This window comes from Shewanella sp. SP1S2-4 (genome assembly GCF_031932075.1).
Taxonomy (GTDB): Bacteria; Pseudomonadota; Gammaproteobacteria; order Enterobacterales; family Shewanellaceae; genus Shewanella; species Shewanella baltica.
Window position 1 is genome coordinate 57672 of record NZ_JAUOET010000002.1, and the last position, 115343, is coordinate 173014.

Consider the following 115343-nt stretch of genomic DNA (forward strand, 5'->3'; position numbering starts at 1 on the left):
GGCGCAGAAGTGAATGTGGACTTAGTTGTTCAAGGTTTTGTGGACGCGCTGAAAAAACAACAGCAATTAACCGATGAAGAAGTACTGACATACCTCAATCAACGCGCCGAAGAATTAAATCAAGTGAGAAAAGCCAACGCTGAAAAATTAGCTGCTGAAAATATCAAAGCGGGTGAAGCCTTTCTTGCTGAAAACAAAAAGAAGTCTGGCGTCAAAGTGACTGATTCTGGTCTGCAATATGAAGTGCTGGTTACGGGCGAAGGCAAAAAGCCTAATCCAGAAGATGTGGTGACCGTTGAATACGTCGGCAAGCTTATCGATGGTACTGAATTTGAAAACACCGTTGGCCGCAAAGACCCTACGCGTTTTGCCTTAATGACGGTAATCCCTGGTTGGGAAGAAGGCTTAAAACTGATGCCAATGGGCTCTAAATACCGCTTTGTTATCCCAGCAAACTTAGCCTATGGCAATGAATTTGTGGGTGAAATTCCACCGCAATCTACCTTGATCTTTGAAATTGAACTAAAAAATATCGAAAAGCCAAGTGAGAAAAAAGAAGCCCGCATGATGGGCATGATGCCTGCTCACTAAGAGCAAACATCGGGGACTGAGCGTTCGGTTTTGTTCGCTCAGTCATAAGCTTGGAGCGGCAAGCAAAGAGGTTAGGTATGGCAAGTTTAGGGTTCACCATCGCACTCCTATTAAGCGGATTTATTGCTTGGATTTTTTGGCAACACGCACGCTTAAACCAACTGCAAACCGTGGCGATCTTGCCTCTAGCCTCCCATGGGTTGCCAGTGCTGTGCAGTGGTGTATTGCTTGTCATGACGCTAGCCATTTACAGCCAAACGGGGCGTTATCAGGATTGGGATAAGGGCATAGTCAATGAACATATTGACTACTTAGTCGCTGCCGACATCACCAAAGCCCAACGCCTGGTGGATGACCAGCCGCAAAACCCGTTGGCATTACAGGCGCTTGCCCAGGCTTACAGCGCGGGTGGTTTATATAGCGATGCGGTGCAGACCTTAGACAAGTTGCTTGCGCTAGTGGGTGAGGACGCCGAGGTGCTCGGCGCTAAGGCCAATGCCCTGTATTACCGCGATGCGCGCCAAATTACACCACAGACCCAAGCTGTGATAGCTCAAACCTTAGTCATTGCGCCCTTTGAGCCACAGACCCGCATGTTACAGGCCACCGATGCGTATCTGCATGGGCGTTACCAAGAGGCGATAGACCATTGGCAGGCATTACTGTCACAGCCAAGGGCAGAGATTAATCGTGAGGCCATTATAAACGCCATCGGCAAGGCCCAAAGTAAATTGAATGAAAGTGGATATTAATCAAGTCGCTAGCCATTTTCAGGCATGTAGGAACGATAACGATATAAATAAAAACGTCGGTATAAAACCGATAGATGGAGGATGTTGTGAGTGAAAATATAGAGAGACGGAGGTTCCTTAAAAGCGCTGGCATGTGCTCTTTGATGTTAACGCCTTTAGCCGGGTGTTCGGTCAAAGAAGATGCTGACAGCGCCCATAAGCCCCATTACGTCATGGTCTTTGACCAAAATAAATGTGTCGGTTGTGGTGATTGTATAACCGCCTGTAACCAAGCAAACAACTTACCCGCGGGTGTTTCTCGGGTGATCCTTGAGCAGCAAAGTGGTCGTGTTGAAGGTCAAGCCTGCCCTCACTGCGGCAAGATGGTTTGTGACTGTGAACGTAAGTTTGTGCGGGTTTCCTGTCAGCAGTGCAAAAACGCCCCCTGTGTCACAGTTTGTCCAACGGGCGCGGCGCACCGCGACGCGAAAACGGGCATAGTGACTATGGATGCAAGTAAATGCGCGGGCTGCAAATATTGTATCGGCGCATGTCCCTACAATGCGCGTTTGATCAACGACAACACTGATGTGGCTGATAACTGTGACTTCTGCTTGCACAGCAAGCTGTCTAAGGGCGAGCTACCCGCATGCGTACAGAGCTGTAAGTACGACGCGCTGATCTTTGGCGATGCCAATGATCCTCAGTCCTATGTCAGTAAGTTATTGGCGGTAAAAGACTCTGTGCGGATTAAGCCACAGTTTGGTACTGAGCCGAGCTTACGTTACATACCAATCGTCAAACTGGGAGTGTAAATATGGATACCAGTATGGAATTTACCTTAGGACTCTCCCAAGGCGTTGCTTGGCCTTGGCCGATTGCAGTGTATTTGTTTTTCGCGGGGATTTCGGGCGGGGCGTTAACCATTGCGCTGGCGCTGCGTTTTTACCTAGGACAGGTTGAAAATACCGCCTTCTTAAAAGCCGCGACCTTGCTGTCCTTTGTCACCATTAGCTTAGGGATGTTATGTCTGGTACTCGACTTGACTAACCCCTTATTCTTCTGGCGAATTTTGGTGTTTTATAACTTAAATTCTGTGATGTCGATTGGTGTTATTGCGCTGTCGGTGTATATCCCGTTAGTGGCAGTGGTAGCACTTTTAGCCCTCGAAAAAGAGCTGATGGCCATCCCACAATTGAAGTTTTTAGTGCCAATTATTGCCAAGTTAAAAGGCTTTAGACGCCCAATGGAAGCGCTCGCGTTAGTGCTGGCGTTATCTGTATGTGCTTACACGGGCTTCTTGATTTCTGCGCTGATCCGCTTCCCGCTGATCAACACCTCGGTACTCCCAGCACTGTTTATTGCCTCGGGGCTTTCTGCGGGTGGCGCTTCAGCCAAAATGCTGGCGGTGTGGTTATTTAAAGAACCCCTGCACAGCGGCGAAATGAAGATCCTGCACGGCGCCGAATGGCCCATTATGTTCGCCGAAGCCATGTTTATTTTCATGATCGCCACCGCGCTATTAACGGGTAATGCCGGTGGTCAATTTGCTTTTGCCGCTTTCCATGAAGGTGTGTGGGCGAGTGTATTCTGGATTGGTGTTGTGGGTATCGGCTTTGGTGCGCCACTGCTACTGAACTTTGCGACGGGTAAACATTTTAGCCATTCGGCCAAAGCGTTTTATATGTCGGGAATGTCTGCGGTGGTGGGCATGATGTGTCTACGACTCTTCGTCCTGTTAGCGGGTCAAAACTACGCGATTTAACTATGTACTAAGGCCTCGGCCTTTGATGAACCATTTTTTATCAACCCTCGTCGCAAGAGGTCTGTCCCTGCAAGGTGCCTTGGCGAGGCGTTGATATTTTTCAAAGGATTAACAGCATGAAAAAGATCTTTGGGTTGTTACTACTCGCTCCTTTGTTATTAGGCTGCAATAAGAGTGAAGCGACCGATCACCAACATAAAGCCGAGATGATCCACGAGCACGATCGTTGTCATCTGTGCGGTATGGTGATCACTAAATATCCTGGACCAAAGGGGCAAGTACATCTTAAGGCCGAGAAGATGGTACCTAAGTTTTGCTCTAGCCGCGATATGTTTAACTTTGCCTTACAGCCTGAAAATAAAAGACAAATTGCTTACATGATGGTGCATGACGCCGCGATAACCGATTGGGAACAGCCTGATGATGGCGCCTTTATCGATGCCGCCAGCGCATTTTATGTTTACGGCACCAGTAAAAAGGCCGTGATGGGGCCAGCAGTCGCACCTTTTAGCACTAAAGCCGCCGCCGAAGCCTTTGCAAAGGAATACGGTGGACGCGTATTAACCTTTAACGATATCACCCTCGAATTGCTCGCTGGCGATAAGTAGGCGATTGCTCATGCTGCGTTTATTGCTTATCTGTTGGCTCTGCACCTTATCCTTTATCGGGGTAGCGCAGGAGCTAAGGGTTAAAGATACCGTCTCTTTAACCCAAGCATTAGCGCAGGCGCAGGATGGTGACACGCTCGTACTTGATACCGCCGTGTTTGAAGGCAATTTTAATGTTACCCGTTCCATTCATATCAAGGGCGAAGCGGGCGCGGCCCTCGATGCCCTGCGCCAAGGTAGCGCCCTCACCATTACTGCACCCAAGGTGATTGTTGAAGGGCTTAATATCCGCCATTGGGGACGGGATCTTTATTACCATGATGCGGGGATCCTGCTATTACCGGGGGCAGACGAGGTGCTTATCAAGGGGAATCGTCTTGTCGGGGATGGCTTTGGGATTTATGGCGAGCAACTTGCTGCGCCGCGCATCATTGAAAACAATATCAGCGGCAATGGCGCCATTTATGTGTTGGATCGGGGTGACGGTGTCTTTCTCAAGCATGTGAGTGCGCCCCAAGTGCAAGATAACCATTTTATTTTTGTCCGCGATGGCGTGTATCTCGAGTCGGTGACGGACAGCCAAATTCACCATAATCAATTCGCTAAGTTGCAATACGCCATCCATTACATGTACACCCGAGGCGATGAAGCCGCGCACAATCAAGCTATCAACGTCGATGGCGGTTATGCCCTGATGAGCTCAAAGCAAATCTACCTGCACCATAATCACGTTAGCCAAGCGCGGGACTTTGGTATTCTGCTCAATATCACCAACGAGTCCCATATTCAGGCCAATACCGCCACAGACGTTAAGCATCCCCAAGGTTCGGTGGAGCTGGGTAACGAAGGCAAAGGCATTTTTATTTACGCTGCTCAAAATAACCGTATTCAAGATAACGAGTTTAGTCATAGCGATACTGGGATCAGTATGGCCATGGGCGGAGAGGAAAACCGTCTTTGGCATAATCGAATCATTGCGAATCAAAACCAAGTGAAATATGTCGGCGACACACAGTTAGAGTGGAGTTATCAAGGACAAGGCAATTATTGGTCAGAATACCAAGGCTGGGATCTGGATCTAGATGGGATAGGTGATTTGGCCCATAGGCCCAATGACAGCTTAGACAAACTATTTTGGCTTTATCCTGAGGCAAAACTGTTAATGGAAAGTCCAGTTGTTTTACTGCTGCGTTGGGTTGAACGCCAATTTCAGCCCCGAATGACGACGGGAATTAGCGATAGTTTTCCCTTAATGCAATCGGTCTCGCCCGCACTTATTGATGGAGGTACGCAATGAATCAGACTTTCACATTCTCGACGAATAAGCCTGTGGCCAGTGCTGATATTGCCGTTAAAGCGATAAATGTCAGTAAATTTTATAACAACTTTAAGGCATTGGAAGACGTGAATTTTGAGGTTCTAAAGGGCCAAGTTGTTGCTCTCCTTGGTCATAATGGAGCAGGTAAGTCTACGTTACTTAAGCTTATTTTAGGATTGCTAACTCCTACACGTGGCCAGATCCAAGTTCAAGGGCACAATGTGGGATCTATGAATGTCAGGTTGAGTTTATCTTTAGGTTATTTACCTGAAAATGTGAGCTTTTATGACAACATGACCGCTCTCGAATTACTCGGCTATTTCGCTAAACTTAAAGGCGTCGCTCTTGCAAAAGTACATGAATTACTTGCCGAATTTGGTTTAGAAGCCGCTAAAGATAAACGTCTGAGTACATTTTCCAAGGGAATGCGGCAGCGCCTTGGGCTCGCTCAGGCAATATTGGCTGATCCTCAGATATTGTTACTTGATGAGCCGACTGTCGGTCTAGATCCCTTAGCATCGGCTTTTCTGTATCAAAAAATAGCCCAACTTAAGGCGAAAGGCTGCGCAATTATCATCAGTACCCATGAGTTAGGATTAGTTCAAGACCAAATGGATCGGGCTTTGATTTTAGGCAGAGGACGAATGTTAGCTTCGGGAACTTTAACCGCCCTTAGATCAGCAACTCGGTTGCCAAACCAGTTTTTTTTGCATTCCTTGTCTCACACTCAAAGGCTAGAGGTGCTCGCAGATCCTATTTTAGCCAGCTGTGTTGAGATGAGTTCGCCGCAGGGATTAAAACTGACTGTACCGCAGGGGCAAAAGTCAGGCGTTTTACATCATCTATTGCAAAAAGTGCCGGCAGGGGATTTTTCTGTTGAGCCTCCGAGTTTGCAGTCTGTGTTTCATCACTATATGGAAACCGTTTGTCATTCTCTGCCCCAGATTGTATCTGCAGATACCACTCAAGTAACAGATATGGCTCAAGGCGTTAAGTGGGAGGCCGCCGTATGAGTCAATCAGAGGTTTTGCAGTGTGGTCATTTAAGTGCTCTAAATATAGTGAGTACCATAGCTGCCAAGGAGTTTAAGGGCAATTTGCGCAATCGATGGCTATGGATGATGGCGGGTGTATTGTTGCTGCTCTCCCTTAGTGTGAGTTTTATGGGGAGCGTAATATCGGGCAGCTTAGTAGTATTTGAGCCTGCGCAGATCCTTTCTGGGCTTGTGACTTTATCGGTATTTATGCTGCCATTAGGCGCGATTTTGTTGAGCTATGACAGCTTTGTCGGTGAGAAAGAATCTGGCACCTTATTGTTATTACTGACCTATCCATTGGAGCGTTGGCATCTTGTCTGCGGCAAGTTTTTGGGCCATGCGTGCGTAATGACTATCGCCAGTATCTTAGGTTTTGGTGTGACAGGAGTATTACTGCTACTCGTTGGCGATGCTCAGGCTCAACTCGCGATAATTATCGGATTTACCCATTTGATAATAAGCAGTATTTTGTTGTCATTAGTGTTTGTTCTATTGGGCTATTGGGTTAGCCTGTGTGTGCGAGAAAAAGCCAAGGCACTGGGAACGTTACTTATTTTATGGTTTGTGCTTGTGCTGGTTTATGACCTTATTTTGCTCAGTGTTTTGGTTGGAATGAGTGAAATGCTTAATCGCAATCTATTTAATCTACTCATTTTACTGAATCCTACTGACTTGTTCCGTGCCTTAAATTTGCTTGCCGCACCTTCGGATACACTAGCAGCTAAAAGTAGCCTTTCCTTAATCGCGCAAACGGGATTGGGATTACCCATGATGTATGGTTTGTTAGGCGGCTGGATTATTGTTCTATTATTGGGGTGCTCTTGGGTCTTCAAACGTCAAGAAATTTAGTTTAGCAAATCCTGTATTAGCCTAATTTTGTGCTTATTAAACAATAACTAAACTGAGCATGCAGTCACAGTATTTTATGTTGTTAAAAAGTAAAATAAACCATCTTAGATAGGTGGCTGCAAGTCACAGTGCTTTTGGGAAAACATGGTCCCAATCTGCTTGCCCGCCGTTAGCGCAATCATACCTTATCTGCTTTTGCTGAGTTTTCGGGCGTTTAACATGCATAAAATCACTTCATATTTATTTTTAGATGAACAGGCTAAAAAACTAGTTGATCAAGTGCATGGCACATCCATAGACCTGACTTTTTCTGAAGCGGCTATATTGGTACGCTTGTTATCTTCCCCCAACGCCATATTGACGAAAGAAGCCTTGTTGCAGGTGGGTTGGCCAGACCGCGTCGTGGCACCGACTTCACTAACACAGTGCATCAGCACCCTAAGAAAAAAACTCGAGCCTTATACTGAAGTACAGCTCAAAACCGTGGCGCGCCGCGGTTATCAATTGCATATTGCTGAGCAATCCCATGTAAAGATGTTGGCTATAAACGATGCAGATGCAATCCGTGATGCTTTAGTTGGGGTATCGGCTTGGACCAAATTTGCAGGTATTGCTTTCTTGGGCCTGATCTTGGCGATCTTCTGGTATATGAGTGATCACCATGCGGTGGTTAAACAAGTGGCTAAGTGGCATGCAGATAAATACATCAGCCTCAATATCGGTGGGACTCTGGGAACGGCGCAAACTTTCTATATTGGCGATGAGGAGCATTTACATCCGTCTTGGTGGCAAAAACATTTGGCGCCAGAGGGAAATCATATCAGCAGTATTAAGCATTTCAGTGCTTTTGCAGCCACGGATGGTAAAAACTATTCCATGGCAATTTGTCCAGAGCTAGATGCAGAGGCTTGTAATGGTCGCGGTATGATTAATATCACCGCAATAGATGCGAAACCTGCAGGCTTAAATATGACGGAATTTATTCCGCTGAGTCAAAAGATGGAGCAGCGGATTCGTTATAACCGCATTGTTCTCCCTGCGGATGACAAGGGTAAGGGGGAGTTAGTTGAGCATAATTACCATGCGGATATCTATTTTCCTGTCGCGGGTGAACTCTTAGTTCGGAACGATCTCAGCATGTCTCTGGTGTATGAAGGGGAGAATCGGGGAAATTTCTATTCAACCTCTTGTATAACAGATCAAGATTGCTTAACGACACCGATTAAGTACACGATCCGCGGTGAGTTTGAACAGTACCAAACTGAGATTAATGATCTTAAAGTCGATATTTTCTACGTTAAAGTGTTACAAAAAGAGCTGACAAAACCGGATGAAGTGAGCAATTCTGCCATGCAGTTTTATCGTGAAATTCGTAAGCATGATATCCGCGATGAAGAATTATTCTATTATCGTGTTTATCAAAATGAGCATACGGCGGTATGGATTATTCCTCAAATGGGACAAGTGCTTGCATGGACTCAGTACAATCAGCTCAAGTTATAGTAACCTTAAACCACACTTGATTAAGCCGACATAAAGTCGGCTTTTTTGTGTCTGCAATGAGGGAATTTTTGATGGCATTAAGTGATTGGTTGAGACGCTGCGGCTCAAAATGTTTGCATTAACTTTTTATCATAAAAAGTGGCTTTGTTTTACTTCTTCATTCAGTGCCAGTTACACTGCAAAACCTAATCATCACAAGATAAATACAATAATAAAAGAAAGAGGAGCCATTCATGTCGGACCGTCTTATTCCCGTGCTGTTACTGTCAACTTCAGTACTGGCTGGGCTCACTGCTTGCAGTGATAACACCACAGAAAACACCGTAAAAACCAGTGAAAACGCGCCAAAAAGTCAAGACGTTGCGGCTCAAATGCCGATTGGCATTAATGTCGCGGCTATGACGTCAACGGTAAAACCAGGGGATGATTTTTATACCTACGCCAATGGCGAGTGGATGAAAACGACTATGATCCCCGCCGATCGCTCCAGCACTGGCGCTTTCCTCGTTGCCTTTGAAGCAACCGAAAAGCATAAAACCAGTTTGATTGCCGATCTGGTGAAAGCGCAACATGCGGCGGGAAGCGACGAAGCGCGTATCGCCGATTTCTACAAGGCTTACACAGATACCGCCGCTATTGATGCCGCAGGAATGAAGCCTGCCGAGGCGGATATTGCCCGTTATGAGGCCATTGCGAGCAAGCAGGATTTATCTGCGGCATTAGGTGGAAATCTGCGCGCCGATGTCGATCCTCTCAACGCGACTGACTTTTATACCGAAAACCTATTTGGGATCTTCGTAACCCAAGGTTTAGCCACGCCGGGCGAAGTCTTACCTTACTTTTTACAGGGCGGTTTAGGCTTACCTGAGCGCGAATATTACCTGTCTGCCGATCCTAAAATGGTCGACATTCGCACCGCTTACCGCGCTTACATTGAAACCTTGCTTAAAGATGCGGGTGTGAGCGATGCCGCTGTCCGTGCCGATCGTATTTTTGCCCTTGAAAACAAGATTGCCGCGGCCCACGCCAGCCGTGAAGCAAGCGAAGATTTTACTCAGTCTTCGGGGGTATGGAGCCGTACTGACTTTGATGCCAAAGCACCGGGCATCGATTGGACTGCCTTTCTAGCGGCGGCGCAACTGGGCAATCAGCTTAAATTTGCGGCCTACCATGCAACGGCGATTACGGGACTTTCTGCGCTTGTGGCCTCTGAGCCTTTAGAAGCATGGAAAGATTGGCTCGTGTTCCACCATATCAACAGCCATGCTGATGTGTTGCCATCGGCAATCGACAACGCTTCGTTTGCCTTTAATGGCACTAAGCTTTCTGGCACGCCAGAGCAGCGCAGTCGCGATAAACGTGCCTTAGCTGCACTCGATCAATACCTAGGTGATGCCGTAGGCCATGCCTATGCCGAGCAATATTTCCCCGCTTCGGCCAAAGCAGAAGTCAGCGCTATGGTGGATAACATAGTGACCGCTTTCGGTCTGCGAGTGGAAAAACTCGATTGGATGGACCCTTCAACCAAGAAAGAAGCCCTAGCAAAAGTGGCCACTATGGCGGTGGGCGTGGGTTATCCCGATAAATGGCGCAATTACGACAGCTATGCAGTGACTGCGACCAATGCCTACGCCAATGCCATCAATGGCGAAAAAGTGGAGTACAGCCACCAGTTAGCCAAGATTGGCAAACCAATGGATAAAGGCGAGTGGTGGATGACGCCGCAAGTGGTGAATGCGGTGAACTTACCAGTGCAAAATGCGCTTAACTTCCCTGCGGGTATTTTGCAACCGCCATTCTTCGATGCTAAGGCCGATGCCGCTTACAACTATGGCGCGATTGGCGCTGTGATTGGTCATGAAATCAGCCATAGTTTTGATAACAATGGCGCGGCCTTTGACTCGACTGGCGCTATGCGTAACTGGTGGACGCCCGCTGACTTTGCTCAATTTGATAAGCAAGGCGATGCGTTAGCGCAGCAGTTTGATGCTTATGCGCCTTTCCCTGATTTACATGTCAATGGCAAGTTGACCTTAGGTGAAAACATTGCCGACGTAGCAGGTTTAGCCGCCGCTTATGATGCTTATCACGCCTCGCTTAAAGGCAAAGATGCCCCTGTGATTGGAGGCTTTACGGGTGATCAACGCTTCTTTATCGGCTTTGCGCAAACCTGGGCCACTAAGATGCGTGACGAAGCCCTGCGTGCTCGGGTAGCAACCGATGGACATGCCCCAGGCATGTATCGTGCGCTGACCGTGCGTAACTTAGATGCTTGGTATACTGCATTCGATGTTAAGCCTAGCGACAAGCTGTATTTAGCCCCTGAAGATCGCGTTAAGATCTGGTAAGTTTACTGGGTTGATTTGAAAGGAAGGGGAACGCTAGCGTTCCCCTTTTTATTAACGATTTTGCAGTCGGTTGTAATCCAGCCACCCACTTTCTATCGGGTGATTGTCGAAAAAGATCTGATTGAGTTCGTCACTAAAGGCCCAAAACTTCGGATCGGTACGGCGTACACCCACCATATCTAACAGTGCCTCATAGTCTTTTTCAGTTTGCATTTTCTCTACTGTCGCCACGACGTTAGGCAAGTCTTGTTCTTTCACTCGCCAAAATGCCTCAGGATAACTGCCCAATAAGCCATGCACTAAAGTGACGTCATCTTTAGCGGGTTCGCGGTTACTCGCCTCATTAAACAGGCTCGAAATATTCCGATGGGCGCTATTGCGAACTAAGGTAAATATCTCAGCTTTACCCGCTTTTTCAGGTTCCACCATGATCATGGTTAGTTCAGGTAACAGGGTCGCTTGTGTGCCTTTTAATCGATCTAATGTGTGTAAAAGTGCTTTGCTATGTATTTGCAAGTTACTATTTTCTATGTGATATCGATTGGGTTGAACCTTAGCAACCTTCTGCCCGAGTTTTTGATACAGCTCGCCCTTTAGATCGTCACTAAAGTAGAGTACGCCCGTAGGCTGATGAAAGGTGTTGATATCCCCTGCGATAAAGGCCGTGAGTTGAGTTCCAGCCCCTTGATACCAATCACTCAACTGCTTGCGCCTTTCCTCCTGTGGCAACAGGGTCAGGAAATTCGATTCCCCCTCCATACGTAAAAAATCCATGTATAAGCGAGTTAATAGCTGGTGGCCGTAGTTACCATAAACATCGAAACCCGCGACCAATAAATAGTGGATACGCTCCAGCAAGGCATAATCGATAATCCAAGCCGTTTTGGGCGGTTCGCCTACTAAGCCTTTGACCACAGTGGCATTGTCGAAGTGACGAAATACTGTCAGGCTGGCATTATCATTGGTGTCGTCGCCATCCCAGAGTCCGTCTATGGTAAGGTGCTGGCCGTTTTTGAATTTCTCGTTCAAGAACTGGTTACGCGCTCGCATATATTTGCCTTGCTTGGCGGCATATTTCACCCAAGTTACTGCTAATGCAGTGCTTTCTTCCTCTGCAGGCATACGTAGGTTTTCAAGTTGGGAATGGTAAAAGGCGCTAAAGTCAGTGTCGTCCATATAATCTGGAGTCACAAAGTACACCCAGAATCTATCGTTAATGACATTGAGCGCCACCTGACCACGGCACACTGGGCCTTTGATAAAGCCCATAATGGTATCTTGGGCGCGGGTCAGCATAAATCGATAGCGCGCACTGGCAGGAATTTGAATAAAGGCTTCAAAGGGATTGGCCGCAACGCTCGGCTTGTAGCTCGGCAGTTGAGTGACTGAGTAATCCGCATCGATAAACCATTGTTGCCAGTTATCCAGCAAGCCGGTATTCAAAGCGTAGGGGATATGGGTTTTATCGACTATGGTTGCCCGATAAGGCCGAAAGCGGTAATAGACTCGCTCCACCTTAGGATCATCGAAGGGACGACGGGAGGCGATAATATCCAGCGCTTGCCCCGGCGGCGTCCGAGAACGCACTAACTCGAAGAATAAAGGCTGGGTGTTCGGCTGATTCAAAGACTCAAAATATAAATGGAAGGCAAACAAATGCTCGTAGATGTAGCGTGCACTTAATTGGCTTTTTAAACTGTCGCCGTTTAAAAACGTCTCCCAGTGGGTTATTTCTGCAATAAATTCAGGTGTAAGCGCCTGTGCAAACGGCAGTGGCGCACCTTGCTCGAGCCAGTGCATCAACACTTGATGTTCATTAGCATTCAGTGCTGGCAAGCCATAAGGCATACCTGCAAGGGGCTGGCTTTGCTCGTATTTGTCCATTTCCTCTAGGCTGGCGCATTGCTGAACTCTATCTAGGCTGAAATCAAAACGCTTATCTAAAATCTTGTCTTCGGGCAGGGGGGGCATTTGCTTAAGCGTGAGCATTCTGGCTAATACCGAGGCTTGGGTATTGGCTTCTGGGGTTTGATCGCGCTCGTTTAGCATGGGGTAAAACCCGCGTTGACGCCAAGCTTCTGGGGTAAAGGCATCGACAAATAAGCGATTAGGTGTGGCGGCAACTAAGCGTGTGCCTTGGTAAACTTTTTCCTTACTCGCTCCGCGTTCTATACCTTCGCTTGAGGTCATTTTGAGCTGGCAGGGAGCATCGTAGCAGGCATGGCACACCACGCAGCGGCTATTGAGGATCGGTTCAACTTCTTTGTGCACAAATTCGGCCTGTTGAACAAATTGGTCGTTAAGCTGTGCATTCTCTACGCGTTTTTGCGGTGAGCTAGTGCCAAACAGAGCATTGAAATCGATTTGCGCCACACTGGCACAACCCGTCGCCAATAGCACTGTGGCCAATAACAACCTTTTCCATATTCTTTTTATCGCGTCCATTCACGACTCCTTTATTTGCCACCTAGCAGAGTTAGCCATTTAGCCCACTGATCAGCATCACTTTAGCAGAAGAGTGTGTTGGATCTAAAATTTGCAGCCTGATTTTATCCTAGCTCTCGCTTAATTTATGCTGCAGAGTTTTGGCGACGGCCGCGGAACTTAGGTAAGATAGCGACCATAAAAGTGTGCCAGTGATGGCTGTGTTAATCGCTCAAGTCACGGTTGTGGCAATAACAATGTGGCAATAACAAAAGGATCAAGTATGACCGCTGATAACCGCTATTTCTACGAACCGAGCAAAGGCCATGGTCTTGCACACGATCCTTTAAATGCAATTGTGGGTCCTCGACCGATCGGCTGGATTTCATCACGCAATGCCGAGGGGCAACGCAATCTCGCCCCTTACAGCTTTTTCAATTGTTTCAACTACAAACCGCCCATCATCGGCTTTGCCAGCACAGGTTGGAAAGACAGTGTCGCCAATATCGTCGAAACAGGGGAGTTTGTGTGGAACCTCACCACTCGCAGCCTTGCCGAGCAGATGAATCAAACCTCCGCCATGTTGCCACGCGGTCAAGATGAGTTTAGCTTTGCCGGACTCACAGCTAAAGCAGGCACCATTGTTAAGGCCGATTTAGTGGCTGAAAGCCCAGTGAATTTTGAATGTAAGTTGTCCCAATGTATCCAGTTAACCGCCGCCAATGGCGACAAGATTGATACTTGGTTGGTATTAGGTGAAGTGGTGGCCGTGCATATCGCCAAGCATTTACTCAATGCCGAGGGGATTTATCAAACCGCCCTCGCCGAACCCGTATTACGTGCCGGCGGCCCATCGGTCTATTATGGGATCACCGAAGCGTTACGTTTCGATCTACATAGACCACAAGTGTAAGGGGGGGGCTCAGGCGCCGCAGGGCTGGGTGTTTAAACTTCGTTTGAGTTTTGGGCATTATTTTAGCTTTTAACTTTTTAAATCAAAATCTAAATCTAAGTCGTGGGGCTTCACATCTGATTTTTAACAAAGTGTCTTGCATAGGTAAGTTAACATTGTGATTCCGTCTGACGGGTATTAAAGTCAAGCGCACAACGCGTTTATAAAATAGTAGAGCACATTTGAATATTCAACGAGTTAAAGCATTTGTATTGACGACTCAACTAGGCTCTGTCTCAGCCGCCGCTCGCGCACTGGGCAAACGTCAGCCGCAAGTGAGTCAGTGGATTGCCGAGTTAGAAGTCGACATAGGTGTGGATTTATTTGAGCGTAGTGCAAATCAAGTGGCACTCACTGCGGGAGGCGAGCATTTACTACCTAAGGCTATTTTAGCCTTGGCCCAATGGGAACAATTTACTCAATCGGCGACCCATTATGCCGAGCTTGGTAAAGGTCGGTTAGTGTTGGGGGTTGAAAATTACATTCCTTTAGAAGTCTTACGTTCGACAATTCAGCGCTATTTAATGCAGTTTCCAACGCTGGATTTTGTCTTAAAAGTGGATACTTTCGATGCATTACACAGTGCATTTCTATCCGATAATATCGACCTTTTACTGTTACATGAAACGGTTGAATTACATCAATCTCAATCGGGTTACTGCCGCCTTGGCGAATATCAAGAGGTAATGTTGATATCTGGACAGCATACATTAGCTTCACAGCAGGTAATCGACCCCGCACAATTAGCGCCCTATCGTGAATATATTTGGGCAGGAGGGCAGACTGAAAGTGATGATCTCGAAGTCGGCTTTAGTGGCCATTATTGCCAAATCCCCGATCTTGCTTTGTTAAAGTCCTTACTTGCCGAAGGGGATGGATATAGTTTTTTGCCGTTATCTTTAGCGCAGACAGAAATCGACAGTGGAAGATTAAAAGTTGTCCAATTGAGTAGTGAATTTGCGCCTATGAAGCGGCGGCTCGAAATGCGCTGGCATCATGGGTTTGAGGCCAGCACCTTAGGGTCTTCTTTGCTGACGTTAATAAAAGAGCAACTCAGCAAATAATTAGATTGATACGGGATTGCTATTGATCATTGAGATCGAACACTAGCTCCCCCTCTAACCACGTCATTAAAATTTGAGTGTCAGCAATTTGTTTTGCTGTGGCTTGGGTAATGTCTCGCTCTAATACAACAAAATCGGCAGATTTCCCTAGCGCGATAGAACCAGTAATGTCACTTATGCCCAAGGCGTTAGCGGGATTTATTGTATAGGCTGCAATAGCACTGTGAATATCGGTGATGCCTGCATTTTGCAGATAGACTGCGTTAGCAATACCAACGAGTGGATTGATATCATTCACATTCCAGTCACTACTTAAAGTTACATTCGCGCCAGTCTTGAAAATAGGGTTAATAGGTAATAAAGCATGAGCTCGTTGCTTACCGATAAAAGGGATCGCCCACTCATGATCTTGCTCAGCAATGTAATCGCTACCCAATTGGAAATCTGCATCGACTTTTAGTGAGGCAAAGCGTTTGATATCTTGGGGAGATACCATTTCTAAATGCGTCATGGCATAAGGGCGAGTAGCTCCCTGAGATCGTAAAGTTTCAATAGCATCTAAGGTGTTGCGTACCCCTGCATCACCTATGGCATGAATATGTGCCCCGTATCCAATTTTGTTGAGTTCAGTAAGCCACCACGCCATTTTACTGGCAGGAACATACTCGAGTCCCCTAGGAAGTTCGGGGGTGTAGCTCCAATCATAGGGGGCTAATGTACTGGCAGTACCGTTTATGATGATGCCATCACTGTAGATTTTGACCTGATTGATGAGCAGCAGACGTTGTTTATCATCAGAATGAATTTTTTTAAAGAAATCAAGCTGTGCTTGGGGTTCATCGGCAGGATAAATCCAAGGGCGTAGACTGACTCTGGCGGTTAATTCATCATGACTTTCGACGGCTAGCCATGTTTCTAACCAGTCACGTTTCCAATAGAGTCGTCCATCACCGATAGTCGTTATCCCGTGCTCGGCAGCAGCTGCCAGACCATTTAATAAACCTTGATAATTGGCTTGTTGTAGATTGGGTTGTGATTTCCATGCTTGTTCCATCACAAGATCGCCAGCATTATCGAATAAAATACCGAGAAGTTTACCGCTCTCTTCATCTTTGAGGATCTTGCCGCCTTGCGGATCGGCTGTATGAGCGCTTATCTTAGCTTTGGCTAATGCGAGGGAGTTGACCCACATCGAATGGGATGTTTGCTCCATAATAACGACAGGATTATCGGGGAAGATTTTGTCTAATGTTGCCAAAGGAGTGGGGCCATTCTCTTGCATTATGACACTGAGTTGATGGCCATAGCCGAGTAACCACTCTCCCGTTTCCAACTGATTTTTACAGGCGGTTAATGTGCGGATATAGCCTTTGAGATTAGTTTCATCATCCAGTAAACAGTCGCTACCTATTTCACTCGCGGCTTCAAACACATGATTATGGTTATCAATAAAACCAGGTAATAAGTAATGACCTTTTAAATCGATGACTTTGGTTTGATTGCTCACGTGATCCATGGCGTTAACGCTATTCCCAATGTAGACAATTTTGCCATCCTTAATGGCTATACTAGTCGCTTGATCATGGCCATAGACGTGGGTATTGGTGAGTAAAGTATCTGCAAGTTCGTCGTTTGCACAGGCAGATAGGGTGAATAATCCCGTTAAGGCTAAGCATTTAACGAGTTTGTGTGGCGTCTTAGTCTGTTTCATTTGTACTTGAATCCCATGTTGCGTCAGCTATTGACTCATTATGGGATAATTCCACAATAGTGAAAGTTAGTGACTATCAAGAAAATGAGATACCCATGGGAAAAGACTGATAAGCCATATTTTTGTTGGTACATTGTGACTGGTTACTATGGTTTTTTGTGAAAAAGAAAGAGCGGACAGGCATACATTTTATGCTAAAGGTTACGCCAATTTCCCTGCGAAAGTAAAAAGATAGGACAGGAAAAAACTCTTTTGGGATAAACAGTCGACACCGAGATCACAGAAGTTCACCTTCCCCTGCGAAGTTGCTAAAGGGCGTTGAAGAAAATAGCGTGACGCAGACAGGACGTCTGCGTCGCTTTCGGGGGGAAGGGACGCCCCATCGGAAGCGTTAACTATTTTCGAATAAGCACGAAGCCAGTCACTAATGCATGTAACTTCGCTAGGGGCGTCTTGGAGAATCCAAGGAGGATAGGACGAGCAGTCCTCCTTGGTCGGGTGTGGGTTGAAGACCCACGACTTTGATTTAAAATAACAAACGAAGTTTGGATATGTAGATTTTCTTGGCCGTAAGGCCGTATTCAAAGTGAAATACGGCGAAAACTGGGATTTATTATTTGCAGCCCAACTGGAAAACGTTAGCCAGCCAAGCTAACAAATTATCGTGTTATTTGATCAATGCGATCGCATCATTGTAGTGTGCCGTCCATTACACCAATCACTCTCGAGAGATGGTGAAATCATCTCAATCATTATGATTTATTGGTTGCGTGTTTGTTAAGTTATTGACTAATGACATTCTCATTGATAATTTACCCTACTTAAAAAATCATTGGTAATAATAGGTTACCTAAGTAGTACTTTGTGATGAGCTTAACTCACTTAATACAATGTGCGGTATGGATAGACAATAACTTAATGGATTAAACGCAATGAAAAAAATGATCTTATGTACCCTTGTTTTAAGTCTTGCTGCTTGTAAGAGTACAGATGTAAGAAACATCGCCGATTCTGTGTCTGATATCGCAGGCATCGCTAGCACAGGTACTTCAGGCGGCACTTCCGGTAGTAGCTCCATCCCCACTTACGAACATCAGACTCAGCAATACTCGAATAGCTCCGAACCATTTTATATTACTGAGAATACTAAGATGTCTCCGGAACGCGGTGCGATCCGCTCTATTACTCAGGAGAAAAATCCTAAGGGTATGACTATGGTCAGGGTGTTGGCATACCATCAAGACAGTGGCGCGGCGATGGAAAGTACTAATTACCTTTATGCGTTAGACGGTAATGGTTGGTTAAGTGATAAGCCAATGACGATGCACCGCCCAGAAACCATGATTATCAATAGTGGTGTCTATTATCTGAAGGCTCAGAGTGACACTGGAAAATTCTACACCTCAGGCATGATAACCTTGGCTAGAGGCGTCACCAATGTGGTGTCGATTGAGCTTCAATAGGTAATTTTATCCTAAAAGGATAATGATTGACGTCATCACGAAGATGCCGCAAGTGTCATTTTCTTATTGAAAGTAAAAACAAAACCCCAGTAAGCACTGGGGTTTATTATTTGAAGCTAAAGTGGCAAACGTTAGCCAGCCAAGCTAACAAATCCACGCGTTATTTGATAAACGCGAACGCATCTCCGTAGAGATGGGCTTCTTCTACACCAATCTCACGGAAGATTTCCCGTGCTGCACCCACCATGTCGAAACGTCCGGCGATATAGATATCGTAGCCATTTAAGCTGACAAAATCTTGTTTGATTTGCGCTAGCAGATTGGCAGTTTTACCTTGCCAATTGGCTGGGGCTTCTTCGATGACTGGGACGAAGTGTAACCAAGGGTGAGCGTTGTGCCACTCGCGGGCTATGGTTTCAAAATACATGGCATCTTGGGTGCGACAACCCCAATACAGGGTGGTTTTAACCTGTTGGCCGAGGGCGATTTGGTGCTCGACGATACTCTTAGTGTATGAGAAACCTGTGCCGCCGGCGATTAACAGGCGAGGGCGAATGCTTTCGTGACGCAGGTGGGCTTCGCCGCCTGGGGCTTCGATGTCGATAGTGCTGCCATCAAGGGCGCAGGCTTTCAGGCGCTCGACCACTTGCATTGGGTAGCTTTCACTCACAGCGGCGCCAATGTGTAATTCAATCAGCTCGGCGTTTGGCGCTGATGCGATAGAGAAGGGGCGTTTATCTTTTTCACCCATGACAACACATAAGTATTGCCCCGCTTGGAAATCGAAGGCGGTTTCAGGCCTTAACAATACTTGATATACGGCATCGTTAAATGGGTTAACTTTCTCTATCTTACAACGTATGGTTTTCATCAAACTTCCTTTGCACCTTTCTTCAACAGTATGTGTCTAGGTGTCGCTTTAGAGGCCTGTTATTGGCCTATTCTCTTGGCTTAAGCCGATACTTGAGTAATGGCTTAAGCTGAATTATAGGGTTGGGCTGTCGTCTATGCCTAACTCATCCCAGATTGAGTCGATCTTTTGTTTTACTTTTGGATCCATCACGATTGGCGTGCCCCATTCGCGGTTGGTTTCACCTTCCCACTTATTGGTGGCATCGAGTCCCATTTTTGAGCCTAAGCCCGCGACGGGTGAGGCAAAATCGAGGTAGTCGATCGGGGTGTTTTCGATCATCACGGTATCGCGTTTAGGGTCCATACGGGTGGTGATCGCCCAGATCACATCTTGCCAGTCACGGCAGTTCACATCTTCATCGACGATAACAATAAACTTGGTGTACATAAATTGGCGTAGGAAAGACCACGCGCCCATCATCACCCGTTTGGCGTGTCCCGGATATTGTTTGCGAATGGAGATCACTGCCATGCGGTACGAACAACCCTCAGGCGGCAGATAAAAATCAACGATCTCAGGATATTGCTTACGCAAAATCGGCACAAACACTTCGTTTAATGCAACTCCAAGCATGGCGGGCTCATCCGGTGGACGGCCAGTGTAAGTGCTGTGGTAGATGGCATCTTTACGGTGAGTGATGTGGGTAACGGTAAATACTGGAAACTTATCGGTTTCGTTGTAGTAACCCGTGTGATCGCCGTAGGGGCCTTCTTCCGCCAGTTCCTCAGGATCGATATAGCCTTCGAGGATGATTTCACTGGTGGCGGGCACTTCTAAGTCGCAGCTTAATGCCTTGCAGACTTCGGTACGTTCACCGCGCAGTAAACCGGCAAAAGCGTATTCGCTCATGGAATCGGGGACTGGGGTGACGGCACCTAAAATGGTCACAGGATCGGCGCCGAGTGCGACGACAACAGGATAACGCTCACCGGGGAATTGTTGTTTAAAATCAGCAAAGTCTAACGCGCCGCCACGGTGGGATAACCAACGCATGATCAGCTTGTTTTTACCCAGTAATTGTTGGCGATAAATGCCTAAATTCTGACGACTCTTGCGCGGGCCTTTGGTGATGGTTAAGCCCCAGGTCACCAGTGGTGCGACATCGCCCGGCCAGCAATGCTGAATAGGTAATTGGGTCAAATCGACTTCATCGCCAGTTTTGATCACTTGTTGGCAAGGGGGATTGCGCACTGTTTTTGGCGGCATATTCAAGGCTTGCTTGAACATAGGGATCTTAGCGATCGCGTCTTTAAAGCCCCGTGGTGGTTCGGGTTCTTTTAAAAAGGCTAACAGTTCGCCCACTTCGCGCAACGCTAAGGGATCGTCTTTACCGAGCGCCATGGCCACACGTTTTGGCGTACCGAACAGGTTTACCAACACGGGCATGTGATGATCTTTGGGATTTTCAAATAATAGCGCAGGGCCCTTAGCGCGTAATACGCGATCGGCGATCTCTGTCATTTCTAAATGAGGATCAACTGGGTAGCTAATGCGTTTGAGTTCGCCATTGGCTTCCAGATGATCAATAAAGCTGCGTAAATCCTTAAAACTCATGTGGAAATAGCCTCTGCAATGAAAATCCGTGTGGCGCGCACTATAGCATTTTTCTGTTTTAGGGTTAACCAATTCAGTGATCTTCAAGCTTAGGAAGCGTAAAATGGATGCCAGTAAGTCACGATTGATCTCGCTTACGCCCTTTATTTCGAGGTTTATATGAATATCCCAGTAACATTTACTCAAGGAAAGTGTTTTCAAAGTCAATCACATGGCGTGCATAAGCGGCCGCTAAAGTGCTTGGTTTTGTCGCTGGCTGTGGGGATATCGCTCTTGGGCGCGCTCAGTGTGTCGACTGCGGCGGTTGCCGGAAATCGGGACCATTCGGAGCAAGGCGAGCGCCAAGGTCCTCGTGATAGCCACAGTCGTGGAGAAAGTCATTACAACAATCGTCATGACAACCATTACGACAACCGCCATGTACGCAACGATAATCGCCATTATCGTCCCTATTACCGACCTTATTACCCTTGGGGTTTAGGACTGGGTTTAGGGCTTGCAACAGGTTGGGGTTCTGGCTGGAATGTCGGTTATGGTGTGAACAGCCAGTGGAACAATGATTGGGGCTGGAATACTTCGCGTGACGCTTACGCTCGAAATTACTGGAACTCGCCCTATTCGGGCATAGGCCTGTCGATTCCTATGCGCTACGACGATGAACCTGTGGCGATTTCTACGCCTGTACGGGTCACAACCAGTATGCAATATTCTGCGAGTGAAGGCCGTATGGTGTCGAGTATGCCTGTAAATATGGCCGGACAATCGACTGGGCAACTGGTGTCGCAAACTAGTAACGTCACAGGCAAAACAGTTGCGACTCCGCGTCCACGGGCAGCGCACAGTGTGTCTAGCTTGCCGAGTAATGCCAGAATTGTGCAGCAGGATGGCCGTACACTTTACGAGTGGCAAGGCACGCTTTATGCCTTCGACTGGAACAGTCAAACTTATCAAGAACAGTTAGTCAGATAGATTTACATTAGGTAAATGACTGAGAAATTGGAGCCCCTTAGTGGGCTCCAATTTATTTATTAGCTAGTTGTCGTTTTATAGCATAGCGGAGAAAAAGTTTGAAAACCGTTCAACATCAGGTTCAAAATCCATCTGTCCAAAATCAGCATAAGGGCGCCAGTACACTATGGGTGTTACTTGCCTTAGCACTCGGAACATTCGCTTTAGGCACCACAGAATTTGCTTCCATGACCTTAGTGCCTTATATCGCGAGCGATTTAGGCGTAGAGGTTGCCCATGTGAGTTATGCCATTAGTGCCTATGCGTTGGGGGTTGTGGTCGGTTCGCCGATTATCATGGTGCTGGCCGTTAGGGTCAGACGGCGAACACTCTTGATTGCCTTAGCCGGGTTAATGGCGGTGGCCAATGGCTTAAGTGCGTTAGCGCCATCATTGAATTGGTTAATCTTTTTTCGCTTTCTCAGCGGCTTGCCCCACGGAGCTTATTTTGGTGTGGCTATGTTGCTCGCCGCTTCTTTAGTGCCGCCAGAAATGAAAGCCCGCGCCGTATCGCGGGTGATTATTGGCCTTACACTGGCGACGATTATCGGTGTGCCGTTTGCCACTTGGATGGGGCAAACTGTGGGCTGGCGCTCAGGGATTGGCATAGTGGCGATTCTGGCGACCATTACGGCTGTGATGGTGTATTTTTTAGCGCCCAATCAAGCCGTGGCCGCTGATGCGAGCCCCAAAAAAGAGCTACAAACCCTGAAGAATCGTGAAGTCTGGTTGACGCTTGGCATTGCGGCGATTGGCTTTGGCGGTATCTTCTGCGTGTATACCTATCTGGCTGAAACCTTAATCCAAGTGACACAAGTCGAGCCGTTTAAGATCCCGATCATGATGGCGGTGTTTGGTATTGGCGCAACATTGGGGACCTTAGTGTGTGGCTGGGCGGCGGATAAGTCGGCCTTAGCGGCGGCGTTTTGGTCGTTAGTGTTAAGCACTCTGGTATTAGCGATTTATCCGAGTTTGACCGGACATTATTGGGCGCTGATGCCCGTAGTATTCTTTGTCGGTTGTGGATTAGGGCTTGCCACTATTGTGCAAGCCAGATTGATGGATGTGGCACCCAATGGACAGGCCATGACAGGGGCGTTAGTGCAATGCGCCTTTAATCTTGCCAATGCAATTGGCCCTTGGGTGGGCAGTTTAGTGATCCTGTCTGGACAAGGGATTACCGCGACAGGTTATGCGGCGTCTTTGTTGTCTTTAGGAGGACTTGTGATGTGGTGGCTGACCCACAGGGAGAGTCGCCGCGCGGTAAGCTTAAACACAGCCAACTGCGCTGACTAGCAAGCGGAACACTCAGGTTCGAGGTGCTGCTATCCTGCTTCTCGAACCTGTTTTGTGCGTAATCTGCCAACCTCAGTTTCGGCTAGGGCTAGGCTCTTTGTATGGTGATATCGGCGATATAACCATGCTCTGTGGCAACTAAGGCTTGCTTGAGCATGCCAGCCGCTTCATCGGCGGACATAAAACTTGAGGTATCTAATGCTTTACCGCTACTTGGCCAAAAGCCTGTGTCCATGCCGCCGGGATACACGGCAATCAACTTCATTGGGCTTTGTTTAAGCTCTAATCGCACCGACTCGATAAATCCCCGCACCGCCCATTTTGCCGCGCAGTAAGTGGATTCTCCCGCCTTGGCGGCAAGCGCTGCGGTGGACATGACCACAACCACAGTGACCGTTTGATCTTTATAGCGTTTGACTAATTCCCGCACCAACAAAATCGTCGAGGTGACATTGTTATTGAGCAGGCTGTGGATATCGCTCGCCCCTTGGGTTTCAATCGCCCCAAAGTAGCCGCTGCCCGCACAGTGGATCACGGTTTTAGGGGCTTGCGTCAGGCCATAGAACAGGGCTTCGAGACTCGATTCACTGGCGAGATCGGCGGTGATCGCGGCGATAGGCTTGTTGGAGAAGGGCGTTAATGCATTGGCGACGGTTTGTAGACGCTCGGCATTGCGGCCTGTGAGTGTTAGCGGTTCATTTTCTTTGGCGTAGAGCGATGCTAGCGCCGCGCCTAAACCACTGCTGGCGCCGGTAATTAATATCATAGTGACCTCGGTTAATGCTGCCTTTGCTTGAAAACCGCAGCTTAAACTCAAGTGCGCTTCAATTCATGATAAGGCGAGCGGTTAGATTAAGGTAAATAGCGGTTGATCGAATGCCACTTCATCGCCGTCTTTGGCCCAAATAGCGCTGACCACGCCATCGCGCTCGGCTTGGATGGGATTCATCATTCTCATCGCTTCGATAATGCAGACAACTTCACCTTGGCTCACCTTTTGGCCGACTTTAACTAGCGGCACCTCATCGAGTTCTGCCGCCGCGTAAAAAGTGCCGACCATAGGCGAGACTTGCACAAAACCTTCCATACTTGGCGAAACGGCGGTTTGCTTTGCCTGTGTATGTAAAGGTGCCACGCTTGCTGTGGCTGGCGTTTGCGATGACTGCATATTGGCTGGCATAGGGCTGTAGCGGGTGATGCGAATTGATTCTTCACCTTCGGTGATCGCCAGTTCTGCTATGTCAGATTCTTGCACTAACTCAATGAGTTTTTTAATTTTACGAAGATCCATTGCCATTTATCTGCCCTTGCAAAACACGCTATTGAATGGGATTACTGTGGCTGGTTGAGCCGCTTAATGGCCGCTGCCAGTGCAAACTCATAACCCTGAGAACCGAAACCGCAAATCACGCCTATCGCCTTATCGGAAAAATAGGAATGGTGACGGAAGGCTTCACGGGCGTGCACATTGGATAAATGCACTTCAAAGAACGGAATCGCGACGCCAAGCAAGGCATCACGCAGGGCAACGCTAGTATGGGTAAAGGCGGCGGGGTTGATAATGATCATCTGTGCATCGGTCGCATGAATCGCGTTGATCAACTCAAACTCGGCGTTCGACTGAATATGCTCAAGCTCAACTTCCGCCAACTTTGCCTGCTGTTTTAACTCCGCCACTATGTCGGCCAAGGTTTGATGACCATAAACGCTGGGCTCGCGGCGACCTAAGAGGTTGAGATTGGGGCCATTGACGAGCAAAATTTTGTGACTCATTGCGCTTTCCTTTACGACATGCCTTGGAATTAAAGCTGGGAGGCATTTTTAGTTTTGTAGATAGGTCACTAACTTAACCTGTTCAAATTGATTTTGCATTATCCGTTAGTCGATTGTGTGCGAGCTGAACATGTGCGAGCCGACTATTACCATTGAAATCCAGCGCCATTGTCGGCCAGTTTCAACTGCGGCCTAATGCTGATTAACGCTAATAATCAGTCTTTTGCTGACGCATGGCTTTAGTGGCGCCTTTTTGTTTCTTGGACTCTAATCGCCGCGTTTGGCTGCCTTTGGTGGCGCGGGTAGGAATGCGTTTTTTCTGCACTTCACCGACACTGGCGACTAAGGCGATAAATTGCTCCAACGCCGTTTGGCGGTTGGCATCTTGGCTGCGGCTCGCTTGGCATTTAATGATGATTTTGCCGCTTTTAGTGATGCGGTGATCGGCCTTGTTGAGCAAGCGTTCTTGGTAATACTCGGGTAATGATGAGCTTTTAATATCGAAAATTAGCTGCGCAGCGGTGGACACTTTATTTAAGTGCTGACCGCCTGCGCCACTCGAACGGATAAATTGCCACTCGATTTCATTTTCCTGAAGTTCCACACGGTTTGAGATTTTTATCATGGCAAACTTAGGCATTTTTCAGCATGGATTGAGAAGCCATCAATAATCACTTATGGCTTTTCAATAGATTTGTTATCATCGGGCGCATTCTTTGCCACTGCATTGGTCAAGGCCATTGCTTGCAAAAGTGTTCTCGATTCGGAGTGCCTCTATGTTATGCCAAATCCCCGATATTGCTAAGGGTGTTATCAGTCTTTTTGCCAGTGGCCGACTATCCTCCACCGATTATCGGACCCGTTTACAGCCAGCGATTAAGAGTTATCGTAAGGATTGGGGTCAAGTTTGCCTGTATATTGAGGCGGACGTGTTACTCGAAGGCTGGGAATTTGAGTCACTCACCGGCAGTGGTGAAGTCCAATTACCTAATTTTGAAGCCTTAGTTTTTGTGGGCGGCCCTGATTGGGTGGGAAATGCGGTGCGTTTACTCGGGCCTTTTATGCAGGGCGAAGTGGCATGGTTTCCCCTAGAACAGAAAACCAAAGCGATTGCTTGGATCACTAAGCGTTCGAATATCTAATGGTCTTGTGTAGACCGTATTTACAAGGAATGAAGTATGTCTTTATTTAAATCGCGCGCTTTTTCTAAGCAAAATGTTTCAAAAATCAGTGCCATTGCGTTGGTGCTAGCGTTTACCGCTGGATTGAGTGCCTGCTCGCCAGAAGTCGGTAGTGATGCTTGGTGCAAGCAGATGAAAGATAAGCCGTCTGGCGATTGGACTGCTAATGAAGCCGCCGATTACGCTAAGCACTGCGTATTTAAATAAGTGATGCGTGTTTAAATAAGCACTGAGTATTTTAGTCAGCGTTAGCCTTTAGAGATCACAGCTTGAAAGACTTTGCTTGCGAGCTGTGAACTTATGTTTATCATACGGGTCAGATGTTCCGTTATCCGTTATCCGTTATCCGTTATCCGTTATCCGTTATCCGTTATCCGTTATTTGCTATAGGTGATATTTGAATTCTACCGCTAAGCCATTTTTTACTCGAATGGTGACCTTACTGATAGCCATTATCGTGCTGCAATTTGCTGGCGCGAATTTGGGGGCGCATCAGTTACATGCGGGCAATGGCGCGGAAGAAGCCGATAATCATCCCCATCTGCAATTTAGCGCCCAAGTGACCACTTTGGCCCAATGTGTCGATTGCGTTTGTCCAAGCGAGCAAGCCCTAGGTTTTGCTGATATTGATGCCAGTAGTGATGTGTTAAGCAATAACTTGGGCGAAAATCATGCCAGCGAATTGCATTCCCACTTAGTGAAAACCACAGAATTACAGGATTTTGACCTGTGCCTCGATTGCCAATGCCATGGCGGTCATGTGGCGCTGTTATCTCCTGGGCTAAGCCAACCTGTGCAAGCCTTAGAAAGCGTTTTCCTCGCAGCTAATTTAGCCTATTTCCCGCCTGATAATTTACCTAAGTACCGTCCTCCAATCGCTTAATCCCCCACTATCCAGCTTATTCCTCGGTCTAAGGATCTTGATTCATTCTATTGAATCTCAATCTATTTCGCCGCGCGATAAGCCATGTATTTTCATCCCCAAAAATGCGCGTTAACTGATGCTCGGCAGCCTTGGTTGTTGTATCAGCCATTGGCCTTTAGCCATGCGGTGTGTTGGTTATGCATAGCTTAAGTTACGCATAGTTTTAGCTATGCTTACTTGGCGGGATGATTCGAACGGCGCTTATTTGCCATGCCCAAACGATAGGATTGCTTTGCATTGAGCTATTTCACATGAAGCTCGAATCTAGCAGTCACGCTTTGGGCGCAAAGTCAGCCGATCCACATTCGATATTGTTAGGATTTGCGATGAACAAAACGACTCTCGCCCGTACCTTGGCTTGCCTGTTTCGATCGGGCTTGTTGAGCTGCGGATTAGTATTGGCCGCCGGATTGTTAGCCTTTGCCCTCGCGGCAGAAAATGACACTCTTGAAGTCTTTCTTGAAACCAATCCCTTGGAAACCAAAGCCATTGAAACCCAAGCCCCTGAAGCCGAGGTGTTTAAGGCTAAATCACTGGGTTTGCCCGCCAAAGAAACCGACACGCCATATGTCGCTTTAGGCCAATGGTTGCCCGAGTTACTCACACAGTTCAATCAGTTACCTGAAGTTCAGGCTCAGCTTGTAAAGCAGCAACAGGCCAAACTGGCCATTCAGGCGGCAGATCGCGCTGTGTATAACCCAGAACTTGGGCTTAATTATCAAAATGCTGATACAGATGCTTATAGCTTAGGGCTGAGTCAAACCCTCGATTGGGGCGACAAGCGCGGCGTGGCGACACAGCGTGCCGAGCTTGAAGCGCAAATCCTGTTAGCAGACATAGGGTTAGAGCGTAGCCAAATGTTGGCCGAACGCTTACTGGCGTTGGCAGAACAGGCGCAAAGCCGTAAGGCGCTGACCTTTGCCGAGCAGCAATTAAGGTTCACCAAGGCGCAGCTCAATATTGCTGAGCAGCGATTGGCGGCGGGGGATTTATCCAATGTCGAGCTGCAATTGATACAACTCGAAGTCGCCTCTAATACTGCCGACTACGCCTTAGCCGAGCAGGGGGCCTTAGTGGCCGATGGCAAAGTAATTGAATTACTTGGGGATAATAATTTCGCTTTTAGTGAATTTATCAAGGAGATCGGTTTCTTTGTGACTCAGGCTAAGCAAGCACCAGCGGCCGAGTTGGGCACCTCTACATCAGCCTTGCCAGCCCTGGCGAGTGCTTATCAGCAAGTGCTGCTGGCGCGAGTCAATGCCATGCAAGTCAAGGCCGATACGTCAGCAGACCCGACCATTAGTCTAGCCGCCGAAAAGGAAGGTACGGACAATAAACTTGGGGTTGGTGTGTCGATTCCTCTGCAAGTTCGCAATAACTACAGTGAGTTACAAGCCGTAGCCGATAAGGGCATCGCGATCGCGGAGCAAGGCTATCTTGCCCGTGAGCGAGTGCTTACCGCTAAGCAGAAACAATTCCTCTATGCGTTACCGCGTTTACTTGAACGTTACCAAGACTGGCGTGAGTTAGTGCAAGTGTCAGGTGCTAAAGCCGCTAAATCCTTAAGCCAACAATGGCAGGCGGGGGATGTGAGTACTAGCGAGTACTTACAGAGTCGTCGTCAGTTAGCCGCCAGTTATTTGGTGGGCTTAAACCTAGAAACGGCTATCTATCAAAGTTGGTTAACTTGGATGGGCGAAAGCGGCCAGCTTATGCCTTTTTTGGATGGTAGCGCTGAACAGATCAGCCAAGCACCTTCGCACATGCCCAATGCCGCCGCGCGCTCAGTAAACCCATGAGGTCATAATAATGAATTTGAATACTCACTACGAAAATGTTCTTCAACTGGATGCTGTAACAACGCCTGAAAAGCGTCGGTTTAACCTATCAAAAATCGCGCTCGCATTATTCGTGCTGAGCACGTTGGTATTTAGCGCTCAGCCTGTATTGGCTGGCGGTGATCACGCACCCGCGGCTAAGGAAAGCAGTGATTCGGTAACGCAAACGGCGCCGACGGATGAACACGGCGAACAGGCGCTGAAATTGACCGAAACGCAGCAAGACTTGGCAGGGATTAGCTTATTACCTTTGTCGAGCGATAGCTTGAATATCACCAATTTGAATTTGGATATCAGGGCGACGGCGACCTTAGTGGTGGATCGCGATCGCACCGCGACCCTTGCGCCGCAGCTCGATGTGCGAGTGTTGGCGCGCCACGTAGTGCCGGGACAAGAAGTCAAAAAAGGTGAGCCTTTACTGACCTTGGGCGGCGCAGCCGTTGCGCAGGCGCAGGCGGACTACATCAATGCTGCAGCTGAATGGAGCCGAGTTAAACGCATGAGCGAAGGCGCTGTGAGTGTCAGCCGCCGTATGCAGGCGCAGGTGGATGCCGAACTTAAACGGGCAATTTTAGAGGCGATTAAGATGACGCCCGCGCAAATTCGCGCTCTGGAATCGACGCCCGAAGCCATCGGCAGTTATCAACTTTTAGCGCCGATTGACGGACGAGTGCAGCAAGATATCGCCATGTTAGGCCAAGTATTTAGTGCGGGCACGCCGTTAATGCAGCTGACCGACGAGTCCTATCTGTGGGTTGAGGCGCAGTTAACGCCCACCCAAACCGCGCATATCACTGTCGGCAGTGCGGCCTTAGTGCAAGTGGGGGATAAAACGCTGGCGGGCAAGATTATAGGCCGCTCCCATGAACTCGATAGCGTGACGCGCACCGAGCAAGTGCTGGTGAGTATGCCCAATCCTGATCATGTGCTGCATGCGGGGCAATTTGCTGAACTCTACTTTGCTGGCTCTACTACCGATCCAAACGGCAGTGGCATAGTGCTGCCCGATGCGGCGTTGACCCGTGGTGGCGATGGCGATTGGCAGATTTTTATTCAAGATGAGGATGGCTTCGAGTCCATTGAGGTAGAAGTGGTGCAGCGTCAACGTGGTCTGAGTCTAGTGCGTGGACCTGAGCTTGAAAAAGCCCAACAGGCACAGCTCAAGGTTGTGGTGGCTGGCGCGTTCTTCTTGGCATCCGAGCAGGCGAAAGCGGGCTTTGATATTCACGCCCACTAATATGAGCGCCCTCATTTTGGAGATTTTCTATGTTGCAAAAGTTAATCGAAGCCGCGATTAAAAATCGGCTGTTAGTGGTATTGGCTCTGCTCGCCGTGATTGTGGGCTGTGTGGCCATGTTGCCTAAGTTGAATCTCGATGCCTTTCCTGATGTGACGAACGTGCAAGTGACCATCAATACTGCGGCCGAAGGCTTAGCCGCTGAAGAGGTGGAAAAACTTATCAGTTATCCGGTGGAATCGGCCATGTACGCCTTGCCCGCCGTGACTGAGGTGCGCTCGTTATCGCGTACTGGTTTGTCGATTGTGACTGTGGTATTTGCCGAGGGGACGGATATTTACTTCGCTCGTCAGCAAGTGTTTGAACAGTTGCAGGCGGCGCGGGAGATGATCCCAAGCGGTGTCGGAGTGCCGGAAATCGGCCCCAATACCTCGGGATTAGGGCAGATTTATCAGTATATTCTGCGCGCAGAACCTAACTCTGGCATTAATGCCGCCGAGCTGCGTAGCTTAAATGATTATCTGGTGAAGTTGATATTGATGCCAGTGGGCGGCGTGACTGAAGTCTTGTCTTTTGGTGGCGATGTGCGCCAATACCAAGTGCAGGTCGATCCGAATAAATTACGTGCCTATGGCTTGTCGATGGCGCAAGTCACCGAGGCATTAGAGAGCAATAACCGCAACGCTGGCGGTTGGTTTATGGACCAAGGCCAAGAGCAACTTGTGGTACGCGGCTACGGCATGTTGCCCGCAGGAGAACAAGGCTTAGCGGCGATCGCACAGATCCCGCTTACGGAGGATAAAGGCACGCCCGTGCGGGTGGGCGATATCGCTCAGGTGAATTTTGGCAGTGAAATCCGTGTCGGTGCTGTGACTATGACGCGCCGCGATGAAGCTGGCAACGTACAAAATCTCGGCGAAGTGGTGGCGGGGGTCGTGCTTAAACGCATGGGCGCCAACACCAAAGCGACTATCGATGATATTGGCGCGCGGGTGAGTCTTATCGAGCAGGCCTTGCCCGATGGCGTGTCTTTTGAAGTGTTTTACGATCAAGCCGAACTGGTCGATAAGGCCGTGACCACAGTGCGCGATGCGTTGCTAATGGCCTTTGTGTTTATCGTGGTGATCTTGGCGCTGTTCCTCGTCAATATCCGTGCGACCTTGCTGGTGCTCTTGTCTATTCCTGTGTCTATCGGGCTCGCGCTCATGGTGATGTCCTACTATGGATTGTCGGCAAACCTGATGTCGCTGGGTGGTCTAGCCGTGGCGATTGGTATGTTAGTCGATGGCTCCGTGGTGATGGTAGAGAACATTTTCAAACACTTAACTCAGCCGGATCGTCGACATTTGCTGGAGGCGAGAACGCGCGCCGATGGTGAGGCAGACCCATATCATAGCGATGAGGACGGTGGTCAGCAGGCCAATATGGCTGTGCGCATCATGCTCGCGGCTAAAGAGGTGTGTAGTCCAATCTTCTTCGCGACCGCCATTATCATAGTGGTGTTTGCGCCGCTATTTGCGCTGGAAGGGGTTGAGGGCAAGCTGTTCCAGCCGATGGCGGTCAGTATCATTCTGGCAATGATATCAGCGCTGCTGGTGGCCTTGATTGCCGTGCCAGCCCTTGCTGTGTATCTGTTCAAGCGCGGTGTGGTACTCAAACAAAGCGTGGTCTTAGCGCCGCTGGATGCGGCTTATCGCAAGCTACTGACGGCAACGCTTGCTAGGCCAAAGGTAGTGATGCTCAGTGCCTTATTGATGTTTGCTTTGAGCCTCTTATTGCTACCAAGGCTGGGTACCGAATTTGTGCCTGAGCTGGAGGAAGGCACGATTAACCTCAGGGTCACGCTGGCGCCAACCGCGAGTTTAGGCACGTCTTTGGCGGTCGCGCCCAAGCTTGAAGCTATCTTGCTGGAGTTTCCCGAGGTGGAATATGCCCTGAGCCGCATTGGTGCGCCTGAGCTTGGTGGCGATCCTGAGCCTGTGAGTAATATCGAGGTTTATATTGGGCTTAAGCCAATATCTGAATGGCAATCGGCAAGCTCGCGCTTAGAGCTGCAACGCCTGATGGAGGAAAAACTCAGTGTGTTCCCCGGACTCTTGCTGACTTTCTCGCAGCCGATTGCGACTCGGGTGGATGAATTGCTCTCTGGGGTAAAAGCTCAGTTAGCGATCAAAATCTTCGGTCCAGATTTAGCGGTATTGTCGGAGAAAGGCCAAGCGCTCACCGATCTTGTCGCGAAAATCCCCGGTGCCGTGGATGTGTCATTAGAGCAAGTGAGCGGCGAGGCGCAATTGGTTGTGCGGCCAAAACGCGAGTTATTGGCGCGCTACGGCATTAGTGTCGATCAAGTGATGAGCCTTGTCAGCCAAGGCATTGGCGGCGCGAGTGCAGGGCAAGTAATCGATGGCAATGCCAGATACGACATCAATGTGCGCCTCGCGGCCGAGTTTCGCCAAAGCCCTGATGCGATTAAAGACTTATTACTTAGTGGCACAAATGGCGCCACTGTGCGCTTAGGGGAAGTCGCCAGCGTTGAAGTGGAAATGGCGCCGCCGAATATTCGCCGTGACGATGTGCAGCGCCGAGTGGTAGTACAGGCCAACGTGGCGGGGCGCGATATGGGCTCGGTTGTAAAAGACATTTATGCTTTAGTGCCACAGGCCGATTTACCCGCGGGATATACAGTGATCATTGGCGGACAATATGAGAATCAGCAGCGAGCGCAGCAAAAGCTGATGCTAGTGGTGCCGATTTCTATCGCCTTGATTGCCTTGCTGTTGTACTTCTCCTTTGGTTCATTCAAGCAAGTGCTGCTTATCATGGCGAACGTGCCCTTAGCCTTGATTGGCGGCATAGTGGCTCTGTATGTCAGTGGTACTTATTTATCTGTGCCTAGCTCTATTGGCTTTATCACGCTATTTGGGGTGGCGGTGCTCAACGGCGTGGTGCTGGTGGATTCGATTAATCAGCGCAGGCAAAGCGGCGAAGCACTCTATGATTGTGTTTATGAGGGCACGGTTGGGCGTTTACGGCCGGTATTGATGACGGCACTGACCTCGGCCTTAGGCTTGATCCCGATTTTATTATCATCGGGGGTTGGCAGTGAGATCCAAAAGCCGCTGGCAGTGGTGATTATCGGTGGTTTGTTTAGCTCGACGGCGTTGACTTTGCTGGTGTTGCCGACCTTGTATCGCTGGTTATACCGACACGATAAACGTATTGATGAGCTCGGGTAATCACAAGTAAGCCGTCATCGTGGGCAATAACTTGTTATGTTTCGGGTTATTACCCACATTGTCGAAAGAGTTATCACATTGACTAAAAGTCTAAAAATCAGCGAGCTATCGCGCCCTGGTTGGGCTAATCTTAAAGTCGACATTTAAGGACGTTAATTTCTGGAGAGCGTTATGATCGCGGTAATTTTTGAAGTCATTCCAACCAAAGAAGGGAAGGAAGAGTATCTGCATGTGGCGACTGAAATGCGCCAGTATTTAGAAGGGCGTAAGGGATTAATTTCGATCGAACGCTTTCAGAGTTTAACCGACGATGGCAAAGTGCTGAGCCTGTCGTTTTGGGAAGACCAAGCTTCTATCACCCAATGGCGCAATCAGATGGCCCACAGCATTGCTGAGCAAACGGGCATAGTGCCGTGTTTGTTTAACTCTTATCGCATTCGAGTGGCTGAAGTGGTGCAAGATTACAGTGAAACTGTGCACATTGAAGCTGAGTAATCGCTTATCTGGTTGATGTGAAACATCGCCGATATAAAAACAAAACCCATCGAGTTCGATGGGTTTTTTATGATCTGCGCTTTAGATTAGGCTTATTTTTCTTGCTGAGCTTTCAGTAGATCGCGGATCTCAGACAGCAGTTCTTGATCTTTAGTCGGTGCAGCGGGTGCTTTAGGCGCGACTTCTTCTTTGCGCTTTAAGCGATTGATTGCTTTGACGCCCATAAAAATAGCGAAGGCGATAATCGTAAAGTCGATAATGGTTTGAATGAATTTACCATAAGCAATCACCACAGAAGGCGCATCGCCTTGAGCAGCCTGCAGCACTATGCTCAAATCACTAAAATTCACTCCGCCTAAGATGATACCAATCGGTGGCATTATGATATCGGCCACGAAGGACGAGACAATCTTGCCGAATGCGGCACCTATGATGATACCAACGGCCATGTCGATCACATTGCCACGGGACGCAAAAGCCTTGAACTCTTTAATTAAGCTCATTAGGTTTCCTCCAAAATTGAGATTAAATGTTAAATTTTATTATGCAAACTGTATCAGGAAAACCTAAGGTCTTTTGCTGCCTGTTACCTTACCAAGCTTATAGAGGCTTAAGGATTAAGGCAATTATGACATAGCGGATTTATCCTTATGGCAGCGATTTAAGCTTTACAAAGTTATAGTTGTTACTGTTTTGATCGCTTTATTTGTTCGATTTTGTTTATTCGCCCTGATCGGCTTGGCCGATAAAATCGGGCACTTCCAATACTTGCGATCCCCAACGTTTAAATAATGCGGAATAGATGAACTCGATAAAGACGCGATATTTTCGGGGTAAGTAGGCCCGCTGTGGATAACTGAGCACGACCTTAGTTTGGACCATTGGATAGTCATCAAGCAGCGGGATTAAGTAGCCTTTTTCTAATGCTACTTGGGCAATGATGGAGGGCACCGCTGTGATCCCAAGCCCTGCAATGGCGGCCTCGCGGGCTAAAGTGACATTGTTTACTGTCAATTGAGTCATGGGCTCGGCGACAATCCAAGTTTTTCCATCGAATAACTTCCATGCTCCTTCAATATGCGCCGACTGTAAGCGGATCGCTTTATGTTTGGCTAAATCCTGTGGCACTTTTGGGGTGCCGTGCTCGGCCAAATAAGCAGGGCTTGCCATTAACGATTTATGGGCGTTGACTAAGGCATAGCTTTGCAAGCGAGTGTCGCCAGAATCTGCAATTTGAAATAACAGATCGATACCTTCTTCTATGACATCAACCTTACGATTGGTGAGTTCGGCCTCTATGGTGATATCGGGGTAAAGCGTTAAAAACTGCGCGAAAATAGGCCCTAAAAACAACTGGCCTAATTCAATCGGGCAGACAATTTTTAGATTGCCTTTGATCAATTGCTGTTGGGCGCTGAGCTGATTTTCGGCGCTCTGTAGATCGGTGAGGATCTTATTGATCCTGTTGTAATAACTCGATCCCGCTTCGGTGAGTTTTAGGGCTCTGGTGGTGCGAAATAACAGTTGTGTGCCGGTATCGGCTTCGAGTTCGGCTATCTTGCGACTGACGGTTGCCTTAGTGATCCCAAGGGCTTTGGCGGCACCCGTAAAGCTGCCTTGCTCGACCACTTGAGCGAAAATTTGCACGCGATTGAGATCCATCATTGTTACACCTGTGAAACAGTGGGTTGATTTTTTACTGGCTAATAAACTTAGTGAGACAGTAGTACACTAGATATCACTAATCAAGGAGTCATTCATGTCCCAAAGTAAACTCATTATCGCCGTTCCACTGTTACTCGCTGCGGTTGCGGGAGGCGGTTATTACTGGTGGACACAGGTACGTTTTATCGAAACCACTGATAACGCTTATGTTGAGGCCGATATTTCCCATATCAGCGTTAAAGTGCCGGGCTACGTCGTGTTAAGCGATGTGACTGATAACCAGCATGTACAAAAGGGTGAGCTATTAGCTCAGCTGGAAGATAACCAATTTAGCGCCAAAGTGAGTCAAGCCGAAGCCTCACTGGCAAGTTCGAAGGCGGACTTGCAAACTTTAGCCGCTAAGGTGGAGTTGCAACGGGCGTTAATCACCCAAGCCAGTGCCGGTGTGGTGGCGGCGCAGGCCGATAACACTCGTGCGCAGCAACAATTGAGTCGCTCGAAAAAGCTTAAAGTCAGTAATTACAGCTCTCAAGATGATGTCGATCAACTGCAAGCGGGATTCGATTCTGCCGCCGCCCGCCTCGATGAAGCTAAAGCCGTGTTAGTGGCAAAGCAACGCGAGTTAGCGGTTTTTAATGCCCAATTAGATCAGGCGGGTTCTGTGGTAGAACAGGCCGATGCGACCTTAGAATTAGCGAAAATTCAATTAAATGATACCCGTGTGACCGCACCTTTTTCTGGGGTGATAGGTAAACGTGGCGCTATGGTGGGGCAGTACGTGCAGCCCGGCCAAGCACTCTACAGTTTGGTTCCGGATGGGGCTGTGTGGATCACGGCGAACTTTAAAGAGACCCAGATCCAACACATGCAACCAGGACAGTCGGTGCAGGTCAGTCTCGATGCGTTTCCCGACAAAACCTTTATAGGTGTTATCGATAGTCTGTCACCGGCGTCCGGAGCCAAATTCAGTTTACTGCCGGCGGAAAATGCTACAGGTAATTTCACTAAAATCGTCCAACGTATTCCCGTGCGTATTCGCTTAGATTTGTCTGAGGAAGAAGCACACATGCTACCGGGCTTAAGTGCGGTCGTGAAAGTGGATACGGCGTCGGGTACTGCAATATCGGCAATCGCTGCAAATACAGGTCGTTAGTATGAGCGCAACTGGCTCTATCACTGCGTCTGCCGATATGGAGGCGCAGGGCATCAGTGTCCCTAACAAGCCTACTGATTATGAGCGTGGCAGTCGCCGCTCATGGATCGCGGTATTTGGTGGGTTGATCGGCGCCTTTATGGCGATCCTCGATATCCAAATCACCAATGCATCGATGAAGGAGATTCAAGGCAGTCTTGGGGCTACGCTCGAAGAAGGCAGTTGGATTTCAACCGCGTATCTGGTGGCTGAGATGATCGCTATTCCGCTCTCTGGCTGGCTCAGTACGGGATTGTCGGTCAGGCGTTATCTGTTATGGACTACAGCAGCCTTTATCTTTGCTTCTGTGCTTTGCTCAATCGCGTGGAACTTAGAGGCCATGATCGCCTTTCGGGCGCTACAGGGTTTCTTTGGTGGTGCGCTTATTCCGCTGGCCTTTAGGTTGATCCTTGAGTTTTTACCCGATAACAAACGTGCCGTCGGCATGGCATTATTTGGCGTGACGGCGACCTTTGCGCCTTCAATCGGCCCGACCTTAGGCGGTTGGTTGACTGAGCAGTTTAGCTGGCATTATCTGTTTTATATCAATGTGCCACCGGGCTTGTTGGTGATGGCCATGTTGGCCTACGGTTTAGAAAAACAGTCGGTCGTTTGGGATAAGCTGAAGAATGTCGATCTGGCGGGCATAGTCACTATGGCGCTGGGCATGGGTTGCCTTGAAGTGGTGCTTGAAGAAGGTAACCGCAAGGATTGGTTTGGCTCGGAGCTCATTCGTAATCTGGCCATTATTGCCGTAGTCAATCTGGTGTTGTTTGTTTGGATCCAGCTAAGGCGTAAAGAACCGTTAGTGAATTTGCGCCTGCTCGGTAAGCGTGATTTTGTGCTCTCCACCGTGGCGTATTTTTTACTGGGGATGGCACTATTCGGCGCTATCTATTTGATCCCGCTTTATCTATCGCAAGTCCATGATTACACACCGTTAGAGATTGGTGGCGTGATTATGTGGATGGGATTTCCGCAGCTATTGGTATTGCCCTTAGTGCCAAAATTAATGGAGCGCTTCGATAGTCGATATCTCGCCGCCTTTGGCTTTTTAATGTTCGCTATTAGCTATTACATGAATAGCCAGATGACCGCAGATTACGCCGGACCGCAGATGATTGCCTCGCAAGTGGTGCGGGCCTTAGGTCAACCGTTTATTCTGGTGCCTATTGGTATGCTCGCGACTATGCATTTGAAACCCCATGAAAATGCCTCGGCGTCGACGGTATTAAACGTAATGCGTAACTTAGGCGGCGCCTTTGGTATTGCGCTGGTCGCTACCCTATCAGACACGCTGGCGCGCGGGCATTTGGCCCATATTAAGGAATCCTTACCCGCAGTGAGCACGCAAGCGCAGGACTATTTAGCCCAAAGCGCAAGCCTGTTGCAGGCCGGAGGTTCAGATCCCTATACCGCGGCCGCGCAGGCGAAAGCTTTGCTGGGCAAAACCATGAGTCAGCAAGCCTATATTCAGGCCTATAACGATGTGTTTTACATCATGGGCGCTCTGCTACTCATCGCTGTATTTGCCGTGCTGCTGATCCGAAAACCGACTGGGTCTGTGGCCCACGATGCCATGGTTGAGTAATAACGTTTTTCGTTATCCTGTTGTCGCCATAGATTTCCCCAGATCTATTGGTTTGCGCAACAGTTTTGCGCCTTAGTCCTCGCGGATTAAGGCGCTTTTTTATGGTCTTTATGCTGTGGTAGACTCAAAGCTCTTTTTCGATGATTTGCAGAGGGATAATCGTTTGCAGTGGCAAAATCTTACATTTAATCAATTAAATGCCAATACCCTATACGACATATTGAAGTTAAGAGTCGATGTGTTTGTGGTCGAGCAGGCCTGTGCTTATCCTGAGCTTGATGATAAAGATAGGCACCCAGAAACCCAGCATTTAATTGGCTTATCGCCAGATGGGGAACTGCTTGCCTACGCGCGTATTTTGCCGCCGGGCTTAAGTTATCCAGAGGCGAGTATCGGCCGCGTGGTGGTATCGCCTGCGGGACGGGGCAAAGGGCTAGCCATGCCTTTAATGCAGCACGCCATCGAATCGGCACTGACGACTTGGCCCGATGCGGGGATCCAAATTGGCGCCCAAGATTACCTTAAAGCCTTCTATCAAAAGCTCGGCTTTTTCGCCTGCTCTGAGATGTATTTAGAAGATGGTATTCCCCATTTAGATATGCGCTATCAATCAGCATAAGCGGCTATCAATATGAGTTATCTACATCAATTATCAACATAAGCGATCAACAAGAGCTAGGCACATATGCATTCAACATTAAGCCAATAAGGAACCGAGATGTCGACTTCAACGGACTATAAAATCAATCAACAACAAATTGCCTGCGTGGCGAGTTTTCTGGCTAAAGAGGGCAAAACCGAAGCGCTGATCGCGGCGCTCGCGAGCCTTATTCCTGACACGCGCCGCGAAGCGGGTTGTATTCGTTACGAGCTCAATGTGAGCCGTGATGAACCACGCCGTGTGACGTTTGTAGAGAAGTTTGTTGATATTGCCGCCTTCGATGAGCACTGTGCTAAAGACGCCATTCAACATTATTTCCACCAAGTGATGCCCGAATTGGTTGAGTCGTTCCATGTGGAAACCTATCACCAAATCATTGTTTAACCGTGAGACCAATTATTAGGAGCTTGCAGTGTTGATTAACTATATCGAGCCAGTATTTAGACCGCCATCCGAATGGAAGTCATTGATACTGCAAGTGACTAATGGTTGCAGTTGGAACCAGTGCAGCTTTTGCGACATGTATACCCAACCGCAAAAAGCCTTTAGGGCACAAAAGCTCGACAAGGTTGAGCAGGATATTTTGGCCGTTGCTCAGTCTGGCGTCCCCGTTTCTCGGGTATTTTTGGCCGATGGCGATGCCATGAGTTTGCCCTTTGCGCGCCTCGAAGCGATTTGTGAGCTGATCAACCGCCACTTGCCGCAGGTGACTCGCATCAGCAGTTATTGTTTGCCGCGCAATCTGAATAATAAAACCCCAGAGCAACTCGCACGTCTGCGCGAACTCGGGCTGTCTTTACTCTATGTGGGTTGCGAAAGTGGCGATGACGAAGTGCTCGCCAAAATCCAAAAGGGCGAAACCTTCGAATCATCCTTAGCGGCACTGCTTAAAATCCGCGCGGCGGGGATGAAGTCATCTGTGATGATCCTTAATGGTTTAGGCGGTGTCGCGCTATCCCATCAACATGCGGTTAATTCGGCCAAGTTAATGAATGCCGCCCAGCCCGATTATTTATCCACATTGGTAGTCACTTTACCGCTAGGCACGGAGCGAATGGACGCGGTATTTGGCGGGCAATTTCAGTTGCCGGATCAAATGGGCTTGTTCCAAGAAATGCACACCTTATTGGATCATTTGGAATTAGAGCAAACGATATTTAGATCCGATCATGCCTCTAATTACCTTGTGCTCAAGGGTGTATTAGGTAAGGACAAGGCGAAATTGCTGGCACAGGTTGCACTCGCCATCAATGCACCGCGCAGCATTCCCCTGAGACAAGAATGGCAGCGCGGACTGTGAGCATATGATTTTGCAGGGGTTAGCATAGTTGGTAGCCCCTGCTGTGTTAACTGAGTGAACGCCCCCTTGCTTGCAACTGCTGCAGAGTATCGTTTGCATACATCGCATCGATACAATGTCGTGATGTCACATCAAGCTTCAACATCTGTGGGCCGACATCGCTGCCACACAGTCAATCACTCACTCTCAAAGCGAACCAAGCTGATATTGCAAATAGGCAGTGATGCCGCATCGTTCAGGTCGGTATTGAATGCTATAGCACTGTTCTTTCCTTACCTTTCTAAGTTATAGCACAGTGCTGCGCATCTAAATCCGCGAAAAATATCACCTTGGTCGTCTGGTTGATGGCCTAAGTTGTTCGATGCGGCCACTTTGGCCCAAAAGTACTGTTTTTCGTCACAAATCCGCCTATTCGTATCGTTAAGTGCTCTGCATAATGCCCGCATCACTTGGCAATACGGCCCGTGACACAGAATATGCAAGGATATTTACGATGAAAAAAGTAGCAATATGCAGTGCTCTGGCACTTTCGATGGCGAGTGCAACGGCCAGCGCAGAGACAAGCAATAAAGTATCAGCACCGACAATCCGCACCATGACTCAGGCGCAAGCGCCAACGGAACTGAATGCGAACACGACAGCTGTATTGGTGATTGATTTTCAAAACGAATATTTCACTGGCAGCATGCCGATCCCGAACGGCAAGCAAGCGTTGGGCAAAGCCAAGCAAGTGGTTAAATTTGCGCACCAGAATGCGATGCCAGTTTATTTTGTGCGTCATTTAGGATCTGCTGCTGGGCCACTATTTGCGGAAGGCAGCGTTAACGCTGAGTTTCATCAGGATCTACAACCGCTAGAAATTGATTTTGTTATCAATAAGGCGACGCCGAGTTCGTTTGTGGAAACTAATCTTGATCAACAACTGAAAGAGAAGGGCATCAAAACACTGGTGATTACTGGGCTTATGACGCACATGTGCGTGTCGAGCACGGCGCGTGATGCTGTGCCTATGGGTTATGATGTGATCATTGCAGAAGATGCCACCGCCACTCGCGATCTGGCAACTTGGGACGGATCTATCGTAGATCACGCCACGCTGCAAAGTGCTGCAATAGCCGGTGTCGCCGATGTTTTTGCTGAGATTAAAACTACTCAAGCGGTGCTCAACATGCCAGTGGTGCGACTATAACGGCCAACAAGCGCAAGATACCCGTTAATACATAAATGAGTATTAGCTGGTATCTTTGAGTGAGCGACATTAAGGATAGTTTGAGCCGACGATGATAAATACGATGAACCAGAGTGAGATAGAAACAGCTTCAAAAGTGACCATAGCCATAGTGGTCTTTGATGGGATCATTCCATTTCATCTGTCAGTTCCCTATGAAGTCTTTGAAAAAGTGCTCAAGGCCGATGGCACGCCCGCCTGCGAAATCACCATCTGCGCCGCCACACCTGGAATACTCAGAACCAGCGCAGGCTTCTCGATGATAGTTGAAAAGGGGCTGGATGAACTAAGCTCAAAAGACATCATCATAGTGCCGAGTTGGGATGATCCTGCACACGAGCCAGAACCCTGCATTATTAATGCCTTGCAGCAAGCACACGCCAATGGATCGCGCATCATAGGCCTGTGCATGGGCGCTTTTGTTGTTGCTGCCGCTGGGTTACTCGACGGACGTTCCGCCACCACCCATTGGCGCTGGGCACAATGTTTTCGTAATCTGCACACGAATGTGTTTGTCGATGAGAAGGTGCTGTATATCGATAATGGAGATGTGGTGACTTCTGCGGGCACTGCCGCGAGTATTGATTGCTGCCTGTATATCGTTCGGCAAATGTGGGGATCTGAAACGGCTAACGCAGTCGCTCGCCATCTCGTTGTGCCACCGCACCGCCAAGGTGGTCAGGCTCAATACATAGATATTCCCGTTCCAGCCGTTAATCAGCGCGAGCCTTTATCCGCCATCATGGATTGGGCGATAGCAAATATTGGGTCGCCGCTGACGGTTGACACTATGGCTGAGAAAGCCTGCATCAGTCGCCGCCATTTTACTCGGCGTTTTCAACAAGCCACAGGTACCAGTTTTTCACTCTGGTTGGTTAATCAACGGCTTATTATGGTGAAACGATATTTAGAAACGACAGACCACTCCATCGATCGCATCGCCGAACAAGCTGGCTTCGCTTCTACCACCTCACTTCGGCGCCATTTCCGTCAACAGTTTGATATTTCCCCATCGAATTACCGATTTGTATTTAGGGGAAAGAGTAAGGCAAGCGAATGAAAGTTGTTTCATCATTAAAATCAGCACTGACTTTGATGTGATGGCTTATCAAAGTTTAGGTGAGTCACTAACCCTCCGCTGTTTTAACAGACTGAACTTATCTCAGCTTGAGATTTCCTCTAAAACTTAACTGACGCATAGACATGGTCTGTCTGCTTGCTGGGTAAAAAATCAGTTATTAAGGTGATGTGAGATTTGAACGGCTTGGGATATTTCTAAGTTAGCGTTCCATACCTAAAATCTGAACTAAGGAGTTTCTGGTTGGCATAAAGACATGGTTTTTTCTAACCACGTTAAGAACTCTAATTCATTGCTTCCCAGTCTTTCTGTATGACTGAGCAGTACGTACTTATGTCCGGATTGAGTAAATCCAAATGGAGCGACCAGTCTCCCACTTTTCAAGTCATCTACTATAAGAGGATATGATCCAATCGCAGCCCCTAAACCGTCAACTGCTGCCTGTAAGCAGAAATAGAAATGCTCAAAGGATTTGGACTTGTTCGTATAAAAGGTATGTGTTGAGCGTGATGACCAATCTGACCATGCAGAAGGTCTCGTTTCACTATGAAGAAGAACAATATCACCTAAGTTGTTCTGAGATTTTCTCCAATATTCAGGGGAAAAAACAGGACCAACCCACTCATTGACTAAGTTGTGCGCCGTATATTCAGGGCTAATATCGAAGTCATCGCGCCGAATGGCTAAAGATAATCCTGTTTCATTTAAATCTACAGGTCCTCCAGCGGTTGATAGCCGAACATCAATACCCTTAAGCCGAAAAAAACTGGCCAGTCGAGGCATCAGCCAGCGCATCGTTAATGTTGGTTCACAGGAAACTTCGAGATGTTTGTTACTTTCCCTTGTTAACTTCTTAATTCCATTATCTAAAGCATTAAAAGCAATGTCAGTGTACTGCTTGAGCAATTCACCTTCCTGCGTTAGACACATTCCTCTGCCTTGCTTGTAAAACAGCATCTGCGATAGATGACTCTCCAGCAATTTAATTTGCTTACTTACTGCTCCGTGAGTGATATGAAGTTTCTCTGCTGCTTTACTGTAATTCGATGACTCTGCCGTAACATGAAATACATAGAATGCTTTTAAATGTCTCATCTGTGACTTTTTCTCACATTTAGGATGCCTTTTTTTCGATTATAACTCATCAATAAATCTATACAATTATCTCAAACTTATGAAAAGTGAGGAGATAAAATGGAGTTATTAAGTTTTGCAGTGTTTGGGCTTTTAATCGTGGTAAGTCCTGGAGCTGACTTTGTTTTGGTTTTTAAAAATAGTGCAATCTATGGCAGAAAAGCAGGCGTTTTAACGGCTCTTGGGATAGGGATAGGTGTTTGTGTACATATTACCTATTCTGTTATTGGGATCAGTCATTTAGTTTCTCAAAATGCGGTTTTATTTAGCATAGTGAAGTATGTTGGTGCAGCGTATTTAATTTATCTTGGTGTGACAGGATTAGTCAGTTCCAAGTTAGATCTAGACTATGAAAAAACAAACGTTCAACCCACACAAACTAGAAAGTATATATTTCAAGGTTTTTTATGTAATACATTGAATCCTAAGACGATGATTTTCTTTCTTAGCGTCTTCAGCCAACTCATTTCATCTGATAATGAAAGCATGTCTTTCGCCATTACCTATGGTTTTTACATTGCTTTTTTACATGCAGCTTGGTTTTGTATAGTCGCTTACCTAGTGACATCAAAACACGCGAGTAACATGCTTAAAAAGTTTGGTCATAGAATCAATCAGGCGTGCGGTTTTGGTCTCATTGCTTTTGGCGCGATACTGTCAACCAATGCCTAAACAACACCTTTCACACCTTAAGGAAATATGTTGTAAATTCAGTGGAACCTACACTCACTAAATAATGAATTTATCTCACTTTAGGACAATTACTTTTTAGCTAAATGGACTGCTAAAGGATTAGTTAGGATTGGCATTGTTTCACCAGTGACCTTTTAAAACAGGGATGTTTGAACTGAGCCATCATGGATACTTCTTATAAAAGAAACGGATGGCGAGTCACTGGGAAACAATGACAATGAATGTCGCACAACTGACGATAAAATTATCTTGCTAGAGCAATAACTGTTGGCTGAACAAGAAGTAAAAACTGCAACTCCAGCGGATAGCCTTCAACAGTATTTTCGATAATATTTTCATTGAGTTGTATCAATTCTGATTTCTAATAATCAATCCTCCTCGTCAATGCATCTCACATTTCTGTAAAAAATAACTCAACACATACGTTTTTTCATATATATTATTTACCATATATACTCCAATCAACTTTGGGAGCAATCGATGCAACCCGTCACATTTTTTAAGGCACTTGCCGATGAGACTCGGCTTAAATGCCTGCTGCTGATCCAGCGTGAAGGTGAATTATGTGTGTGTGAGCTGATGGCTGCGCTGTCTGAGAGTCAGCCTAAGGTCTCGCGCCATTTGGCTCAGTTGAAAAAGGCTGGGTTGTTGGTTGATAGGCGCCAGGGTCAATGGGTGTTTTATCGGATCAATGCTGAGATCGCGCCTTGGTGCCAGCAGGTACTTGGCCAAACCTGTGATGATAACGACAGCTTTTTGCAGGAGAACGTGCGTAATCTTTGTCAGATGGGCGGTCGACCCGATCGCGTTACGGCCTGTTGCTAAGCGACTGCTGTTAAGCAGTCGTGACAGGGGGCAGTGATAAGCGGTGCTCTGTCATTTCGTGCTGAGTCTAAGTGAGTAGAGTCTTAGTCAATTGTGAGTTTAGGGTCGAGCAGACTCGCGCGATTCTAGCGACATTTAAGCAAGTAAACCGTCAGTGTAGGGATCAATATGTTCCAAATATTTACTGATTTTGCGACTTGGCTAGTGTACGGCGTGTTTGGCCTAGAGGCGGGTTCGGCCTTGGGCGGAGCAGTGCATTTTTTTGTTGAAGATGTCAGTAAAATTTTTGTATTGCTGGTGGTGATGATTTATTTCATCGCGTTACTGCGGGCTTCCTTAGATGTTGAGCGAGTTCGAGATTATTTAGCGGGTAAGAATAAGGGAGTAGGTTACTTGCTGGGGTCGATTTTTGGCGCCATCACGCCTTTTTGTTCTTGCTCGAGTATCCCTGTCTTTTTAGGTTTTACCTCGGCGGGGATCCCCCTTGGGATCACTATGGCCTTTTTGATCACTTCACCTTTGATCAATGAAGTCGCCGTCCTGCTGCTCATGAGTTTACTCGGCTGGAAATTTACCTTGCTATATGTGGCTGTGGGCATGACAGTGGGTATGCTCGGCGGACTATTGTTAGATGCGATTAAGGCCGAGCGTTGGTTACAGTCCTTCGCCGCCGAAGCCCTCGTTTGTGGACGCCAGATGGCGGAATCGAATGAGGTTTCTACCACTGAGCGGGTCTTATCTTTATCTGAACGTCATGAATTTGCTAAAGCTGAGGCGCTTGAGATTTTTGGCCGCGTCTGGAAATGGGTCATTATCGGCGTGGGTCTTGGCGCTGCCTTGCACGGTTTTGTGCCTGAAGGTTGGGTTGAAACCCATTTAGGCCAAGGCCAATGGTGGTCTGTGCCTGCGGCCGTATTAGTCGGCATTCCCCTGTATTCCAATGCGACCGGCATCATTCCTGTGATGGAAAGTTTGCTGGCGAACGGCCTGCCTATTGGCACTACGCTGGCGTTTTGTATGAGCACAGTGGCTGCCAGTTTCCCCGAATTTATTTTACTGAAACAAGTGATGCAGTGGCGCCTTTTGGCGGTGCTGTTGGTTGTGCTATTGACGGCATTTACGTTAGTAGGTTGGATTTTTAATTTTGCAGCACCGTATCTTTAAGGAAATAACATGAAACAAGTCAAAGTATTAGGTAGTGGTTGCGCTAAATGTAGTAAAACCGCCGAGATGATTGCGGACATATCAGAAGAAATGGGCGTGGATGCGATTGTGAAAAAGGACACAGATCCTCAAACCCTGTTGAAATTTAAAGTGATGAAGACGCCTGCGGTAGTGATCGATGGTGAACTCATACACAGCGGCTCAGTACCGACCCGTGACGAAATTGAAGGATGGTTAAGGGACTAAGTTGTAGTCAGCTTTAGTCAGTCAAGGCTGCTCGTTCGCCAAGCATATAAGTTAAGAAACATAAGCTAATAAATACACGCCATTGCCATACTCAGTCTCAGCCTTTGGCAATGGCGGTGTTATCGTTTAAGTAAACCGTTAGTAGCGTTAAGAAAATATAAAAAATTAAAGACATAAAAATTTAAAATCAACATATTGGAATATCATCATGGCAATCAAAATCGGCATTAATGGCTTCGGGCGTATGGGGCGTTTAGCACTGCGCGCGGCATGGGACTGGGATGAGGTGGAGTTTGTGCAGATCAACGATCCCGCAGGTGATGCGCATACATTGGCACATTTACTCGAGTTTGATTCTGTCCATGGTCGCTGGCGTTATCCCGTGACGGCGAATGCCGATGAGATCCAGATCCAAGATAAAATCATTCGCACCACGCGTAATAAAGTCATCGCCGATACCGATTGGTCCGGTTGTGATGTGGTGATTGAAGCCTCCGGCGTAATGAAAACCAAAGCATTACTGCAAGCTTATTTAGATCAAGGTGTTAAGCGGGTGGTTGTCACTGCTCCCGTGAAAGAAGAAGGCGTGCTAAACGTAGTGATCGGGGTTAATCATCAGTTATACGATCCTGCCATTCATCCCATAGTGACCGCCGCATCTTGCACCACTAACTGCCTTGCGCCTGTGGTGAAAGTGATCCACGAGCAGATCGGCATCAAGCACGGATCTATGACTACGATCCACGATATTACTAACACTCAAACTATTCTCGATGCGCCGCATAAGGATTTACGCCGTGCCCGCGCCTGTGGTTTGAGTTTAATCCCAACGACTACGGGCAGCGCGACTGCGATTACCCATATTTTCCCTGAGCTTAAGGGCAAGCTTAATGGTCACGCAGTGCGGGTGCCACTGGCTAATGCTTCGCTGACCGATTGTGTGTTCGAGCTTGAACGCGCCGTTATCGAAGCAGAAGTGAATGCGCTACTTAAAACCGCCGCCGAAGGTGAGCTTAAGGGCATTTTAGGTTATGAAGAGCGGCCGCTGGTGTCGGTGGATTACAAGACAGATCCGCGCTCAAGCATCATAGATGCGCTCTCGACCATGGTGATTAATGGCACTCAACTTAAACTCTATGTGTGGTACGACAATGAATGGGGCTATGCCAATCGCACCGCTGAGCTTGCCCGTTTAGTCGGCCAGCTTGATTTGCCGCGCTAGGAGAGCTCAATTGATTGCCGCCAAGCCATTTGAACAACTGATGCAATTGCCTGCTGCCGTGCGGCAATATTTGTTGATTACCTTCAATTATTGGAGTTTTACCTTAACCGACGGCGCACTACGGATGTTAGTGGTGCTGCATTTTCACGATCTTGGCTACAGTCCGCTGGCGATCGCTATGCTGTTTTTGTTCTACGAGATTTTTGGCGTAGTGACCAATCTGATTGGCGGCTGGCTAGGGGCGCGTTTAGGGTTAAATCGCACCATGAACTTGGGCCTTGGCATGCAAGTGTTTGCCTTAGTCATGTTGTTAGTGCCGGCGGCGAGTTTACCTTTGTGGCTTGCTGGCGTGCCTTGGGTGATGGCGGCGCAAGCTTTATCTGGGATCGCTAAAGATCTCAATAAGATGAGTGCCAAAAGCGCGATAAAACTACTGGTGCCAAAAGGCGAGCAGGGCAAACTTTACCACTGGGTTGCCCTATTAACGGGGTCTAAAAATGCCCTCAAGGGTGCGGGCTTTTTCCTCGGCGGCACCTTGCTTGCCTTGCTCGGGTTTGAGCTGGCGATCGCCGCTATGGCGCTCATGCTTGGACTCGTCTGGTTACTCAGTTTAGTGATGCTGAAAAAGGATTTAGGTAAAGCCAAGAATAAGCCTAAATTTACGGAGATTTTCTCTAAGAGTCGCAGCGTAAACATTCTCTCGGCGGCGCGATTATTCCTGTTTGCTGCCAGAGATGTGTGGTTTGTGGTGGCGCTACCCGTGTATTTGGCCAGCCAATTAGGCTGGGATCATTGGGCTGTGGGCGGCTTTTTAGCTGTGTGGGTTATCGGTTACGGCATAGTGCAAACCCTAGCACCTAAGATCACGGGCAATCGCCAAGCGCAAAGTCAGTTAACTGATACAGCCCCCGATGGCCGCAGCGCGTTAATTTGGGCCTGTATGTTGGCCTTTGTGCCAGCGCTGATTGCCTGCGCGATACAGTTTAGTTTTTATCCCGAGGCCAGTTTGTTGTTGGGTCTCATGTTATTTGGTGCCCTGTTTGCGGTAAACTCGTCGCTGCACAGTTACTTAATTGTGAGTTACGCCAGTGAAGATGCGGTGTCGCTGGATGTGGGTTTCTACTATATGGCCAATGCTATGGGGCGTTTAGTCGGCACTGTGCTGTCTGGCTTAGTGTATCAAGCCTATGGTTTAGCTGCCTGTTTGTGGATTTCGACCGCTTTTATCGGCATCACTGCTATGATTTCGATTAAGTTACCTCGGCAAGCTGTGGAATAAGTGCTAATGCAAACGTGGCTCAAGGCATCAACACATAACTACAAAGGGTTAATATTACCTGCGTGTCGGCGTTTTTGGCGCAGCCTGTGTATGAGTTTAGGCTTGTGCTTAAGTTTGTTAGCCTTACCTCTTTACGCCGCTCAAACGCAGCCCGCGTTAATTCCGACATTAACACCAGCAAGTGATTGGAAAAACTTAACTTACATCACCCAAGCCTTCAGCGAAATTGCCCTTAAAAATGAGTATGACGTGGCGAAACACCGGGTGCGTAAGTGGCGCATTCCGGTACGAGTGTTTGTCGAACATCAAGTGGGCTACAGGGCGCTGCACACTCAATTAGTACGGATGCACTTAGCGCACTTAGCCGAGATTACGGGTCATGATATTCAGCTGGTGGATACGCTCTTGGATGCAAATCTGCACTTAGTGTTTACCCGTCAATCCCAATGGGAGAGCGAGGTTACCCGCTTAATGGGGCCAAGTTCGGCGAAGAATGTCCATGGCTCAGTGTGTATGGCCAAGTTTGCCCTTAATGCTAAGAGTGAAATTGAACGCGCATGGGTGATCATTCCCGTTGATCAGGCGCAAATGCACGGTAAGTTAGTGGCTTGCGTAGTTGAGGAAATTACTCAAGTGCTCGGGCTGCCCAATGATTCTGAAAAAGTATTCCCCTCCATTTTTAACGATAAAACCCCGCAGGATTTACTTACAGGGCTCGATTTCATTCTGCTCAAACTGCTCTATAACCCGAGTATTCGCGCTGGTATGACGGCCGCTGAGGTCAAAGCGCCATTGCAGATATTGCTCGAACAATGGCAGCGTGATGACACCCTAATCAATGCCGATAAAACCGTGCGCCAAGGCCAGTTATACCCTTTATTAGGTTATTGATGCTTGAGTGTTACTGCGAAAGTTGACATTGCTAGCATGCGACCAATTAATCCTTTTTCTTTGAGTAATAAGGGCATAGTCTAGCTTTATACAAGGTAAAAACGTTGGAGGGACACCATGCGAATGACACTGCAGTTTTTAGGGGCGACAGAGGAAGTGACCGGCTCGTGCCATTTACTCTCGGTCGATCATGAACACTTATTACTCGATTGTGGTTTGATCCAAGGTGGTAAAGCGGATGAACTGCGTAATCATGATCCCTTCGCCTTCGACCCTGAGTCTATTTCCGCTGTTGTGCTCAGCCATGCCCATATCGACCATTCAGGGCGTTTACCACTCTTAGTTAAAGCGGGTTTTGATGGGCCAATCTACACCCATAAAGCCACGGCAGAACTGTGCGCCATCATGCTCAAAGATGCGGCCATGCTGCAGACCCGCGACACAGAAAGGGTCAATAAAAAGCGCGCTAAACATGATCTTGAACCCTTAGAACCGCTATTCACCGTCGAAGATGCTGAACAGGCCATCACCCAATTTGTGCCGCTTGAATACGGCCAAGTAACTCGGGTCATTCCCCATGTGGATATTTGTCTCTCAGATGCGGGGCATATTTTAGGTTCTGCTTTGGTTGAATTGTGGTTAGGCGAGGGTAAGTCCCAGAAAAAAGTCGTCTTCAGTGGCGATCTTGGCCGTGCGGGTATGCCGATTTTACGCAATCCGACCTTAGTGGATACGGCGGATTTAGTGTTAATGGAAAGCACCTACGGCAACCGTTTTCACCGCAGTTGGACTGAAACCTTAGCCGAATTGAAAGACATTTTTGCTAAGACAGTCAACGAGAGCCAAGGCAATATCTTGCTGCCAGCTTTCTCGGTTGGACGGGCGCAGGAGTTATTATATCTTTTTCATTTATATGCTAAAGAATGGGATCTCGGCCGCTGGAAAATCTGCCTAGACAGTCCCATGGCGATTGAGGCGACTCGCGTTTACGTTAATAATTATCCGCTGATGGATGAGGATTTTAAACGTTTTACCCGCCAACATCCTGGGCAGCATCCGCTGTTGTCGAATGTCGAATTTATCCAGACGACCGAAGAGTCGATGGCGCTGAATGAAGTGCATAAAGGATTGATCATTATCGCGGGGAGCGGCATGTGTAACGGTGGGCGTATTCGTAGCCACTTAGAGCACAATTTATGGCGTCCTGAATGCGATGTGATTATCTGTGGTTATCAAGCCCTTGGCACACCGGGACGTGCCTTGGTCGACGGTGTTGAGGAGCTGACTATCCACGGAAATAGCATTAAAGTCGCGGCAAAATTACACACAGTGGGCGGGCTTTCTGCCCATGCGGATCAAGCTGAGTTATTACGTTGGTATCGCCACTTTGAAGGTCAACCGCCGCTGATTTTAGTCCACGGAGAACCCGATGCGCAGCATGGATTGGTCGATGTGGTTAACCAAGATCCTAAGACTAAACCTCAAGCCACCGCGATTGCGACCCATGGCGACAGGTTAGATTTAACCGCGCTGCCACAGTTAGTGTGGAAACCAGCTTAAGTTAACCATCCTACTTAGCGGCGTACTGCTCGAGAGGCTCCCTGCATCATCAATGCGGGGAGTTTTTATTTGTGTTGCAAATCAATATCTCACCGCTCGGCAATGATTCTGCTTGCCAATCCGTTTCGGATAAATTCGCACATGATTTAGATTTCCAATTGTTAACTATTCGTTGTAATCTGAGGTGCAACTGTTAGATTGGCTCCTTGATATGTCGTGTTCGTTAGGCCAAGTCCTAATCCGACGGCGTCAGTCAAACTATAACAATAACAAGCAATCACGAGGTTTGAATGGAAGCGATTACGGAGTTTGTTGGCCTGATTAATGGCTTTGTCTGGGGCACACCTATGTTGGTGATGATCTTAGGCGTTGGTTTGTTTCTTTCCCTCGGGCTGAGATTAATGCCCATTCTGAAGTTAGGCACAGGCTTTAAGTTACTCTGGTCTGGCCGTATTCCCGACAAAGATAAAAATGTGAAAGGGGATGTGAGTCCGTTTAATGCGCTGATGACTTCCCTTTCAGCTACTATTGGTACGGGTAATATCGCGGGCGTGGCGACGGCAATTTTTGTCGGTGGCCCAGGCGCGTTGTTCTGGATGTGGTGCACCGCATTAGTGGGCATGGCGACTAAGTATTCTGAGGCCGTGCTGGCGGTTAAATTCCGTGAAGTGGACGATCAGGGAAACCATGTCGGTGGCCCGATGTATTACATTAAAAATGGTCTCGGTAAAAAGTGGGCTTGGTTGGGCACACTGTTTGCGATTTTTGGATCACTTGCTGGCTTTGGTATTGGCAACACAGTACAAGCCAACTCAGTGGCGGCAGCATTAAGCAGTAACTTCGGCGTTCCGGCTTGGGTGTCTGGCGTGGTGATGATGCTGCTGGTCGGCGCGGTATTGATGGGGGGCATTAAGCGTATCGCTGAAGTCGCCGGTAAGTTAGTGCCGTTTATGACGATTTTCTATATCACTGCTGGCCTTGGTGTGTTGGTAGTGCATATTCAAGACGTACCAGCGGCGTTCGCCCTAATTATTCACAGCGCTTTTAATCCAGTGGCAGCCCAAGGCGGTTTTGCGGGGGCAGCTGTGTGGGCGGCGATTCGTTTTGGTGTTGCGCGCGGCGTATTCTCCAACGAAGCGGGTTTAGGTAGCGCGCCGATTGCCCATGCTGCGGCGCAAACTAATAATCCCGTGGCGCAAGGGCTGGTGGCTATGCTCGGCACCTTTATCGATACGATCGTGGTCTGCTCGATTACAGGTTTGGCCATTGTGGTTTCTGGTTCTTGGACCTCAGGTGAGAATGGCGCTGCGCTGACGTCATACGCTTTCTCCCATGCTTTGCCTCTGGGTAATTATATCGTCGCCATCGCCTTGTCTATCTTTGCCTTTACCACCATTATTGGCTGGAGTTTTTACAGCGAAAAATGTGTGCAGTATCTCTTTGGTATTAAAGCGGTAAAACCTTTTAGGTTGCTATGGACCATAGCCGTGCCACTAGGCGCCGTTAGCTCGTTAGATTTTATTTGGTTATTGGCTGATACCTTAAACGCCATGATGGCCATTCCTAACTTAATCGCCTTGGCACTGTTAAGCCCTGTGGTCTTTGGGTTAACACGGGAATACTTCATTAAAAAGCGTGCCGATGAAGCTGCAAAATCAAGCTTGTAGATTATTTTAAAATACTAAGTATCTAATAAAATGGAATTTATAAAATGTTTAATAAAAGTTTGTGTGTCATTGTTTTTTGCTCACTACTGACAGCGTGTAACGGCGTGACATTTCGAACCAATGCTGGTGCTGTCGCTTTAAATAATGCCGTCGCTAGTACTGTTGAAGTGTATTCTCAGGCAGAAATATCTAGGCACAAGTTTATGAGCTTAGGTGAAGTATCCACTACCTTTTGCAGTACTCAAATTTATCCTGCTGAACACGTCAGTTTGGACGATCTTAAAAAAGATTTGAAAGTTCAAGTTCAAAAGTTGGGTGGAAATGCCATTATTTTCTACGCGTGCGGCAAAGCTAGTTATCCTGCCTGTGAGTTGTATTTTGAATGTAATGGTGAAGGGTTCTCTATCGAAGATTAGAGTTTAGTTTTATATAAAAGCTCACATAGTTGTGAGCTTTTATATTTTAAATCAATAACATTTCTGTATTAATCCGAGTTGTTGTCGAACTCAGTATCGTCGAGTAACTCAAAGGTTGGTTCGACGTTTGGTACGTCTTTAAACAGGCGAGTGAAGTGACGTTGTACGCCTTTCAAATCGATTCCTGCTAAGCCTGAGGCGAACCCAAACCAAGCATAAAGACCACTAAAGTTATCGAACATGGGCGGTAAATATTTCGGTGTCGTCAGTATGCCCTCTTGGCAAGCTTGGTATAACACTGGGATATCTTCGATCGCCAATTTACCGAGGAACAACATAGGGATAAGTTCGGGAAGGCCTGAGGTGATAGCGCTGCGGATAAAGTTAATGTTTTCCACATAGCCGCGCACATAGGAAATATCCTTAGTGAAGAAGCTGCCGCCTTCTACCATACCCCCACGGAAAACCCTTTGGGTGACGCGATAACTGTCGGTCGCGCTCAGGTTTAATCCTCTGAAATAATTGAATACTTCAATAAAGTCGGCGCCATTTTCCGCCATGTCGACCGCGGCGACACGGTCGCTGATGCGTCGAGCTCGCCCTGGATTTGAACTTAGGGTCAGCATTTCCAGTAAAACAGCTAAACCCTCTTGAGTCGCGGCTACTCGCGGCGAACCGACACTGAGCCAAGTGGCGTGGGGTTGGGCTCGACCATTGAGCGTTGTGCCGACATGCACCCAACCTTCGTGAACCTCGTATACATTGAGATCTGATTCGCTGAACATGGCTTTGCTATTGAGCTTAACGGTATCGCCACCCACAGCGGCATCGGAGACGATACCGTCACTGAGGCGCACACGCATGTCATCGCTATGGAAATATTTCTCTAAACGTTGACTGAGTACGTGAACCGCTTCGGGTGCGCTAATAATCTTAGGGTGATGTTTATTCATGTGTCTCGCTGCCGGCAGCGAGAAGATATAACTGAGTTTATCGCCTAACTGTCGCAGCGTATGACGATCGCCGTGCAATCTGTGACTCGCGCTGCCGTATAATTCTTGGCTAAGTTTACCAAAGGTCGGCGTGCCTCTGTTTTCGAGCATATCGACCACAAGGCGATATTGATCGACGTTAGCCACCAATATCTTGCCGAGTTTATCCCGTTTACCTAAACGTCTATGGATATCCTGTTTTAGGGAGGCGAGTTCTGCGTGGGTTTTGACGGGGTCAAAAGGTAAGGCAATGTTTTGATAGAACTCTTGCTTGATAGCCGGTAGTACAGTGCCCTTATTTGAGAGAAAACGCTCCTCCATTTCCCGCGGCCATTTGATGGCATCTAAGATTTTTATTGGCGTTTGGATGCGAATTAATTCATCGGAAAAACGGCGTAGATCTTGTTGATATTGGGCTAACGACTCAGACATTCCCGTATATCCTGCAGGTAATTTCAGCGAGAGAGATGTGGCTAATCATAGCCTTAAACCTCATTTATTCATATTGATTCGCAGGCTAGCTGAGGAAATATACCGATTACATAAATTAACTTTTATCGGTTTTGTGAATCATTTTGGTGCACCTGTGACTATTATAGCGCTGTGTGCATTGGATATAAATTAGTAACTATTTGTTTAATATTATTTTATTAATATGGCATTAAAGCTGCTTTGTTTTGGACTTAGCAATCGGTTGATTGGAGTTAAACATGGCAGCGATGAGTTATTTGAGTGTGATCGAGCGGTATCACGAATACGAAGCCACAGTGCATGAACTGATGGAATCGATTTTAACAGGGATTGCCGACGCCGAGTTATTTAAACAACCTAAGGTCGATGTCAAAGCGATGAAAGGAATCGCGAAGAGCTATCCCTTTGTCGAGCTGATGTATTTACTCGATAGCCAAGGCTTGCAGATAAGTCAGAATATCGCCGTGGTAGACCACCAAATTGAGTTAATTCCGTTAGGTGGCAATCGTGATCGAAGCCAACGACCCTATTTCATTAATCGTGATGAGTCCGATGGCGTCAACATTACACGTCCCTATTTATCCAATGCCAGTGGTAATTTATGCCTTTCCGCCTCTTTAGCGATTTATCAACAGGAGCAAAAACTGGGTTATTTAGTGGTGGATGTGGACTTGACCCGTTTGATTGAATTTATGATGGGCGACAGTGCACGGCGGCGCGTAACGCCAGCATTTAAAGCGGTTTATGGCGTGATAGTGGCAGGGTTGTTTGTGCTGGTTACTGTATTACTCTGGACCGCATTGCGGGATATTTACGGACTCTTTACGGTCGAGCGAATTGGCCAAGATCCGCTGCAACCTTTTGGGATCATTATCTTTATGACGTTAGCTTTAGCGATTTTTGATCTCGGGAAAACCATTCTCGAAGAAGAAGTGCTAATGCATAAGGATATCTTTCGCCACAGCTCAACGCGGCGAACCATTACACGGTTTGTGTCTACCATCCTTATTGCCATTTCCATTGAGGCGTTATTGACTATGTTCAAGGCGTCACTCGGTGAGAAACAATATATTGAACCCGCAATTTGGATGATGTTAGCCGTAGTTGGTTTACTCGTAGGATTAGGTGCTTACGTTTATTTAGGCGCTAAGGCCGAATGGTTGCTGATTAAAACTCAAGCCTATAAAAGCGGTAAAAAGTGACTGTGAAACTGCAGCGTTTAATGTGGGCATAAGAGGGTTAAACAAAGTCTCACCCAGCACTGAGGGCTGGGTGAGATATTAGGTCTGAGTGGACACGAACTGTGTGAGTTCTAAATGAACACTCTGCGATTTAACGCAGCATCACCCTAATTTTGCCCACTAGATAGTGAGATCAAATAGGCTAGAAAAAATCGTCATCTCCTAATGCACGCTTTAACTCCGCCCGTTCGAGGTAGTCTTCTAAACGCTTTTTGACTTCACGTCTATGTTGCATTGCCTCGGCAGCTTTGCTGTTTCTCGGTGTGGTCATTGCCTCAAGTTCAGTATCGTTGGGCACGACTTCAGTAATATGAGCCATAACGAATTCCTCTTGTTGTTCCTAACGACTTTCTAACTAAAAAGAGTAGGGTAGAAAAGCAAATAATTTTGTGAGTCAGGGTGAAAAATTCTTCCCGTGTGCCGGATGATTCAGCTTGCCGCTGTTTGGCTTAAGCCTGAGGCTACAATTGGATATTTGATTAATTCAGTTCTTGCTTATTTTGTGATTGAGAGCACAACAGTGTCATCGATATATTCGGGTTAATTCCGAGTTAAATAGTAGGATAAACTTGAATTTAGACATATTTACAACAACACTTGTAACTGTGTTTATTGCTGATAGTTTGCTAGGGAATTGGCTCAAATGGACAAGGATGAGTTTTCTAAACTGCATAGCCCATCAAATAATATCTATTTTAGCGTGCTGAGCTCTAGCTGGCTGATGATTATCGCTGCTTTACTTTTCATGGGCATTTCCTGGTATGTGCTGGAGCAATATCTTAGAGATAGGGGTGAAGAGCGTTTCGAAAACAGTGTGCAAGAGTTAACCGAAGCGGTGAATCGCAGAATGCTTGCCTATGAGCAAGTCTTACGCGGTGGTGTTGGCTTGTTATTATCTTCAAATGATGTGACCCGAAAGGAGTGGCAAACCTATGTTGTCAATGCGCATTTATCTGAGTATTACCCAGGTTTTCAAGGCTTTGGCTATGCTCAGTTACTTAAGCCTGACACATTAGATAACCATGTCCAACACGTTCAGGCCGAAGGCTTTAAAGATTATAAAGTATACCCAGAAGGCGTACGTGATCAGTATTGCGTGATCTTGTATTTAGAGCCTTTTGATTGGCGCAATCAAAGAGCCTTTGGTTATGACATGTGTTCCGAGGCTAATCGGCGTAAAGCCATAGATCACGCCATTAGCACTGGCCAGCCAACTATCTCAGGCAAGGTGGCCTTAGTTCAAGATACGCCCGAAGATGCTCAAGCGGGTTTCTTGATGTATTTACCCATTTATCAAGGAACGGTGGCAACGGAGGTTGAACGGAAACAACAGGCGATTGGACTCGTGTATGCGGCGTTTAGGATGGACGACCTCATGCAAGGGATTATGGGAGATCGATTCTCAGGTTTGAAACTTGCTATTTATGAAAACCCGCAGGCAAATGCAGACAGTTTAATGTTCACTAGCAGTAAAGTACTGCCAAATCAAAAAGATGTGTTTTATCAGTCACAGACCGACTTGATTGGCGGTAGGCAGTGGCGCTTGGACATTTCATCACAATCGCGTTTTATCTCAAGATCGGAAGAGACCCAAGGTATCTGGCTGCAATTTATCGGTTGTGCATTCATTTTGGCATTGTTTTACTCGGTGCTAATCATGGCGCGTAATCGATATAAAGAGTCATTACTTACCTCTGAGCTAATCGCGAATGAAAAACGCTTTAGACTCGTCATTGAAGCCTCTCCAAGCGCACTGTTTATGGTGGATAAGGCTGGAATTATTACATTGGTAAACACCCATGCCGAACGTTTATTTGGTTATGCCAGAGATGAGTTACTCGGCCGCTCTATCAATATGTTATTGCCAGACGCGCTGAGGGATGTGCACCAGCAGCACATGAATAATTACTTAGTGCAGCCGATTGCGAAAAATATGTCGATGCGGGATGACTTATTTGGCTGTTGTAAAGATGGCAGTCGACTCGCGATAGAAGTGGGGCTGACGCCTATTCATTTCAGTAATGGCATTTTCATTCTTGCGACAATTAACAATGTGTCTGAACGTAAGCGCATTGAAGTTCAGCGTGCAGAACACATGCAAGAGCTTGAGCGCATCAATCAAGAACTCGACCGTTTTGCCTATATCGCTTCCCATGATTTGAAATCCCCGCTACGGGGTATCGAGCAGTTAACCTCTTGGCTAACAGAGGATTTATCCGATAACACCAATGAAAATGTGCAGAAATATCTCGGGCTGATCCAAAGCCGTATTCACCGCATGGTGTTATTGCTCGATGGGCTATTGATGTTCTCCCGTATTGGCCGTGTCGATACTGAAACCACTGAGGTCAACAGTCGGCAACTGGTTGAAGATATGTTTGCGCTCGTTGCGCCACCTCAGGGGTTCGAATTAGTCCTCAAAGGGGAGTTTCCGAACTTCCATACCGTTCGCGCCTTGTTGGAATTAGTGATACGAAATTTAATCAGTAATGCCATTAAGCACCATGACTTAGTTACAGGTGTCATTACCGTTTTATGTGAGAGTACAAGTAAACATTATCTATTCAGTGTGATAGACGATGGCCCAGGTATCTCAAGTGCCTATCAGAATAAAGTCTTCGAAATGTTTCAAACACTTAAACCTAGGGATGAAGTAGAGGGCAGTGGTTTAGGGTTATCACTTGTGAAGAAAACAGTTGAAAGTTTAGGTGGGAATATTCAACTCAAATCGCAGGGCAGAGGCTGTTGTTTTTACTTTACTTGGCCTAAGCAAATAGTGAAAAAGGAGCTTCTATGAGAGCAGCAGATCAATATCAACAGGTCACCATTTTATTAGTTGATGACGATGATGTGGATTACATGGCCGTGCAGCGGGCGATGAGACAGCTTAGGTTACTCAATCCCTTAGTACGAGCGCGGGATGGCATTGAGGCACTAGCGATTCTCACCAGCTTAGACACGATTAAAGGCCCGTATCTTATTTTGCTCGACCTTAATATGCCAAGAATGAATGGCTTTGAGTTTCTTGAGCGGATACGTTCAGATCCTTCACTTTCATCATCTGTCGTTTTTATGCTCACGACGTCGAGTACCGATGAAGATAGAATGAAAGCCTATAGCCATCATGTGGCTGGCTACATGGTTAAAACTGACATAAAGGACGGTTTTAACAATATTTTTAATATGCTTGAAGGTTACTGGCGAATAGTCGAGCTCCCATCCGCATAAGGTGAGTATATGGATTTACTACTGATCGATGATGATGAAGTCGATAGAACGGCAATTATCCGAGCACTTAGGCAGTCAAAGTTGACGTTTAATGTGATCGAAGCCAATTGTGCATTTGATGGTTTGAATCTTGCCTTAGAACGTCATTTCGACGGCATTCTATTGGATTATTTATTGCCCGATGCCAATGGGTTAGAAGTGTTAATTAAGCTCAATGCCATGACGCAAGATCAGACTGTGGTCGTGATGCTGAGTCGCTATGAAGATGAGAAACTGGCCCAGCGCTGCATTGAATTAGGTGCGCAGGATTTTCTACTTAAGGATGAGGTTAACTCGCGGATCTTAACCCGTGCGATTCGCTACGCGAAACAAAGATCTTCAATGGCATTGGCGTTACGGAATAGCCATCAAAAACTAAAAGAGCTGGCCGAGCACGACTCGCTCACTAAGCTGGTTAATCGCTATGGTTTTGAACTGTGTCTTAATCGAGCGATCGCAAGGGCGAAACGCTGTCACGATTATTTAGCGGTTATCTTACTGGATCTCGATGATTTCAAAGCGATTAACGACACATTAGGCCACCAAACGGGTGATGTGCTGTTACTCAAAGTGGCGGCTCGATTAAGTGAAGTGCTGCGAGATGGTGACATTATTGCCCGTTTAGGTGGTGACGAATTTGTCGTCCTGGTGACAGATAACGATTATAAATATTTCCCCATGATAGTGGCCAATCGACTGCTCAAAGTATTTGAGGATGAATTTTGCCTCGGTGATAACGATGTGCTTATCGGTGCCAGTATCGGTGTGGCTTTTTATAATGAAGCGGCTTCGAACAGTTCTGAGCTGATGAAATGCGCCGATATCGCCATGTATCGTGCTAAAAAGATGGGCCGAAACCAGATCCAGTTTTATTCCGAAGCCTTAGATAAAGAAGTACGCTACCGCAATCATATCGAATCAAGTTTGCGTATGGCCTTAAAAAGAAATGAATTTAAGGTCCATTATCAAGCACAGGTTAATGCGAAAACCCATCAGCTGGTGGGGATGGAAGCCCTTATCCGATGGCAGCACCCAGTGGATGGTATTATCGCTCCAGATCAATTTTTGCCCATAGCCGAAGAAATTGGATTAATGGATGACATTGATGATTGGGTGCTTGAACAAGCCTGCACCCAGGCACAGGTTTGGTTAACCCAATTACAGCCCCTAGGCCAAGAATTCACTATCGCGGTTAACCTCTCTGCATCTCAAATCGGAAATGAGAACCTGTTTGATAAAATCGTGCATACACTGACGAAGACAGGCCTGCCTGCTGGAGCATTAGAGCTTGAAATTACAGAAAATTGCCTTATTGAAGATCCCCATGAACATGCCAAAGTGCTCGATAGAATCGCCGGATTAGGGGTGCGTTTTGCCCTCGATGACTTCGGGACGGGTTTTTCGTCATTAGAACACATCAAACTGTTTCCGATCAGCGTGCTAAAAATCGATAAAAGCTTTGTCGCTTCCTACGATAAGGATGAAAAAGACACCCGATTGCTCGCTGCTTTACTCAACTTTGCCTATGGGTTTAATGTTATTTCTGTGGCGGAGGGTGTTGAAACGTTTGAGCAAGCAGAGTTTTGTACTGCTCGCCATTGCACTGTTTTACAAGGGTATTTATTCTCGCGCCCCTTAGATGCCGCGGCGTTTGAGGCCAAGTATATTCTGCCACTACTAACCCAAACTCAGCTCCCAGTGTGAGAGGTCTCGAACTATTTCAATAGCATAGTGATTTCGTCTGGTGAGGAATATTTTCTTGCTTTACACTGAGCAATAGACAAATATCAGCCCCTTTTTCTGTCGCTGTGCTTTTAGTGCCGCAGAATGGTTTATTCACTCATGCTTAAGTTGGTCACTCAGCAATGAAAATAGGTATTTTATCCCAATTCCCCCAGTTGTATTCGACACAACGTTTAGTGGAGGCTTGTCAAAGCCGCGGACATGAAGCGGTTGTGATCAATACACTGAACTGCTACATGAATATTAATTCCATTAAGCCTAGCATTCATTACGAAGGCACTGAATTAGTTGGCTTTGATGCCATCATTCCGCGTATTCATGCCAGCGTGACTTTCTATGGTTGTGCCGTTGTACGTCAGTTCGAAATGATGGGCGTGTATGCGGCGAATGATTCAATCTCTATTGCGCGTTCTCGGGACAAATTGCGGGCGCTGCAATTGCTCTCCCGTAAAGGGATTGGCATGCCAGTGACAGGCTTTGCCAATAAGCCGAATGACATCCCCGATCTCATCAATATGGTGGGCGGTGCTCCGTTAGTCATTAAGTTACTCGAAGGTACTCAAGGGATTGGCGTGGTATTAGCCGAGACGAAAACGGCTGCTGAGAGCGTGATAGAAGCATTCTTGGGGCTGAAAGCGAATATCTTAGTGCAGGAATACATTAAAGAATCCAATGGCAGTGATATTCGTTGTTTTGTTGTCGGGGACAAGGTCATCGCCTCTATGAAGCGCCAAGGACCCGAGGGTGATTTTCGCTCCAATCTGCATTTGGGCGGCTGTGGTGAGGTGGTTAAAATCACTGCTGTGGAACGTAAGATGGCGATTGCGGCGGTTAAAGCGATGGGATTGGTGGTCGCTGGGGTGGATATTTTACGCTCTAACCGTGGCCCTTTGATCCTTGAGGTGAATTCGGCGCCAGGCATTGAAGGGATTGAACAAACCACAGGGATTTCAGTGACTGAGCCTATTGTTGAATATATCGAGAAAATGGTCGCTGCCCGTAAAACCAATAGACCTATTATTGCCTAATAGTTGATTACGCTAAAAAAACGCTACCGTTTAAGGTGGCGTTTTTTATGCTTAGAGCTTAGACGTAAGATCCTAAATGTTAGATCTTAGAGATCAAAGCTGTAGGAATAGCCGAGTACCAGTTTGGCATCATCATCGGTGAGATCGGTATCAGAAACCATGAACGACACTGTGCCCATGCTGGTATCTGCACTGAGTGTGACGTTATAGTCGGCATAGTTATCTTCGCCAAACCAAGATTGCACAACATCACCGCTTGAGTAGCCATAGTGCACTGATAAGCTAAGTTTTTCAGTGAGAGGCACAGAGACAGTCGCGGCAAAATAGCTGAGATCTTTATTATCTAACGGATCGGCGGCGACATCGTCACCGGCATTGATGACATGGGAGTAACCCAGTTCAAGCCACTTCCAAGTTACTGCAGCATGGAGTTCACCAAAATCAATGCTGCCAGGAGCGTCTGGGTAGGCGTAGTAGAGGTAGCCAAAGTCGTAACTGATGTCTTCGGTAATATTGCCACCATAACCCGCGTAGAGATCTAGCTCGTAGCTCGTATCATCACCAAAATCCACATTCGATGCCCAAGTGCCGGCATAAAATCCAGAATCATGGCTGTAGTCAATCCCACCTTGGATTGCGACCGCATCTTTAGTTTGGGTCGCACCGCGCCATAGGTAATTAGAGGTACCACCAATGTTGCCTGATACGGCTGCAAAGGCATTGCCTGCCAGTAACATTCCCGTCGATAAGGCCAAAACGCTATACAGTGATTTCTTCATGCTCATCCCCTCGATTGACTTATTTATCGATTCACCATTGGCGCACTTAAGTAAGCAGTGGTCATTAGTGCATCTTGGTTTTTTTCTAAGAAGGGATTTGCTAATCACATGCCACTATTACAATCATATGTAAAACAATACATTAGAATATCAAGTGTTAATGAAATGTTTTTATTTGCCAGCTTATGGGGCAGAGGCGCACTCTTGTTGTGCAAAAAATATTCAGGGTTTCACTGGAAGAAAGCAAAAAAAAACGCCTCACAATGGAGGCGTTGTTTTGAATTTTCTCGCTTAGTTTACGCTGTCGCGTAGGGTTTTACCCGCTTTAAACTTAGGCACAGTCGCTTCAGCGATTTGAATTTCTTTACCCGTTTGTGGGTTACGGCCAGTGCGAGCAGCACGAGTCGCAGTTTCAAACGAACCGAAGCCTACGATGGAGATTTTGTCACCATTTTTCATTGATTCGGTAATGGCTGCTTCAAAAGACTTCAATGCGCGTGCGGCTTCTACTTTCGTTAGATCGGCATTTTCTGCAATTTTGGCGATAAGTTCAGTTTTGTTCATTTTTATTGTCTCTTCTTTCCGTAGATTTATTTGAAATAAGCGTGCCTAACATGCCATAAGGTTCAGCGCTTGGAAAGCCTTTTGCGTCTAAGCTGCCGCAGGATGTTCGGTAAAGCGCAGAATATTTACTCAGTTCGTGACTTAAGTTTTATTCTGGTTTCATTCTTCTAACAGTTGATAGAGTAATTTTTTAACCAATTTGGGTTCAAAGGGCTTGTCGCATAAGGCATTCACCCCCGCTTGGGACACATTGCTGAGGTGGGTATCGTTGGCTTCGGAAGATACCATTAAGATGGGAATGTGCGATTGCTGGCTTTCGCTGCGAATATATTGAGTCAGCGCAAGACCATCTACGCTGGGCATATTGTAGTCAGTGATGACTAAGTCGAACATATTGTTTTTCATCAACGCTATGGCCTGTGCACCATCTTCGGCCTCGGTAATCAGTTTCATCCCTAAGTTACCGATAGTGCGTTTAATGACATTTCTTGCCATACGGCTATCATCGACCACTAATACGCGCACATCTTGCACATCGAAGTTACTGAGGTCGAGTTCATCGTGGCTGAGCAGATCGATAGTGGCATTTAAGGCTGTGGCTAAATGGTCGGCACTGAAGGGCTTAGGCAGGATAGCGACCACACCCGATTGGCGGAATATCTCAAGTTGCTCACGGCGACACTCACTCGAGACCAGCATAAATTGAATATCTTTGCAGTCCGCGTTAGCCCTTAGGTAACCCAAAAGATCAATGGCGGTGCCATCATCAAAATGCATGGCGCTGGCGATAAGATCGGGTTTGTGGCGAGCAATAATATCTTTAGCCGCTTCGATATTTTCTGCGGTTTGAATGCTGAGAATACCTTCTTGTTGCAAGCGCTGAATAATTATTCGACGCTGGATATCTGAAGGTTCTACCAAAAGAATGGATAGTTCACTGGGCGATAAATGGCTCATAGTCTACTTCAAGTTAAGAGTCGCAAGTATTTTATTGGGTCGCTAAGCTACGCTATTAGTAACAGCTTAGCAACAAATGTCCATTACCGTGTTTGACGGGTCAAATAATGACTCGTGACCTTAGAAAATGCGATCCAATATTGCAGGAGTAAAATGACAATAATGCTTATCGTCAGCGGCAACATAGGAATATTGTGACCAGAAACAATCACTTTTACATCTTCAGGGGTTATACGATAGGCAATAATCGCTGTCATGCCTAGGGCGGAAAATCCTAAGGTTTGCATGCCGATATAAATCTTCAATACTAAGCTCGACCACGGTGTGCGCATCATTATGCCAACGAGCACGGGGAGGACGCCTAGGGTGAATACATCAAAGGATTGCGTTGTCACAGCCCGTAAAAGTGCGGCAATGCTGAAGAGGCAATATAAAGAGATCAGTAGCATAAGACGTTTAGGCATAGATGTATGTGTAGACAGGTAGCTAAGAAGATGAGCAAGTGTAGGAAATGCCCTAATCCGAGTCCAGCATAACCTTAATATCGTGTAGAATATGCCTTTTTGCTAAAGGCTCTATTAGGTGAAGTTTATGACAGAAGTTGAGTTTTGGGGTTTAGTCACGCGTACGGAAGCGGCGCAATCACAGGAGTCTTTGGCTCAAGCACTGAAGCAGAAACTCGCCGAACTGAGTAATGAAGAGTTAAAAGCCTTCGATAAAATCTTTGGTCAGCAGATGCGCCGTAGCTATTTGTGGTCGGTTTGGGGCGCTGCTTACATTATTACGGGCTGTGATTCTGAATATGCCTTTGCCGAATTCAGGTGTTTTTTGATTTCACTCGGCAAAGAAATCTACGATGGTGTGGTTAATCAGCCTGACACTTTAGCGCGTTTAGCCGCTTGGCCAGAGCGAGATGCCTATGCTTATCCCTTTGTGGATGAATACGATCTTATTGCAGGGCAATTATACGAAGATAGAACCGGTGAGGAATTGCCCTTTATGCCATCGGGCAAGGCGACGCCCGCGGGGAAAAAATTTAGCACTAAGCCCAAGGATTTAAAGCTGCAATACCCTGAGCTCAGCGCCCGTTTTCCATTTTAATCTTGCAATCGCTTATGAGCGTAAACAGGCATTGGTTGTCACGTCGAATGTCATGCCGTATTTAGGGCAGATATCATTCATAAACTCATGTTCCTGTGCGGTTAATTGCTGAGAAAAATCTTGCTTAAGCTGCTCAGCCATTTGGGTTTCAGCCGCATATTGCGCCTGAGCCAATTTGCTAAAATGAGCGTTAACCGCCTGTTGTTGGCTGATGGTCAATGGCGCCGCATGGCTTGAAAGACTAATGCTAGTTCCGAATGTTAGTAGAGCCAATAAAGCGATTTTATGTGAGTAAGGTTTTGATAAATTAGCTTTTTTTAGGTTCATAGGTAAGCTCCAAATTAAAAATTACGTTTAACACGTCAGTTCTAAATCGTGCATCCTTAGACGGTAAAGAAAACGAGTTGTGCTTTGAGGGGCTTAGCTTATTGTATAAATATTGAACCTATGCTGAACGGTTAGTTAGCGCTCATTTTTAATTTCTTTGCATTGAAACCCTTGCTTGCGAGTATCGAACTGGCACATAGAACCACATTCCCAAGGTACATCGTCGTAGAAGGCTGATTGTTCGCGTGCAAAATCGCGGCAGGTCTCATAGCTGTCAAAGTTATCGGTTTTTTTATACTTCCCCGAGTCATAGCCATGGTTATAGATAAAGGCTGACCAAGTTTTAGGGCCGGTATTTTTATCACTCGGGGAGATAAACCAAATCGCACTAACTACGCAGGTAAACAGGATAAGAATGAACACAGGTACAACGGGGAATTTCATTTTATTAAGTGAGCCATGTAAACAATAGCGGAAGGATAACGTTTTTTTTGTGGTTATGCGCGTAAAATGTTCACAAATTGATAACTATGCACTTACTTAGTGCAGTCTCGATACAAAAAGATACGTGTCAATTGTGGTTGTCCGATAAAATTTACTTATTTATACAAAAGCTTACATAGCATTAGCTGTACTTATATCAGTTTTGCGTTAAGCTCTAGTTCAGGTTAGATTTTGTACTGTGGTTCTCAGAAAGTTATCTAGGCCTTGGAGGCAAACATGAAAATTCAGTCCCTTTTACTCGCAGGTGTATTAAGTTGCAGTGCGGCTTGGGCGGCCGGTGAAGCGCCAGTGAATCCCGTCACCGAAGATGGCGTGGTTAAAATTGTTTGGCAAAGTCCTAAGGATTTTCGCGATATCAAATCATCGGGGGAAATCCAATCCCGCTATGAGAAGCGCTTATTTGAGACCTTAACAGAAAACATCAATAAAGAAGCGGCGAAGATTTTAAAGCCGAATCAAAAGCTTGAAATGACTATCACCGATGTTGATCTGGCGGGGGATATGCGCCCAACCTTTGGTGCGACCGCCAATGATTTACGCATTATTAAAGACATTTATCCACCGCGTATAACTTTTTCCTATCAAGTTTTAGAAAACGATAAAGTGATTATTGCGGGTGATGAAAAACTGACGGATATGGGTTTCATGGGGGGGATACAGTCTCTAAGTGACAAACCTTTTATGTACGAAACCAAAATGTTGACTGATTGGTTAAAGAAGACGATTGCCCCACAACTTTAATCGTCAATCCTTCAATTGTTAAATCGGTCACTTAAGACTCAAGCACTGAGCGCTTGAGTCTCGATAGTAAGGTGATTTTCTAACAGGTAAAATCCGTTATTCGCGGATTTTGCCTGTTTTTTTGCCCGGGCACTTAAGGTCGACAGGCTATGTTCATTGGCGTTAAAGGTCAGTGCTGGTGGCAAGATACCCACGCACAGGCTGATCAATTGATGGTAGCAGGCTTCGCCTTGTCTATCGTCGGCGAGCATCTCTTGAGCTTGCCAATGCTCGGCGCTGTAAAACAAATGCTTATGGGTTTCAAAGTCCGCTAGAATTCGTTGGCAACGGCTGATCATATGTTCACAGGTGCTGATAATCACAAAGTCATCGCCGCCGACATGGCCGACAAAGCAATTGTCACTTTTATATTTCAGTAACAGATTAGTCACTTCACAAATCACTTCATCGCCGCGACAAAAGCCATAAATATCGTTATAGGGCTTAAAGTTACACAAATCAAAATAGGCCAGGTAAAAGTGTTTCTTTTGGATTTTAAGGCGTTTTAATTCCTCCTGAATGGGCACATTGCCCGGCAAGTCTGTCAGAGGATTTGCATGGCGGGCCATCTTAATTCTGTGCTCTGTGATCCTTTGCAGTAAATCTTTAGTGTGGCCTATGCCGAGCAGTTTGCCTCGGCGAAGTATGATGAACTGCTGAGCAACTGTATTGGCTGTCTCTGAGGTCAGCAATTGGCTCACAGTAGATAAGGGTTCGTTGGCCTCAATTTGGATGACCTGCGGGTCCATCACTTCACTTACGGCATGATTCTCATGCAAGGCACGACCATAGGGCGTACTGAAAAGTTCGAGTAAGGTCGCGCGGCTGATAATCCCCAGCGGCAACTGATTATCGACTACCACAACCGCCTGCAGTGCGGGTTGCGAGCTAAAGGTGTCACTTAAAAATTTGAGTTTGAGTGCGGGCACCACTGTGATGGCATTCGTGCACAGGCTTTCGGCCGATTCGCTGTATCTAGGTTGAATCTGAGTATTGTTTGGCACTAAGGTCGCTTTCATCGCGCGGCAGGGGAGCACTTCTGGACGACCTAGCAAATAGCCTTGGCAATAGACGATACCCAGTTGTTTGAGTACGGCTAATTCCTCTTGCGTTTCAATCCCTTCTGCTATCACTTTGCAGGTTAAGCTTTGGCATAACTCCACAATTGAGCGGACAAACTCTTGTTTGACGGGGGTCGAATCAATTTCATGGATAAAGTGGCGGTCGATTTTGACATAGTCGGGCGACAATTCTGACCAGAGTCTTAGGCCTGAATAACCCGCACCTAAGTCATCGATGGCCGTTAAAAAACCTTGGCTACGATAATGATTCAAGCAAGATTTGAGTAAGTCGATATCATCGGCGGGATATTGCTCTGACAGCTCAATCACCACCTGCGATGGCGCTATGCCGAGTTGTTGCAACAGCTGTAAGGTCATGCCCTTGGGGTGCGCGGGATCTAATAATGCCTTGGGTGAAATATTGATAAACAGCTTGCCTTGAAACTGACGCAGCTTAAATTGCTCGAGTGAAATGCGCCGACAAAGGGTTTCTAACTCGCTTAACTTGCCTTCATGCTCTGCGGTCTGAAATAGCGGCACTGGGGAGTATAACGGGCTGTGTTCAGGGCCGCGGCTCAAGGCTTCAAAACCGTGGATTTTATGTTCTAATATATTGAAAATTGGCTGAAATAAGGGATTAATTGCCGATTTAGAAATTATCTTATCGAGCTCTTTAGCCAGATCTAAACTTGTCATTACGTCAGCCCTTTCGTCTATGTGAGCGGAGTCTATGACTTAGAAATGACAAAATGATGACAATTTTGAGGGAGCTTAGCGCTAGCTATGCGGGGGTTTTGAGTGGATAGCAGATGAAAAGAGCTGAAGGCTACTGGCGAGTTTCAGCTCTTCATCTAGGTTAGCTTTGCGTCTTAAAGGCCTGCAGCGTTTGCAGTAAAGCGCCAAGCTGGCGTACATAGGTTTCGAGTTCTTTAGGATCGAGCGCTTCATATTCTTCCATACGAGTTAAGTCATCGACCAACTCTTGTACATAGGGCAGAAAACGATTACTCGAAGCGATAAAACCTTGTTCTGCCGTGAATATGCTGGTGAAGTTTCCATGGCCAGCTTTCTTTAGCTCATCTAACTTAGCGTCGGCGTCTATGGCTTGGCGATAGGCGATTTGAAGATTCTCTTTCAGTTGCTCTATAACCTTGGTATGTGGCATAACAGCGTCTCATTGCAAAATTTGCAGGAATTATAAGGGGCAAAGGATATGGCAACAAGCCAATGGCGATTAATTGCATCAATCTGTTTTCTGGCGTTGACGGGTTGGAGCACCAAAGCTGTGAGTGCCGAAACCGATAAGCCGCCATTTTATCAAGTGCAATGGCAAGGAAAGAGCGCGTATCTACTGGGTTCGATTCATATTGGACGTGCCGATTTTTATCCTTTACCCACCCAAATTGAAACCGCGCTGGGCAAAGCGAAGGGCTTAGTCGTGGAAGTCGATATGAATAAAGCCGATAGCAATGCCTTGCTGCGCCAATACGGCCGCGCCGATAAAACCAAAGGTTTAGATTGGCAGAGCCGAGATAAACAAACGGTTGAGAGCATGACGCCCTACTGCGCTGCCACGGCGAATGTTTGTCAGTCGATTCAATCCTTTGCGCCTTGGCTGCAAGCCACGCAAGTTAACTTAATACGTTATAACAACTTAGGTTACAGCACGGATTATGGCGTTGATATGCAGTTGATGGCCCGCCATGCGGCTTTACCTGTGTATCAGTTAGAAACCGCCGAGTCGCAATTTCAGTTATTAGCGTCCTTTGATAGCCAAGCGCAGTGGTCTATGGTGCGTGAGGCGATTAGTACGTCGGATGCAGATCTTTTATCGTTAATTGCGGCTTGGCGTTCGGGTAATGAAGCTGAGCTTGATAGCATAATGCAGGAGCAAATGGGCGGCGAGGGCGACACTGAGATGTTAGAGAAAATCCTCTGGCGGCGAAACCATGTGATGGCTGACGGCATTATAAAATTAATGGGCTCGACTGCAGTGAACTCACCATTATTTGTAGTGGTTGGCGCGGGTCATGTTGTGGGTGATAAAAGTGTGGTGCAATTGCTAGAACAAGCAGGCGCCAAAGTGAGCGCCTGCTGGAAACAGACTTGCGAGTAATCGTTTAGAACACAGGGTTTATAACGACGCGCATTTAAACTGCGGGGCTTTGCCCTAAAAAGTGCACATATCGGCCGAGGGAAATGTAGGGCTCGCGTTGTGAATACTCGAGCTCCATTTGCAGCAGTTTTTGATAATCGAAATCCACTGGCTGACTCTTTTTCAAATAGTCGTGGATCACCCGCACGCCGGACTGGCTGATGAGTGACATTTGCCAGTCGCTAAACCACTCTTTAACCTCTTGAATATAAAGTGGGTGCGTGGGTGTTAGCCGCACTTTCTTTTTCACTTTTAAATCTGCGGCGACGTAATCGAAATTACCCGACACTAAGGCATGAAAACGCATGGCCTCTTTGTTGTAAAACATCAAAGAGAATATTCCCGCAGGTTTAAGCATAGTGAGTAGGCCCGCTACAGTGGGCTTAGCATCCGTTAACCATTCGACGACCGCATGGCACAATATGATATCGAAATAGCCATGGTGCTCAACTGACAGAGCTTGAATAGGCGCATGGATAAGCTGGATAGCTAATGGTTCAGGCGATGCATCTATCTGCTCTTGCGCTTGCGCCAACATCTCCGCTGAGATATCGCACAGCACCACTTCGTGGCCGAGGCGGGCCAATTTTTGGCTAAAGTAACCAAAACCACCGCCTGCATCTAATACCCTGAGTTTTCTATTCTCCAGTTTTGCTAGCGCAGGTGCGAGGTCGCGCCACAGTACCGCGGCACGAATGTCGCCTTTAGGCGTACCATAAATATTTTTCGCAAATTTTTGCGCGAGCTTGTCAAAATTCTTATCTTGCACGTGATAACTAGGTTAAAGAGAGTGGAAAGATAGTGTGGCACAGACGTAAATTTTTCGCACTCAGGAGATGTTATTGCCGAATCGAGATGGACAGATTTACATCGTGATATTTTAATCTATTGATTTTATTGGTAGTAATTATTCCTACTAAACTTAGGGATACACAGAACTCTGTCCTCTGGGTTATAATCACGCCGTTTTCGACAAACCTGACTCTATAGCTATCCATTCGGTGAGTCAGCATCAGCCCTTATTAAGACGCAGCGCGGCCTGTTTTACACTCGTTATCAACTTGATTGAGCAGACGTTACTCGTCTGTGCGGGGTAATTTATGGCAATGCATTTATGTGCCAAGGGATAGTTAATTAAAAGGTACTCAGACTTGAATAATGCATATTGTGTTGAATTGAACGCGATGCCGTCGCTGTTTTCTCTTTATCGCAAGATCTTCTTTGGCCGTAAGCCGGGTTGGGATCAGCAACCGCTGCCCCATATTAAGGTGACCGCGCCACATGTGACTGTGTCTGAAACTAAAGTAAGCCAATACGCGCAGGTGTGTGGTTTTCAATTTGACGGTAAAGTGCTGCCGCCAACCTATCTCTATGTGATGGCATTTCGCCTGCATGCGGTGATTTTTACCCACGATGGCATCACTTTCCCGCTGCTTGGGATGATCCACCTTAAGAACCGCATTCAAGTGTATCGCCCAGTGACGGTTGACGAGACTTTCTCCCTCGAGTGCGCCTTGACCACAAGCCGTGAGACTGATTCCGGCTTAGAGTTTGAATTTGTGTCTAAGGCGTTTGTGGGTGAAGAACTCGTTTGGGAATCGCTATCCACCTATTTATATCGTATCGATGTTGCTGGACGCCGGGTTCGTCCACCTAAAGCCATTGATATGGCGTGGGAAACGCCGCAAAGCTGGCGCTTGAGTGAAGATTTAGGCCGTCGTTATGCTAAGGCGTCTGGTGACTATAACCTGATCCATTTGCATCCTGTGCTCTCAAAACGTTTTGGTTTTGATCGCGTGCTCGCCCATGGTATGTGGTCTAAGGCCCGTTGTTTGGCTGAGTTGATGCCAAGCATTGGCGATCGTCCATTTACTGTGGATGTGACCTTTAAACTGCCACTGTTGATGCCTGCTGATGTCGGGTTTGGCTATGAGCAGAACACCGATAATATGGTATTTGAATTACGTGACAGCAAAGGCCGCCGCCCGCATTTAAGTGGCGATGTGCAGTTTTAAGTCGCACTCAATAATGCATACAACAACGGCGCCTTCTGGCGCCGTTGTTGTTTATGGTTGTTGCGTTTGAGAAGTAAAAATTAAGGTACGCTGTGACCCATAGATGCTTGCCAAATACTGAACCATTGCTGGCGATCGAGCTGGATCTCATTGGAGGCAACGGCACTCTTGATCCGCTCGATATTGCCACTGCCGATAAGTGGCACCGGTCGGCTTGGTAGCATACGAACCCAGGCATAAATCACTTGGCTGATATCTTGGGCTCCCACTTGCTCGGCGATGAGCTTGAGGGTTTGATGCAAGCGAACTGCCTGTGGATTAGTGGTTTCAAAAATCTTTCCGCCCGCTAAGCACGACCAAGCCATAGGCCGAATACGACGTTGCTGACACAAATCGAGCGTACCGTCGTGTAGGGTGCTCATCGCTAGTGGCGAGAGTTCCACTTGATTAGTGACTAAAGGAGCATCCAAGCGCGATTGCAGCAAGGAAAATTGTGCATTGGTGAAGTTCGATACGCCAAAATGCTGCACTTTACCTGCTTGCTTGAGGAGCTTAAATGCCTCGGCGACTGCATCGGCATCCATCAGGGGATCGGGTCTGTGGATCAGCAGCATATCTAAATAATCGGTATTGAGCTGCTTAAGGGAATGCTCGACGCTGGCAATAATATGCTCGCAGGAGGTGTCGTAGTGATTAACGTAGCGCTCAGGGCGGCAGGCAAACGCGGGTTTAATACCGCACTTACTGACAATTTGCATCTGTTGGCGCAGTGCAGGCTTTAAGGCTAATGCCTCGCCAAACAAGGTTTCGCATTGATATTGGCCATAAATATCAGCGTGATCCATAGTGGTCACGCCTAATTCTAGGTATTGCTCAATCAGGCTAAGGCGCTGCATGGGCGTCATGTCCCAGCTTTCCATTCGCCAGAAACCGGCAACAAATTCAGAAAAAGTAAAATGGGACTCGCTCATGCTGTTCCTCTTTGGGACTGTGTGCTTTGGATTTATAGGGCGCAGGGCAAAATATTTGATGCAGATTAAGGAATCGCTCATTAACCCTTTCGATGGCTATATATCTTAAAGCCAATCACCTAATATCCGCCCTATTCAATGAGTGTTGTGCTTAGCAACCCCTCATACTAAACCAAAGCGTATCTGAAAGGGAGAAATCGACGCATGCTGACAGATATGGATATTTCGAGTCGCGCAAGCCTTAAAAACATCACCGAAATTGGCGCCGACTTAGGCCTGTTACCCGAAGAGATGATGCTATTTGGTCACACTAAAGCCAAGGTTGAGCTCAGTGTGTTGCAGCGTTTAGCGGGGCAACGCAAAGGTAAATTGATTATCGTCACCGCAGTTACGCCTACGCCCCACGGCGAAGGTAAAACGGTGACGAGCATTGGCTTAACGCAATCGTTAAATGCCATAGGCCAAAAGGCCTGTGCTTGTATTCGCCAGCCTAGTATGGGACCTGTGTTTGGGGTGAAAGGCGGTGCTGCGGGTGGCGGTTATGCGCAAGTAGTGCCCATGCAGGAGATGAACTTACATCTCACGGGTGATATTCATGCCGTCAGCAGTGCCCACAACTTAGGGGCGGCGGCGATTGCGGCGCGGCTATTCCACGAGGCGCGCTTAGGTAAAACAGAATTTGAAGCGCAATCTGGACAAGCGTTTTTGGCTATCGATCCCAACGAGATCCGCTGGCACCGAGTGGTCGATCATAATGATCGCTGCCTTAGACAAATTCATGTGGGCTTAGGTGATAATAACGGCCCAGAGTACGAATCCAGTTTTGATATTACCGCCGCCTCTGAGTTGATGGCGATTTTAGCCTTAAGTCATGATTTGGCGGATATGCGGTCGCGGATCGGTCGTCTAGTGTTAGCCTTAAATACCCAAGGGCAAGTGATTACCGCCGAAGACTTAGGTGTCGCTGGGGCGATGACGGCCATCATGGCCGATGCGATAAAACCGACGTTAATGCAGACCTTAAATGGCTCGCCTTGTCTGATCCACTCAGGACCCTTTGCCAATATTGCCCACGGTAACTCGTCAATTATTGCCGATGATATCGCCCTCAGGCTGGCGGACTTTGTGGTGACCGAAGGCGGTTTCGGCTCGGATATGGGCTTTGAAAAGTTCTGTAATATCAAGGTGCGTCAATCGGGTCAGGCGCCAGCCGCCGCTGTGTTGGTGACGACTTTAAAAGCGCTGAAGGCCAATAGTGGCTTGGCAACTGAGGTGGATAGCAATGTATCAAATATCCATGTGCCAAACATCAGTGCGACAAACATCAGTGCGACAAATATCAATGCCCCAGATCAGGCTCGACTCGAAGCGGGCTTTGCAAATTTAAACTGGCATATCAACAATGTGGCGCGTTATGGCATTCCTGTGGTGGTTGCCATTAACCGTTTCGCCACTGATTCCGATGCTGAGTTGCAATGGCTAATGGAAGCCGTCAACGCGAGTGCTGCCTTTGGCTGTGAAATTAGCGATGCCTTCAGCCAAGGGGAGGCGGGCGCTATTGCCTTAGCGCAAACTGTGGTTCGCGCCGCTGAAATTGAGAGTCAGTTCAAGCTGTTATATCCAGATGAAGCGTCATTGGAGGCAAAGTTATCCACCTTAGCCGAAGTGGGTTATGGCGCTGCAGGCGTGAGTCTTTCTATCGAGGCGAAACAGCAGGCGCAGCAACTGACCGCGCTTGGCTATGGACATTTGCCCTTGTGTATTGCCAAAACGCCGTTATCCATTAGCCACGATCCTAGCTTAAAGGGTGTTCCTAAGGATTTTGTGGTGCCAGTGCGAGAGTTAGTGTTACATGCGGGGGCGGGATTTATAACTGCCTTAGTGGGTAATGTGATGACTATGCCAGGCCTTGGGCTTAAGCCGGGTTACTTGAAAATCGATATTGATGCCAAAGGTGAGATAGTCGGTTTAGGCTAACGTTTAGATTCAAAACTAACATTTCAATGAAAACTCACGCTTAGATGCAAAAGCGCTGCAGAGATAAAAAAGGGCGAGCTTGCTGCTACGCCCTTTGACTCTGGTTTAACGTGCTAATACTGGTTTAACGTGCTAATACTGGTTTAACGCTCTAGCGCTGGTTTTAGAAAGGTTACTTCGTGGTTTGATAGATATGCACATCGCGCTGCGGGAACGGAATACTGATCCCTTCGGCGTCGAAACGCATTTTCACTTCACGGGTAATGTCCCAATACACTTCCCAATAATCTTCCGGTTTCGCCCAAGGGCGCACGATAAAGTCGACCGAAGATTCCCCCAGCAGATGCAGTTTAATCGTTGGCGCTGGCAGTGCTTGCACCTTTGGATGCGCCTCGACGATGGATTTGAGAATCGCTTCAGCATGTTCGATATTGTCGCTGTAACCAATACCAAATGTCATATCCACTCGACGTTGGTGCTCGGCCGTGATGTTGTTAATAGTGTCGCCCCAAATCTTATTGTTAGGAATAATAAGACGTTGGTTATCCATGGTTTTAATCGTAGTCGAGACCAGACTCATGTGGCTTACTCGACCCGTGACACCAGCAGCGTTGATCAAATCACCCACATCGTAGGGACGATAAATTAAGATCATCATGCCAGAGGCAAAATTCGACAGGGTATCTTGCAGTGCAAAACCAATAATCACACCCGCAATACCAAAGCCTGCGAGTAGCGGCCCAAGTTCGATCCCAAGCTGGGATAGGGCGACCAAGAGTCCTATGGTAAAGACGGCTTTGCCTGATAGCGATGTGAAGAAGTCTTGTAATAACTTGCTCAAATTCAACTTAGAATTGCTAACGGTATTCTTCACGATCTGTTTGGCTAACTTGCCAGCTAGACCCGCGATAATTAAGATCAAGCAGAATACAAACAACTTAAACACGACGGTAGGGCCATGATTTATTGCTTGTTCCTGCGCCGTATTCAGCCACTGCTCGACTAAGCTCGAGGCCACATCAAAGCTCAACACGTCCTGAGTAATATCGCCTGACACACTGAACAAGGTCTTTTTCAGCGCGGCGGTGTCTTGGCCTAAAGCATCGAGTAAGTTGATGTCGATATTTAAGCTTTGGCTATTTTGGGCCAAACGTTCCTTTAGCATCATCACATGGCTAGTTTGCGCCGACGTGACATCTTTACCGGCATTGGTTGCGGTATCGACCGCAGCTTGCAGTTGCTGCTGAGTGTAAGTCACTAAGCTTTCAAGCATATCTGCACGCGCAATCAAAATTTGCAGCAGGGACTTTTGTGCTTCGCTAACATCTTGGCCAACTTGTTCGAGCCAATTGAGTGTCTCGAGTTGCTGTTTGTAATAGGTGTCTTTGTCTAATTCGCGCTTAGAGATATCGAGCAGAATCGCATCATCTGTACCCGAGCCTAGTTGCAGCTCCAATTTATCAATGTTGTCATCGATATAGGTATCAATCTGTTGGATGTAGTTCAATTGCCCTTGGATTAATGGCTGCAGAAAAGCACTGTCGATCGGCGTTGCTTCGAGCAAATCTTTAATCTTATTACGTAACTGTAAGGTTTTGTTTTGAATGCGATATTCGACAATCGTTTTCAACTCACCTTTGGCATGTTTCAGCTTATGGATATCGGTATCGATAGCTTGTTGCAACATAGCCAGTTCGGCTTTGACCGCCACAGGTGTGGTTGATGTACTTTCGGTTGCCGCGACAGGTTCGGCTTGCGCTGGGGATGAGAGATTTAATAATGGGATAAACAGGGCAAACACTAGAGCGAGGTAGCGATGCATAGGTGTGATCTTAAATAGAAATATGTCTGAGTATGATAGTGGCTGCCGGATTGACTGTAAAACGTCGTCGAGTGAAATTTGCTTCGGAGCTAAGGTTTTTTGTAGCAAGGGTGTATTTGGCTTACTGCTGGGCTCGTGGTTTTCCCCGCATTTTCGACAAGATTAGCCTTTTATCAGCATTTGCTGGCCGTACTCTGGTAGGGATCTGGTAAACTTGCGCATCGCTATTTAGGAATCGTGTTTTCATGTTGTGTTCCCATTGTAATCAGTACATCAAGGTCAGTGACATCACCCAACAAAGAGGCAAAGGCTTCGACGCCCAAGTGCGTTGTCCCCACTGCACCGCTTGGTTAGGCCGTAGCCCAACATTGGCTAAGCTTAAGTTATTGGGCTTTTATTTGAGTGTGTTTACAGCGGGATACAGTTATTTCGATGCCTCAGTGCGGCACTTTGCGATCCCTGTGATGATTTTTTCGCTGATGTTGTTGTTCGTGAGTCACTTTATGGACCAAGTGATCACCATTGAAGCGCCGGAACCCGTCGATGATAGTGACCAAAGACAGAAGTACCGATAGTAGATAATCAGCTGAGGCAGAAATGATTCGAGCGCCTATAGTGGGCGCTCAAGGTATAGCGAAAAAGGAGTTTACCGAGGCGAATTACCGCCACAGAGTGTGACTCCTGGTTTACTGAACGACTTGTTCTTGGGCCGCTAAGGAATGCTCAACGTAATAAATCCCACCAAATATCACCACGCTGAAAATCACTATCCCTAAGATAAGCCCTAAGTTTTCACGAAAAAATGCTAGCATGAGAGTTGCCTTTTGGTGGTTAAAAACGGACGCCATATCGAGCTCAATTTCGCCGTTGTGCTCGCTGACATAAAAACTAAATACACTATAGTTACACTCACTTAAGCTAATCTTAAATGTACTCTTTTACCAGCACTCCCGTAAGGTTTCGCCGTTATGTACGAGGCAAGTTGCTGCTAAGATTACCCTGCTCAAATATCTTGTAACCTTTTGCAAAGTGATTACCTTATTGCAACTTGCTATGGCCCTGACATAGACTTATGCAACTTTTTAACTATGGGGACGACTGAGTGAGACTTAAACGTCACATTAGACGCACGATTTCGATATGGCTTTCGGCCATCTTGATATTGCTGTCTTTTGCCGCCTCAGCCCATAGTGTGACCCATCTTGACGATGGGGCTAAGACCCACTGTACCCTGTGCTTCCATCAGCACCAGCTCAACAAGATTCTATTGACCCAACCGCTGACGCTTAATTTAGGCGTACAGCATTTCGATGTGGTCGAATTTGTTTTACCCCCCTCCATTTCTAAACACGTCAGTGTTTATCGCAGTCGTGCGCCTCCTGTCACGCTCTAAATCAACTCAAACATTTTAACTTATTGTATTTCTTGATGACTTTATATCAGTCGTCGAGTGCTAGTTGTATTTTGGAGATATCATGACTGTTTTAAATACCCGAATTTCTTTGGTGGCTTTGGCGTGTGCGTTTGTATCGCCTAGCTTATTGGCTGAAGATTCGAGCCTCACGAACCCAGCGATCAGCGCCGTATTAAATGGTTACTATCAAACGGGTGAGCGCCCATTAGCCGAGAGTCCAGATGGCTTTGGTTTAGGCGAGACTGAACTGGCGATGAGTGCCAATATCGATGATATGTTTTACGGTAAAATCACCGCAGTAGTTGAAATGCATGACGGTGAGACTGAGCTGAATCTTGAAGAAGCCTTCATTCAAACCATGGCGATGTCAGCGGGATTTTCTATCCGTGGTGGCCGTTTCCTATCGGACATTGGTTACCTCAATAACCAACATTTACACACAGATTCTTTCACCGACCGTCCAGTGGTTTACCGCGCATTTTTAGGCGGCCATTATTTCGATGACGGTATACGTTTCAACTACGTAGCGCCAACCGACTTGTATTGGACTATGGGCGTTGAAGCCTTTAAGGGCGACAGTTTACGTGCCGCCGATGAGCATGGTGAACGTGAGTTTAAGAAGGTCGGCGTTTATACCTTGTACTCAAAAATCGGTGGCGACATAGGCGATAACAGCTCATGGCAAGCGGGTTTAAGTTACCTGCGTAACGAGAATGGCCAAGTGACTGCCCATGAAGAAGGCGAGCATGAAGATGAGCATGACCATGGTGATGAGCACGCAGGTCATAGCCACGCCGCATCGTACACAGGTAAAAATACCTATGGTGCTGATTTTGTTTATAAGTGGGCGCCTAACGGTAACTACAAATATCAGAATCTTACCGTGAGCGGCGAGTATTATCGGGTGAGCGATTTTACCCCTGTCGATCTGCATCCAGAGGATGCGCCAAGCCAAGATTACCACCAAGGTTGGTATCTGAGCAGTGTGTACCAATTCACGCCTAGCTGGTCAGCGGGTGTACGTTATGGTGAAGCGGATACCCAAGAACTCCATGGCGATCATTTCCATGGGCAGAAGTTGAAAGAATCTGAGGTGAGTTTGGCTTGGCATTCTAGCCATTTCTCGACGGTTCGTTTCCAGTATACCAATCAAAAGGGTACTAACTTCGACGGAATTGAAGACGACAACATCTTCACTATTCAATACATTATGTCTCTGGGGGCTCACGGTGCGCATCAATTCTAATTTAGCTAAATTGGCCGCAGTGGCCTTATCTGCCACTTATACTGGTTTGGCCCACGCCGAACTGAACGTGTTTGCCTGTGAACCTGAATATGCAGCATTAGCGAAGGAGCTGGCTCCTACGGCGAGCATCTATTCGGCAACAACAGCATTGCAGGACCCGCATCAAGTGCAGGCGCGTCCGAGTTTGATCGCCAAAATGCGTCAGGCAGATCTTGTGGTCTGCGCCGGTGCCGATCTTGAAGTGGGTTGGTTGCCTATGCTGCAGATGAAGTCGGCAAACGCTAACGTGCGCTCGACCGATCAAGGCTTATTTTTCGCCGCCGATCAAATCGAGACCTTAGATAAGCTGGCCAGTGTCGATCGCAGCATGGGTGATGTGCATGCCCAAGGCAATCCACATATCCATTTTGACCCGACGCGGCTGTTAAAAGTCGCCACGGCACTGAGTGCTAAGCTGACTCAGTTAGATCCTGCTGGCGCGGCCGATTATCAAAAGTCACTGGCAGATTTTACCACTCGCTGGCAAGCCGCAGTCCCGCGTTGGGAAGAGCAAGCTAAGGGATTACAAGGTAAAAAAGTGATCGCTTACCACTCAAGCTTCAGATACTTATTCAACTGGATTGGTATCGAGCAAGTAGCAGATTTAGAGCCTAAACCGGGTTTAGCTCCAACGAGCGGCCACTTAGCGAGTCTGCTGACGCGCGCTGAACAGGGAGATATTCTGGCGGTGGTCGTGGCCTCTTATCAGGACGAGCGCGGTGCAAAATGGCTGGGTGAAAAAGCGAACTTGCCCGTGGTGATGTTGCCTATGTCTGTGGGTGGCAACGATAAGAGTCAAGATTTATTTAGCCTTTATGACAGCGTGATTTCCCTCTTAAATGGAGTGAAATAAACCTATGTTTGATCTTGAACTGATGTCGATTCTGTTGCCTGCATTGGCAGCTGGGATCTTAGTGTTGTCGACGCATATTGTACTTGGGAGACAAGTACTTAAGCGTGGCATCATCTTTATCGATTTAGCGATAGCGCAAGTTGCCGCCTTAGGCGCGATTGTCGCTCACATGGACCACAGGTTAGAAGACATGCCGTTTGCTAATGTGTGGATGCCAGCGTTGTTTGCCCTCGCGGGCGCAGGGTTTATCGCTTGGTTATCTAAGCGGATGGCGGGTGAGTTGGAGGCAATGATCGGCTGCTTTTATGTGTTGTCTGCGGTAGCGGCTATGTTGCTGCTGGCGAACGACCCACACGGCGCCGAGCTGTTAAAGCAATTGATGTCAGGTCAGATCCTGTGGGTGAGTTGGTCACAACTGATTTTGCCAGCAGTGGTATATTCACTGGTGCTATTGGCGATATTCCTGCGTCCCCAGATGTTGGATGGTGCTGGGTTCTATCTGTTATTTGCGCTGGTCATTACCTTGTCGGTTGAATTAGTGGGCGTTTATCTGGTGTTCAGTACCTTGATATTGCCCGCTTTAGCACTGAACAAGTACCGCGGTAAAGGTCGGTTATTTTACGCTTACCTCGTCGGTTTGTTGGGTTATGTTCTAGGATTAGTCCTGTCGGCGACGTTAGATCTGCCCAGCGGTGCGGCGATTGTCGCGACTTTGGCCGTGAGCGCCTTAGTCATCCGTTTTGTGTTAGCTAAAGTTGCGCCTCAGGCAACGGGATCTGAAATCCTGCCAAAGCACCACGCTTAGATAAATATTGATATAAAAGCCCATCGATACACTGGATTTTCAGTATATCGATGGGCTTTTTTGCTTGCTTGTTAGCAAGTCAGCTTACAGATGTAAACAATATATTGAGTCCCAAAGCCATGGTGGATATACTGTCGCCACTTTTATAGTCGGAGTAAATCGTGCTTTTAATCGTCAGATCAATGCTGTTGGCGGTGTCATTGTTGCTTGCCTTTATTTTTGGTGGCTTAGTGTGTTTATTAAGACCTCGGCACCGCGACAATGTACATATGTTCGCCAAGATCTTCTCATCGGTCGCTCCGATCCTTGGGATCAAAGTGATTGTACGTCGACATAAAGATGTGCAGGATGGCCCCTATATTTTCCTCGCAAATCATCAGAATAACTTCGATCTTTTCACTCACACGACAGCGGTACCTAAAGGGACTGTGAGTTTGGGCAAGAAGAGTTTGGCGTGGATGCCATTATTCGGTCAAATTTATTGGTTGTCAGGGAATATTCTGATCGACCGCAAAAACCGTCATAGTGCCTTTGATACTATGGCGAAAACCGTGGAAAAAATTAAACAGAAGAATTTGTCTGTGTGGATTTTCCCTGAAGGCACACGTTCTCGTGGTCGCGGTTTGTTACCTTTTAAAGCGGGCGCTTTCCATACTGCGATTGCGGCGGGAGTGCCTGTTGTGCCGGTATTGGCCTCGTGCCAAAGCCACATTAAGCTCAATCGCTGGAATAACGGTGTAGTCATTATCGATATGATGGCACCTGTGCCGACAGCTGGTTTAGATAAAGCCGATGTGAAAAACTTTTCTGCGCAAATCCATGCCAGCATGTCGGCGAGATTTGCTGAGATAAATCAAGAGGCGGCAGCACTTATGGGTAAAACTCTCGCGAGTGATGACGTATAATATACCCAAGCTACCTGAAGATACGAGTTTCAGAGCGCCTAGGGTGCTTCAATTCAAGGCGCATCAATGAAAGAATGTCGGTCACCTTTTGAATTGATGCAACACGGAAATGGAGTGCCCTAGGCGCTCCGTCCCGGCGGGTTTTAAAGCACTTTATGCTGAGTTGGTTATTTTTAACTTAGCCCGCTAGGTCTGCAAATAACCGCCTTGCCTAAAGTGCGTTAAATTCCCGCTGAATCCTGCATCTTCAGGTTGTTTGGGTATAATGCCAATTTGAGCCAGATTTACCTTAACGGAGACAAATCCATGTCTATTGAAAGTCAGTTAAAAGCCCAACTTGCAGAGAATCGTGACATAGTGCAAGCCCTGCTTGACGATGGCTCAGAGCCTGATGCGGAATATGTTATTGAGCATCACTTTTCATCGACCAATTTCGATCGTCTCGAAAAAGCCGCAGTAGATGCCTTTAAATTAGGTTTTGAGGTAAACGACGCTGAAGAAATGGAACTGGAAGATGGTTCAATTATTTTCTGTTTCGATGCTGTCGCGCACCACAAACTAGAAGTTGAATTACTGGATAAAGCCGCAGAACAACTGCTGCAATTAGCGGTAAAACAGAAAGTGGAATATGACGGTTGGGGCACCTATTTCGTCGGTGATGAAATGGATGACGAAGATGAAGACGACGAAGAAGAAGATGATGATGGTTTCCCTCATTAATTCGTACGTAAATATCTAATCTGTACCGTTTTAAATAAAAATGCCCATCTATGATGGGCATTTTTATTGGGTGAATATGTTAGTCTTGGGTCGTTTTGTTCACACTGGTACTGGTATGCAAAACGCTGCAATTACGGCCTTTTTGCTTGGCTTCGTACAGCGCTTTATCGGAGCAAGAAATCCAGCTTGAGCTGCTGGTGATGTGGGAACCAATTTCGCACACACCTAAACTCACAGTCACAGAGATCTTCAGGCTTTCATACAGAATGACGGATGCGGCGATTTTTTCCCTGAGTCGCTCGGTGAAATACATGGCATCGGCGCCGCTGGTTTTGGGCAATACGACTGCAAATTCTTCGCCGCCATAACGTCCGGCGCAATCGGTCTCACGCAGGGATTGGCTGAGTAAGTGGGCGATATGCTGGATCACTTTATCACCCGCAACATGACCATAGCTGTCGTTGATATGTTTAAAGTTATCGATATCTATCATCACTAAACTTGCCATGCCTGAGTAGCGGGCATATATATCGTACTCATGGTCTAAACATTCTTGCCAATGGCGACGGTTATGCAGCTGAGTCAGGCCATCGGTTTGGCTTAGGCGCTCGAGTTGCTCGTTCGCGGCTTTAAGTTGTAACTTGTTGATGGCGATATCAGTCACATCATAAATAATCACACTGATATGGGTCACTTGTCCCGTGAGCGATGCCAGTGGCAACAAGGTCACGTTTTGGTACATGTAGTCAGCACGGCCCGTGATCGGGCGGTAGTTTTTAAATTGGAAAACGTACGGCCTTTGTTCCCAGCTAATAAATGCACGGTTTTTAAGCATAAAAACCGATTCCATTTTCTGCTTTAACCAAGTGGCGGGCAGATCGGGGAAGCGGGTAAACAGGTTTTGACCTTTGATCGAATTAGGGGAAACACCGCTGTGATTCTCCATAAAACCGTTCCACAGCTGGATATTGTAATGGCGATCTAATACCACTAATCCCACCTCTATGGTTTGCACCATATCGATGAGCCAGTGTAGTTCGTTCATTGCGCTTTGGTCATTTGACATAGGATAAAATCCAACTGGTTAATCAAGTAAATAGCCGAGTTTATAGCTAAGCGTGGGGATAGAATCCTCGGTGAAGAGCAGTAACAAATCGCATTGAATATTATGATCTTCAATCCGATAGTTGATCTCCATAGCCAAAGTTCGCTGCCATTTCTCTGAATTATCATGGATCAGATCGTTAACCGTGCAGTGCCGTCCTAGCACGACAGGGTGAGCCTGACTAAATTTCATGTCGAGCTGTTCAGAAATGCCGTTAAGGAAGGCGCCGATCAGCACGTTTCCGGTATCGATCAGGACTTCTATCTCAGTATTTTTATCTTCAGGATTGGCTAATCCCATCAGCTTGGCCATGTCCTTAAAGCTGGAATCATGGAACAAGAGCAGGGCTTCACCCGCAATCCCCGCCCCAATAAAACCTTGGCAAAGTGCCGATACGGTCGAGCTTTCTTCCGTGGCTTTGAGTGCCATGGTCAACTCACTCACCTCAAGCACGTTCACATTGGGGATGGGCAGTAACACGAATACATCGAGTAACTTTGCTAACAGATCGGCGGCGCGGCCCATGGCGACGTTGGCTATTTCTTGGCAAGCGTCACGCATGTCGACTTTGATCATCGGGACTTCGTCGGCGATATCTTTCTGCGTCAGGGTTAGGATGCCGTAATCTTGCAAAATGTTGCTGATGGCATCGGCGCTAACGGGTTTTTGAATAAAATCTAATGCGCCTAAGGCTTTGACTCGCTCATGAGCTTTGATTTGAATGTCGCCAGAGACCACAATGATCAGCGCGGGGAGATCCTGCTGCTGCACGGTTTGCAGTACTTCATAACCGTCCATCACTGGCATGTTGAGATCGAGAAACACCACTTCGCCTTTTCCGGCTCGGATAGCATCAAGGCCTTCGGCACCATTGGTCGCATAAGTAATTTCCACATCCCACTCTTTTGGGAGCGTGCGGGCCATTTGCTTACGCGCCATGGCGGAATCGTCACAGATGAGTACAGATATTGACATGCTGACTAGTGATCCTTATTTGCCCATTAATTGAAGATAACACTTATTTTTCAGGTCCGACTGACGAATTGCGTTCTTCGGGCAAGTCTGATTTATATCTTCTAGATGTAACTTATAGATATTATTGATTAATTTCGTTTTTTCGCTGACATTAAAATTTGACTCATTATTGAATCATATGATGCAAAATCTTAAATCGAGCTGGCTAATTTTTAGCAAATAACAAGGATGTAGCGCATAAAAACGGACGATTGAGTCCATTTGTTTGCGGCTTTATCCTTAGCGGCAAGTACAGTGCTACATAAGTGTCGATGTTGGCGGCGAGGTAACTTCATTGCCGAGTTCGATAAGTCTATCTCATCGAAAGATACATTAGGATTACCGCACGTAGTGGCGACAGCCTAACATAAGTTGCCTTCAGTCCATGTTTGAATTGGCAATATTTTGACTCAAGTCAAAAAACAGGCTTATGTTATATCTTTTAGTGAATTATTCCAAACGTGTTAACATTTATTCTGGACTGACCAGTAACGGAATATTTCATGAGTGGCCAAAGTGTACAAGTCAAAATCGATGATGGCATCGCCTATGTGTTGCTTAATCGTCCTGAAAAAATGAATGCGATTAACTATTTGATGTTTAGTGATCTCGACCGTGCGATTAAAAAGATCAAATCTAATCGTGGGGTACGAGCCGTGATCCTCTCGGGGGCGGGTGGCCATTTTAGCTCTGGGCTCGATGTCAAAAGCGTGATGTCGGCACCCATGCAGGCGGTTAAGTTACTGTTTAAGGGCTTACCTGGGAATGCTAACTTGGCACAGCGGGTGTCATTAGGTTGGCAAAACTTGCCTGTACCTGTGATTGCCGTGCTTGAGGGCTGTTGCTATGGCGGCGGTATGCAAATTGCCTTGGGCGCAGATGTGCGCATCGCTAGCCATGACTGTAAGTTATCGATTATGGAAGCGAAATGGGGACTCGTGCCCGATATGGCGGGGTTGGTCGCGTTAAGGCAAATCATGCCTAAGGATCAAGCCATGCTGCTGAGCCTGACGGCAAAAGTGCTTGAGAGCAATGAAGCGCTGACCTTAGGACTCGTGACCCAAGTGAGCGAGACGCCGATGGAAGCGGCTCAACAATTGGCGCAGCAACTGATGCAAACCTCACCGGATGCAGCAGCGGCCATCAAACTCAGCATTAACCGTAGTTGGACGGCTTCGGTGCGTAGCCTGCTTTGCCGTGAGTCGATTAGTCAGATTCGGTTATTGTTAGGCAAAAATTGCAAGATAGCGGCGGCGCGTCAGCTGAAAGATCCGCAGAAACCTTACCAAGATCGTCAGTCGGGTTGGTAGTGCTATTTGGCTCGAATTAGTTGGAATCGTGGCGTTTACTGCGCGCCGCTCATGCGGGCGGAAAAGCCTTTAATCGCATTTAAACAATTCTGCCACGCGCTCTCGTTATCTAAATTGAGCGCTAAGCTGGTTTGGCGGTAGTTAGGGCTTTTTAAGGTCACGGCTAAAATCTTACGATTAGCGGCCGTTTCTAATGAGGCGGGATGACCGTCTGGCGATTGGATATCTAAAATCGGCAGCGTGAGTTTCGCCAGTTGCTCCGCGAGTGCTTGGTTGAGCTTTTCATCCTCACGATAGGGATTGATGACGATCAGCACATCGGGATCGGCAATCTTCTTTTGGCTCAATAGGCTAATCAATAATCCAGCGCTTTGGTCGGCGGTGATCAAAATGCGTTTGCCCGCATAGTCTGCGCCGACCGCATCTAATTGCGACATGCTTTGGACCAGAAAGTCTTCCTGCTCTTGCAGATGTTTGCTGTTATCTTCGGGCTTGATTTTAGGGCTAGGTTTGTTGGACGGCGAACTTAATTGCGCGGCGCCGGGCGAGGTGACTTCGGTGGCGGCGGTGGCAAAATTGGCCGCAGGCAGCTCAGTTGGCGGAGTTAAACTTAAGCTGGCCCAACCGGCAGGATTAATATTACGGCGCACAAACGCCATTAGTCCCGGCGCGTCTGCTGTGCCGTTGGTGGCGGGCAGAATGATTGCCGCACCGAGTTTCTTTTTCCCTTCCCATGGCCGTACTAACAAATCGTAGGGCTGATTGTCTATGGTGATTTGTTTGACTTCATTCTCGGGTAAATAGCGGTTATTTAATTTTTTAGCACTGACTTCGGCTGGCGTTGGCGCAGCTGTTGCTGGGTCTGCCGCGCGGGAAGAGATGGTAGTGAAACCAAGTAGGAGGCAAAAGAGAAGTGAAATAATGCGTGCCATAGAATTGATAACCACCTGTGTAGTCTCATAAATTCATCAGTGCTTGAGTATAACCTGAACAATTACCAAAAAGTGAACTTTCCTCGCCAAAGGGTCATGCCTCATCATTTCGGATAACCAAGTCAGTTGAAGTGACGCCGCTGAGCATCAAAAGCCGCTTATTATAGAAAACCACTTTGAATCGAAAGCTAAAGGGCATAAAAAAGCCCAGCGCTTTGGCTGGGCTAATTGATGGAAACCTGTGGTTTCGCTCGGGCCTATACGTGGCTAACGAGCACCATCCGGATCGCATCGAGTTGTAACTGGCTGGCATCCAGATAAGTGTTTAACTCTTGCATCTGATTGCGCAGGTATTCCAATTCTTCCTCACGGATATTGGGGTTCACCGCCTTGAGTGACTCTAAACGACTTAGCTCTGCGCTCAGTTGCTGAGTCATTTTCTCTCTGGCTTGGGCGACCATTTCATCCACAACCACTTGAGCATATTCCTCACCCTTAGCAAATAACGGATGCAGAATTGGCTGAGATGCGGTGACTAACTTGCCGCCAATGTGACGATTCACCGCGCTCAATTGCTTATCGAAACTGGCGTAATCCACTTTAGCCGACAGGTCGTTACCATTTTTATCCAGCAACACGCGAATGGGTGTCGGTGGTAAATAACGATACAACTGGCTCGACTTAGGTGCAGAAGCATCGGCCATGTAGATGAGTTCTAAGAATAAGGTACCTGCAGGCAGGGCTTTATTCTTCAGAATCGCGACGCTGGTGGTGCCGGTTTCTGAACCTGTGATCAGATCTAGCCCCGTTTGTACCAGTGGGTGCTCTTGGGTGATCAGCGCAATATCATCGCGAGATAACGCTGTGTCACGGTCGAAGGTCACAGTCACGCCATCTTCTGGCAAGCCAGGGTAGGTTGGGAACATCATGTGTTCGCTTGGACGCAGAATGATCGAGTTTTCACCCTTATCTTCTTGATCGACACCGATAATATCCCACAGACGGATCACTGAACCGATCAAATGGGTATCACCATCATTCTGGGCGAGGCGTTGGACGATAGCCATTGCCTTCTCGCCGCCGTGTGAGTTGATTTCCAGCAGTTTGTCGCGGCCTTGCTCCATGGCGTGCTTGAGTTCTTTATAACGGCTCTGGGTGTGATTGAGCAGGTTTGTCAGCTCGTCGCTGTCATCAACCACAAGCACGTTTAACAGATCTTCGGCAAATTCACTGTAAAGCACATGGCCACTCGGACAAGTCAGTTCGAAGGCATTTAGCCCTTGGTGATACCACTGCATCAAACGTTCTTGGGCGGTCTCTTCAAGGTACGGCAAGTGAATTTGGATATCATTTTTCTGGCCGATACGATCTAAACGACCGATGCGCTGTTCCAATAGATCTGGGTTTAGCGGCAGATCGAACAGGACTAAGTGACTGGCAAACTGGAAGTTACGGCCTTCAGAACCAATTTCAGAACAGATCAGTGCCTGTGCGCCGCCTTCCTCTTGAGCAAAGTAAGCGCCAGCTTTATCGCGCTCGATAATCGACATGCCTTCGTGGAATACCGTCGCTTGAATCCCTTCGCGGGTGCGCAGGGCTTCTTCTAAGCTCAGGGCGGTTTCCGCTTGGCTGGCGATGATCAGCACTTTTTTGCTGCGGTGTGATTTTAAGAACTCAATTAACCAATCCACACGGGGATCGAACTTCCACCAACTGGCGCTGTTATCTTCAAATTCTTGATACAGCTTTTCAGGGCTCAGGGCTTGCGCCGCTTTCGCCTCTAATGACTTGTGTCCGCCCATCATGCCGCTGACGCGTGCGGCTGTTTGATATTGATCTGGCATGGCGTGTGGGTAAGCGTTAAAGAAACGCTTAGGGAAGCCTTTTACTGAGGCGCGGCTGTTGCGGTATAAGACGCGGCCAGTGCCGTGACGGTCGAGTAATTCTTGCAGTAATTCGCTGCGAGCAGCTTGCTGTACTTCGGCATCAATACTCTCGGCTTGGATTAAACGAATACTTGGGCTGATGTCTTTCTCGCCCAGTAATTCGGTCAAGCTGTTGATAGCGGTATCGGGTAATTTAGCGTTGCCAGCCAGCGCTTCGGCGGCAATGGCGACGTCTTTATAGCTGTCTTCTTCGGCTAGGAAGGCATCGTAATCGTAGAAACGATCCGGATCGAGCAGGCGCAAACGGGCGAAGTGACTTTCATGGCCAAGTTGATCCGGCGTTGCGGTTAACAGTAAAACGCCTGGGATCACTTCGCTTAATGCTTCAACCACTTGATAAGCGCGGCTTGGCGCTTCTTCGGTCCATTCTAAGTGGTGAGCTTCGTCAACCACTAACAGATCCCAATCGGCATCTAGGGCTTGATCAAGACGTTTTTTCTTACGCAGTAATTCGAGTGAACAAATTACTAATTGTTCTGTGTAGAAAGGATTGTCGTGATCGGCATAGGCTTCTACGCAACGATCTTCATCAAATACCGAGAAGCGCAGGTTAAAGCGGCGCAGCATTTCCACTAACCACTGATGGCGCAAAGTATCGGGCACGATAATTAGGATGCGTTCGGCGCGGCCGGTCAGCAGTTGTTGGTGAATAATCAGACCCGCTTCAATGGTTTTACCTAAACCCACTTCATCGGCTAACAGTACACGCGGTGCATAGCGACGACCGACTTCATGGGCAATCCACATTTGATGCGGAATAAGTCCAACGCGTGGACCTTGCAGACCAAGCAAATCCGATGAGGCCAGTTTGTGGCGCAACATTTGGCACTGATAACGCACACCAAAACGGTCGAGGCGATCGATTTGGCCGGCGAATAAACGGTCTTGGGGTTTATTGAAACGAATATTGTGGTTCAGCAGGGTTTCACGCAGGGTAACTTGCTCGCCTGTCTCACTGTGAATGCCGTGATAGATTACTATCCCGTCTTTCTCGGTCAATTCACTGACCGCAAGGCTCCAGCCTTCATGGCTTTCAACCGAATCGCCGGGATTGTATATAACGCGTGTCAGAGGGGCTTCTGCTCGGGAGAACATGCGGTTCTCACCCGTGGCAGGGAATAAAACAGTGACCATACGGCCTTCTACTTGAACCACAGTTCCTAAACCAAGCTCTGACTCGGTATCACTTATCCAACGTTGACCTAAGGCGAACGGCATCTTAAATTCTCATTTCTAGGCGGACTCTAACAAAGGGCGCGTATGTTATACCAATACTCGTGATATTTAAATCGCCCTCTCACCCGTTAGAGCCTAATTCCCAGAGTGCTAGATTACAAATTGTACAAGCGACAAAATTGTCGTGCCAGTACATGAAATTGTCACGCTAATGTCACATCCGCGGTTATACACTGCCTCGAGTCTGTATGGTAAACAATGGTTGCTGTATTGTTATCTCGTGAGTTTGGTGCCAATATCAACTTAAGGTTTAAGTGCGAGTAAAGTGCTATCAACTTGAACCTTATGATCATTCTTTGCCATAAGCTTTGCCAGTAATAGGAGTTGGGTAACTTTTATTGAGACTCAAAAGTTTGTTTAAACTTTAATGAAGCACTCTGGAGGCGCCATGGAACAAGACGACAGAAAGTTGTTTGTACTGGATACCAATGTGTTACTACATGAACCTTTGGCGATCTATTCGTTTAAAGAGCACGATGTGGTCATTCCGATGACAGTGCTAGAAGAGTTGGACCAGATTAAAGATCGAAAGAGTGATGTGAGTCGGGATGCTAGGGTTGCTATCAGGGCATTGGAAGATACCCTAGGCGGTGAAACTACCCCAGAACAGATTATCAATGGTGTCCCTTTGCCCAGCCGAGAGGGTCATGCCGATGCGGTCGGTTCGCTCTCCATCTTCCCTGACCACCTTGTCGATTTTACCTTAGGCGCCCTGCCGGGAGATGGAAACGACAATCGCATTATCAACACCGCCCTACATCTGCAAAACCTGCATCAACCCCGTACCGTTGTTTTAGTTACCAAAGATATCAATATGCGCCTCAAAGCTAAGGGCGCGGGCATTCAATTGGTTGAAGATTATCGAACTGACCAGTTGATCGAAGACATTCGCTTCCTCAGCAAAGGTTTTTACCAGTTCGAAGGTAATTTTTGGGAGCACTTGAATAAGGTCTCCACCGAGCGTCACGGTAGACACACAGTGCATGAAGTGCCGCTCAAAGACCTCGAAAATGATAATTTCTATATCAACCAATATCTTATCGACACAGAGTCTGATTTTTGCGGCCGTGTTACCGAGCGCACAGACACCCATTTACATATTTTAGATTTAGGCCGTGAGCGGGTGAAAAACCTCGAGGCATGGGGTGTTAAACCTAAAAACGTCTATCAAGGCATGGCATTGCAGGCGCTGCTCGATCCCGATATCGATCTGGTGATCTTAACCGGCCCAGCGGGTTGCGGTAAAACCTTGCTCGCCATGGCGGCGGCGTTGGAACTGGTGGTCGAGCGTAATCGCTACGACAAAGTGATCGTCACCCGTAACACCCCTGAAATCGCCGAATCTATCGGCTTCTTGCCCGGCACGGAAGAGGAGAAGATGATGCCTTGGCTGGCCGCCATTACCGATACGCTCGAAGTACTACATAAGAATGATGTGAATCCCACCGGCAGCATGAACTACATCATGGAGAAGGCTAACATTCAGTTTAAATCGATTAACTTTATGCGCGGGCGTTCGATCCAAAACTCCATAGTGCTACTGGATGAATGTCAAAACCTCACCGCCTCGCAGATCAAAACCATGATCACCCGTATGGGCGAGGGCACAAAGCTGATTTGCTGCGGTAACTTAGCGCAAATCGACTCTAACTACTTAACCGCAGTGACCTCAGGTTTAACCTATATTGTTGAACGTTTTAAAGACTTTGAAGGCAGCGCCAACGTGTATCTAAATGGCGTGGTGCGTTCACGCTTAGCGGAATACGCCGAAGAGCATCTCTAAAGAGAGTCGGTTTAATTTAGCGTAATAACAAGGCCTCAGATATTGAGGCCTTACTTATAGGAAGTAGAAGATTTTTAATCGACTTATCAGTGGTATGAGTAGCCTTTATCGAACAATTATTTTATGTGATTGGCAGTTCCTTCCTGCTACTATATGGAGCTCATAGCTTTTGCCGCCGTAGGCTGAAATCAAGCGCTGCAATCAAGGGTAGTGGATGAAATCGAGTGAGCCGGATCTGCAACTAAAATCGCCGATCCAGAAGAACTACAACCGTGCCGTTTTTTATACGTACATCGGCGTTATCGTCATGTCTTTGTTGACCGCATGGATGTTTTTCGACCGCCAAAAAGCCCAGCAGATGGAGCAGCGTGAAGAACAGGTTCAGCGCCATGTTCTGCAAATCGATTTGTTACTCGAGTCGAGCATTAGAGCGGTAAAAAGCTTGCGTGACGTTGCCGTGGATCATTTGCGCTTAGGCGAACTCGTCCGTAAAGAGCGCTTACCCCAATACGGTAAATTTAACGAAAGTGGCCAGTATTTTACCTTAGAACCTAGCTACGCCCAGAGCGGTGAACCTTTTACCAACATGGGTAGGATTACTGGTGCAGGTTCCCTCGATGGCCGCAGCGACAAGTTCTATCAAGAACTTGAGATGTTGTTTGAGCTGTCATTGTCATTCCCCGTCGCCAAAGAAGCCGCTCCGAAAGCCTCGGCGATTTATTACCTGTCGAAACGTAGGATCATGTCCTATTTCCCTTGGTCGAATGACGATCAACGATTTAGGGACGAATTACTCAACAAGAAACAGTTCCAATATGCCACCCCGGCCATGAACCCGCAGCGCAGTGTGTTTTGGAGCGAAGCCTATGTGGACTCCACCGGCAAAGGCTTATTGACCACTTTAGGTGTGCCCGTTTATTTGGACGATGAGTTCATTGGCTCAATCAACTTGGACATGACGCTTGCCTCGTTAGCGCGGCAAATTCGGGTCTACTTTAAGATGCCGGGCACTGTGATTTTGCTCGACCAACAGAACAATATTTTATCCCACAGCGATTTTGATAGCTCAGACATTAATCGGGTCTATCACATCAGCCAACGTATTCCCTCTGAGCTGCATTCTTTACCTGAGTCGGAATTGTTCGATGCCCATGATGGCATCATACGTAACGGCTATTACATCCACTCGGTTGCCCTGCATAACGCGCCTTGGCGTTTACTGTATTTGCAGGATGAAGACGACCTATTCCAAGACTCGTGGGAAAAACTACAGCTGACCTTTATTTTGGTGGTGATCGCCCTGTCTGTGTTGGTGACCATAGTGCATTGGCAGACGCGCCGCTCTTTTGTAAGCCCTGCCTCGCGACTACTGTCGCACCTAGAGGGTTGCTCGCAAGAGCCGCGTAAGCCACCGGAGAAAATCACCCGCGGCTGGGAACCTTGGTTCTTGCTAGTCAGTCGGATTTTTGAGGAAAACAAGCAATATACCCACCATCTGGCTGAGCAGAATAAGCGGCTCGATAAGCTAGTGGCGCGGCGTACTGAACGCTTAAAAGACACCACAGAGCGGCGTGAGCGCGAATATGCGCTACTGCGTTCTTTGCTTGACTCAATCCCAGAAGCTATTGTCTTTAAAGACAAAGAAGGCAACTACTTAGGTTGTAACAAGGCGGCTGAGCGCATGCTGGGTTACACAGAGAGCGAGATGATAGGTTTGTCATCTGAGGATCTGACCTCGCCTGAAATGGGTATACGTATCCGCGCCGAAGACGAACAAGTCCTAAAAGATCGCACGCCGCTGCGCTACCAAGAAAAGGTCGAACTAGCGGGCAAACCTGTGCTGCTCGATACCCTTAAACTGCCTTTTTATAATCGCCGCGGTGAACTGCAGGGCTTGATTGCTGTGTGGCGTGATGTGACGCGGGAATACGAATCCGCAGAACAGTTACGCCTGTCCGAAGAGCGTTATCACTTAGCTATGGATGCGGTGGAGGATGGCCTGTGGGATTGGTATTTAGACTCTGAACAGATCATTTGTAACCCTGCGTATTATTCTATGCTGGGTTATAAAACCAACGAGTTTCCAGCTCTTGTGTCGACAATTGATGAATTATCCCACCCCGACGATCGGATTCGCGTCGAGGAATACCGTGCCCAATATTTAGCAGACCCTGTCGGCGCTTACGAAATCGAATTCCGTATGTTAGGTAAAAATGGCGGCTATCACTGGGTGTTATCCCGTGGCCGTGTGGTGGAGTTCACCGCCGAAGGTCAGCCTAAGCGTATGCTCGGTACCCATAAGGATATTACCCGCCATAAGAGTAACGAAGTGGCGCTTTTAGAAGCCAAGCAAGATGCCGAATTAGCTAACCTCTACAAGAGTGAATTCTTGGCCAACATGAGCCATGAGATCCGCACGCCGATGAACGCCATTATCGGTATGTTGCAGTTGGCGCAGCGCACCTCGTTAACGGCGCAGCAGAAAGATTACCTCGAAAAAGCCGGTTTCTCGGCGCAATCGCTACTGAGGATCATCAACGATATTCTCGACTTCTCTAAAATTGAGGCGGGTAAGTTGGAGCTTGAGCGGGTGCCATTCCCGCTGGATAAAGTGCTCGATCATGCCCTCGATCTCAATGCGCTCAAGGCACAGGAGCAGGGCGTTGAGTTACTCTTGTATGCCCCTGTGACAGCGGGACTCATGCTTAAAGGCGATCCGCTGCGTTTAGGTCAAGTATTGATTAACCTGCTGTCGAATGCGGTGAAATTTACCCAATCTGGCGAAATTGAGCTGGGCTGTGAAGATGTCGGTGAGCGCGATCATCGGATTACCTTGAAGTTTTGGGTGCGGGATACCGGTATTGGGATCAGCAAAGATCAGCAAGAAAAACTGTTCGATGCCTTCGCCCAAGCCGACGGTTCGACCACCCGTAAATACGGTGGCACAGGTTTAGGTTTATCGATCAGTAAGCATCTGGTGTCTATGATGGGCGGTAAGATGCAGGTGCAGAGTGAGCTTGGGGTCGGCAGTACCTTTAGCTTTACTATCAGCTTTGAGATTGCCGAAGCCGCTAAGATTGAGCCTTTCGTCGTGCCGGAAAAGCTCAATAGTCTACGTACCTTAGTCGTTGACGATAACCCAACGGCACTGCAAATTTACTCGACCTTGATGCGAGATTTCCACTTCGAAGTTGATACCGCCGCCAGTGGCGCCGAAGCGCTTTACAAACTGTCGCGGGCACCAATCGATCTGTTATTGCTCGACTGGATGATGCCAGAAATGGACGGTAGCGATGTGGTCAGTGCCATAGATACTATGGTCGCCGAAGGCCGCTTAGCGAAACGGCCTGTGATTATCATGATGACGGCCTATGCGGCAGAGCCCTTGCAGCATGAAGTCGATAGTGCCAATGTGTTTGCCGTACTGCAAAAACCGTTTAAGGCATCGAGTCTGTTCGATGAGATCATTGCCGCCTTTGCCGATGAACCGAGATTGAATGTGGTTCAACCTATGGTTGAAGTTCAAGTTGAGGAAGGAGAGCACACAGGTCTAGTGTTGCTGGTGGAGGATAACTTTATCAACCAGCAAGTGGCCACCGAACTCCTTAAGAGCGCTGGCTACGAAGTGGTACTGGCCGACAATGGTCAAGTGGCGCTGGATACCATAGACTCGCGGCCGTTTGATGCCGTGTTGATGGATATTCAAATGCCAGTGATGGACGGGTTAACCGCTGCAAAGGCACTGCGTGAGCGTTTTAATGCCGATGAACTGCCTATTATTGCCATGACAGCCCATGCCATGTCGGGCGACAGGGAAAAAAGTTTAGCGGCGGGGATGAATGCCCACATCACTAAACCTATAGTGCTCAACGAATTATTTGAAACATTAAATCACTGGATCAAACATAAGAACCAGCATCAGAATCGTTAATTTATTTGCTCGGGGCCAGTGATGGCCTCGCGTTATTTACTTTTAAGCAATCGCTTGAGATCAAGAGTCATCGATAACTTATTAAGGTAAATAACGCAGCCAGCCGTATCAGGAGGAAAGATGAAACCCCAAAGTTTAGCCTTAGCCTTATCCATAGCGCTGTTAGGATTTCCCACCGTTACCGTCGCAGCAGCCGCGCCTAGTGCCAAGATTATTAAGCAAAGCCAAGAGGCGAAAGGGTTTCTTAATCTCTATTACGAGGAATCTCAGGGAGAGTTGTACCTTGAGGTCAATCGCTTAAATCAGCCTTTTCTCTTGGTCACTAGTTTGCCGCAGGGTGTAGGTTCGAACGACATTGGTCTCGATCGTGGCCAACTGGGTCAGACCCGCATGGTGCAGTTTGAGCGCCAAGGTCCCTATATTTTACTCAAGCAACTCAATACCCAATATCGTGCGAATACCACTGACGCCGCTGAGCAAAGAGCGGTTGCAGAAGCCTTTGCCGATTCAGTGCTATGGCAAGGCAAAGTGATTGAGGGCAAGCCCGATCTGGTGGCTGTCAACGATCTGGTCCTCAATGATTTACACGGTGTGGCTTCCGTTTTGCAACAAACAGAGCAGGGCAATTATCGGCTCGATTTGAGCCGTTCTGTCATTTTGCCCAAAGGGATTAAATCCTTTGAGAAAAACGCCGATGTCGATGTGCAACTGACGTTCAAAGGCGATGTTGCTGGCGCGCAGGTCGCACAGGTAACCCCCGATGGCACCTTAATGTCGGTGCGGATGCGTTATTCCTTTGTTGAGCTGCCCGATACTGATTATCAGCCGCGGGCTTATCATCCGATGAGTGGTTATTTGTCCGATGAGTATCAAGACTATGCGACGCCCTTTGACCAACCGTTAGCTCAGCGTTTTATCCTGCGCCACCGTTTACAGAAAGTGAATCCTGGCCCAGCGCCAAGCGAAGTCGTTAAACCTATTACTTATTATCTTGATCCTGGCGTGCCAGAGCCGATACGTTCGGCGTTGCTCGATGGCGCGCGCTGGTGGGAGACAGCTTTTACTCGCGCCGGATTTATCAATGGCTTTAAAGTTGAGTTATTGCCGGTAGATGCCGATCCGCAGGATATTCGCTACAACATGATCCAATGGGTGCACAGGGCGACGCGGGGTTGGTCCTATGGCGCCGCGCTGACCGATCCTCGCACAGGTGAAATCATTAAGGGTCAAGTCACGCTCGGCAGCTTGCGTGTGCGGCAGGATTACTTGATTGCCAAAGGCTTAACCGCAGGCTGGCAGGATAGAGTGGCGGCCGAGAAAGCGGCGACAGCCTTGTCGCTGGCGCGTATTCGCCAACTGGCCGCCCATGAAGTCGGCCACACCTTAGGGCTAGATCATAACTTTGCCGCTTCGACCAATCAGGATGCCTCTGTGATGGATTATCCCCATCCGAAAATCCAGCTAAAGGGCAATGATATTGATATTTCAGCACCTTACACTACAGGTGTTGGCCCTTGGGATGATTTTACTATCGCCTATGGTTATAGCGATCAAGGCGATGCCCGTACCCAACAAGCATTGCAAGTCGACTTATTGGCCGATGTCGCCAAACGTGGCTTACGTTATATCGGTGAGGCCGATTCTCGCCAAAAGGATGCGAGTCAGGCCTATGCCAGTTTGTGGGATAGTGGTGACGATCCGATCGAGCAGCTGGGTAAGCTCGATAAAATTCGCACTAAGGCGATTGCGGGATTCTCCAGTGCAGCCTTGTTACCCAATGAGCCGCTGGGCGAGCTAGCCGATGCCTTTGCGCCAATTTATTTGCTGACGCGTTATCAAATCGATGCGGTTGCTAAGTTGATTGGCGGCACTGACTATAACTATCAATCCATAGGTGAAGGCAGCCGCTGGAGCTATATTGCGCCGCAATTGCAGTTAACGGGTTTAGATGCGTTGCTTAAAACCTTAGATGCCGCGAGTTTAACTGTGCCGCAAACCTTGCTCGACAGTTTAGTACCAAAGGCGGGGAATTATCATGCCACGCGGGAATCCTTTGACTCAGGTTTAGGCGCAATTAACGATCCTCTCGGCATGGCTGAAGTATTTAGCCGCCATACTGTTAGCTTGCTATTGATGCCTAAGCGTTTGAACCGTGTCAGCCAAGCATCCATGGCCGATAGCGAGCAGTTATCGGTGACGACATTACTGGATAAGTTATTCGCGGCGACCTTGTATCAAGAGGACAAGCTTGGGCTGGTCGAAGGCGTGTGGATGCGAGTGAACGCTGTGGTGATTGATGAAGTGCTGGCAACGCTGCACAATCCTCAAACCTCACCAGAGGTGAGGGCTGCGATCAACGATCGCGCTCAGTTTGTGATTAAGCAATTGAAAGCGAAGTCGAATCGAGCGAATGCAAGTCTTGCGGCCCATTATACTTGGTTGCAACAGGGTCTGGCTGCGGGCTTAACCGATGCTAAGGTTAAGCTGATTTCTAAGCCATTGACCTTACCGCCGGGATCGCCGATTTAATCTGATGAATATAGGCGCCATTAGGCGCCTATTTCTTTTGGATTTTTCGGATAAAAGTGATCGGCTTTACGCTCTAGATGGGTAAAGCGGCGGGTGTTTTTGTAGGGTAGTTTCATAAAGCCCGACACGCCGTGGCCTTGGATTTTGCCGACATGATGCAAGATGCGATCTAGACTGGCGCGAAACGCCGCTTGCTTACGGGGGTTGAGCAGCTTCAAGTAACTGTGGATTTTCAAGTGATTCGGCAGTGCCTCAAAAATGATGCAGCCTGTGTGGTGAATTTGGTTGATGCGGGCTAATTCTTCCATGATCTCCACCGGCAATTCGAGGTTTTCGTCGGGATCTTTACCGTCTTCAAAGTAAGAGTGTAACCGTGACTTATCTTCTAAGGTGGGCACATCACCGACTTCAAAGGGCAATTGCAGATCGGCGCTGGCAACAAACGGCTCGCTGATATCTGTTCGCTCGATATGCAGCGTGTCTTTGGCGTTAAAGAAACAGGCCTTAAACACCCCGATACGTTTAATTCCCCGCGCCAGATCTACCATATTGTTGACCGCAATAATTAAGGCACTTTTTTGTTTTGCATCGTAAATCGCAAGATTGGAGTCGATAAACACGCCGGTTTCTTGCCAGTGGATCGCGAGACCGCCCACGATTGGATATTGCGCTAACCGACCCACTGCGGCGATAAAACCTTTTTCGGTATCGCCCATGCCCGCGAGGAAGTTGCGGTAATATTTTTCGAGCTGAATATCATCCATCTTAGCGATAGGATCTTGGGCGTTATGTTCCTTCAAAAAGGACTTACGCGAGCTGTAGCTGACGGTTTCAACATCTTTGTCGCGGGATTGCACCCACACAGGAATTTCACCCTGTAACTCAGCTTTGGGCAGTTCTGGTAAATGCAGTCTGTGGCTGTGGCGCATACTTTTCAAAAAGTAATCGCCGGCAATGTTGCGCTGCTTAGGATCTGTGCTGAGCATGCCCTCTAAGGTACGGGCTAATTCCATTGGTAAGCCAATGCTGGTGGGCGAGATAACTTGTGCGCCGAAGCGGCTTGCTTGGCCTGAGGCAAGAGCATACAGAGTTGCAGCAACGCCTTGTTCGTCAAAGCGCGGGCTGGAGAGTGCCCCATTGAGTTGCTCTTCGCCGATAAAGTACACATCGCCCATGCGGGCGTTGGTATGTTGTTGATCGCTCGACATTAACGCCATCACATTGTCTTCGACCGGCTTGTTATATTCATCTCGCTGGGCAAACACCGCCGATCCCCAATCGATCAACGATAAGTGTTGCTGTTCAATGTCGTAAACCAGATTAGAAGGTTTGATATCGCCGTGCACTAAGGGCTTGCCCGTGCGCAGGTAATACAAGATATCGGCGAGTTGGCGGGCGATGCTCATGACCATAGCTGTGGGCAGGGCGCCCATACGGCGGCAAAGTTGGTCGAGATCTTCGCCTTTTGCCCGCTCCATCACGAGTATGCCTTGCTTGCCGACTCGCTCAAATTTGATCGCGCCCGGCACATTGGGATGCTTGAGTAAGGACAGCATAAAGGCTTCTTCTTCGAGCCTATCTTGAATATGTTGCGGCAGATTAATCCGCGAGAACTTAAACACATGGGCATCGCCCGCTTGATTGATACCCGCAAACACGAAACCGTAGGCGCCTTTGCCGACCAATTCGATATCGGTATAACCTAACTTGCTCAGCTGCTGTTTACAGAGGCGGATCCACGCCTTGTGTTTACGGGCATCATTGGCTTTGAGCAAGTAAATGGATTGCTCTTCAGAAATATAAAAATGCTGCAGCTGAGGTGTTTGCAAATTGTGCTCCTTGTTTTGTCCATTTAACCAGTAAGCGGGGGCGATAATCAAATAGCGGCTGGCTTTATTTTAGGATTCAGAGCGGCATTAGTGATCAGCGTCAGGCGCGGCTTACCTATACGATCATTTCGTCACTGACTTTGACTTACATCAAATTAAATCCTCGCGACTATAGGTAATCTTTGGGGCATTAGATGGAATCAATTTTTATTAATTAACCCACAGACAAAGTGCAGCTAAGGAGGGCGTATGCCCACCCAATATAAAGCCTTGTTGATTGAACTTTTGGAATATCCGCGTAAGCGTATTTTACAGTCAATGGAAGTGACCCATTGTCCGCATGCGGTATTTTTTAATGATAGAGACGAGCAATGTTTAACTTGTCATCAGGGCATGGAATGTATCTGGATGAACCAGAATGACGAGCTGGTGGCCGTGAACGAAAAATCGATTGCCGAGTTAAAACAGCAGTTGTTGATCGCTGTGGACTTTATCGACTCATCTTTAAGCCCACATCATTTATCACGCCGTCAATGCCAATGCGATAACTGTGTTTGGCTGCGTAAAGTGCAAGCCACTTTAGATCAGTAAGTTAGTCTTTACATTGCTGAGTTTGCCGAATGGCAGGAGGTTTTGCATCCACTTTAAAATGTCATTAGAGTAAGGACAACATTAGCGAATAGAGATAAACCCATGGAACCCGGTTTTTGGCATGAAAAGTGGCAGCAGCAACAGATAGGTTTTCATCAGCAAGACATCAATCCTTTCCTCGTTAAGTATTGGCAGCAGCTTGCATTACCCGCAGATACTAAGGTTTTTGTGCCCTTATGTGGAAAGTCGCTAGACATGTGTTTCCTCGCAGAACAGGGGCATCAGGTCATAGGTTGTGAGTTAAATGAATTGGCTGTACAGCAATTTTTTAGCGATAACCAACTCGAGATGACGCAAACGGCCGTGGGTGAACACCAGCATTATCAAACCGAACAGATCAGCTTGTATCAGGGTGATATTTTCACTCTACCTAAGGCTATCACTCAAGACGTGACAGCATTTTATGATCGCGCGGCGTTGATCGCATGGCCAGAAAGTATGCGTGCCCAATATGCCAAGCAGTTAGCGAGCTTATTACCTAGTGGCTGTGTCGGTTTATTAGTGACCTTAGATTATCCGCAAGAAGCGTTAATTGGCCCACCTTTCGCCGTATCCCCAACCTGGGTTGAACAGCATCTGAGTGATGACTTTGACATTGAAGTATTAGCCTCCCAAGATGTGTTGGCCGACAATCCCCGCTTTATTAAAAAAGCCGTACCTTGGCTTAATGAAGCCGCCTATTTGTTGAAACGTAAGTAGGGTTGAAACGTAAGTAGAATTGACTCGAAAGTGGATCTGCAACCCCATTGAATGATCAGTAGTAACAGAGTTCAGTGGGGACTTGTCATTAAAACATCATATCTAAAGTCTAAACTGACAAGATTATTTAAGACGAAGTGACGAATAGAAAGCTTTGTTGTCGCGGGACTTTTTGGATTGAGTTTGCTTTAGCTGAATTGAGTTTGCTTGAGTCAGCGTGGTTTTAGCTTGTCGGAAGTGTGTTCGTTAGCGAGTTACCCATTACCACTCTATTCGCGATTCAATTTACGCGACTTCGTAATAATTAGGCTCACGCTCTAATTGATTCTGGATGATCTGCACCGCCATTCTTGCACACTTGCCACATTGATCGGCAACACCTAAGCGCTTTTTCACGTCAGCAAGCGAGCTATCGCCCTGGCTTACGGCATTTTTAATTTGCGTATCAGTGATCGCATGGCAAAGACAAACGTACATATATTAGTCTCCAAAAGAATTGCGCTAATTCTAAATGAAAACGCTTATCAAATGCAATCATGTTTTTTTGGGTGATTTTTATGCTTTTAACGTTTCCGTTACATGACGCACATTTTATCGTCTATGCTAGATGTGTTTCAGCATTAAAAATGAGCTAATGTCTGCAGCAGATCGGGATTACAGCGTCAGGGTGATGATGCCTCACGGATGGATAACTCATGGATGAATAACGAAGAATTAATCAAAGATCCATAAGGTTTCATGAGAACTAATCTACCAGTTACACAGCGAGAATATGATTATCCAGCGGATTGGATTTTATTGTCGACTACGGATACTCAAAGTCATATCACTTACGCCAATCAATCTTTCTGTACCGTTGCCGGTTACGACCTCGATGCCATGCTAGGCAAGCCTCACAACATGGTGCGTCATCCAGATATGCCTCCGCAAGCGTTTGAAGATCTGTGGCGATGTATCAAAAAAGGCGAGCCTTGGAAAGGGATAGTGAAAAACCGCTGCGCCAATGGCGATCACTATTGGGTCGATGCCTATGTCTCACCGATTTCAGTTAATGGCAAAGTCGTCGAGTTTCAATCTGTACGCACTAAACCCACACGCGATCAGGTTAAGCGTGCAGAAATAGCCTATGCGGAGTTGAACAAAAAGGGCAGCGTCAGTGCGTTAAAACGTACCTTGGATATGCCAGTTAAATTGCTGTTACTCGCATTGGTTGCCATGCTACCTATGCTTTACCTTGCTCTGCAAATTGGCTTAATGGGCTTTATTGCCCTAGCGATAAGCATCCTAGTATTGCTGGTGGGCGGTAATCTGGTGCTGAGTCGTTATTACGCGATAGTGGCTAAGGCAAAGCATATCTACGATAACCCCTTGATGGCGCATATTTACAGTGGAAGCTCTGATGATCTTGGCGCGATTGATTTGGCGCTCCAAATGCAGACCTCTGAGCTTAAGTCGATTCTGGGGCGTGCATCGGATTCCTGTTATAACGTGTCTGAACAGGCCAAAATATCTGCCGCTAAGGGAAAACAAATCCAGAGTACCAGTCAGGCTCAATTATCTGAAATAGAACAAGTTGCTACGGCGATGCAGGAGATGACCGCCACATTAGGCGATATGTCCTCCAATTGTGCCGATGCCGCCAGTGCCACGCAAATGGCATCCGCTGAAACCATCAATGGCGATAAAACCGTGTCGAGCACCATTAGCTCGATTCAAGCTATGGCGGAGCAATTGCAACAAACGTCCAAGGTCATTACTGAGTTAGAAGCCCACAGTAAAGATATCGGCACTGTGCTAGATGTGATTCAGAGTATTGCGGGTCAGACAAATTTACTGGCATTAAATGCCGCGATTGAAGCGGCGCGTGCGGGTGAGCAAGGCCGTGGTTTTGCCGTGGTTGCTGACGAGGTTAGGGCATTGGCGCAACGTACCCACGATGCCACCAAGGAAATCCAAAGCATGATTAATCTGTTGCAGCAGGGGACCAATAAAGCTGTGGTCAGTATGCAGCAAGGCGTGGTTGCCGCTTCCCAATGTATTTCAACGGCGGATTTAGCAGGCACTGCATTACGTACGATTCGTGAAGCTATTTCGACCATTACCGATATGACGCACCATATTGCCAGCGCGGTTGAAGAACAATCAAGTGTGGCAAATGAGATGAATCGCAGCGTGGTGAATGTGTCGCAATTTACCCATTCTAGCCATCAACTTGGCAGTGAAATGGTCGACTTGAACGATGAAGTGACTCGCGAGATGGATTCTCACTCAGTCTTAGTTGATCAATTCTTAAAGCGTAGCTTTAGGGTGTAATCACCTAAAACGTAAGATAACAAAGGCGATAGTCTGACTATTGCCTTTGCTTTTTCTGATCCCTGACTCAATTTCAATTCTCTAACTCAATAGCCCTTACTAAAGTCGATTCGATTCTGCAGTGGCTCACCGCTAATGTAACGGCGATAGTTTTGGCTAAAAATCTCGACGATTTGTGCGGGATGGCTGGGCGCTGAAATATGTGGTGTGATAATGGCATTTCCCCGATCCCAAATGGGATGGCTATTGGGCAAAGGTTCTTGAGCAAAAACATCTAAAACCGCTTGTTGAGCAGGTTTAGCGATAAGCTGGACATTAAGCGCATCGAGATCGAGTGCATCACCGCGGCCGACGTTAAACAGCACTGCATCATCTTTTAGTCTGCCTAAGGTTTCAGCGTTAAGCAGGTTCTGGGTTGCCGGAGTGCTGGGCAGTAAATTGACCACCACATCGGCTTGCATCAACGTCTGGGCTAAATTGGCCATCGCTTCAATGGCATCAAAACCTTCAACGGTATTACCGCTGCTATTGATACCAGTAACATGCATGCCAAAGTGTTTTGCCGTCTGCGCTAGATGCTGGGCAATTGAGCCAGTACCGAGCAAGAGCAATCGCATTCCTTGTAAACTTGTGTGACGTATGGGTGGTTGAACTTGCCACTGTTTTTGCTGTTGCTGCTGACGATAAAAACCATGACCACGGATATGCGCGAGTAAGTAACTGAACACAAACTCACTCATCAACGGGCCGAAAATGCCTTTAATATTGGTAAGTTGATAGTCTTTTCTGCCCCTTGGACTCATCAGGGCATCTATGCCAGCAAAGCTTGATTGTAACCATTGCAGATTTTTAGCATGGGGCAATAGGGGCGCGGCGAGTTTAGGTTCGGCTAACCAAATATCAGCATCAATTATGCCCGCTGGATTATCGTCGAGTAGCTCTAAATCAGGGAGTTTCTGCGCCTCAATCAAATCGCGATACTGTTGATTTGCCTTCGTTAGCAAGAGTAACTTGTGCCCCATGGCGTCTCCCTTTATGCTTGGTTATTGTTATTTTTCAATGTGCTGTCGCGGCCACTCAGATGGATTGCACAGCATCTTTTTAGGTTGAGTCATTATGGATCAGTTAGTCGCCCTTATTGCCCAGTTGGGTAACATGCTTCGCCCTTGGGCTTTTGATATTGCTACCGCTATGGTGGTGTGTCTTATTTTGGTTTTTTCAGCGGATGTCAATCGTATCCTAAGGCGTCATTTGTTGGGGCAATCTTTTGTGCTGCGAACATTTGTTTTTATTATTGTGAATGCCTTTGGCTATGGCCTATTGATCGTGAAAGCCACGCCTTGGGTGGCAAGACACATAGTGGCTATGCCATCCCATTGGATGTTTCTGTTAATTCTGGCCATGTTTATTTTTATCGGTTATTGGGCTCAGCGAAATAGCCAAGCTTAATATCGATATCAAGGTTGTCGTTATTCAAAGTAACCAGAGTAATCGGCCGTGGCCACTTGAGCTAAGGCTTGCATGGCACGGTCGGGATAATTGCTGAACACACCATCGACGCCCATCTGCTTAAGTGCATGAATATCGTCGCTATGATCGACCGTATAAACATAAACCTTAGCGCCTCTGTTGTGGGCGTCATCCACTAAGGCTTGGCTGATAAAGCTGAGATCTAAGTGCAGCGAGTAAGCATTTAGCTCACTGACAACCGCGGCATTATCAAGCGGAATACTGGCCAGCAGCGGCGCGACTAAAGTCTCGGGCAAAGCTTGTTTAAGTTCGCGCAGATACGGGTGATTAAAAGAAGAGATCAGTAACTGCTCCTGGGTAAACCCAAGCTGACTCAAGGCCTTTGGATATAAAGCGATTAACGGCGTGACGGTATTAATGCCTTTTAATTCAATATTGACTATGCAGCGCCCCGCAATCAGCTCAAGTACTTGCCATAACGTCGGTATGGGTTCGCCTTTCACATTGATGCTCGCCAGATAATCCTTACTTACTAAATGGATCACGCCAGAGCCCGAGCTTTTATTATCAAGCCTTCGGTCGTGGAACACGACTAACTCACCTTCGACATTATGCACATCGAGCTCGACGGCCTGAGCCCCTAATTCTAACGCCTTAGCCATGGCGGCTAAGGTATTTTCGGCCTGATAACCGCTGGCGCCACGGTGAGCAAAAATAAGCATGTTTTGCGATCCTATTAGCTTCTAATAATGCCTTGTTGCTCTCGACTTTGACCATTCTTAATATGGATTTCCATCTGCGGATAGGCGAGTTCGAGATTGTTTTCTTTGAGTTTTTTAGTCACTCGTTTATGTAAATCATGGCGCAGTGGCCAACGTGCCGACATATCTTTCGCATAGGCGCGCACTTCATAATCTTGGGTATGTTTACCAAAGCCGGCAAACCAGACTTCAGGTTCTGGGCTGGCAAGTGCATCTTCACATTCTTGCACCGCTTGATACAGGGTCGCTTCGACTTTGGCAGGGTCTGAATCCCGCGCCACCGACACATAAACAATGACCCGCGTAATAGGATCTGACAAAGACCAGTTGATCAACTGCTCTGTGATAAAGGCCTTGTTTGGGATGATAATTTCCTTTCTATCCCAGTCAATAATGGTGGTCGCCCGAATTTGAATTTTACTCACGGTTCCCGTTAAATCGCGAATCGTCACTGTGTCGCCAATCCGTACTGGCTTTTCAAACAAAATGATCAGACCCGAAATAAAGTTGGCGAAAATCTCTTGTAAACCAAAACCTAAACCGAGCGACAGTGCGGCAATCAGCCATTGCAACTTCGACCATTCCATCCCGAGATTAGAGAAGCCGATTAATAGTCCGAGGAAAACCACTAGATAACGACTGACGGTTGTGATCGCAAACCCTGTGCCTGGGGAGAGATCGAGTCTTTGTAGGATCATCAACTCAAGTAAGCCGGGGAGATTAGTAGCAATCATCAGCGAGAAACCGACCACTATCAGGCCAAACATCAATGACTTCATGGTAATGGGCAGTTGTTGTTCTAGGCCATTAACGCTGGTATTGGTCGTCCACAGCGTAATGCCGTCGAGGAAAGAAAACAGCGCCGTATGGGTTTGAGTCCACAGACCAATCAAGCTGGCTAAAAAGGCCAATAACAACAGCGAACGCACTAGGCCGAGGGATTGGCTCGAAATGGTTTCCAGATCGACCACGGGTTCTTCGTAGGTATCGAGTCCATCGGCGGAGAGATGATGGGTTTCACCTTTTTCCCGTTGGGCCAAGCGTTCGGCACGTTTTGCCTTAGCGCGGTCGAAGGCGATACGCCGGCGTTCAATTAACATCCAGCGTTTGATCAGCTGGTATAACAGTAAGAAACCGAGACCAAGTACGATCGACAATTGCAGTTGTAACAGCATTTGGAAAGCGGTGAAGTAGTAACCCCTAAAGGCTAATCCGGCACTCAACAAAGGTACAGAAATCAGCAAGGTCCAGAGGATCTTCTGAATGAGTTTTTTGTTTTTACCGTCTTTCTTAGCATCCGAGTTTTTACGGCTAAGAATTAAGATGTCTTTGTATAACAAGAATAAAACGATACAGAAAACAATAAAGGCACCACGGCCTATGCTGTTGCGCACCAGTGAGGTGTCGAGCACTTCGGTAAAGCCCATCAAGCCCAATAATGGACTGGCGACCAGCACAAAGTGTCTGAGCCTTGATTGTCCAGCTTGGATGAGTTTTGAAGGGCGTTTAAAATGGCCCACGAGTACGCCTTTGTCGAGCGTCAGAATAAAGATGAAGCGATATAAGAGGTAGACTAAACCAATCGCCAGTATGCCCATGCCCACTGCTTGCACAAAGTTGCGATCGGATTGATAAAAAATCAATCCCGCCATGATCACCGGGAAAGGTTTTATCAAGGCATAACTGACACTGCAGGCGAGTGCCTTGAGGGTGTAAATGAATTTATCTTGGGTCACATTGCCCACATAAGTGGTGTAATGATTTAGCAAGCGATTGAATTTAGGCGTGATTAAGTCCTGTACGACTAAACACAGTACCAGCAATATGATCCACCAAGACCAATAATCGTTTTGCTCTTCCCACGCTTTACCCAGTTCATCCCACTGCGCTTGCTGTACTAACCAAACCGCGCTGCGCTCAAGGTCGGTCAGCCATAATTTACTGATACTGGCAGCATTAGGCACCCAGAATAAATGCTCGTTTAGGGTATTTTTAAGGGTGAGATGTTGCTGGCTCAGTTGTTGATAGTTGACCTTCAACTTACCTAATTCACTCAAGTATTGGTCATAGCTTTGCATCAGCTGCGAGATCAAACTTTGCTGGGAGTGCAGTAGCTTAATCTGCTGCTCATTGTATAAGCCGGGCTGTTCTAACTCTTGATCATTAAGGGCTTGTTGCTGCTCTAAATGGTATCTGTCTAAGCGCGCATCGGCGATCAGGGTTTGCAGTTTTTCGTGGTTCGGCGGCTTAGGCAGTGATTGCAACATCTGCAAAAAGCGCTCACCAAAGGCGGAGTTCATTTTGACCCAAGTGATCTGTTCTTGGATGTTCGCCAACTGTTTGGCTTGGGATTGATATTGGGTTTCTGCCTGTTCCTGCTGTTCGACCACATTATTGATCTGCAGAGTTAACGTTTGCAGCTTTTGGCCGTAAATCTGGTTGGTGTCGGCAATATTACGGGTGATAGGATCGATAACTTTTTCGGTATTAACTAAGTTTTTGGCTAGGGTAGCATCCGTTTGTTGCTGACGTTGTTTATTGATTGCCTTGTTGATGGTTTCGATCAAGGCTTCTTGCTGCACCAGTTGTTGGCGGACTAGTTGTAATTGTAATTGCGTCAGTTCAATGCGTTTTTGGCTGCTGGCAAGTTCTGCTTCATCGGTGGCAAGGCTTTGTTCAAAGAAGAGTCGTTGAGTTTGCTGTAACTCTCCCGTAGGGGTATCTAGCGGGGCGAGTTCTGCTTTTTTGTTTTGGGCGACAGTTTGCCTCGCGCTGGCGATCACTGTGGGTAAGTCGTTGTGGCGCTGTAATAAATCGTTAACTTGTCGGCCAAGGGTAGATTCGCTTTCTTTAAGCTCAGACAAACGAATATAGGCCATCGAAGCTTGCTGGCTGAGATCTGTGCCTTTTTCCAGTGAGAGAGGTTTATAGGCTTCTTTCAGTGCTTGGTTGGTGCGCTTCTTGTGTTGTTCAAAATCGATTTGCGCCTGTTGGAAACTGGTCGCACTGGCGGCGAGTTTCTCTATGTTAATTTTTAGGTCGTTAATTTGTTCATCAATGCTGAGATTTTGTTGCTGATCTTGTTTGTTCATGCCAAGACGTTTGTCCAACTGCAAAGGCGAATTGGCAAGGACGGAAAATGAGAAAAAAGCAATAACGAACAATAAAATACGTGGCATAAGGACTAAAGACATTTAGGGGCGAAAGACGCTCCATATTAGCCAAATTGCGTTGAGATTGGTATGTTTCAGGCGTTCTTTTTTCGCCGCTGTGACTGGTGCGATTGATGGGTTTCGAAGATGGCGGTCGCGACTATGATAGTGCCGCCGATTACGGTGTTGAGATTAAGCTCTTCACCCAAAATAATCAGCGCTAACATGGCGCCATAGAAGGGCTGTAAGCAAGAGACTAGCCCAACCGTTTTGGCGCTGAGTTGCCTCAGTGCGGAAGTGAATAGCGCATGGGGCGCGGCGGTAAAGGCAACGCCGAGTAAAATAATCAATCCCCACACATCGAGTGAGATGCTGTTCAATTCCGTTTGGTGCCACGGCATCAAGAACACCACAGCGAACAAGGTTTGGTAGAACATGGCATGTGGGCCGCTGTACTGGGAAAAGTAGCGTTTGTGCAATAAGTTACGGGCGGTGAACAAGATGGCGGACACTATGCCGATGGCAATGCCCAGCGTAGTGTCGTTACCTAAATTGGCCTCAGGGATGAGTAATATCACCCCAATCAGCACTAACACGCCGCTGATCATATCGAGTAATTTTATTTTACTGCCTGTCAGCAACGGCTCGGCAATCACTGTCATCACCGGATAGGTGAAAAATGCAATCATGCCAATGGCGACCGACGACAATTGCATGGCGGCAAAATAGGTTACCCAATGCAGACTGACGATCACCCCAAGCCCGATGGCGACCAGATAATCTTGTTTGCTTGCTAGGGTTAGCTGTTTACGGCTGAGTTTGACCAGCAAACCTAACACAGTGGCGGCGACGATACAGCGTAGGAAGGTGATGTCCAGCGCGCTGAGTGGGATTAATTTAGAAAACAAAGCCGTGCCGCCAAATAGCAGCACAGCCAAATGTAATTCAATTAATCCCGAAGGTTTAGCAGAACTCAAGAAAGCTTAATCCGCTTGCTTAACGTCTTTCAGGTTAGCGAAGGCTTGTCCCATACGCGTTACTGCTTCGGCTTCGACACCTTCAGCAAAGGTCGCAATAGCATCTTTAGCAAACAACATCACTACAGTACTGCCTAACTTGAAGCGACCCATTTCCTCACCTTTATCTAAGGTGATGGCATCGGGGCCTTGGGTTGGATATTCCCAAGTGAAGACTTGCTTACCTGTCGGCGGTGTGACTGTGCCAGCCCAGACTGTTTCAATACTGGCAACAATCGTTGCGCCAACTAACACCATAGCCAGTGGACCTAATTCGGTTTCAAAAATCGCCACAACGCGTTCGTTACGGGCAAACAGACCGGGTACGTGTCTCGCCGTTAACGGATTTACCGAAAACAGTTCGCCAGGTACATAGGTCATTTTTGATAACGTGCCTTTAATCGGCATGTGGATACGGTGATAGTCTTTAGGCGCCAGATAGATAGTCGCAAAATCACCGCCTTCGAAGCGTTTAGCATCTTCAGCTTGATCGCCAAGCAGGGTTAAGGATGAATAGTGGTGACCCTTAGCTTGGAAGATGCGACCGTTTTTGATGGGGCCTAACTGGCTTACGGCGCCATCGACGGGATGCACCATGATATCGGCGTCCATATCTAACGGACGAATACCGGGTTTAAGGGCGCGGGTAAAAAAAGCATTAAAGCTTTTATAAGCTTCAGGCTCGCTCTGCGCCGCTTCGCTCATATCGATTTTATATTGTTTGATAAACCACTTAATGGCAGCCGTGGTTAACGCGCCCGCTTCGGCGGCGGCGAGTTTACCCACTAAACGAGATAATAAGTGTTTTGGCAGCATGTACTGCAGCGCTATTTTAACTTTATCCAATTTCAATTCCTTTTCTTACTGCTCAATCTTTGCTGAGACTGTTGTTATTTATCAATAAGTCGTTATTCATCAGTGGCCGCACGGAAATGGCGGGCATGACGTTGTTCATCTAAGCTGGCGATAATTTTATGGTAATTATTAAAGCGATCTTCGCTGATTTTACCTTGGCTCAGAGCTTCTTGCAGTGCACAGCCGGGATCGTCACCGTGTTTACAATCGCGGAATTTACACGCGCCAAGATACTCACGAAATTCAACAAAGCACCAGCCGACACGCTGTGCGGGAAGATGCCATAGGGCGAATTCGCGCACGCCTGGGGAGTCGATTAAATCGCCGCCACTAGGCAAGTGCAACAGTTTGGCGGTGGTGGTGGTATGTTGACCTAAACCTGAGTTATCGGAAACATCACCAATTACCAGTTCTGCATCGGGTAATAGGGCATTGATGATCGATGACTTACCCACACCAGATTGGCCAGCAAATACGCTGACTTTATCTTTGAGTATGTCTTTTATGGTATCGATACCATCACCTAACTTGCTGCTGACTTTATAAACTGGATAGCCAATATCTTTATAGCGCTGCAGCGCTTCATCGATTGCCTGCGCTTCATCAGGGTTGAGCAAGTCAATTTTATTCAAAATGATGATAGGCGGAATATCGGTATCTTCAGCGGCCACTAAATAACGGTCGATGATCTGGGTGGTAAAGCTGGGTAATACCGAGGACACAATCAAAATCTGGTCGATATTCGAGGCGATGATTTTCACGCCATCGTATAAATCTGGGCGTGTAAGTGATGAGCGACGTGGATGAACGGCTTCAACAATACCTGCGATACCGCTATTGGCTTGGCTCTCAATGGCTAAGCGTACGATCACTTTATCGCCAGTCACTAAACTGGTGACGGCACGGCGAATATTACAGCGCACAATTTGGCCGCTTTCGGTTTCTATGTCGGCATGTTGGCCAAAACGAGAAATCACAGTACCGGGCTGTTCTTGCCCCAATGAACTATCCTGTAACTCTGGCGTATTTCTATCGCCACTATCACGATTGAGTCGCTTCTCGTGATTAGCACGCATACGGCGTAATTGACCTTGGCTTAGGGGTTTCTTTTTACTCACTGATTCGTCTTCGTCAATTAGGTGATTTTTTGTGTCGGAAAAAAGCAGTATGATACACGCTCTTGAATAAAAAAGCCTGAATTTAGGCTAACTGACATGATAAGGCTGATTTATGACGGCAGATGTAAATAATCTCATTTGGATCGATTTGGAAATGACAGGGTTAGAGCCCGACGTCGACAGGATCATTGAAATTGCCACGTTAGTGACAGATCAAGAACTCAATATTATCGGTCAAGGTCCGGTTATCGCGATTCATCAATCGGATGACGTGCTGGCTGCTATGGATGATTGGAATCAAAAGCACCATGGTGAGTCAGGGTTGATTGACCGCGTTCGTGCTAGCCAAGAAACCGAAGCGCAAGCCGTGGCTAAGACGATTGTCTTCTTAGAACAGTATGTTCCTAAGGGCGCTTCTCCAATGTGTGGTAACAGTATTGGCCAAGATAGACGCTTCTTAAATCGTTATATGCGCGAGCTGGAAGATTATTTCCACTACCGCAATGTGGATGTCAGTACGATTAAAGAGCTAGTGAAGCGTTGGAGCCCAGAAACTATGGCGGGCTTTAAGAAGCAAAACACTCACCAAGCACTGCAGGATATCCAAGAGTCGATCGCTGAATTGCAGTATTATCGCAGCAAAGTATTTAAAATTTGACCGATCAGTAGATAAATATGCAAGAAGGGGTTGCAGCCGCATGAATTTTTCATATAATGCGGCCTCAACTTTTTGATGCGAACAGAGATGTACGGTCATTTAGATTGAATGCGAGATTAGCTCAGTTGATAAAGGTTTATAGGCGATACCTTTGTTAATGTTGAAGGCAAATGTAGCAGCGATACAAAAGGCGACATTAGCTCAGTTGGTAGAGCGATACCTTGCCAAGGTATAGGTCATCGGTTCGAACCCGATATGTCGCTCCAAATCTTAGACTGTCACTGTCTTAAAATGTGAAATGCGACATTAGCTCAGTTGGTAGAGCGATACCTTGCCAAGGTATAGGTCATCGGTTCGAACCCGATATGTCGCTCCAAATTAAAACTTAGTGATTTACTAAATCATTAATACATATTATGCGACATTAGCTCAGTTGGTAGAGCGATACCTTGCCAAGGTATAGGTCATCGGTTCGAACCCGATATGTCGCTCCAAATTAAAACTTAGTGATTTACCAAATCATTAATACAGATTATGCGACATTAGCTCAGTTGGTAGAGCGATACCTTGCCAAGGTATAGGTCATCGGTTCGAACCCGATATGTCGCTCCAATTTCCTAAATATTCCACTATCACATTACTCAATTGACATTAGCTCAGTTGTGGTTTTGATATGGCGATACCTTTGTGATTGTTAAATTAGTCAAGGTATAGGTCATCGGTTCGAACCGCTCTTGATCAAAATCATGTCGCTCCAATTTCGATAAACTTCCCAAAACTACTTTAACTACCTATTAGTTCAGTTTCTTAACATCACCATACCTTTCTTATGCTTAAACCGTTTGCCAAGGCATAGGTCATTGCTCGAACTACTCCCGATAAAATCATTTCGCTGTAATTCCGTTAAACTCTCCAACAGCTACTTTTTCACGTCATTCCCATAATTAGCTCATCTATAACTGTCTTGATTAACTACCATCTACTGCAAACCCTCTATCTTTGATTCATCATGCACAGCCAAAGATTTACTCCAACCTTTTAGGCTAAGTGTTTTGAGATCTCTTTGGCTTTTCTCTCTTATACAAAACAGTGTGATAGGATTTAGATGCGTGATCTGTAGCGTGTTTCTTCAAGTTTTCCTAAATTAGATAGCTTCGCGAAAGTTAAATTATGACCTTGTTCAAATATTCGTAACGCTTTTACTCACATAATGAAGCTAGACAAAATTAATAGCGCCAAGTAGTTGGCCTGACAGTGGAGTGCATTATATGCGTATTCAACAATTACGTGATCTACTTGAGTATGTGGCAAATTGCCGCTTAGATATGGCGCAACTCTATGGCCGACTCAATAATCAAGCTGACTCGGCCCGTGTGAAAATGATGCTGGATTATTTTGAGTCACATCAAAAAACCATGGCGGAGAAACTGCGCGATTATATAGAAGAAGCGCCACATCGTATTCTTGATACTTGGTACAAAGATTTCACCTTTGAAGACTTTACCAAGCGTTGCCAAGATACTATGTTGCCCGCGAACATGAATGAAGACGATGTGCTCAACTTGCACTTAGACTTAGAAAATCGTCTGATTGGTTTGTTAGAAAAAACGGTTAACTCAACCACTGCCGAAGATGCGCGTAATGCGTTAGCCAACTTGATCCGAGTAG

At 47.2% G+C, this 115343-nt stretch carries 103 protein-coding genes and 4 tRNA genes (2 of these 107 cut by a window edge); 70 read left to right on the forward strand and 37 right to left on the reverse strand.

Going from position 1 to position 115343, the window contains the following annotated elements; all coding sequences use genetic code 11:
- The 10 genes from Q4Q52_RS02445 to Q4Q52_RS02490 all read left to right on the forward strand — a co-directional run.
- A protein-coding gene (locus tag Q4Q52_RS02445) for an FKBP-type peptidyl-prolyl cis-trans isomerase (RefSeq protein WP_012090329.1) crosses the window boundary here: on the forward strand, window positions 1-591 show its 3' portion. Its footprint begins 189 nt before the window's first position; only the last 591 of its 780 coding nucleotides appear in the window; the start codon falls outside the window, past its left edge; it ends in the stop codon at window positions 589-591.
- 77 nt (window positions 592-668) lie between these two features.
- Window positions 669-1343: a tetratricopeptide repeat protein gene (locus Q4Q52_RS02450; protein WP_311989753.1), complete on the forward strand. Its 675-nt coding sequence runs from the start codon at window positions 669-671 to the stop codon at window positions 1341-1343.
- An 86-nt stretch (window positions 1344-1429) separates the two neighbouring features.
- Window positions 1430-2137 (forward strand): 4Fe-4S dicluster domain-containing protein, encoded by a 708-nt coding sequence (locus Q4Q52_RS02455; protein WP_311989754.1) that lies wholly within the window; start codon window positions 1430-1432, stop codon window positions 2135-2137.
- Window positions 2138-2139: 2 nt separating this feature from the next.
- On the forward strand, window positions 2140-3087 hold the full coding sequence (nrfD, locus tag Q4Q52_RS02460) for an NrfD/PsrC family molybdoenzyme membrane anchor subunit (protein WP_268649838.1): 948 nt from the start codon (window positions 2140-2142) through the stop codon (window positions 3085-3087).
- Window positions 3088-3203: 116 nt separating this feature from the next.
- The gene (locus Q4Q52_RS02465; RefSeq protein WP_012090325.1) at window positions 3204-3695 is read left to right on the forward strand and encodes a nitrous oxide reductase accessory protein NosL; all 492 of its coding nucleotides are present in this window, start codon (window positions 3204-3206) and stop codon (window positions 3693-3695) included.
- Window positions 3696-3705: 10 nt separating this feature from the next.
- Window positions 3706-4992 carry a nitrous oxide reductase family maturation protein NosD gene (gene nosD, locus Q4Q52_RS02470; protein WP_063883671.1) on the forward strand — a complete coding sequence of 429 codons (1287 nt, stop codon included), beginning with the start codon at window positions 3706-3708 and terminating at the stop codon, window positions 4990-4992.
- Entirely contained in the window at window positions 4989-6026 is a 1038-nt protein-coding gene (locus Q4Q52_RS02475; protein WP_012090323.1) for an ABC transporter ATP-binding protein, read from the forward strand. Before nosD ends, Q4Q52_RS02475 begins: the two co-directional genes overlap by 4 nt.
- Window positions 6023-6898 carry an ABC transporter permease subunit gene (locus tag Q4Q52_RS02480; protein ID WP_311989755.1) on the forward strand — a complete coding sequence of 292 codons (876 nt, stop codon included), beginning with the start codon at window positions 6023-6025 and terminating at the stop codon, window positions 6896-6898. The genes Q4Q52_RS02475 and Q4Q52_RS02480 overlap by 4 nt, the downstream gene beginning before the upstream one ends.
- Window positions 6899-7117: 219 nt before the next feature.
- Entirely contained in the window at window positions 7118-8401 is a 1284-nt protein-coding gene (locus Q4Q52_RS02485) for a helix-turn-helix domain-containing protein (protein ID WP_041411320.1), read from the forward strand.
- A 233-nt stretch (window positions 8402-8634) separates the two neighbouring features.
- A complete protein-coding gene (locus Q4Q52_RS02490) occupies window positions 8635-10749 on the forward strand; it encodes a M13 family metallopeptidase (RefSeq protein WP_311989756.1) in 2115 nt (704 codons plus the stop codon).
- A gap of 51 nt (window positions 10750-10800) precedes the next feature.
- Here the strand turns inward: Q4Q52_RS02490 and Q4Q52_RS02495 are convergent, their stop codons facing one another.
- Window positions 10801-13194, reverse strand: coding sequence for a fatty acid cis/trans isomerase (locus Q4Q52_RS02495; RefSeq protein WP_311989757.1), 2394 nt, complete (start codon window positions 13192-13194; stop codon window positions 10801-10803).
- A gap of 262 nt (window positions 13195-13456) precedes the next feature.
- On the opposite strand from Q4Q52_RS02495, the gene Q4Q52_RS02500 reads away from it, so the two are divergent.
- Both Q4Q52_RS02500 and Q4Q52_RS02505 read left to right on the forward strand, forming a co-directional pair.
- A complete protein-coding gene (locus tag Q4Q52_RS02500; protein ID WP_311989758.1) occupies window positions 13457-14086 on the forward strand; it encodes a flavin reductase family protein in 630 nt (209 codons plus the stop codon).
- Between the two features lie 221 nt (window positions 14087-14307).
- The gene (locus Q4Q52_RS02505) at window positions 14308-15189 is read left to right on the forward strand and encodes a LysR family transcriptional regulator (protein ID WP_286991364.1); all 882 of its coding nucleotides are present in this window, start codon (window positions 14308-14310) and stop codon (window positions 15187-15189) included.
- A gap of 19 nt (window positions 15190-15208) precedes the next feature.
- Here Q4Q52_RS02505 and Q4Q52_RS02510 read toward each other — a convergent pair whose 3' ends face one another.
- On the reverse strand, window positions 15209-16900 hold the full coding sequence (locus tag Q4Q52_RS02510) for an amidohydrolase (protein WP_311989759.1): 1692 nt from the start codon (window positions 16898-16900) through the stop codon (window positions 15209-15211).
- Between the two features lie 932 nt (window positions 16901-17832).
- Between Q4Q52_RS02510 and Q4Q52_RS02515 the strand changes: the two genes are divergently transcribed.
- Window positions 17833-18363, forward strand: coding sequence for a hypothetical protein (locus tag Q4Q52_RS02515; protein WP_311989760.1), 531 nt, complete (start codon window positions 17833-17835; stop codon window positions 18361-18363).
- A 160-nt stretch (window positions 18364-18523) separates the two neighbouring features.
- Here Q4Q52_RS02515 and fre read toward each other — a convergent pair whose 3' ends face one another.
- Complete coding sequence (fre, locus tag Q4Q52_RS02520; RefSeq protein WP_311989762.1) at window positions 18524-19234, reverse strand: NAD(P)H-flavin reductase; 711 nt, start codon at window positions 19232-19234, stop codon at window positions 18524-18526.
- A gap of 114 nt (window positions 19235-19348) precedes the next feature.
- Window positions 19349-20830, reverse strand: coding sequence for a 4-hydroxy-3-polyprenylbenzoate decarboxylase (ubiD, locus tag Q4Q52_RS02525; RefSeq protein WP_006079949.1), 1482 nt, complete (start codon window positions 20828-20830; stop codon window positions 19349-19351).
- 159 nt (window positions 20831-20989) lie between these two features.
- On the opposite strand from ubiD, the gene Q4Q52_RS02530 reads away from it, so the two are divergent.
- Window positions 20990-21799 carry a hypothetical protein gene (locus Q4Q52_RS02530; RefSeq protein ID WP_311891000.1) on the forward strand — a complete coding sequence of 270 codons (810 nt, stop codon included), beginning with the start codon at window positions 20990-20992 and terminating at the stop codon, window positions 21797-21799.
- A gap of 98 nt (window positions 21800-21897) precedes the next feature.
- Complete coding sequence (locus Q4Q52_RS02535; protein WP_311989763.1) at window positions 21898-23133, forward strand: MFS transporter; 1236 nt, start codon at window positions 21898-21900, stop codon at window positions 23131-23133.
- Between the two features lie 88 nt (window positions 23134-23221).
- Here the strand turns inward: Q4Q52_RS02535 and Q4Q52_RS02540 are convergent, their stop codons facing one another.
- From Q4Q52_RS02540 to arfB, 4 genes are all read right to left on the reverse strand, one after another.
- Window positions 23222-23899 (reverse strand): SDR family NAD(P)-dependent oxidoreductase, encoded by a 678-nt coding sequence (locus tag Q4Q52_RS02540; RefSeq protein WP_311989764.1) that lies wholly within the window; start codon window positions 23897-23899, stop codon window positions 23222-23224.
- 81 nt (window positions 23900-23980) lie between these two features.
- The gene (gene accB / locus Q4Q52_RS02545) at window positions 23981-24430 is read right to left on the reverse strand and encodes an acetyl-CoA carboxylase biotin carboxyl carrier protein (RefSeq protein ID WP_311989765.1); all 450 of its coding nucleotides are present in this window, start codon (window positions 24428-24430) and stop codon (window positions 23981-23983) included.
- Window positions 24431-24465: 35 nt separating this feature from the next.
- Window positions 24466-24906: a type II 3-dehydroquinate dehydratase gene (gene aroQ, locus Q4Q52_RS02550; RefSeq protein ID WP_011845669.1), complete on the reverse strand. Its 441-nt coding sequence runs from the start codon at window positions 24904-24906 to the stop codon at window positions 24466-24468.
- Window positions 24907-25114: 208 nt separating this feature from the next.
- Window positions 25115-25546 carry an alternative ribosome rescue aminoacyl-tRNA hydrolase ArfB gene (arfB, locus tag Q4Q52_RS02555; protein WP_220591225.1) on the reverse strand — a complete coding sequence of 144 codons (432 nt, stop codon included), beginning with the start codon at window positions 25544-25546 and terminating at the stop codon, window positions 25115-25117.
- Between the two features lie 136 nt (window positions 25547-25682).
- Between arfB and Q4Q52_RS02560 the strand changes: the two genes are divergently transcribed.
- The 7 genes from Q4Q52_RS02560 (at window position 25683) to Q4Q52_RS02590 (ending at window position 33818) form a co-directional block, all read left to right on the forward strand.
- Complete coding sequence (locus Q4Q52_RS02560; RefSeq protein ID WP_011845671.1) at window positions 25683-26048, forward strand: STAS/SEC14 domain-containing protein; 366 nt, start codon at window positions 25683-25685, stop codon at window positions 26046-26048.
- Between the two features lie 36 nt (window positions 26049-26084).
- Window positions 26085-26294 (forward strand): DUF3012 domain-containing protein, encoded by a 210-nt coding sequence (locus Q4Q52_RS02565; protein ID WP_311989766.1) that lies wholly within the window; start codon window positions 26085-26087, stop codon window positions 26292-26294.
- Window positions 26295-26517: 223 nt separating this feature from the next.
- Window positions 26518-26970 (forward strand): hypothetical protein, encoded by a 453-nt coding sequence (locus Q4Q52_RS02570; RefSeq protein WP_311989900.1) that lies wholly within the window; start codon window positions 26518-26520, stop codon window positions 26968-26970.
- 368 nt (window positions 26971-27338) lie between these two features.
- A complete protein-coding gene (locus tag Q4Q52_RS02575) occupies window positions 27339-28811 on the forward strand; it encodes a TolC family protein (protein WP_311989767.1) in 1473 nt (490 codons plus the stop codon).
- Between the two features lie 10 nt (window positions 28812-28821).
- Complete coding sequence (locus Q4Q52_RS02580; RefSeq protein WP_311989768.1) at window positions 28822-30087, forward strand: efflux RND transporter periplasmic adaptor subunit; 1266 nt, start codon at window positions 28822-28824, stop codon at window positions 30085-30087.
- 29 nt (window positions 30088-30116) lie between these two features.
- The gene (locus tag Q4Q52_RS02585; RefSeq protein ID WP_311989769.1) at window positions 30117-33323 is read left to right on the forward strand and encodes a CusA/CzcA family heavy metal efflux RND transporter; all 3207 of its coding nucleotides are present in this window, start codon (window positions 30117-30119) and stop codon (window positions 33321-33323) included.
- A gap of 171 nt (window positions 33324-33494) precedes the next feature.
- Window positions 33495-33818 carry an antibiotic biosynthesis monooxygenase gene (locus Q4Q52_RS02590; RefSeq protein WP_311989770.1) on the forward strand — a complete coding sequence of 108 codons (324 nt, stop codon included), beginning with the start codon at window positions 33495-33497 and terminating at the stop codon, window positions 33816-33818.
- 92 nt (window positions 33819-33910) lie between these two features.
- Here the strand turns inward: Q4Q52_RS02590 and mscL are convergent, their stop codons facing one another.
- On the reverse strand, window positions 33911-34321 hold the full coding sequence (mscL, locus tag Q4Q52_RS02595; RefSeq protein ID WP_006084265.1) for a large-conductance mechanosensitive channel protein MscL: 411 nt from the start codon (window positions 34319-34321) through the stop codon (window positions 33911-33913).
- A gap of 217 nt (window positions 34322-34538) precedes the next feature.
- Window positions 34539-35483, reverse strand: a complete 945-nt coding sequence (locus Q4Q52_RS02600; RefSeq protein ID WP_006084264.1) for a LysR family transcriptional regulator — start codon at window positions 35481-35483, stop codon at window positions 34539-34541.
- 94 nt (window positions 35484-35577) lie between these two features.
- On the opposite strand from Q4Q52_RS02600, the gene Q4Q52_RS02605 reads away from it, so the two are divergent.
- The 7 genes from Q4Q52_RS02605 (at window position 35578) to Q4Q52_RS02635 (ending at window position 42515) form a co-directional block, all read left to right on the forward strand.
- A complete protein-coding gene (locus Q4Q52_RS02605) occupies window positions 35578-36636 on the forward strand; it encodes an HlyD family secretion protein (protein WP_311989771.1) in 1059 nt (352 codons plus the stop codon).
- 1 nt (window position 36637) lies between these two features.
- A complete protein-coding gene (locus Q4Q52_RS02610; protein ID WP_311989772.1) occupies window positions 36638-38266 on the forward strand; it encodes a DHA2 family efflux MFS transporter permease subunit in 1629 nt (542 codons plus the stop codon).
- A 163-nt stretch (window positions 38267-38429) separates the two neighbouring features.
- Window positions 38430-38885, forward strand: coding sequence for a GNAT family N-acetyltransferase (locus tag Q4Q52_RS02615; RefSeq protein ID WP_071940051.1), 456 nt, complete (start codon window positions 38430-38432; stop codon window positions 38883-38885).
- Window positions 38886-38984: 99 nt separating this feature from the next.
- Window positions 38985-39311 (forward strand): putative quinol monooxygenase, encoded by a 327-nt coding sequence (locus Q4Q52_RS02620; RefSeq protein WP_006084260.1) that lies wholly within the window; start codon window positions 38985-38987, stop codon window positions 39309-39311.
- 28 nt (window positions 39312-39339) lie between these two features.
- Window positions 39340-40227, forward strand: a complete 888-nt coding sequence (locus tag Q4Q52_RS02625) for a radical SAM protein (RefSeq protein WP_311989773.1) — start codon at window positions 39340-39342, stop codon at window positions 40225-40227.
- A gap of 493 nt (window positions 40228-40720) precedes the next feature.
- Window positions 40721-41416: a cysteine hydrolase family protein gene (locus Q4Q52_RS02630; RefSeq protein WP_311989774.1), complete on the forward strand. Its 696-nt coding sequence runs from the start codon at window positions 40721-40723 to the stop codon at window positions 41414-41416.
- A 91-nt stretch (window positions 41417-41507) separates the two neighbouring features.
- A complete protein-coding gene (locus tag Q4Q52_RS02635; protein ID WP_311989775.1) occupies window positions 41508-42515 on the forward strand; it encodes a helix-turn-helix domain-containing protein in 1008 nt (335 codons plus the stop codon).
- A gap of 246 nt (window positions 42516-42761) precedes the next feature.
- Here Q4Q52_RS02635 and Q4Q52_RS02640 read toward each other — a convergent pair whose 3' ends face one another.
- Window positions 42762-43628 (reverse strand): LysR family transcriptional regulator, encoded by an 867-nt coding sequence (locus Q4Q52_RS02640; RefSeq protein WP_311989776.1) that lies wholly within the window; start codon window positions 43626-43628, stop codon window positions 42762-42764.
- Window positions 43629-43727: 99 nt separating this feature from the next.
- Here Q4Q52_RS02640 and Q4Q52_RS02645 point away from each other — a divergent pair, with 99 nt between their 5' ends.
- The 10 genes from Q4Q52_RS02645 (at window position 43728) to Q4Q52_RS02690 (ending at window position 53630) form a co-directional block, all read left to right on the forward strand.
- Window positions 43728-44339 (forward strand): LysE family translocator, encoded by a 612-nt coding sequence (locus Q4Q52_RS02645; RefSeq protein ID WP_006079973.1) that lies wholly within the window; start codon window positions 43728-43730, stop codon window positions 44337-44339.
- 501 nt (window positions 44340-44840) lie between these two features.
- Window positions 44841-45185: a metalloregulator ArsR/SmtB family transcription factor gene (locus Q4Q52_RS02650; protein WP_311989777.1), complete on the forward strand. Its 345-nt coding sequence runs from the start codon at window positions 44841-44843 to the stop codon at window positions 45183-45185.
- A gap of 168 nt (window positions 45186-45353) precedes the next feature.
- The gene (locus Q4Q52_RS02655; protein ID WP_311989778.1) at window positions 45354-46349 is read left to right on the forward strand and encodes a permease; all 996 of its coding nucleotides are present in this window, start codon (window positions 45354-45356) and stop codon (window positions 46347-46349) included.
- A 9-nt stretch (window positions 46350-46358) separates the two neighbouring features.
- Complete coding sequence (locus Q4Q52_RS02660) at window positions 46359-46595, forward strand: thioredoxin family protein (protein WP_006079976.1); 237 nt, start codon at window positions 46359-46361, stop codon at window positions 46593-46595.
- A gap of 208 nt (window positions 46596-46803) precedes the next feature.
- Window positions 46804-47817, forward strand: coding sequence for an ArsJ-associated glyceraldehyde-3-phosphate dehydrogenase (locus tag Q4Q52_RS02665; protein ID WP_311989779.1), 1014 nt, complete (start codon window positions 46804-46806; stop codon window positions 47815-47817).
- Between the two features lie 10 nt (window positions 47818-47827).
- Window positions 47828-49096, forward strand: a complete 1269-nt coding sequence (gene arsJ, locus Q4Q52_RS02670; RefSeq protein WP_311989780.1) for an organoarsenical effux MFS transporter ArsJ — start codon at window positions 47828-47830, stop codon at window positions 49094-49096.
- A 6-nt stretch (window positions 49097-49102) separates the two neighbouring features.
- Complete coding sequence (locus Q4Q52_RS02675) at window positions 49103-49987, forward strand: DUF2927 domain-containing protein (protein ID WP_311989781.1); 885 nt, start codon at window positions 49103-49105, stop codon at window positions 49985-49987.
- 117 nt (window positions 49988-50104) lie between these two features.
- The gene (locus Q4Q52_RS02680; RefSeq protein WP_006084249.1) at window positions 50105-51547 is read left to right on the forward strand and encodes an MBL fold metallo-hydrolase RNA specificity domain-containing protein; all 1443 of its coding nucleotides are present in this window, start codon (window positions 50105-50107) and stop codon (window positions 51545-51547) included.
- A gap of 290 nt (window positions 51548-51837) precedes the next feature.
- A complete protein-coding gene (locus Q4Q52_RS02685; protein WP_259523082.1) occupies window positions 51838-53214 on the forward strand; it encodes a sodium:alanine symporter family protein in 1377 nt (458 codons plus the stop codon).
- A 44-nt stretch (window positions 53215-53258) separates the two neighbouring features.
- Window positions 53259-53630 (forward strand): hypothetical protein, encoded by a 372-nt coding sequence (locus Q4Q52_RS02690; protein ID WP_259523080.1) that lies wholly within the window; start codon window positions 53259-53261, stop codon window positions 53628-53630.
- A 68-nt stretch (window positions 53631-53698) separates the two neighbouring features.
- On the opposite strand, the gene Q4Q52_RS02695 is transcribed toward Q4Q52_RS02690, so the two are convergent.
- Window positions 53699-55054 (reverse strand): flavohemoglobin expression-modulating QEGLA motif protein, encoded by a 1356-nt coding sequence (locus Q4Q52_RS02695; protein ID WP_259523078.1) that lies wholly within the window; start codon window positions 55052-55054, stop codon window positions 53699-53701.
- Between the two features lie 278 nt (window positions 55055-55332).
- On the opposite strand from Q4Q52_RS02695, the gene Q4Q52_RS02700 reads away from it, so the two are divergent.
- Complete coding sequence (locus tag Q4Q52_RS02700) at window positions 55333-56295, forward strand: PDC sensor domain-containing protein (protein WP_006084247.1); 963 nt, start codon at window positions 55333-55335, stop codon at window positions 56293-56295.
- Between the two features lie 181 nt (window positions 56296-56476).
- On the opposite strand, the gene Q4Q52_RS02705 is transcribed toward Q4Q52_RS02700, so the two are convergent.
- Entirely contained in the window at window positions 56477-56653 is a 177-nt protein-coding gene (locus Q4Q52_RS02705; protein WP_006079984.1) for a PA3496 family putative envelope integrity protein, read from the reverse strand.
- Between the two features lie 324 nt (window positions 56654-56977).
- Between Q4Q52_RS02705 and Q4Q52_RS02710 the strand changes: the two genes are divergently transcribed.
- The 4 genes from Q4Q52_RS02710 to rimK all read left to right on the forward strand — a co-directional run bounded on the left by Q4Q52_RS02710 (window position 56978) and on the right by rimK (window position 62372).
- On the forward strand, window positions 56978-59131 hold the full coding sequence (locus Q4Q52_RS02710; RefSeq protein WP_311989782.1) for a CHASE domain-containing protein: 2154 nt from the start codon (window positions 56978-56980) through the stop codon (window positions 59129-59131).
- Window positions 59128-59562, forward strand: coding sequence for a response regulator (locus Q4Q52_RS02715; protein ID WP_006079986.1), 435 nt, complete (start codon window positions 59128-59130; stop codon window positions 59560-59562). Before Q4Q52_RS02710 ends, Q4Q52_RS02715 begins: the two co-directional genes overlap by 4 nt.
- 9 nt (window positions 59563-59571) lie before the next feature.
- Window positions 59572-61305 carry a bifunctional diguanylate cyclase/phosphodiesterase gene (locus tag Q4Q52_RS02720; RefSeq protein WP_006079987.1) on the forward strand — a complete coding sequence of 578 codons (1734 nt, stop codon included), beginning with the start codon at window positions 59572-59574 and terminating at the stop codon, window positions 61303-61305.
- 161 nt (window positions 61306-61466) lie between these two features.
- Window positions 61467-62372, forward strand: a complete 906-nt coding sequence (rimK, locus tag Q4Q52_RS02725; RefSeq protein ID WP_006079988.1) for a 30S ribosomal protein S6--L-glutamate ligase — start codon at window positions 61467-61469, stop codon at window positions 62370-62372.
- A gap of 86 nt (window positions 62373-62458) precedes the next feature.
- Here rimK and Q4Q52_RS02730 read toward each other — a convergent pair whose 3' ends face one another.
- The 4 genes from Q4Q52_RS02730 to Q4Q52_RS02745 form a co-directional block, all read right to left on the reverse strand.
- Window positions 62459-63151 carry a TorF family putative porin gene (locus Q4Q52_RS02730; RefSeq protein WP_311989783.1) on the reverse strand — a complete coding sequence of 231 codons (693 nt, stop codon included), beginning with the start codon at window positions 63149-63151 and terminating at the stop codon, window positions 62459-62461.
- A 291-nt stretch (window positions 63152-63442) separates the two neighbouring features.
- Window positions 63443-63715 (reverse strand): HU family DNA-binding protein, encoded by a 273-nt coding sequence (locus Q4Q52_RS02735; protein ID WP_006079990.1) that lies wholly within the window; start codon window positions 63713-63715, stop codon window positions 63443-63445.
- A gap of 159 nt (window positions 63716-63874) precedes the next feature.
- Window positions 63875-64672, reverse strand: coding sequence for a response regulator (locus tag Q4Q52_RS02740; RefSeq protein ID WP_126492811.1), 798 nt, complete (start codon window positions 64670-64672; stop codon window positions 63875-63877).
- Between the two features lie 83 nt (window positions 64673-64755).
- Entirely contained in the window at window positions 64756-65136 is a 381-nt protein-coding gene (locus Q4Q52_RS02745; protein WP_311989784.1) for a hypothetical protein, read from the reverse strand.
- 127 nt (window positions 65137-65263) lie between these two features.
- Between Q4Q52_RS02745 and Q4Q52_RS02750 the strand changes: the two genes are divergently transcribed.
- Entirely contained in the window at window positions 65264-65773 is a 510-nt protein-coding gene (locus tag Q4Q52_RS02750; protein ID WP_300480358.1) for a DUF4240 domain-containing protein, read from the forward strand.
- A 12-nt stretch (window positions 65774-65785) separates the two neighbouring features.
- Here Q4Q52_RS02750 and Q4Q52_RS02755 read toward each other — a convergent pair whose 3' ends face one another.
- Both Q4Q52_RS02755 and Q4Q52_RS02760 read right to left on the reverse strand, forming a co-directional pair.
- Window positions 65786-66100 carry a hypothetical protein gene (locus Q4Q52_RS02755; RefSeq protein WP_311989785.1) on the reverse strand — a complete coding sequence of 105 codons (315 nt, stop codon included), beginning with the start codon at window positions 66098-66100 and terminating at the stop codon, window positions 65786-65788.
- A gap of 135 nt (window positions 66101-66235) precedes the next feature.
- Window positions 66236-66544, reverse strand: a complete 309-nt coding sequence (locus Q4Q52_RS02760) for a hypothetical protein (protein WP_311989786.1) — start codon at window positions 66542-66544, stop codon at window positions 66236-66238.
- A 276-nt stretch (window positions 66545-66820) separates the two neighbouring features.
- Between Q4Q52_RS02760 and Q4Q52_RS02765 the strand changes: the two genes are divergently transcribed.
- Window positions 66821-67345 carry a DUF3016 domain-containing protein gene (locus Q4Q52_RS02765; protein ID WP_311989787.1) on the forward strand — a complete coding sequence of 175 codons (525 nt, stop codon included), beginning with the start codon at window positions 66821-66823 and terminating at the stop codon, window positions 67343-67345.
- Window positions 67346-67383: 38 nt separating this feature from the next.
- On the opposite strand, the gene Q4Q52_RS02770 is transcribed toward Q4Q52_RS02765, so the two are convergent.
- Window positions 67384-69141, reverse strand: a complete 1758-nt coding sequence (locus Q4Q52_RS02770) for a GGDEF domain-containing protein (RefSeq protein WP_311989788.1) — start codon at window positions 69139-69141, stop codon at window positions 67384-67386.
- A gap of 160 nt (window positions 69142-69301) precedes the next feature.
- Window positions 69302-69610 (reverse strand): hypothetical protein, encoded by a 309-nt coding sequence (locus Q4Q52_RS02775; RefSeq protein ID WP_006079998.1) that lies wholly within the window; start codon window positions 69608-69610, stop codon window positions 69302-69304.
- Between the two features lie 48 nt (window positions 69611-69658).
- On the opposite strand from Q4Q52_RS02775, the gene Q4Q52_RS02780 reads away from it, so the two are divergent.
- The gene (locus tag Q4Q52_RS02780) at window positions 69659-70561 is read left to right on the forward strand and encodes a TraB/GumN family protein (protein WP_311989789.1); all 903 of its coding nucleotides are present in this window, start codon (window positions 69659-69661) and stop codon (window positions 70559-70561) included.
- 34 nt (window positions 70562-70595) lie between these two features.
- On the opposite strand, the gene Q4Q52_RS02785 is transcribed toward Q4Q52_RS02780, so the two are convergent.
- The gene (locus tag Q4Q52_RS02785) at window positions 70596-71369 is read right to left on the reverse strand and encodes a methyltransferase domain-containing protein (RefSeq protein WP_311989790.1); all 774 of its coding nucleotides are present in this window, start codon (window positions 71367-71369) and stop codon (window positions 70596-70598) included.
- A gap of 415 nt (window positions 71370-71784) precedes the next feature.
- Here Q4Q52_RS02785 and Q4Q52_RS02790 point away from each other — a divergent pair, with 415 nt between their 5' ends.
- Window positions 71785-72615 (forward strand): MaoC/PaaZ C-terminal domain-containing protein, encoded by an 831-nt coding sequence (locus Q4Q52_RS02790; RefSeq protein WP_011845701.1) that lies wholly within the window; start codon window positions 71785-71787, stop codon window positions 72613-72615.
- A gap of 80 nt (window positions 72616-72695) precedes the next feature.
- Here Q4Q52_RS02790 and Q4Q52_RS02795 read toward each other — a convergent pair whose 3' ends face one another.
- Window positions 72696-73586 carry an aldo/keto reductase family oxidoreductase gene (locus tag Q4Q52_RS02795; RefSeq protein WP_311989791.1) on the reverse strand — a complete coding sequence of 297 codons (891 nt, stop codon included), beginning with the start codon at window positions 73584-73586 and terminating at the stop codon, window positions 72696-72698.
- Between the two features lie 204 nt (window positions 73587-73790).
- On the opposite strand from Q4Q52_RS02795, the gene Q4Q52_RS02800 reads away from it, so the two are divergent.
- The gene (locus Q4Q52_RS02800; RefSeq protein ID WP_311989792.1) at window positions 73791-75563 is read left to right on the forward strand and encodes a formate--tetrahydrofolate ligase; all 1773 of its coding nucleotides are present in this window, start codon (window positions 73791-73793) and stop codon (window positions 75561-75563) included.
- 172 nt (window positions 75564-75735) lie between these two features.
- Here Q4Q52_RS02800 and Q4Q52_RS02805 read toward each other — a convergent pair whose 3' ends face one another.
- Window positions 75736-77385: a mechanosensitive ion channel family protein gene (locus Q4Q52_RS02805; RefSeq protein ID WP_311989793.1), complete on the reverse strand. Its 1650-nt coding sequence runs from the start codon at window positions 77383-77385 to the stop codon at window positions 75736-75738.
- Window positions 77386-77630: 245 nt separating this feature from the next.
- Here Q4Q52_RS02805 and Q4Q52_RS02810 point away from each other — a divergent pair, with 245 nt between their 5' ends.
- Window positions 77631-77960 carry a hypothetical protein gene (locus Q4Q52_RS02810; protein ID WP_006084232.1) on the forward strand — a complete coding sequence of 110 codons (330 nt, stop codon included), beginning with the start codon at window positions 77631-77633 and terminating at the stop codon, window positions 77958-77960.
- A 111-nt stretch (window positions 77961-78071) separates the two neighbouring features.
- Here the strand turns inward: Q4Q52_RS02810 and Q4Q52_RS02815 are convergent, their stop codons facing one another.
- Window positions 78072-78197, reverse strand: a complete 126-nt coding sequence (locus Q4Q52_RS02815; RefSeq protein ID WP_086010635.1) for a hypothetical protein — start codon at window positions 78195-78197, stop codon at window positions 78072-78074.
- 290 nt (window positions 78198-78487) lie between these two features.
- Here Q4Q52_RS02815 and Q4Q52_RS02820 point away from each other — a divergent pair, with 290 nt between their 5' ends.
- The 6 genes from Q4Q52_RS02820 to rraB all read left to right on the forward strand — a co-directional run bounded on the left by Q4Q52_RS02820 (window position 78488) and on the right by rraB (window position 83367).
- A complete protein-coding gene (locus Q4Q52_RS02820) occupies window positions 78488-78778 on the forward strand; it encodes an ABC-type zinc uptake system zinc chaperone (RefSeq protein WP_311905635.1) in 291 nt (96 codons plus the stop codon).
- Between the two features lie 82 nt (window positions 78779-78860).
- Window positions 78861-80045, forward strand: a complete 1185-nt coding sequence (locus Q4Q52_RS02825; protein ID WP_311905636.1) for a hypothetical protein — start codon at window positions 78861-78863, stop codon at window positions 80043-80045.
- On the forward strand, window positions 80029-80937 hold the full coding sequence (locus Q4Q52_RS02830) for a metal ABC transporter solute-binding protein, Zn/Mn family (protein WP_311989794.1): 909 nt from the start codon (window positions 80029-80031) through the stop codon (window positions 80935-80937). The genes Q4Q52_RS02825 and Q4Q52_RS02830 overlap by 17 nt, the downstream gene beginning before the upstream one ends.
- 4 nt (window positions 80938-80941) lie before the next feature.
- A complete protein-coding gene (locus Q4Q52_RS02835; RefSeq protein WP_006084227.1) occupies window positions 80942-81742 on the forward strand; it encodes a metal ABC transporter permease in 801 nt (266 codons plus the stop codon).
- Window positions 81743-81903: 161 nt separating this feature from the next.
- Window positions 81904-82647 (forward strand): 1-acylglycerol-3-phosphate O-acyltransferase, encoded by a 744-nt coding sequence (locus Q4Q52_RS02840; protein WP_012090274.1) that lies wholly within the window; start codon window positions 81904-81906, stop codon window positions 82645-82647.
- A gap of 306 nt (window positions 82648-82953) precedes the next feature.
- A complete protein-coding gene (gene rraB / locus Q4Q52_RS02845) occupies window positions 82954-83367 on the forward strand; it encodes a ribonuclease E inhibitor RraB (protein ID WP_311989795.1) in 414 nt (137 codons plus the stop codon).
- A gap of 79 nt (window positions 83368-83446) precedes the next feature.
- Here the strand turns inward: rraB and Q4Q52_RS02850 are convergent, their stop codons facing one another.
- Entirely contained in the window at window positions 83447-84433 is a 987-nt protein-coding gene (locus tag Q4Q52_RS02850) for a sensor domain-containing diguanylate cyclase (protein WP_006080017.1), read from the reverse strand.
- Window positions 84434-84451: 18 nt separating this feature from the next.
- A complete protein-coding gene (locus Q4Q52_RS02855) occupies window positions 84452-85447 on the reverse strand; it encodes a response regulator (RefSeq protein ID WP_006080020.1) in 996 nt (331 codons plus the stop codon).
- A gap of 542 nt (window positions 85448-85989) precedes the next feature.
- On the opposite strand from Q4Q52_RS02855, the gene Q4Q52_RS02860 reads away from it, so the two are divergent.
- Window positions 85990-86796, forward strand: coding sequence for a crotonase/enoyl-CoA hydratase family protein (locus tag Q4Q52_RS02860; RefSeq protein WP_311989796.1), 807 nt, complete (start codon window positions 85990-85992; stop codon window positions 86794-86796).
- 35 nt (window positions 86797-86831) lie between these two features.
- On the opposite strand, the gene Q4Q52_RS02865 is transcribed toward Q4Q52_RS02860, so the two are convergent.
- Window positions 86832-87728, reverse strand: a complete 897-nt coding sequence (locus Q4Q52_RS02865) for a DUF3530 family protein (RefSeq protein WP_115333828.1) — start codon at window positions 87726-87728, stop codon at window positions 86832-86834.
- Window positions 87729-87985: 257 nt separating this feature from the next.
- Window positions 87986-90892, reverse strand: coding sequence for an RNA polymerase-associated protein RapA (gene rapA / locus Q4Q52_RS02870; protein ID WP_311989797.1), 2907 nt, complete (start codon window positions 90890-90892; stop codon window positions 87986-87988).
- 406 nt (window positions 90893-91298) lie between these two features.
- Here rapA and Q4Q52_RS02875 point away from each other — a divergent pair, with 406 nt between their 5' ends.
- From Q4Q52_RS02875 to Q4Q52_RS02885, 3 genes are all read left to right on the forward strand, one after another.
- Complete coding sequence (locus Q4Q52_RS02875; protein ID WP_311989798.1) at window positions 91299-92693, forward strand: PhoH family protein; 1395 nt, start codon at window positions 91299-91301, stop codon at window positions 92691-92693.
- A gap of 214 nt (window positions 92694-92907) precedes the next feature.
- Entirely contained in the window at window positions 92908-96624 is a 3717-nt protein-coding gene (locus Q4Q52_RS02880; RefSeq protein WP_220591192.1) for a response regulator, read from the forward strand.
- 120 nt (window positions 96625-96744) lie between these two features.
- On the forward strand, window positions 96745-99153 hold the full coding sequence (locus Q4Q52_RS02885; RefSeq protein WP_311989799.1) for a zinc-dependent metalloprotease: 2409 nt from the start codon (window positions 96745-96747) through the stop codon (window positions 99151-99153).
- Between the two features lie 20 nt (window positions 99154-99173).
- On the opposite strand, the gene Q4Q52_RS02890 is transcribed toward Q4Q52_RS02885, so the two are convergent.
- A complete protein-coding gene (locus Q4Q52_RS02890; protein WP_011845712.1) occupies window positions 99174-100982 on the reverse strand; it encodes a protein kinase domain-containing protein in 1809 nt (602 codons plus the stop codon).
- Window positions 100983-101231: 249 nt separating this feature from the next.
- Here Q4Q52_RS02890 and Q4Q52_RS02895 point away from each other — a divergent pair, with 249 nt between their 5' ends.
- The gene (locus tag Q4Q52_RS02895) at window positions 101232-101573 is read left to right on the forward strand and encodes a hypothetical protein (RefSeq protein ID WP_105250285.1); all 342 of its coding nucleotides are present in this window, start codon (window positions 101232-101234) and stop codon (window positions 101571-101573) included.
- A 102-nt stretch (window positions 101574-101675) separates the two neighbouring features.
- The gene (locus Q4Q52_RS02900; protein ID WP_311989800.1) at window positions 101676-102332 is read left to right on the forward strand and encodes a thiopurine S-methyltransferase; all 657 of its coding nucleotides are present in this window, start codon (window positions 101676-101678) and stop codon (window positions 102330-102332) included.
- 285 nt (window positions 102333-102617) lie between these two features.
- Here Q4Q52_RS02900 and Q4Q52_RS02905 read toward each other — a convergent pair whose 3' ends face one another.
- Window positions 102618-102809, reverse strand: a complete 192-nt coding sequence (locus Q4Q52_RS02905; RefSeq protein ID WP_006080031.1) for a bacterioferritin-associated ferredoxin — start codon at window positions 102807-102809, stop codon at window positions 102618-102620.
- 261 nt (window positions 102810-103070) lie between these two features.
- Between Q4Q52_RS02905 and Q4Q52_RS02910 the strand changes: the two genes are divergently transcribed.
- Window positions 103071-104645, forward strand: coding sequence for a PAS domain-containing methyl-accepting chemotaxis protein (locus Q4Q52_RS02910; RefSeq protein WP_311989801.1), 1575 nt, complete (start codon window positions 103071-103073; stop codon window positions 104643-104645).
- An 86-nt stretch (window positions 104646-104731) separates the two neighbouring features.
- On the opposite strand, the gene Q4Q52_RS02915 is transcribed toward Q4Q52_RS02910, so the two are convergent.
- Window positions 104732-105667, reverse strand: a complete 936-nt coding sequence (locus Q4Q52_RS02915) for a D-2-hydroxyacid dehydrogenase (protein WP_259527961.1) — start codon at window positions 105665-105667, stop codon at window positions 104732-104734.
- Between the two features lie 94 nt (window positions 105668-105761).
- On the opposite strand from Q4Q52_RS02915, the gene Q4Q52_RS02920 reads away from it, so the two are divergent.
- Window positions 105762-106094 carry a DUF3392 domain-containing protein gene (locus tag Q4Q52_RS02920; RefSeq protein ID WP_259527960.1) on the forward strand — a complete coding sequence of 111 codons (333 nt, stop codon included), beginning with the start codon at window positions 105762-105764 and terminating at the stop codon, window positions 106092-106094.
- Window positions 106095-106114: 20 nt separating this feature from the next.
- On the opposite strand, the gene Q4Q52_RS02925 is transcribed toward Q4Q52_RS02920, so the two are convergent.
- The 5 genes from Q4Q52_RS02925 to rsgA all read right to left on the reverse strand — a co-directional run bounded on the left by Q4Q52_RS02925 (window position 106115) and on the right by rsgA (window position 113017).
- Window positions 106115-106837 (reverse strand): glycerophosphodiester phosphodiesterase, encoded by a 723-nt coding sequence (locus Q4Q52_RS02925; RefSeq protein ID WP_311989802.1) that lies wholly within the window; start codon window positions 106835-106837, stop codon window positions 106115-106117.
- A 14-nt stretch (window positions 106838-106851) separates the two neighbouring features.
- Entirely contained in the window at window positions 106852-110055 is a 3204-nt protein-coding gene (locus Q4Q52_RS02930) for a mechanosensitive ion channel domain-containing protein (protein WP_311989901.1), read from the reverse strand.
- A gap of 68 nt (window positions 110056-110123) precedes the next feature.
- Complete coding sequence (locus Q4Q52_RS02935; protein ID WP_311989803.1) at window positions 110124-111005, reverse strand: DMT family transporter; 882 nt, start codon at window positions 111003-111005, stop codon at window positions 110124-110126.
- Window positions 111006-111011: 6 nt separating this feature from the next.
- Window positions 111012-111890, reverse strand: coding sequence for an archaetidylserine decarboxylase (asd, locus tag Q4Q52_RS02940; RefSeq protein ID WP_028761759.1), 879 nt, complete (start codon window positions 111888-111890; stop codon window positions 111012-111014).
- Window positions 111891-111952: 62 nt separating this feature from the next.
- Window positions 111953-113017, reverse strand: coding sequence for a small ribosomal subunit biogenesis GTPase RsgA (gene rsgA, locus Q4Q52_RS02945; RefSeq protein WP_311989804.1), 1065 nt, complete (start codon window positions 113015-113017; stop codon window positions 111953-111955).
- A 112-nt stretch (window positions 113018-113129) separates the two neighbouring features.
- Between rsgA and orn the strand changes: the two genes are divergently transcribed.
- From orn to Q4Q52_RS02975, 6 genes are all read left to right on the forward strand, one after another.
- Window positions 113130-113675 (forward strand): oligoribonuclease, encoded by a 546-nt coding sequence (gene orn / locus Q4Q52_RS02950; RefSeq protein ID WP_311989805.1) that lies wholly within the window; start codon window positions 113130-113132, stop codon window positions 113673-113675.
- Between the two features lie 190 nt (window positions 113676-113865).
- Window positions 113866-113941, forward strand: a tRNA-Gly gene (locus Q4Q52_RS02955).
- Between the two features lie 34 nt (window positions 113942-113975).
- Window positions 113976-114051, forward strand: a tRNA-Gly gene (locus Q4Q52_RS02960).
- A 42-nt stretch (window positions 114052-114093) separates the two neighbouring features.
- A tRNA-Gly gene (locus Q4Q52_RS02965) sits at window positions 114094-114169 on the forward strand.
- A gap of 42 nt (window positions 114170-114211) precedes the next feature.
- Window positions 114212-114287: transfer RNA gene (locus Q4Q52_RS02970), tRNA-Gly, on the forward strand.
- Between the two features lie 656 nt (window positions 114288-114943).
- A protein-coding gene (locus tag Q4Q52_RS02975; protein ID WP_006080046.1) for a hypothetical protein crosses the window boundary here: on the forward strand, window positions 114944-115343 show its 5' portion. The gene runs 56 nt beyond the window's last position; the window shows 400 of its 456 coding nt (coding positions 1-400); its start codon is at window positions 114944-114946; the stop codon falls past the right edge of the window.

Excerpts from the sequence above, each read along its gene's own strand:
- Q4Q52_RS02480 (WP_311989755.1), top strand. The coding sequence starts at position 6,023 with ATGAGTCAATCAGAGGTTTTGCAGTGTGGTCATTTAAGTGCTCTAAAT.
- Q4Q52_RS02485 (WP_041411320.1), top strand. The coding sequence starts at position 7,118 with ATGCATAAAATCACTTCATATTTATTTTTAGATGAACAGGCTAAAAAA.
- Q4Q52_RS02850 (WP_006080017.1), bottom strand. The coding sequence starts at position 84,433 with ATGTCAAATGACCAAAGCGCAATGAACGAACTACACTGGCTCATCGAT.
- Q4Q52_RS02880 (WP_220591192.1), top strand. The coding sequence starts at position 92,908 with ATGAAATCGAGTGAGCCGGATCTGCAACTAAAATCGCCGATCCAGAAG.
- Q4Q52_RS02600 (WP_006084264.1), bottom strand. The coding sequence starts at position 35,483 with ATGATGGATCTCAATCGCGTGCAAATTTTCGCTCAAGTGGTCGAGCAA.
- aroQ (WP_011845669.1), bottom strand. The coding sequence starts at position 24,906 with ATGAGTCACAAAATTTTGCTCGTCAATGGCCCCAATCTCAACCTCTTA.
- Q4Q52_RS02770 (WP_311989788.1), bottom strand. The coding sequence starts at position 69,141 with ATGACAAGTTTAGATCTGGCTAAAGAGCTCGATAAGATAATTTCTAAA.
- Q4Q52_RS02800 (WP_311989792.1), top strand. The coding sequence starts at position 73,791 with ATGCTGACAGATATGGATATTTCGAGTCGCGCAAGCCTTAAAAACATC.
- fre (WP_311989762.1), bottom strand. The coding sequence starts at position 19,234 with ATGAAAACCATACGTTGTAAGATAGAGAAAGTTAACCCATTTAACGAT.
- Q4Q52_RS02575 (WP_311989767.1), top strand. The coding sequence starts at position 27,339 with ATGAACAAAACGACTCTCGCCCGTACCTTGGCTTGCCTGTTTCGATCG.
- Q4Q52_RS02925 (WP_311989802.1), bottom strand. The coding sequence starts at position 106,837 with ATGCTTATTTTTGCTCACCGTGGCGCCAGCGGTTATCAGGCCGAAAAT.
- Q4Q52_RS02875 (WP_311989798.1), top strand. The coding sequence starts at position 91,299 with ATGGAACAAGACGACAGAAAGTTGTTTGTACTGGATACCAATGTGTTA.
- nosD (WP_063883671.1), top strand. The coding sequence starts at position 3,706 with ATGCTGCGTTTATTGCTTATCTGTTGGCTCTGCACCTTATCCTTTATC.
- arfB (WP_220591225.1), bottom strand. The coding sequence starts at position 25,546 with ATGCCTAAGTTTGCCATGATAAAAATCTCAAACCGTGTGGAACTTCAG.
- Q4Q52_RS02735 (WP_006079990.1), bottom strand. The coding sequence starts at position 63,715 with ATGAACAAAACTGAACTTATCGCCAAAATTGCAGAAAATGCCGATCTA.
- Q4Q52_RS02755 (WP_311989785.1), bottom strand. The coding sequence starts at position 66,100 with ATGAACCTAAAAAAAGCTAATTTATCAAAACCTTACTCACATAAAATC.
- Q4Q52_RS02580 (WP_311989768.1), top strand. The coding sequence starts at position 28,822 with ATGAATTTGAATACTCACTACGAAAATGTTCTTCAACTGGATGCTGTA.
- Q4Q52_RS02760 (WP_311989786.1), bottom strand. The coding sequence starts at position 66,544 with ATGAAATTCCCCGTTGTACCTGTGTTCATTCTTATCCTGTTTACCTGC.
- Q4Q52_RS02915 (WP_259527961.1), bottom strand. The coding sequence starts at position 105,667 with ATGGGGCACAAGTTACTCTTGCTAACGAAGGCAAATCAACAGTATCGC.
- Q4Q52_RS02675 (WP_311989781.1), top strand. The coding sequence starts at position 49,103 with ATGCAAACGTGGCTCAAGGCATCAACACATAACTACAAAGGGTTAATA.
- Q4Q52_RS02500 (WP_311989758.1), top strand. The coding sequence starts at position 13,457 with ATGACCGCTGATAACCGCTATTTCTACGAACCGAGCAAAGGCCATGGT.
- Q4Q52_RS02640 (WP_311989776.1), bottom strand. The coding sequence starts at position 43,628 with ATGAGACATTTAAAAGCATTCTATGTATTTCATGTTACGGCAGAGTCA.
- Q4Q52_RS02465 (WP_012090325.1), top strand. The coding sequence starts at position 3,204 with ATGAAAAAGATCTTTGGGTTGTTACTACTCGCTCCTTTGTTATTAGGC.
- Q4Q52_RS02765 (WP_311989787.1), top strand. The coding sequence starts at position 66,821 with ATGAAAATTCAGTCCCTTTTACTCGCAGGTGTATTAAGTTGCAGTGCG.
- Q4Q52_RS02885 (WP_311989799.1), top strand. The coding sequence starts at position 96,745 with ATGAAACCCCAAAGTTTAGCCTTAGCCTTATCCATAGCGCTGTTAGGA.
- accB (WP_311989765.1), bottom strand. The coding sequence starts at position 24,430 with ATGGCAATGGATCTTCGTAAAATTAAAAAACTCATTGAGTTAGTGCAA.
- Q4Q52_RS02690 (WP_259523080.1), top strand. The coding sequence starts at position 53,259 with ATGTTTAATAAAAGTTTGTGTGTCATTGTTTTTTGCTCACTACTGACA.
- Q4Q52_RS02810 (WP_006084232.1), top strand. The coding sequence starts at position 77,631 with ATGTTGTGTTCCCATTGTAATCAGTACATCAAGGTCAGTGACATCACC.
- Q4Q52_RS02835 (WP_006084227.1), top strand. The coding sequence starts at position 80,942 with ATGTTTGATCTTGAACTGATGTCGATTCTGTTGCCTGCATTGGCAGCT.
- Q4Q52_RS02740 (WP_126492811.1), bottom strand. The coding sequence starts at position 64,672 with ATGAGCCATTTATCGCCCAGTGAACTATCCATTCTTTTGGTAGAACCT.
- Q4Q52_RS02815 (WP_086010635.1), bottom strand. The coding sequence starts at position 78,197 with ATGCTAGCATTTTTTCGTGAAAACTTAGGGCTTATCTTAGGGATAGTG.
- Q4Q52_RS02715 (WP_006079986.1), top strand. The coding sequence starts at position 59,128 with ATGAGAGCAGCAGATCAATATCAACAGGTCACCATTTTATTAGTTGAT.
- Q4Q52_RS02540 (WP_311989764.1), bottom strand. The coding sequence starts at position 23,899 with ATGATATTAATTACCGGCGCCAGCAGTGGTTTAGGCGCGGCGCTAGCA.
- Q4Q52_RS02560 (WP_011845671.1), top strand. The coding sequence starts at position 25,683 with ATGTTATGCCAAATCCCCGATATTGCTAAGGGTGTTATCAGTCTTTTT.
- Q4Q52_RS02650 (WP_311989777.1), top strand. The coding sequence starts at position 44,841 with ATGCAACCCGTCACATTTTTTAAGGCACTTGCCGATGAGACTCGGCTT.
- Q4Q52_RS02530 (WP_311891000.1), top strand. The coding sequence starts at position 20,990 with ATGAATATCCCAGTAACATTTACTCAAGGAAAGTGTTTTCAAAGTCAA.
- Q4Q52_RS02825 (WP_311905636.1), top strand. The coding sequence starts at position 78,861 with ATGACTGTTTTAAATACCCGAATTTCTTTGGTGGCTTTGGCGTGTGCG.
- Q4Q52_RS02655 (WP_311989778.1), top strand. The coding sequence starts at position 45,354 with ATGTTCCAAATATTTACTGATTTTGCGACTTGGCTAGTGTACGGCGTG.
- Q4Q52_RS02860 (WP_311989796.1), top strand. The coding sequence starts at position 85,990 with ATGAGTGGCCAAAGTGTACAAGTCAAAATCGATGATGGCATCGCCTAT.
- mscL (WP_006084265.1), bottom strand. The coding sequence starts at position 34,321 with ATGAGCTTAATTAAAGAGTTCAAGGCTTTTGCGTCCCGTGGCAATGTG.
- Q4Q52_RS02475 (WP_012090323.1), top strand. The coding sequence starts at position 4,989 with ATGAATCAGACTTTCACATTCTCGACGAATAAGCCTGTGGCCAGTGCT.
- Q4Q52_RS02805 (WP_311989793.1), bottom strand. The coding sequence starts at position 77,385 with ATGCATCGCTACCTCGCTCTAGTGTTTGCCCTGTTTATCCCATTATTA.
- Q4Q52_RS02900 (WP_311989800.1), top strand. The coding sequence starts at position 101,676 with ATGGAACCCGGTTTTTGGCATGAAAAGTGGCAGCAGCAACAGATAGGT.
- Q4Q52_RS02515 (WP_311989760.1), top strand. The coding sequence starts at position 17,833 with ATGAAAAAAATGATCTTATGTACCCTTGTTTTAAGTCTTGCTGCTTGT.
- orn (WP_311989805.1), top strand. The coding sequence starts at position 113,130 with ATGACGGCAGATGTAAATAATCTCATTTGGATCGATTTGGAAATGACA.
- Q4Q52_RS02710 (WP_311989782.1), top strand. The coding sequence starts at position 56,978 with ATGGACAAGGATGAGTTTTCTAAACTGCATAGCCCATCAAATAATATC.
- Q4Q52_RS02510 (WP_311989759.1), bottom strand. The coding sequence starts at position 16,900 with ATGAAACAGACTAAGACGCCACACAAACTCGTTAAATGCTTAGCCTTA.
- Q4Q52_RS02705 (WP_006079984.1), bottom strand. The coding sequence starts at position 56,653 with ATGGCTCATATTACTGAAGTCGTGCCCAACGATACTGAACTTGAGGCA.
- Q4Q52_RS02665 (WP_311989779.1), top strand. The coding sequence starts at position 46,804 with ATGGCAATCAAAATCGGCATTAATGGCTTCGGGCGTATGGGGCGTTTA.
- Q4Q52_RS02450 (WP_311989753.1), top strand. The coding sequence starts at position 669 with ATGGCAAGTTTAGGGTTCACCATCGCACTCCTATTAAGCGGATTTATT.
- Q4Q52_RS02750 (WP_300480358.1), top strand. The coding sequence starts at position 65,264 with ATGACAGAAGTTGAGTTTTGGGGTTTAGTCACGCGTACGGAAGCGGCG.
- Q4Q52_RS02590 (WP_311989770.1), top strand. The coding sequence starts at position 33,495 with ATGATCGCGGTAATTTTTGAAGTCATTCCAACCAAAGAAGGGAAGGAA.
- Q4Q52_RS02585 (WP_311989769.1), top strand. The coding sequence starts at position 30,117 with ATGTTGCAAAAGTTAATCGAAGCCGCGATTAAAAATCGGCTGTTAGTG.
- Q4Q52_RS02660 (WP_006079976.1), top strand. The coding sequence starts at position 46,359 with ATGAAACAAGTCAAAGTATTAGGTAGTGGTTGCGCTAAATGTAGTAAA.
- Q4Q52_RS02635 (WP_311989775.1), top strand. The coding sequence starts at position 41,508 with ATGATAAATACGATGAACCAGAGTGAGATAGAAACAGCTTCAAAAGTG.
- Q4Q52_RS02680 (WP_006084249.1), top strand. The coding sequence starts at position 50,105 with ATGCGAATGACACTGCAGTTTTTAGGGGCGACAGAGGAAGTGACCGGC.
- Q4Q52_RS02720 (WP_006079987.1), top strand. The coding sequence starts at position 59,572 with ATGGATTTACTACTGATCGATGATGATGAAGTCGATAGAACGGCAATT.
- ubiD (WP_006079949.1), bottom strand. The coding sequence starts at position 20,830 with ATGAGTTTTAAGGATTTACGCAGCTTTATTGATCATCTGGAAGCCAAT.
- Q4Q52_RS02565 (WP_311989766.1), top strand. The coding sequence starts at position 26,085 with ATGTCTTTATTTAAATCGCGCGCTTTTTCTAAGCAAAATGTTTCAAAA.
- Q4Q52_RS02910 (WP_311989801.1), top strand. The coding sequence starts at position 103,071 with ATGAGAACTAATCTACCAGTTACACAGCGAGAATATGATTATCCAGCG.
- Q4Q52_RS02700 (WP_006084247.1), top strand. The coding sequence starts at position 55,333 with ATGGCAGCGATGAGTTATTTGAGTGTGATCGAGCGGTATCACGAATAC.
- Q4Q52_RS02930 (WP_311989901.1), bottom strand. The coding sequence starts at position 110,055 with ATGCCACGTATTTTATTGTTCGTTATTGCTTTTTTCTCATTTTCCGTC.
- Q4Q52_RS02795 (WP_311989791.1), bottom strand. The coding sequence starts at position 73,586 with ATGAGCGAGTCCCATTTTACTTTTTCTGAATTTGTTGCCGGTTTCTGG.
- Q4Q52_RS02790 (WP_011845701.1), top strand. The coding sequence starts at position 71,785 with ATGCCGTCGCTGTTTTCTCTTTATCGCAAGATCTTCTTTGGCCGTAAG.
- Q4Q52_RS02685 (WP_259523082.1), top strand. The coding sequence starts at position 51,838 with ATGGAAGCGATTACGGAGTTTGTTGGCCTGATTAATGGCTTTGTCTGG.
- nrfD (WP_268649838.1), top strand. The coding sequence starts at position 2,140 with ATGGATACCAGTATGGAATTTACCTTAGGACTCTCCCAAGGCGTTGCT.
- Q4Q52_RS02745 (WP_311989784.1), bottom strand. The coding sequence starts at position 65,136 with ATGCCTAAACGTCTTATGCTACTGATCTCTTTATATTGCCTCTTCAGC.
- Q4Q52_RS02630 (WP_311989774.1), top strand. The coding sequence starts at position 40,721 with ATGAAAAAAGTAGCAATATGCAGTGCTCTGGCACTTTCGATGGCGAGT.
- Q4Q52_RS02620 (WP_006084260.1), top strand. The coding sequence starts at position 38,985 with ATGTCGACTTCAACGGACTATAAAATCAATCAACAACAAATTGCCTGC.
- rimK (WP_006079988.1), top strand. The coding sequence starts at position 61,467 with ATGAAAATAGGTATTTTATCCCAATTCCCCCAGTTGTATTCGACACAA.
- rapA (WP_311989797.1), bottom strand. The coding sequence starts at position 90,892 with ATGCCGTTCGCCTTAGGTCAACGTTGGATAAGTGATACCGAGTCAGAG.
- Q4Q52_RS02905 (WP_006080031.1), bottom strand. The coding sequence starts at position 102,809 with ATGTACGTTTGTCTTTGCCATGCGATCACTGATACGCAAATTAAAAAT.
- Q4Q52_RS02920 (WP_259527960.1), top strand. The coding sequence starts at position 105,762 with ATGGATCAGTTAGTCGCCCTTATTGCCCAGTTGGGTAACATGCTTCGC.
- Q4Q52_RS02855 (WP_006080020.1), bottom strand. The coding sequence starts at position 85,447 with ATGTCAATATCTGTACTCATCTGTGACGATTCCGCCATGGCGCGTAAG.
- Q4Q52_RS02570 (WP_311989900.1), top strand. The coding sequence starts at position 26,518 with ATGGTGACCTTACTGATAGCCATTATCGTGCTGCAATTTGCTGGCGCG.
- Q4Q52_RS02495 (WP_311989757.1), bottom strand. The coding sequence starts at position 13,194 with ATGGACGCGATAAAAAGAATATGGAAAAGGTTGTTATTGGCCACAGTG.
- Q4Q52_RS02605 (WP_311989771.1), top strand. The coding sequence starts at position 35,578 with ATGTCCCAAAGTAAACTCATTATCGCCGTTCCACTGTTACTCGCTGCG.
- Q4Q52_RS02695 (WP_259523078.1), bottom strand. The coding sequence starts at position 55,054 with ATGTCTGAGTCGTTAGCCCAATATCAACAAGATCTACGCCGTTTTTCC.
- Q4Q52_RS02610 (WP_311989772.1), top strand. The coding sequence starts at position 36,638 with ATGAGCGCAACTGGCTCTATCACTGCGTCTGCCGATATGGAGGCGCAG.
- Q4Q52_RS02490 (WP_311989756.1), top strand. The coding sequence starts at position 8,635 with ATGTCGGACCGTCTTATTCCCGTGCTGTTACTGTCAACTTCAGTACTG.
- Q4Q52_RS02775 (WP_006079998.1), bottom strand. The coding sequence starts at position 69,610 with ATGCCACATACCAAGGTTATAGAGCAACTGAAAGAGAATCTTCAAATC.
- Q4Q52_RS02895 (WP_105250285.1), top strand. The coding sequence starts at position 101,232 with ATGCCCACCCAATATAAAGCCTTGTTGATTGAACTTTTGGAATATCCG.
- Q4Q52_RS02645 (WP_006079973.1), top strand. The coding sequence starts at position 43,728 with ATGGAGTTATTAAGTTTTGCAGTGTTTGGGCTTTTAATCGTGGTAAGT.
- Q4Q52_RS02780 (WP_311989789.1), top strand. The coding sequence starts at position 69,659 with ATGGCAACAAGCCAATGGCGATTAATTGCATCAATCTGTTTTCTGGCG.
- Q4Q52_RS02730 (WP_311989783.1), bottom strand. The coding sequence starts at position 63,151 with ATGAAGAAATCACTGTATAGCGTTTTGGCCTTATCGACGGGAATGTTA.
- rraB (WP_311989795.1), top strand. The coding sequence starts at position 82,954 with ATGTCTATTGAAAGTCAGTTAAAAGCCCAACTTGCAGAGAATCGTGAC.
- Q4Q52_RS02865 (WP_115333828.1), bottom strand. The coding sequence starts at position 87,728 with ATGGCACGCATTATTTCACTTCTCTTTTGCCTCCTACTTGGTTTCACT.